This is a genomic window from Micromonospora sp. NBC_00617, from assembly GCF_045161355.1.
In the GTDB taxonomy this organism is placed as follows: domain Bacteria; phylum Actinomycetota; class Actinomycetes; order Mycobacteriales; family Micromonosporaceae; genus Micromonospora.
This window is the reverse complement of record NZ_CP107751.1, coordinates 6,806,347-6,918,470: the sequence shown is the minus strand read 5'-3', so window position 1 is coordinate 6,918,470 and position 112,124 is coordinate 6,806,347. Positions and strand designations below refer to the sequence as shown.

General features: G+C 72.3%; 110 protein-coding genes, 2 tRNA genes and 1 pseudogene (2 of these 113 only partly in view). 47 read left to right on the top strand and 66 right to left on the bottom strand.

The window, feature by feature from the left end:
- Together pta and OG505_RS32190 are read left to right on the top strand one after the other, a co-directional pair.
- On the top strand, window positions 1–1,432 hold the 3' portion of the coding sequence (gene pta, locus OG505_RS32195; protein ID WP_405429735.1) for a phosphate acetyltransferase. The gene continues 638 nt to the left of window position 1, outside the view; 1,432 of the gene's 2,070 nt are visible here — the last part of the coding sequence; the start codon falls outside the window, past its left edge; its stop codon occupies window positions 1,430–1,432.
- Window positions 1,429–2,544, top strand: a complete 1,116-nt coding sequence (locus tag OG505_RS32190) for an acetate/propionate family kinase (protein ID WP_405429734.1) — start codon at window positions 1,429–1,431, stop codon at window positions 2,542–2,544. Before pta ends, OG505_RS32190 begins: the two co-directional genes overlap by 4 nt.
- 53 nt (window positions 2,545–2,597) lie before the next feature.
- On the opposite strand, the gene OG505_RS32185 is transcribed toward OG505_RS32190, so the two are convergent.
- Window positions 2,598–2,771, bottom strand: a complete 174-nt coding sequence (locus tag OG505_RS32185) for a hypothetical protein (RefSeq protein WP_405429732.1) — start codon at window positions 2,769–2,771, stop codon at window positions 2,598–2,600.
- Between the two features lie 157 nt (window positions 2,772–2,928).
- On the opposite strand from OG505_RS32185, the gene OG505_RS32180 reads away from it, so the two are divergent.
- Both OG505_RS32180 and OG505_RS32175 read left to right on the top strand, forming a co-directional pair.
- Window positions 2,929–3,822: an alpha/beta hydrolase family protein gene (locus OG505_RS32180; RefSeq protein WP_405429730.1), complete on the top strand. Its 894-nt coding sequence runs from the start codon at window positions 2,929–2,931 to the stop codon at window positions 3,820–3,822.
- A gap of 224 nt (window positions 3,823–4,046) precedes the next feature.
- Window positions 4,047–4,592 (top strand): nucleotidyltransferase domain-containing protein, encoded by a 546-nt coding sequence (locus OG505_RS32175; RefSeq protein ID WP_405429729.1) that lies wholly within the window; start codon window positions 4,047–4,049, stop codon window positions 4,590–4,592.
- Here the strand turns inward: OG505_RS32175 and OG505_RS32170 are convergent.
- Complete coding sequence (locus OG505_RS32170) at window positions 4,474–4,935, bottom strand: MerR family transcriptional regulator (protein ID WP_405429727.1); 462 nt, start codon at window positions 4,933–4,935, stop codon at window positions 4,474–4,476. The two genes, OG505_RS32175 and OG505_RS32170, sit on opposite strands and share 119 nt — an antisense overlap.
- A 90-nt stretch (window positions 4,936–5,025) precedes the next feature.
- Between OG505_RS32170 and OG505_RS32165 the strand changes: the two genes are divergently transcribed.
- Window positions 5,026–6,075: an aldo/keto reductase gene (locus tag OG505_RS32165; protein ID WP_405429726.1), complete on the top strand. Its 1,050-nt coding sequence runs from the start codon at window positions 5,026–5,028 to the stop codon at window positions 6,073–6,075.
- 76 nt (window positions 6,076–6,151) lie between these two features.
- A complete protein-coding gene (locus OG505_RS32160) occupies window positions 6,152–7,120 on the top strand; it encodes an alpha/beta hydrolase family protein (RefSeq protein WP_405429724.1) in 969 nt (322 codons plus the stop codon).
- A 130-nt stretch (window positions 7,121–7,250) separates the two neighbouring features.
- On the opposite strand, the gene OG505_RS32155 is transcribed toward OG505_RS32160, so the two are convergent.
- From OG505_RS32155 to OG505_RS32145, 3 genes are all read right to left on the bottom strand, one after another.
- Window positions 7,251–8,213 carry a zinc-binding dehydrogenase gene (locus OG505_RS32155; protein WP_405429722.1) on the bottom strand — a complete coding sequence of 321 codons (963 nt, stop codon included), beginning with the start codon at window positions 8,211–8,213 and terminating at the stop codon, window positions 7,251–7,253.
- 36 nt (window positions 8,214–8,249) lie between these two features.
- Window positions 8,250–9,428 (bottom strand): NADP-dependent malic enzyme, encoded by a 1,179-nt coding sequence (locus OG505_RS32150; protein WP_405429721.1) that lies wholly within the window; start codon window positions 9,426–9,428, stop codon window positions 8,250–8,252.
- Window positions 9,429–9,572: 144 nt separating this feature from the next.
- Window positions 9,573–9,923: a S26 family signal peptidase gene (locus OG505_RS32145; RefSeq protein WP_405429719.1), complete on the bottom strand. Its 351-nt coding sequence runs from the start codon at window positions 9,921–9,923 to the stop codon at window positions 9,573–9,575.
- An 84-nt stretch (window positions 9,924–10,007) separates the two neighbouring features.
- Between OG505_RS32145 and sodN the strand changes: the two genes are divergently transcribed.
- Genes sodN through OG505_RS32130 form a run of 3 tightly spaced genes read left to right on the top strand, consistent with a single transcriptional unit; the run spans window position 10,008 to window position 11,367 of the window.
- Entirely contained in the window at window positions 10,008–10,412 is a 405-nt protein-coding gene (gene sodN, locus OG505_RS32140; protein ID WP_007464694.1) for a superoxide dismutase, Ni, read from the top strand.
- Complete coding sequence (locus tag OG505_RS32135; protein WP_405429717.1) at window positions 10,409–10,930, top strand: GNAT family N-acetyltransferase; 522 nt, start codon at window positions 10,409–10,411, stop codon at window positions 10,928–10,930. Before sodN ends, OG505_RS32135 begins: the two co-directional genes overlap by 4 nt.
- 32 nt (window positions 10,931–10,962) lie before the next feature.
- Window positions 10,963–11,367, top strand: coding sequence for an ATP-binding protein (locus tag OG505_RS32130; protein WP_405429715.1), 405 nt, complete (start codon window positions 10,963–10,965; stop codon window positions 11,365–11,367).
- 71 nt (window positions 11,368–11,438) lie between these two features.
- Here OG505_RS32130 and OG505_RS32125 read toward each other — a convergent pair whose 3' ends face one another.
- Complete coding sequence (locus OG505_RS32125) at window positions 11,439–11,873, bottom strand: hypothetical protein (protein WP_405429713.1); 435 nt, start codon at window positions 11,871–11,873, stop codon at window positions 11,439–11,441.
- Here OG505_RS32125 and OG505_RS32120 point away from each other — a divergent pair.
- Both OG505_RS32120 and OG505_RS32115 read left to right on the top strand, forming a co-directional pair.
- A complete protein-coding gene (locus tag OG505_RS32120) occupies window positions 11,872–12,822 on the top strand; it encodes a diacylglycerol/lipid kinase family protein (RefSeq protein ID WP_405429711.1) in 951 nt (316 codons plus the stop codon). The two genes, OG505_RS32125 and OG505_RS32120, sit on opposite strands and share 2 nt — an antisense overlap.
- Before the next feature lie 447 nt (window positions 12,823–13,269).
- Window positions 13,270–13,527: a WhiB family transcriptional regulator gene (locus OG505_RS32115; protein ID WP_007072794.1), complete on the top strand. Its 258-nt coding sequence runs from the start codon at window positions 13,270–13,272 to the stop codon at window positions 13,525–13,527.
- An 87-nt stretch (window positions 13,528–13,614) separates the two neighbouring features.
- Here OG505_RS32115 and OG505_RS32110 read toward each other — a convergent pair whose 3' ends face one another.
- The 4 genes from OG505_RS32110 to OG505_RS32095 are packed head-to-tail and all read right to left on the bottom strand — an operon-like array spanning window position 13,615 to window position 17,028.
- Window positions 13,615–14,418, bottom strand: a complete 804-nt coding sequence (locus OG505_RS32110; RefSeq protein WP_405429708.1) for a sirohydrochlorin chelatase — start codon at window positions 14,416–14,418, stop codon at window positions 13,615–13,617.
- A complete protein-coding gene (locus OG505_RS32105; protein ID WP_405429706.1) occupies window positions 14,400–15,161 on the bottom strand; it encodes a phosphoadenylyl-sulfate reductase in 762 nt (253 codons plus the stop codon). The genes OG505_RS32110 and OG505_RS32105 overlap by 19 nt, the downstream gene beginning before the upstream one ends.
- The gene (locus OG505_RS32100) at window positions 15,158–15,319 is read right to left on the bottom strand and encodes a hypothetical protein (protein WP_167517323.1); all 162 of its coding nucleotides are present in this window, start codon (window positions 15,317–15,319) and stop codon (window positions 15,158–15,160) included. Before OG505_RS32100 ends, OG505_RS32105 begins: the two co-directional genes overlap by 4 nt.
- A complete protein-coding gene (locus tag OG505_RS32095) occupies window positions 15,316–17,028 on the bottom strand; it encodes a nitrite/sulfite reductase (protein WP_405429704.1) in 1,713 nt (570 codons plus the stop codon). The genes OG505_RS32100 and OG505_RS32095 overlap by 4 nt, the downstream gene beginning before the upstream one ends.
- 310 nt (window positions 17,029–17,338) lie before the next feature.
- On the opposite strand from OG505_RS32095, the gene OG505_RS32090 reads away from it, so the two are divergent.
- A complete protein-coding gene (locus OG505_RS32090; protein ID WP_405429703.1) occupies window positions 17,339–18,889 on the top strand; it encodes a glycosyltransferase family 39 protein in 1,551 nt (516 codons plus the stop codon).
- A gap of 443 nt (window positions 18,890–19,332) precedes the next feature.
- On the opposite strand, the gene OG505_RS32085 is transcribed toward OG505_RS32090, so the two are convergent.
- Together OG505_RS32085 and OG505_RS32080 are read right to left on the bottom strand one after the other, a co-directional pair.
- On the bottom strand, window positions 19,333–20,925 hold the full coding sequence (locus OG505_RS32085; protein WP_405429701.1) for a histidine kinase N-terminal domain-containing protein: 1,593 nt from the start codon (window positions 20,923–20,925) through the stop codon (window positions 19,333–19,335).
- A 30-nt stretch (window positions 20,926–20,955) separates the two neighbouring features.
- Window positions 20,956–21,987 carry an SIS domain-containing protein gene (locus tag OG505_RS32080; protein WP_405434845.1) on the bottom strand — a complete coding sequence of 344 codons (1,032 nt, stop codon included), beginning with the start codon at window positions 21,985–21,987 and terminating at the stop codon, window positions 20,956–20,958.
- Between the two features lie 184 nt (window positions 21,988–22,171).
- Here OG505_RS32080 and OG505_RS32075 point away from each other — a divergent pair, with 184 nt between their 5' ends.
- Complete coding sequence (locus tag OG505_RS32075; RefSeq protein WP_405429699.1) at window positions 22,172–24,001, top strand: tetratricopeptide repeat protein; 1,830 nt, start codon at window positions 22,172–22,174, stop codon at window positions 23,999–24,001.
- A gap of 59 nt (window positions 24,002–24,060) precedes the next feature.
- On the opposite strand, the gene OG505_RS32070 is transcribed toward OG505_RS32075, so the two are convergent.
- Entirely contained in the window at window positions 24,061–25,641 is a 1,581-nt protein-coding gene (locus OG505_RS32070; RefSeq protein ID WP_405429697.1) for an MDR family MFS transporter, read from the bottom strand.
- A 112-nt stretch (window positions 25,642–25,753) separates the two neighbouring features.
- Here OG505_RS32070 and OG505_RS32065 point away from each other — a divergent pair, with 112 nt between their 5' ends.
- The gene (locus OG505_RS32065) at window positions 25,754–26,356 is read left to right on the top strand and encodes a TetR/AcrR family transcriptional regulator (protein ID WP_405429695.1); all 603 of its coding nucleotides are present in this window, start codon (window positions 25,754–25,756) and stop codon (window positions 26,354–26,356) included.
- Window positions 26,357–26,366: 10 nt separating this feature from the next.
- On the opposite strand, the gene OG505_RS32060 is transcribed toward OG505_RS32065, so the two are convergent.
- Both OG505_RS32060 and OG505_RS32055 read right to left on the bottom strand, forming a co-directional pair.
- A complete protein-coding gene (locus OG505_RS32060; RefSeq protein ID WP_405429693.1) occupies window positions 26,367–26,876 on the bottom strand; it encodes a GNAT family N-acetyltransferase in 510 nt (169 codons plus the stop codon).
- The gene (locus tag OG505_RS32055; RefSeq protein WP_007464729.1) at window positions 26,873–27,094 is read right to left on the bottom strand and encodes a biotin/lipoyl-binding carrier protein; all 222 of its coding nucleotides are present in this window, start codon (window positions 27,092–27,094) and stop codon (window positions 26,873–26,875) included. Before OG505_RS32055 ends, OG505_RS32060 begins: the two co-directional genes overlap by 4 nt.
- A gap of 223 nt (window positions 27,095–27,317) precedes the next feature.
- Here OG505_RS32055 and OG505_RS32050 point away from each other — a divergent pair, with 223 nt between their 5' ends.
- Entirely contained in the window at window positions 27,318–27,392 is a 75-nt protein-coding gene (locus OG505_RS32050) for a 50S ribosomal protein bL37 (RefSeq protein WP_369814844.1), read from the top strand.
- A gap of 124 nt (window positions 27,393–27,516) precedes the next feature.
- On the opposite strand, the gene rsrA is transcribed toward OG505_RS32050, so the two are convergent.
- From rsrA to OG505_RS32025, 5 genes are all read right to left on the bottom strand, one after another.
- On the bottom strand, window positions 27,517–27,804 hold the full coding sequence (rsrA, locus tag OG505_RS32045; RefSeq protein ID WP_405429691.1) for a mycothiol system anti-sigma-R factor: 288 nt from the start codon (window positions 27,802–27,804) through the stop codon (window positions 27,517–27,519).
- Between the two features lies 1 nt (window position 27,805).
- The gene (locus OG505_RS32040; protein ID WP_308195397.1) at window positions 27,806–28,633 is read right to left on the bottom strand and encodes a sigma-70 family RNA polymerase sigma factor; all 828 of its coding nucleotides are present in this window, start codon (window positions 28,631–28,633) and stop codon (window positions 27,806–27,808) included.
- A 216-nt stretch (window positions 28,634–28,849) separates the two neighbouring features.
- On the bottom strand, window positions 28,850–29,467 hold the full coding sequence (locus tag OG505_RS32035) for an alpha/beta family hydrolase (protein WP_405429689.1): 618 nt from the start codon (window positions 29,465–29,467) through the stop codon (window positions 28,850–28,852).
- 53 nt (window positions 29,468–29,520) lie between these two features.
- Window positions 29,521–29,913, bottom strand: a complete 393-nt coding sequence (locus OG505_RS32030) for a WhiB family transcriptional regulator (RefSeq protein WP_007464737.1) — start codon at window positions 29,911–29,913, stop codon at window positions 29,521–29,523.
- Window positions 29,914–30,110: 197 nt separating this feature from the next.
- Window positions 30,111–30,821 carry an SOS response-associated peptidase gene (locus OG505_RS32025; protein WP_405429687.1) on the bottom strand — a complete coding sequence of 237 codons (711 nt, stop codon included), beginning with the start codon at window positions 30,819–30,821 and terminating at the stop codon, window positions 30,111–30,113.
- A gap of 102 nt (window positions 30,822–30,923) precedes the next feature.
- Here OG505_RS32025 and aroA point away from each other — a divergent pair, with 102 nt between their 5' ends.
- The 4 genes from aroA to OG505_RS32005 all read left to right on the top strand — a co-directional run bounded on the left by aroA (window position 30,924) and on the right by OG505_RS32005 (window position 35,118).
- Window positions 30,924–32,225: a 3-phosphoshikimate 1-carboxyvinyltransferase gene (gene aroA / locus OG505_RS32020; RefSeq protein WP_405429685.1), complete on the top strand. Its 1,302-nt coding sequence runs from the start codon at window positions 30,924–30,926 to the stop codon at window positions 32,223–32,225.
- A 121-nt stretch (window positions 32,226–32,346) separates the two neighbouring features.
- The gene (rsgA, locus tag OG505_RS32015; protein ID WP_405429683.1) at window positions 32,347–33,357 is read left to right on the top strand and encodes a ribosome small subunit-dependent GTPase A; all 1,011 of its coding nucleotides are present in this window, start codon (window positions 32,347–32,349) and stop codon (window positions 33,355–33,357) included.
- Between the two features lie 28 nt (window positions 33,358–33,385).
- Window positions 33,386–34,204 carry a histidinol-phosphatase gene (gene hisN / locus OG505_RS32010; protein WP_405429681.1) on the top strand — a complete coding sequence of 273 codons (819 nt, stop codon included), beginning with the start codon at window positions 33,386–33,388 and terminating at the stop codon, window positions 34,202–34,204.
- A gap of 59 nt (window positions 34,205–34,263) precedes the next feature.
- Window positions 34,264–35,118, top strand: coding sequence for a hypothetical protein (locus tag OG505_RS32005; RefSeq protein WP_405434842.1), 855 nt, complete (start codon window positions 34,264–34,266; stop codon window positions 35,116–35,118).
- A 28-nt stretch (window positions 35,119–35,146) separates the two neighbouring features.
- Here the strand turns inward: OG505_RS32005 and OG505_RS32000 are convergent, their stop codons facing one another.
- Window positions 35,147–36,346, bottom strand: a complete 1,200-nt coding sequence (locus OG505_RS32000) for a glycosyltransferase (protein WP_405429679.1) — start codon at window positions 36,344–36,346, stop codon at window positions 35,147–35,149.
- Window positions 36,347–36,575: 229 nt separating this feature from the next.
- Here OG505_RS32000 and OG505_RS31995 point away from each other — a divergent pair, with 229 nt between their 5' ends.
- The 3 genes from OG505_RS31995 (at window position 36,576) to OG505_RS31985 (ending at window position 39,038) form a co-directional block, all read left to right on the top strand.
- Complete coding sequence (locus OG505_RS31995) at window positions 36,576–37,571, top strand: SDR family oxidoreductase (protein ID WP_405429677.1); 996 nt, start codon at window positions 36,576–36,578, stop codon at window positions 37,569–37,571.
- On the top strand, window positions 37,571–38,377 hold the full coding sequence (locus OG505_RS31990) for an ATP-binding protein (protein WP_405429675.1): 807 nt from the start codon (window positions 37,571–37,573) through the stop codon (window positions 38,375–38,377). Before OG505_RS31995 ends, OG505_RS31990 begins: the two co-directional genes overlap by 1 nt.
- 88 nt (window positions 38,378–38,465) lie before the next feature.
- The gene (locus OG505_RS31985) at window positions 38,466–39,038 is read left to right on the top strand and encodes a DUF5709 domain-containing protein (RefSeq protein ID WP_405429674.1); all 573 of its coding nucleotides are present in this window, start codon (window positions 38,466–38,468) and stop codon (window positions 39,036–39,038) included.
- A 5-nt stretch (window positions 39,039–39,043) separates the two neighbouring features.
- Here OG505_RS31985 and OG505_RS31980 read toward each other — a convergent pair whose 3' ends face one another.
- Both OG505_RS31980 and macS read right to left on the bottom strand, forming a co-directional pair.
- A complete protein-coding gene (locus OG505_RS31980; protein ID WP_405434840.1) occupies window positions 39,044–39,691 on the bottom strand; it encodes a response regulator in 648 nt (215 codons plus the stop codon).
- 14 nt (window positions 39,692–39,705) lie between these two features.
- Window positions 39,706–40,827, bottom strand: a complete 1,122-nt coding sequence (gene macS, locus OG505_RS31975) for a MacS family sensor histidine kinase (protein WP_405429673.1) — start codon at window positions 40,825–40,827, stop codon at window positions 39,706–39,708.
- Window positions 40,828–40,938: 111 nt separating this feature from the next.
- Here macS and OG505_RS31970 point away from each other — a divergent pair, with 111 nt between their 5' ends.
- On the top strand, window positions 40,939–41,394 hold the full coding sequence (locus tag OG505_RS31970; RefSeq protein ID WP_405429672.1) for an ATP-binding protein: 456 nt from the start codon (window positions 40,939–40,941) through the stop codon (window positions 41,392–41,394).
- Window positions 41,395–41,417: 23 nt separating this feature from the next.
- On the opposite strand, the gene OG505_RS31965 is transcribed toward OG505_RS31970, so the two are convergent.
- Window positions 41,418–42,356 carry a ribose-phosphate pyrophosphokinase gene (locus OG505_RS31965; RefSeq protein ID WP_357495817.1) on the bottom strand — a complete coding sequence of 313 codons (939 nt, stop codon included), beginning with the start codon at window positions 42,354–42,356 and terminating at the stop codon, window positions 41,418–41,420.
- Between the two features lie 78 nt (window positions 42,357–42,434).
- On the opposite strand from OG505_RS31965, the gene glpK reads away from it, so the two are divergent.
- Window positions 42,435–43,919 (top strand): glycerol kinase GlpK, encoded by a 1,485-nt coding sequence (glpK, locus tag OG505_RS31960; RefSeq protein WP_405429670.1) that lies wholly within the window; start codon window positions 42,435–42,437, stop codon window positions 43,917–43,919.
- 180 nt (window positions 43,920–44,099) lie between these two features.
- Here glpK and OG505_RS31955 read toward each other — a convergent pair whose 3' ends face one another.
- Window positions 44,100–44,933 carry a phosphoribosylaminoimidazolesuccinocarboxamide synthase gene (locus OG505_RS31955; RefSeq protein WP_405429668.1) on the bottom strand — a complete coding sequence of 278 codons (834 nt, stop codon included), beginning with the start codon at window positions 44,931–44,933 and terminating at the stop codon, window positions 44,100–44,102.
- Window positions 44,934–45,079: 146 nt separating this feature from the next.
- On the opposite strand from OG505_RS31955, the gene OG505_RS31950 reads away from it, so the two are divergent.
- Window positions 45,080–46,411 (top strand): ABC transporter substrate-binding protein, encoded by a 1,332-nt coding sequence (locus OG505_RS31950; protein ID WP_405429667.1) that lies wholly within the window; start codon window positions 45,080–45,082, stop codon window positions 46,409–46,411.
- Window positions 46,412–46,507: 96 nt separating this feature from the next.
- Here OG505_RS31950 and OG505_RS31945 read toward each other — a convergent pair whose 3' ends face one another.
- The 7 genes from OG505_RS31945 to OG505_RS31915 form a co-directional block, all read right to left on the bottom strand.
- Complete coding sequence (locus OG505_RS31945; protein WP_405429665.1) at window positions 46,508–46,759, bottom strand: hypothetical protein; 252 nt, start codon at window positions 46,757–46,759, stop codon at window positions 46,508–46,510.
- Window positions 46,760–46,916: 157 nt separating this feature from the next.
- Window positions 46,917–46,993 (bottom strand) — tRNA-Met (locus OG505_RS31940).
- Between the two features lie 137 nt (window positions 46,994–47,130).
- A tRNA-Met gene (locus tag OG505_RS31935) sits at window positions 47,131–47,204 on the bottom strand.
- A gap of 60 nt (window positions 47,205–47,264) precedes the next feature.
- Window positions 47,265–48,200 (bottom strand): hypothetical protein, encoded by a 936-nt coding sequence (locus OG505_RS31930; protein WP_405429663.1) that lies wholly within the window; start codon window positions 48,198–48,200, stop codon window positions 47,265–47,267.
- Complete coding sequence (locus OG505_RS31925; RefSeq protein ID WP_393052965.1) at window positions 48,190–48,699, bottom strand: SigE family RNA polymerase sigma factor; 510 nt, start codon at window positions 48,697–48,699, stop codon at window positions 48,190–48,192. The genes OG505_RS31930 and OG505_RS31925 overlap by 11 nt, the downstream gene beginning before the upstream one ends.
- Before the next feature lie 188 nt (window positions 48,700–48,887).
- Window positions 48,888–51,875, bottom strand: a complete 2,988-nt coding sequence (locus OG505_RS31920; RefSeq protein WP_405429661.1) for a UPF0182 family protein — start codon at window positions 51,873–51,875, stop codon at window positions 48,888–48,890.
- A 96-nt stretch (window positions 51,876–51,971) separates the two neighbouring features.
- Window positions 51,972–52,985: a PDZ domain-containing protein gene (locus OG505_RS31915; RefSeq protein WP_405429660.1), complete on the bottom strand. Its 1,014-nt coding sequence runs from the start codon at window positions 52,983–52,985 to the stop codon at window positions 51,972–51,974.
- Between the two features lie 115 nt (window positions 52,986–53,100).
- Between OG505_RS31915 and OG505_RS31910 the strand changes: the two genes are divergently transcribed.
- A complete protein-coding gene (locus OG505_RS31910; RefSeq protein WP_405429658.1) occupies window positions 53,101–54,402 on the top strand; it encodes a zinc-dependent metalloprotease in 1,302 nt (433 codons plus the stop codon).
- A 200-nt stretch (window positions 54,403–54,602) separates the two neighbouring features.
- On the opposite strand, the gene OG505_RS31905 is transcribed toward OG505_RS31910, so the two are convergent.
- A complete protein-coding gene (locus OG505_RS31905; RefSeq protein WP_405429656.1) occupies window positions 54,603–55,211 on the bottom strand; it encodes a hypothetical protein in 609 nt (202 codons plus the stop codon).
- A 159-nt stretch (window positions 55,212–55,370) separates the two neighbouring features.
- The gene (locus OG505_RS31900; protein ID WP_405429654.1) at window positions 55,371–55,901 is read right to left on the bottom strand and encodes a M48 family metallopeptidase; all 531 of its coding nucleotides are present in this window, start codon (window positions 55,899–55,901) and stop codon (window positions 55,371–55,373) included.
- A gap of 525 nt (window positions 55,902–56,426) precedes the next feature.
- Here OG505_RS31900 and OG505_RS31895 point away from each other — a divergent pair.
- The 3 genes from OG505_RS31895 to OG505_RS31885 all read left to right on the top strand — a co-directional run bounded on the left by OG505_RS31895 (window position 56,427) and on the right by OG505_RS31885 (window position 59,276).
- Window positions 56,427–56,594, top strand: coding sequence for a DUF5679 domain-containing protein (locus OG505_RS31895; RefSeq protein ID WP_007464795.1), 168 nt, complete (start codon window positions 56,427–56,429; stop codon window positions 56,592–56,594).
- A gap of 226 nt (window positions 56,595–56,820) precedes the next feature.
- Window positions 56,821–57,933 (top strand): hypothetical protein, encoded by a 1,113-nt coding sequence (locus OG505_RS31890; protein ID WP_405429653.1) that lies wholly within the window; start codon window positions 56,821–56,823, stop codon window positions 57,931–57,933.
- The gene (locus tag OG505_RS31885; RefSeq protein WP_405429652.1) at window positions 57,930–59,276 is read left to right on the top strand and encodes an ABC1 kinase family protein; all 1,347 of its coding nucleotides are present in this window, start codon (window positions 57,930–57,932) and stop codon (window positions 59,274–59,276) included. Before OG505_RS31890 ends, OG505_RS31885 begins: the two co-directional genes overlap by 4 nt.
- Before the next feature lie 370 nt (window positions 59,277–59,646).
- Here OG505_RS31885 and OG505_RS31880 read toward each other — a convergent pair whose 3' ends face one another.
- The 3 genes from OG505_RS31880 to OG505_RS31870 all read right to left on the bottom strand — a co-directional run bounded on the left by OG505_RS31880 (window position 59,647) and on the right by OG505_RS31870 (window position 62,682).
- Window positions 59,647–60,012: a WhiB family transcriptional regulator gene (locus OG505_RS31880; RefSeq protein ID WP_354861543.1), complete on the bottom strand. Its 366-nt coding sequence runs from the start codon at window positions 60,010–60,012 to the stop codon at window positions 59,647–59,649.
- Between the two features lie 129 nt (window positions 60,013–60,141).
- Window positions 60,142–60,393 (bottom strand): hypothetical protein, encoded by a 252-nt coding sequence (locus tag OG505_RS31875; RefSeq protein ID WP_405429651.1) that lies wholly within the window; start codon window positions 60,391–60,393, stop codon window positions 60,142–60,144.
- 123 nt (window positions 60,394–60,516) lie between these two features.
- Window positions 60,517–62,682 carry an ATP-dependent DNA helicase UvrD2 gene (locus OG505_RS31870; protein WP_405429649.1) on the bottom strand — a complete coding sequence of 722 codons (2,166 nt, stop codon included), beginning with the start codon at window positions 62,680–62,682 and terminating at the stop codon, window positions 60,517–60,519.
- 93 nt (window positions 62,683–62,775) lie between these two features.
- Between OG505_RS31870 and OG505_RS31865 the strand changes: the two genes are divergently transcribed.
- A complete protein-coding gene (locus tag OG505_RS31865; protein ID WP_355063701.1) occupies window positions 62,776–63,018 on the top strand; it encodes a mycoredoxin in 243 nt (80 codons plus the stop codon).
- Between the two features lie 95 nt (window positions 63,019–63,113).
- On the opposite strand, the gene OG505_RS31860 is transcribed toward OG505_RS31865, so the two are convergent.
- On the bottom strand, window positions 63,114–64,412 hold the full coding sequence (locus OG505_RS31860; RefSeq protein ID WP_405429648.1) for an MFS transporter: 1,299 nt from the start codon (window positions 64,410–64,412) through the stop codon (window positions 63,114–63,116).
- Window positions 64,413–64,629: 217 nt separating this feature from the next.
- Between OG505_RS31860 and OG505_RS31855 the strand changes: the two genes are divergently transcribed.
- The 3 genes from OG505_RS31855 (at window position 64,630) to OG505_RS31845 (ending at window position 66,413) form a co-directional block, all read left to right on the top strand.
- Window positions 64,630–65,610 carry a helix-turn-helix domain-containing protein gene (locus OG505_RS31855; protein ID WP_405429646.1) on the top strand — a complete coding sequence of 327 codons (981 nt, stop codon included), beginning with the start codon at window positions 64,630–64,632 and terminating at the stop codon, window positions 65,608–65,610.
- Window positions 65,611–65,684: 74 nt separating this feature from the next.
- A complete protein-coding gene (locus OG505_RS31850; protein WP_405429645.1) occupies window positions 65,685–65,924 on the top strand; it encodes a DUF397 domain-containing protein in 240 nt (79 codons plus the stop codon).
- 213 nt (window positions 65,925–66,137) lie between these two features.
- A complete protein-coding gene (locus OG505_RS31845; RefSeq protein WP_405429644.1) occupies window positions 66,138–66,413 on the top strand; it encodes a hypothetical protein in 276 nt (91 codons plus the stop codon).
- 124 nt (window positions 66,414–66,537) lie between these two features.
- Here the strand turns inward: OG505_RS31845 and nudC are convergent, their stop codons facing one another.
- The 3 genes from nudC to OG505_RS31830 are packed head-to-tail and all read right to left on the bottom strand — an operon-like array spanning window position 66,538 to window position 70,203.
- Entirely contained in the window at window positions 66,538–67,497 is a 960-nt protein-coding gene (nudC, locus tag OG505_RS31840; protein WP_405429643.1) for an NAD(+) diphosphatase, read from the bottom strand.
- Window positions 67,498–67,549: 52 nt separating this feature from the next.
- Window positions 67,550–68,896: a M16 family metallopeptidase gene (locus OG505_RS31835; protein ID WP_405429642.1), complete on the bottom strand. Its 1,347-nt coding sequence runs from the start codon at window positions 68,894–68,896 to the stop codon at window positions 67,550–67,552.
- Window positions 68,893–70,203, bottom strand: coding sequence for a M16 family metallopeptidase (locus OG505_RS31830; protein WP_405429641.1), 1,311 nt, complete (start codon window positions 70,201–70,203; stop codon window positions 68,893–68,895). The genes OG505_RS31835 and OG505_RS31830 overlap by 4 nt, the downstream gene beginning before the upstream one ends.
- Window positions 70,204–70,511: 308 nt before the next feature.
- Between OG505_RS31830 and OG505_RS31825 the strand changes: the two genes are divergently transcribed.
- Genes OG505_RS31825 through OG505_RS31810 form a run of 4 tightly spaced genes read left to right on the top strand, consistent with a single transcriptional unit; the run spans window position 70,512 to window position 73,701 of the window.
- Window positions 70,512–71,576: an ABC transporter substrate-binding protein gene (locus tag OG505_RS31825; protein ID WP_405429640.1), complete on the top strand. Its 1,065-nt coding sequence runs from the start codon at window positions 70,512–70,514 to the stop codon at window positions 71,574–71,576.
- Window positions 71,573–72,352 carry an ABC transporter ATP-binding protein gene (locus OG505_RS31820; RefSeq protein ID WP_405429639.1) on the top strand — a complete coding sequence of 260 codons (780 nt, stop codon included), beginning with the start codon at window positions 71,573–71,575 and terminating at the stop codon, window positions 72,350–72,352. The genes OG505_RS31825 and OG505_RS31820 overlap by 4 nt, the downstream gene beginning before the upstream one ends.
- The gene (locus OG505_RS31815; RefSeq protein ID WP_405429638.1) at window positions 72,342–73,226 is read left to right on the top strand and encodes an ABC transporter permease; all 885 of its coding nucleotides are present in this window, start codon (window positions 72,342–72,344) and stop codon (window positions 73,224–73,226) included. Before OG505_RS31820 ends, OG505_RS31815 begins: the two co-directional genes overlap by 11 nt.
- Window position 73,227: 1 nt before the next feature.
- The gene (locus OG505_RS31810; protein ID WP_405429637.1) at window positions 73,228–73,701 is read left to right on the top strand and encodes an RrF2 family transcriptional regulator; all 474 of its coding nucleotides are present in this window, start codon (window positions 73,228–73,230) and stop codon (window positions 73,699–73,701) included.
- Between the two features lie 264 nt (window positions 73,702–73,965).
- On the opposite strand, the gene OG505_RS31805 is transcribed toward OG505_RS31810, so the two are convergent.
- The 7 genes from OG505_RS31805 to OG505_RS31775 form a co-directional block, all read right to left on the bottom strand.
- The gene (locus tag OG505_RS31805; RefSeq protein WP_405429636.1) at window positions 73,966–74,166 is read right to left on the bottom strand and encodes a hypothetical protein; all 201 of its coding nucleotides are present in this window, start codon (window positions 74,164–74,166) and stop codon (window positions 73,966–73,968) included.
- Between the two features lie 251 nt (window positions 74,167–74,417).
- Entirely contained in the window at window positions 74,418–75,731 is a 1,314-nt protein-coding gene (locus tag OG505_RS31800; RefSeq protein WP_405429635.1) for a DEAD/DEAH box helicase, read from the bottom strand.
- 221 nt (window positions 75,732–75,952) lie between these two features.
- Entirely contained in the window at window positions 75,953–76,156 is a 204-nt protein-coding gene (locus OG505_RS31795; RefSeq protein WP_007464836.1) for a cold-shock protein, read from the bottom strand.
- A 227-nt stretch (window positions 76,157–76,383) separates the two neighbouring features.
- Entirely contained in the window at window positions 76,384–79,791 is a 3,408-nt protein-coding gene (locus OG505_RS31790; RefSeq protein WP_405429634.1) for an ATP-dependent helicase, read from the bottom strand.
- The gene (locus OG505_RS31785) at window positions 79,788–83,351 is read right to left on the bottom strand and encodes an ATP-dependent helicase (RefSeq protein WP_405429633.1); all 3,564 of its coding nucleotides are present in this window, start codon (window positions 83,349–83,351) and stop codon (window positions 79,788–79,790) included. The genes OG505_RS31790 and OG505_RS31785 overlap by 4 nt, the downstream gene beginning before the upstream one ends.
- 124 nt (window positions 83,352–83,475) lie before the next feature.
- Entirely contained in the window at window positions 83,476–84,021 is a 546-nt protein-coding gene (locus OG505_RS31780; RefSeq protein WP_405429632.1) for a TIGR00730 family Rossman fold protein, read from the bottom strand.
- The gene (locus OG505_RS31775) at window positions 84,021–84,884 is read right to left on the bottom strand and encodes a TIGR00730 family Rossman fold protein (protein WP_405429631.1); all 864 of its coding nucleotides are present in this window, start codon (window positions 84,882–84,884) and stop codon (window positions 84,021–84,023) included. The genes OG505_RS31780 and OG505_RS31775 overlap by 1 nt, the downstream gene beginning before the upstream one ends.
- A 154-nt stretch (window positions 84,885–85,038) precedes the next feature.
- On the opposite strand from OG505_RS31775, the gene OG505_RS31770 reads away from it, so the two are divergent.
- Window positions 85,039–85,209: a hypothetical protein gene (locus OG505_RS31770; RefSeq protein WP_234583810.1), complete on the top strand. Its 171-nt coding sequence runs from the start codon at window positions 85,039–85,041 to the stop codon at window positions 85,207–85,209.
- A gap of 62 nt (window positions 85,210–85,271) precedes the next feature.
- Here OG505_RS31770 and dapE read toward each other — a convergent pair whose 3' ends face one another.
- Window positions 85,272–86,345 carry a succinyl-diaminopimelate desuccinylase gene (gene dapE, locus OG505_RS31765; RefSeq protein WP_405429630.1) on the bottom strand — a complete coding sequence of 358 codons (1,074 nt, stop codon included), beginning with the start codon at window positions 86,343–86,345 and terminating at the stop codon, window positions 85,272–85,274.
- Window positions 86,346–86,423: 78 nt separating this feature from the next.
- On the opposite strand from dapE, the gene dapD reads away from it, so the two are divergent.
- A complete protein-coding gene (gene dapD / locus OG505_RS31760; protein ID WP_405429629.1) occupies window positions 86,424–87,383 on the top strand; it encodes a 2,3,4,5-tetrahydropyridine-2,6-dicarboxylate N-succinyltransferase in 960 nt (319 codons plus the stop codon).
- Between the two features lie 50 nt (window positions 87,384–87,433).
- Here dapD and OG505_RS31755 read toward each other — a convergent pair whose 3' ends face one another.
- Entirely contained in the window at window positions 87,434–90,799 is a 3,366-nt protein-coding gene (locus tag OG505_RS31755) for a S8 family serine peptidase (RefSeq protein WP_405429628.1), read from the bottom strand.
- A gap of 137 nt (window positions 90,800–90,936) precedes the next feature.
- On the opposite strand from OG505_RS31755, the gene OG505_RS31750 reads away from it, so the two are divergent.
- Complete coding sequence (locus OG505_RS31750) at window positions 90,937–91,494, top strand: sugar O-acetyltransferase (RefSeq protein WP_405429627.1); 558 nt, start codon at window positions 90,937–90,939, stop codon at window positions 91,492–91,494.
- Between the two features lie 94 nt (window positions 91,495–91,588).
- On the opposite strand, the gene OG505_RS31745 is transcribed toward OG505_RS31750, so the two are convergent.
- From OG505_RS31745 to fdxA, 5 genes are read right to left on the bottom strand one after another with little or no spacing between them, the layout of a single operon-like run.
- Window positions 91,589–92,236, bottom strand: coding sequence for a nucleoside/nucleotide kinase family protein (locus OG505_RS31745; protein WP_405429626.1), 648 nt, complete (start codon window positions 92,234–92,236; stop codon window positions 91,589–91,591).
- Window positions 92,236–92,886, bottom strand: a complete 651-nt coding sequence (locus OG505_RS31740) for an SIMPL domain-containing protein (RefSeq protein ID WP_405429625.1) — start codon at window positions 92,884–92,886, stop codon at window positions 92,236–92,238. The genes OG505_RS31745 and OG505_RS31740 overlap by 1 nt, the downstream gene beginning before the upstream one ends.
- Window positions 92,887–92,896: 10 nt before the next feature.
- Window positions 92,897–93,925, bottom strand: coding sequence for a prephenate dehydrogenase (locus OG505_RS31735; protein ID WP_405429624.1), 1,029 nt, complete (start codon window positions 93,923–93,925; stop codon window positions 92,897–92,899).
- A gap of 16 nt (window positions 93,926–93,941) precedes the next feature.
- Window positions 93,942–95,048, bottom strand: coding sequence for a succinyldiaminopimelate transaminase (gene dapC / locus OG505_RS31730; RefSeq protein ID WP_405434837.1), 1,107 nt, complete (start codon window positions 95,046–95,048; stop codon window positions 93,942–93,944).
- Window positions 95,045–95,371, bottom strand: a complete 327-nt coding sequence (gene fdxA / locus OG505_RS31725; protein WP_091422126.1) for a ferredoxin — start codon at window positions 95,369–95,371, stop codon at window positions 95,045–95,047. Before fdxA ends, dapC begins: the two co-directional genes overlap by 4 nt.
- 79 nt (window positions 95,372–95,450) lie before the next feature.
- On the opposite strand from fdxA, the gene OG505_RS31720 reads away from it, so the two are divergent.
- Complete coding sequence (locus tag OG505_RS31720; protein WP_405429623.1) at window positions 95,451–96,431, top strand: GNAT family N-acetyltransferase; 981 nt, start codon at window positions 95,451–95,453, stop codon at window positions 96,429–96,431.
- Window positions 96,432–96,548: 117 nt separating this feature from the next.
- Here the strand turns inward: OG505_RS31720 and OG505_RS31715 are convergent, their stop codons facing one another.
- The 3 genes from OG505_RS31715 to mshB all read right to left on the bottom strand — a co-directional run bounded on the left by OG505_RS31715 (window position 96,549) and on the right by mshB (window position 98,474).
- On the bottom strand, window positions 96,549–97,013 hold the full coding sequence (locus tag OG505_RS31715; protein ID WP_405429622.1) for a hypothetical protein: 465 nt from the start codon (window positions 97,011–97,013) through the stop codon (window positions 96,549–96,551).
- A gap of 79 nt (window positions 97,014–97,092) precedes the next feature.
- Entirely contained in the window at window positions 97,093–97,530 is a 438-nt protein-coding gene (locus OG505_RS31710) for a hypothetical protein (RefSeq protein ID WP_405429621.1), read from the bottom strand.
- Window positions 97,531–97,547: 17 nt separating this feature from the next.
- Window positions 97,548–98,474, bottom strand: a complete 927-nt coding sequence (mshB, locus tag OG505_RS31705) for an N-acetyl-1-D-myo-inositol-2-amino-2-deoxy-alpha-D-glucopyranoside deacetylase (protein ID WP_405429620.1) — start codon at window positions 98,472–98,474, stop codon at window positions 97,548–97,550.
- 86 nt (window positions 98,475–98,560) lie between these two features.
- Between mshB and OG505_RS31700 the strand changes: the two genes are divergently transcribed.
- The 5 genes from OG505_RS31700 to OG505_RS31680 all read left to right on the top strand — a co-directional run bounded on the left by OG505_RS31700 (window position 98,561) and on the right by OG505_RS31680 (window position 104,774).
- The gene (locus OG505_RS31700; protein WP_405429619.1) at window positions 98,561–100,720 is read left to right on the top strand and encodes a prolyl oligopeptidase family serine peptidase; all 2,160 of its coding nucleotides are present in this window, start codon (window positions 98,561–98,563) and stop codon (window positions 100,718–100,720) included.
- Window positions 100,721–100,844: 124 nt separating this feature from the next.
- The gene (locus OG505_RS31695) at window positions 100,845–101,582 is read left to right on the top strand and encodes an ABC transporter ATP-binding protein (RefSeq protein WP_405429618.1); all 738 of its coding nucleotides are present in this window, start codon (window positions 100,845–100,847) and stop codon (window positions 101,580–101,582) included.
- Entirely contained in the window at window positions 101,579–102,919 is a 1,341-nt protein-coding gene (locus OG505_RS31690; protein WP_405429617.1) for an FtsX-like permease family protein, read from the top strand. Before OG505_RS31695 ends, OG505_RS31690 begins: the two co-directional genes overlap by 4 nt.
- Window positions 102,916–104,133: a sensor histidine kinase gene (locus tag OG505_RS31685; RefSeq protein WP_405429616.1), complete on the top strand. Its 1,218-nt coding sequence runs from the start codon at window positions 102,916–102,918 to the stop codon at window positions 104,131–104,133. The genes OG505_RS31690 and OG505_RS31685 overlap by 4 nt, the downstream gene beginning before the upstream one ends.
- Entirely contained in the window at window positions 104,124–104,774 is a 651-nt protein-coding gene (locus tag OG505_RS31680; protein ID WP_405429615.1) for a response regulator transcription factor, read from the top strand. The genes OG505_RS31685 and OG505_RS31680 overlap by 10 nt, the downstream gene beginning before the upstream one ends.
- Before the next feature lie 138 nt (window positions 104,775–104,912).
- Here the strand turns inward: OG505_RS31680 and OG505_RS31675 are convergent, their stop codons facing one another.
- From OG505_RS31675 to OG505_RS31650, 6 genes and pseudogenes are all read right to left on the bottom strand, one after another.
- Window positions 104,913–105,284: a DUF805 domain-containing protein gene (locus OG505_RS31675; RefSeq protein ID WP_405429614.1), complete on the bottom strand. Its 372-nt coding sequence runs from the start codon at window positions 105,282–105,284 to the stop codon at window positions 104,913–104,915.
- 101 nt (window positions 105,285–105,385) lie between these two features.
- Window positions 105,386–105,472 (bottom strand): DUF7003 family protein, encoded by an 87-nt coding sequence (locus tag OG505_RS31670; RefSeq protein WP_405434835.1) that lies wholly within the window; start codon window positions 105,470–105,472, stop codon window positions 105,386–105,388.
- A 90-nt stretch (window positions 105,473–105,562) separates the two neighbouring features.
- Window positions 105,563–105,638: pseudogene (locus OG505_RS31665) on the bottom strand (hypothetical protein); the annotation flags it as partial.
- A gap of 60 nt (window positions 105,639–105,698) precedes the next feature.
- Window positions 105,699–106,373 carry a cytidylate kinase family protein gene (locus tag OG505_RS31660; protein ID WP_405429613.1) on the bottom strand — a complete coding sequence of 225 codons (675 nt, stop codon included), beginning with the start codon at window positions 106,371–106,373 and terminating at the stop codon, window positions 105,699–105,701.
- 99 nt (window positions 106,374–106,472) lie between these two features.
- Window positions 106,473–107,645, bottom strand: coding sequence for a helix-turn-helix domain-containing protein (locus OG505_RS31655; protein WP_405429612.1), 1,173 nt, complete (start codon window positions 107,643–107,645; stop codon window positions 106,473–106,475).
- A complete protein-coding gene (locus tag OG505_RS31650; protein ID WP_405429611.1) occupies window positions 107,635–107,802 on the bottom strand; it encodes a hypothetical protein in 168 nt (55 codons plus the stop codon). The genes OG505_RS31655 and OG505_RS31650 overlap by 11 nt, the downstream gene beginning before the upstream one ends.
- A gap of 146 nt (window positions 107,803–107,948) precedes the next feature.
- Between OG505_RS31650 and OG505_RS31645 the strand changes: the two genes are divergently transcribed.
- The gene (locus OG505_RS31645; protein WP_405429610.1) at window positions 107,949–108,692 is read left to right on the top strand and encodes a helix-turn-helix domain-containing protein; all 744 of its coding nucleotides are present in this window, start codon (window positions 107,949–107,951) and stop codon (window positions 108,690–108,692) included.
- A gap of 84 nt (window positions 108,693–108,776) precedes the next feature.
- Here the strand turns inward: OG505_RS31645 and OG505_RS31640 are convergent, their stop codons facing one another.
- Both OG505_RS31640 and OG505_RS31635 read right to left on the bottom strand, forming a co-directional pair.
- The gene (locus OG505_RS31640) at window positions 108,777–110,351 is read right to left on the bottom strand and encodes a DUF262 domain-containing protein (protein ID WP_405429609.1); all 1,575 of its coding nucleotides are present in this window, start codon (window positions 110,349–110,351) and stop codon (window positions 108,777–108,779) included.
- Window positions 110,352–110,618: 267 nt separating this feature from the next.
- Window positions 110,619–112,124, bottom strand: the 3' portion of a protein-coding gene (locus tag OG505_RS31635; RefSeq protein WP_405429608.1) for an ABC transporter substrate-binding protein. Its footprint extends 237 nt past the window's final position; 1,506 of the gene's 1,743 nt are visible here — the last part of the coding sequence; its start codon lies off the right edge, out of view; its stop codon occupies window positions 110,619–110,621.

The following is a 112,124-nucleotide window of genomic DNA, read 5'->3' as shown; positions in this document are numbered from 1 at the left end:
CACGCTGCTGGCCGGCGACGAGGCGGCGCTCGGCCGGGACGTGCTGGACTTCGTGGTCGGCGCGGCACACGTGCCGACCCTGCTGGGCCACCTCACCGAGGGCGCTCTGGTGATCACCCCCGGGGACCGGGCCGACCTGCTCGTCGCCGCCAGCGCGGCGCACGTGGCCGGGCAGGTGTCGGTGGCCGGGCTCGTACTCACCCTCGGCGAACAACCCGACCCCCGGGTGATGCGGCTGGTGGAGGGCCTGAACACCGGCCTGGCCGTGCTCTCCGTGGACAGCGACAGCTACGACACGGTCGAGGCGTCCAGCCGGATCGAGGGGCGGCCCAGCGTGGCCAACCCCCGCAAGGTGGAGGCCGCGCTGGGCGCGTTCGAGCGCTGCGTGGACACCGACGACCTGGCCCGCCGGCTGCGGGTCAGCCGGTCGACGCGGGTCACCCCGCTGATGTTCGAGAACGAGCTGATCGACCGGGCCCGCTCGAAGCCCCGGCACCTGGTGCTGCCGGAGGGCGCCGAGGAGCGCATCCTGCGGGCGGCGGAGATCCTGCTGCGTCGGGGCGTGGCCGACCTGACGCTCCTCGGCCGCCCCGACGACATCGCCCGGCGCACCCGCGAGCTGGGCATCGACCTCGGTGACGCGCGGCTCGTCGACCCGGTCACCAGCGGGTGGCGCGACGAGTTCACGGCCGAGTACGCGCGGCTGCGCGCCCACCGGGGCGTCACCGCCGAGTTGGCGCACGACATCGTGGCCCAGCCCAACTACTTCGGGACGCTCATGGTGGCCGCCGGGTACGCCGACGGCATGGTTTCGGGCGCCACGCACACCACCGCCGCGACCATCCTGCCCGCGTTCGAGATCATCCGTACCGTGCCGGAGGTCTCGGTGGCCTCCAGCGTCTTCTTCATGCTGCTCGCCGACCGGGTGCTGGTCTACGGGGACTGTGCGGTCAACCGCGACCCGGACGCCGCCCAGCTCGCCGACATCGCGATCTCGTCGGCCGACACCGCCGCCCGCTTCGGCATCGAACCCCGGGTGGCCATGCTGTCGTACTCCACCGGCAGCTCCGGCGCGGGCGCGGACGTGGAGAAGGTCGCCGGGGCCACCGCGCTGGTCCGGGAGCGTCGGCCCGACCTGCTGGTCGAGGGGCCGATTCAGTACGACGCGGCGATCGACCCCGCCGTGGCGGCGACGAAGCTGCCCGACAGCCCGGTCGCCGGCCAGGCCACGGTCTTCATCTTCCCGGACCTGAACACGGGCAACAACACGTACAAGGCGGTGCAACGCTCGGCCGGGGCGGTCGCCGTCGGCCCGGTCATGCAGGGCCTGCGCCGGCCGGTGAACGACCTGTCCCGCGGCGCGACCGTGCCGGACATCGTCAACACGGTGGCGATCACCGCCATCCAGGCGGCCGCCGAGGAGGCGTCATGAGTCGGGTACTGGTGCTCAACTGCGGATCGTCGTCGGTGAAGTGGCGCCACTACGACGGGGACCGGACCCTCGACCAGGGCATCGTCGAGCGGGTCGGTGAGCCCGGCGGCGGCCCGGCGGACCACGCCACCGCCGTCCGGCAGATCCTCAACGGTCTGGACCTGAACGGGCTCACCGCGGTCGGGCACCGGGTGGTGCACGGCGGACGGAAGTTCAGCACCCCGGTCCTCATCGACGACGCGGTGCTGGCCGCGATCAAGGACCTGGTGCCGCTCGCCCCGCTGCACAACCCGGCCAACCTGGCCGGCATCGAGGTGGCCCGCGCGGCGCTGCCGGACGTCCCGCAGGTCGCCGTCTTCGACACGGCGTTCCACCACACCCTGCCGGAGGCCGCCGCGATCTACGCGATCGACCGGGACACCGCCGAGCGGTACGGCATCCGCCGGTACGGCTTCCACGGCACCTCGCACGCGTACGTCTCCCGACGCACCGCCGAGCTGTTGGGCCGCCCGTACGAGCAGCTCAACACCATCACCCTGCACCTGGGCAACGGGGCCAGCGCCTGCGCGGTCGCGAACGGCCGCAGCGTCGCCACCTCGATGGGAATGTCGCCCCTGCAAGGGCTGGTGATGGGCACCCGCAGCGGTGACCTCGACCCGGCCGTGATCTTCCACCTGCGGCGGGAGGGCGGGATGTCGGTCGACGACATCGACGACCTGCTCAACCACCGCAGCGGGCTGCTGGGGTTGACCGGCGTCAACGACATGCGAGAGGTGCTACAGCGCCGGGCGGCCGGGGACCCGACCGCCGCGCTGGCCTTCGACGTGTACTGCCGGCGGATCACCGGGTACGTCGGCGCGTACTACGCGCTGCTCGGCCACGTGGACGCGATCGCGTTCACCGCCGGCGTGGGCGAGCACGCCGCGCCCGTCCGGGCCGCCGCGCTGGCCGGGCTGGCCCGGCTCGGCATCACCGTCGACGAGGCGCGCAACAACGGCGACGGCGACCGGCTGATCTCGCCGGACGACGCCGAGGTGAGCGTCTGTGTCATCCGCACCGATGAGGAACGGGAGATCGCCCGGCAGGCCCGGAACGTGGTCGGGGCGGACTGACGTCGCCCCGACCCGTGGGCGCGGGCCCGCTCAGCGCATCGCCGCGCGCCCGCTCAACGCATCGCCAACCAGGCGACGAGGGCCACCAGCAGCACGACGACCACCGCCGCACCGACGATGAGCGGCAGGCGGGACGGCGCGTCGGCCGGGCCGGCTGCCTCCGGCGCCTGGGTGAAGGCGCGGAACGCCTCGGTGTTGCCGCTGGGGTCGGTGTAGTTCTCAGCCATGTCGGTGACCCTAGCGAAGCCGGCCGCCGAGCACCGCCCCCGCCTCCGCCGTCCCACCGGGTCGAGCCGGCCGGCGGAGGGGACCCGACCGGGTGGTGGGCAGAGCCGGGCCGGACGGCGGGGCCGCTGGACGTGCCCGGGCACCTACGGTGAAACGGTGGGGGCGGGACGGCTGGTCGCCGTACTGGTGACAGCGCTGCTGGCCGGTTGCGCGCCGGCCACCGCCGTGGCGGGCGGGTCCGCCGGGCCGCCGTCCGCGCGCCGAGCGCCCGAGGGGTCGTACGTCGTCGGCGTGCGTACGCTCACCCTCGATCCGCGCTCGGCGCGTCCCCTGCCGGTCACCATCTGGTATCCGACCGGGACCGACGGGGTGGCCGCCGGGCGGTTCCCGGTGGTGATCTACAGCCACGGGTTGCACAGCCGACCCGAGCTGCACGCCGGCCTGACCACCCGCTGGGCGGCGGCCGGTTTCGTGGTGGCCGCGCCCGCGTACCCGCACACCCGCGAGGGTGCCGCGCACTTCACCCGGGCCGACGTGCGCAACCAGCCCGCCGACGGTTGGCGGCTGATCCGGCACCTGGGCCGCCTCGACGACGACCCGGGTGATCCGCTCGCCGGCCACCTGGATTTGACCTCGATCGCCGCCGCCGGTCACTCGGCGGGCGGCTTCACCACCTCAGGCATGTTCGCCGAGGGCCACCCGGCCCGGCTGCGCGGGGGCATCGTGATCGCCGGCGGCGGGCTGCCGGGCAGCTTCGCCGGACCGACCGCACCGGTGCTCTTCGTACACGGCACGGCGGATCCGGTGGTGCCGGTGACGGTCGGCCGGGCGGCGTACGCGCGTACCCCGGGACCGGCGCTGTTCGTCAGCGTGCTCGGCCAGGGCCATGGCGCGTACCTCACGCCGGGCAACCCCGGATTCGCCGCCGTCCTCGCCACCACCACCGACTTCCTACGCTGGACCCTCTACGGCGACCAGACGGCCGGTGACCGCCTGTCCACCGACGCCCGTACGCCCGACACCCGCTACGAGGCCCGCCCGCCCACCTAATCCGAGTAATTCCTGACGCTGGCTGGGGCGGTGGGCGCAGCCGGCGGCCGGCGGTGACCGTCGGTCACCTCCGTGGGTGCGGATGCGGTCGTCAGCGATATACCTCAGAGTCATATTCATACCGCTGAGGTATACCGCTCAACAGCACATCAACACGGCGGCAGCCACAGCGGATGCCCACCGCAGCCCTTCCCGCGCACCCGGAATGCCGCTAGGGTGCCCCGGTGGACGACCTCGCGCGCCGTCAGTTGGCGAGCATCGCCGACGTGGTCGAGGTGGCCGGATCGGCCGGCATCACGGTGTGGTTGCGTGGCGGCTGGGCGATGGACTTCCAGCTCGGCGAGGTGTCCCGACCGCACGTCGACGTCGACTGGTACTGCTGGCGCGAGGACGCGGCCCGGCTGGCCGCCCTGCTGCTGGCCCGAGGCTGGCGCCCCGATCCCCGGATGCCGGTGGAGCTGCAGCTCGACCTGTTCGCGGGTGACGTGGAGGTCAGCGTCGCGTACCTGGGCCGGGACAGCCGGGGCCGACCGACCGTGGGCGCGGGGCCATGGACCGGCACTCCGCTGCCCGCCGGGATGCTGGACGCGCCACACGGCCGGATCGGCCCGCTCACCGTGCCGACGATCTCGGTGGCGGCGCAGATCGAGTTCAAGCAGATGTACCCGGTGTGGATGCCGGAGCGGCCTCGGCGCCCGAAGGACGCCGACGATCTGGCTCGCCTGCGTGCCGGGCCTCGTCAACCAGGTCCTCGTACACCCCGACCTTGAAGGTGATCAGATCGAGGCACTGGGTGAGCCTGCCGATCTGGCCGGTGACGCGCTCCCGGTGTTCGCGCAGGAGGGCGAGACGTTCTTCCTCGTTGCCGGCGCCCTCCCGGACGAGGTCAGCGTACCGGCGGAGCGCGGGCAACGGCATACCCGAGGCACGGAGAATGATGCAGACGGTCAGCCAGTCGACGTCGTCCTGGCTGTAGACGCGACGGCCGCCGGGCCCACGGCGTACCGGATCGACGAAGACGCCCTCCTGCTCGTAGAAGCGCAGGGCGTGCACGCTCAAGCCGGTGCGTTCGGCGACCTGCCCGATGCTCAGACTCACGGTGTCCTCGGCCATGCCGAGCAGGGTAACGAGGCTTGACCTAGAGCCGACTCCAGCTCCTAGGGTCCCCCGTGTTCGTTACGACATCGCCAGAGGAGCATCGGCATGCGCTATCGCACACTCGGCGGCACCGGCATCGAGGTGAGCACCCACTGCCTCGGGACCATGATGTTCGGTGCCGTCGGAAACCCGGACCACGACGACTGCGTCCGCATCGTCCACGCGGCCCTGGACCAGGGCATCAACTGCGTCGACACCGCCGACATGTACGGCGGGGGCGAATCCGAGCAGATCGTGGGCAAGGCGCTGCGGGGGCGCCGGGACGACGTCGTCCTCGCCACCAAGGTGCACTTTCCGATGGGTGAGGGGCCCAACCAGGGTGGCAACTCGCGGCGCTGGATCCTCAAGGCGGTCGAGGGGAGCCTGCGGCGTCTGGGCACCGACTGGATCGACCTCTACCAGGTCCACCGCCCCGATCCCGCAACCGACATCGAGGAGACGCTCTCGGTGCTCACCGACCTCGTACGCGACGGAAAGATCCGCGCCTTCGGGTGCTCGACGTTCCCCGCCGAGGAGATTGTCGAGGCGCACCAGGTCTCCGAGCGTCGCGGCCTCGGGCGGCTGCGCACCGAGCAGCCGCCGTACTCGATCCTGGCCCGCGGGGTCGAGGCGTCGACCCTGCCGGTCTGTCAGCGCTACGGCATGGGGGTCCTGGTCTGGAGTCCGCTCGCCTTCGGGTTCCTCAGCGGGCGGTACCGCAGGGACCGGCCCGTCGACCTGTCGACCGGACGTGCCGTGCTCCGGCCGGCGCAGTTCGATCCCACGCTCGCCGAGAACGCCGCCAAGCTCGACATCGTCGAGCAGCTCGTCGACCTCGCGGCGGGCATCGGCTGCACGCTGCCGCAGCTCGCCATCGCCTTCACCGTGGCCCATCCGGCGGTCACCTCGGCGATCATCGGACCGCGGACCATGGCGCACCTGGAGGACCTGCTCAAGGGCGCCACGCTCACCCTGGACGACGCGACCCTCGACCGGATCGACGAGATCGTGCCGCCCGGAACCAACCGGTACGACCCCAACGCCGCCTTTCCGCCACGCTCCCTGACCGACATCGCCCGGCGGCGGCGCCCTCTCCCCGAACGCGCCGCAGCCTGAGCGAACCGGTCACGGCGTGGGCACCCTGCGTCGAACCGCGCCGAACCGGCCGGCGCGGCAGGGCACAATTGGCTTCATGTCGCGTCGCGTCACCCCCACGCTGCTGGCCAGCGCCCTGCTCATGGCCGGCCTGGTCGGCTGCTCTGCCGACGCCCGCAAGGCCGAGAGCTGGCAGGCGCCGGCCGAGCCACCGCCCGCCGCCGCCACGCCGACGCCGCAGGTACCCTCCGGGACCGCACCGAAGAGCGCCTTCGGCGTCGGCGTACGCCAGCTCAAGCTGAACCGGGACGGCCGCGCGCTGCCGGTGACGCTCTGGTATCCGGCAGCCGGGGAGGCCGGCGGCCCGGTCAAGCGGTCCGCGGCGGCGGCGCGGGGCCGGTTTCCGGTGGTGATGTTCAGCCACGGCCTCACCGGACGGCCGGAGGACTACGCCACCCTGCTGACCCGCTGGGCGGCGGCGGGCTTCGTGGTGGCCGCGCCGACCTTCCCGCACACCTCCCGGGGCGGCGACGGCAACATCCTCGACGTGCTCAACCAGCCGGCCGACGTGTCGTACGCGCTGACCCAGGTGCTGGCGCTCGACGGCAAGGCCGGCGACGGGCTGCGCGGCCGGCTGGCCACCGACCGGGTCGCCGCGGCCGGGCACTCGGCCGGCGGGGTGACCACCATCGGCCTCTTCACCGCCAGCAGGGACGAACGGCTGGACGCCGGGGTGGTGTTCGCCGGTACGGCAGTCGGCGTGGGTACGGCGTTCGCGGGCGCGACCGCGCCGCAGCTGTTCGTGCACGGCGAGCTGGACGAGGTGGTCGACTACGCGGCGGGCAAGGCGGCGTACGACAAGGTGCCCTGGCCGAAGGCGATGCTCAGCCTGCCCAAGGGCGACCACGGGCGGGCGCTGCTCAGCGACGCCGCGACGCTGCGGGTCGTCTCGGACACGTCCGTCGAGTTCCTGCGCTGGTCGCTGTACGGCGACGCGGAGGCCAAGAAGCGCATCCCCACCGACGCGACGCGCGGTGACATCGCCACCTTCGACGATCACCTCTGAGGTCCCGCCCGCGCCCCCACCCCCACTCCTCCGCGATCTTGCACTTAACTGTCGCGACATAAAGGAACATCCCGGCAAATCACCAACCGAAAGTGCAAGATCGGCGAGGTGGAATGGGGCACGAGGCGCGTCAGGCGGTGTGGTCGATGACGATCTTGCCGAAGGCTTCGCCGGAGTGCAGGCGGGCGAAGGCGTCCTCGACCCGGCTGAACGGGACCACGGTGTCGATCACCGGACGGACCTCGTTCTCGGCGCAGAACGCCAGCAGCTCGTACAGCTCCCCCGGCGTACCCATCGAGGTGCCCAGGATCTCCAGCTGCATGGCGAAGACCCGGCGCAGGTTGACCGACGGCTGGTGGCCGGCGGTGGCGCCGGAAACCACGATCCGGGCCATCGGCGCGGCCGACTTCAACGAGTGGTCGAACGTCGCCGCGCCGACCGTCTCGATCACCACGTCGACCCGCTCCGGCAGCCGGGCACCGGACTCCAGGGCAGTCGCCCCGAGGGCGGTGATCCGCTCCCGCTTGGCGGCGTCACGGCTGGTCGCGTACACCCGTTTGCCCATCGCGACAGCGAGCGCGACGGCCGCGGTGGCGACGCCGCCGCCCGCGCCCTGCACCAGCACGCTGTCGGCGTCCGCGACGCGGCCCTTGGTGGTCAGCATCCGCCACGCGGTCAGCCAGGCCGTGGGCAGGCACGCCGCGTCGGTCGCCGCCATGCCCTCGGGCAGGGGGATCAGGTTCGACCGGGGTACGGCGACCCGCTCGGCGAGGGTCCCGGCGAAGTGCTCGGACAGGATGGAGACCCCGCGCGGGTCACCCGGTGTGACGACGACCGGGTAGACGACCATCTCGTTCCCCTCGGCGTCCACGCCGACCGCGTCGCAGCCGAGGATCATCGGCAGCTGGGCCTCGGTGAGGCCGACCCCGCGCAGCGACCAGAGGTCGTGGTGGTTGAGCGAGGTGGCCCGCACCTGCACGGTCACCCAGTCGTCCTCCGGGTGGGTCGGCTCGGGCCGCTCACCGACGGTGAGGGCGGCGAGCGGATCGGCATCGTCGAGGCGGGAGGCGAAGGCAGCACGCATGATCGGCACGGTAACAAGCTGAGCGCCCGTTAAGAAGCGCTCTGCCTACCGGCGGGCGACTCCGTCGCGGCGGGCCGCTTCGGCGACGGCCTCGGCGACGGCCGGGGCGACACGCGGGTCGAGCGGCGACGGAACGATCGCGTCGGCGGTCAGCGACTCGGCCACCACGCCGGCGATGGCATCGGCGGCGGCGACCTTCATCCCCTCGGTGATCCGGGTGGCCCGCGCGTCCAACGCGCCCCGGAACACGCCGGGGAAGGCCAGCACGTTGTTGATCTGGTTGGGATAGTCGCTGCGGCCGGTGGCGACCACCGCGACGTGCCGGGCGGCCACCTCGGGGTGCACCTCCGGGGTCGGGTTGGCCAGGGCGAACACGATCCCACCCGGGGCCATCTGAGCGACGGCCGCCTCGGGGATCTGCCCGCCGGACACCCCGATCAGCACGTCCGCGTCGCGCAGCGCCTCGGTGATGTCGCCCTGACGGCCGTCGGCGTTGGTGCTCGCCGCCAACTCGGCCTTGGTGCCGGTCAGTTCGCCACGGTGCCGGCCGATGATCCCCTTGGAGTCGCACACGACCACCTGGTCGGGGTTGACCCCACCGGCGACCAGCATCTTCGTCACGGCCACGCCGGCCGCGCCCGCGCCGCTCACCGCCACCCGCAGGTCACCGAGCTTGCGGTTGAGCAGGGTGGCGGCGTTGCGCAGCGCGGCGAGCACCACGATGGCGGTCCCGTGCTGGTCGTCGTGGAAGACCGGGATGTCCAGCGCCTCGTCGAGTCGGCGCTCCACCTCGAAGCAGCGCGGCGCGCTGATGTCCTCCAGGTTGATCCCGCCGAACGACGGGGCCAGTGCCCGCACCACCGCGACGATCTCGTCCACGTCCTGGGTGTCCAGGCAGACCGGTACCGCGTCCACCCCCGCGAACTGCTTGAACAGCACCGCCTTGCCCTCCATCACCGGCAGCGCGGCGCGGGGCCCGATGTTGCCGAGCCCGAGCACCGCCGACCCGTCGGTCACGACGGCCACGGCGTGCGCCGCCCAGGTGTAGTCGTCGGCCAGGGCGGGGTCGGCGGCGATCGCCTCACACACCCGGGCGACACCCGGGGTGTACGCGAGGGAGAGGTCCTCGCGGCTGGTGAGCGGGACCGTCGAGGCGACGGCCATCTTGCCGCCCAGGTGCAGTTGGAAGACGGGATCAGCAGGATCCACGGTGGACGAAGACATGGCGGTGACTCCAGGATCTGTTGAACAGACGGGGCGGCCGGGCCCGGCCGCGAGGTGGGCGGCGAGCGGTGGCACGCGGTGCGGGGGGTCACCCGGGCACTTTCCGAGCATAGTGTCGGTACTGCCCCTCGGGTGTGAGCAGGGTCATAACGGCCGACGGGGCACCCGTCCGGGGCGGGGCCAGTAGCGGAACACCACCCTCCCGCGCACGTCCGCCACCCCGTACGCCCGGGAGTCGTCGGTGACCAGATCGTTGTCGCCGCGCAGCCACCAGCCGCCGTCCTGCGGCCGTACCGCCCGCTTCACGACCAGCAGCTCGGGACGCGTCCGGAAGACGGCGACCACCACGTCACCGGGTCGGATCGGGCGCCCGCCCGAGCGGACCAGCACCGCGTCGCCGTGCCGCAGCGTCGGCGCCATGGACGGGCCGGTCACCGAAACGGGCGTCAGCGGCCCGCGCAGGTGCGGCGCCTCCGCCGGGTGATCGACTCGCACTGGTTTCACCTCCACCCGGTCCGGGGAGCATTCCCAGGAGTAATGTCGCCTTTGATCATCGCAAACTTCCCATGGAGGATCCCGATGCGACTTCCACGCATCCTTGCGCCCCGCGTCACCGCGAGCGCTCACTGCGACCTGCCGTGCGGCGTCTACGACCCGGCCCAGGCCCGGATCGAGGCCGAGTCGGTCAAAATGATCTGCGAGAAGTACCAGGCGAACACCGACCCGGAGTTCCGTACCCGGGCGGTCATCATCAAGGAGCAGCGCGCCGAGCTGGTCAAGCACCACCTGTGGGTGCTCTGGACCGACTACTTCAAGGCGCCGCACTTCGAGAAGTACCCGAACCTGCACACCCTGTTCAACGAGGCCACCAAGCTCGCCGGCGCCGGTGGCGTCAAGGGCAGCCTCGACCCGGCCACCGCCGACAAGCTCCTCGCGAAGATCGACGAGATCGCAAAGATCTTCTGGGAGACCAAGAAGGCGTGACCAACCCGGTCATCCCGACGATCCGGCCGGTACGTCCCGAGGACGTGCCGGCCGTCGTCGCCATGGTGCACGAGCTGGCGGAGTACGAACGCGCTCCCGACCAGTGCCACCTCACCACCGAGCAGCTCACCTCGGCGCTGTTCGCGACCACTGCGGCGCTCTTCGGCCACGTCGCGGTCGACGATCGCGACCAGCCGATCGGCTTCGCCCTGTGGTTTCTCAACTTCTCCACCTGGGCTGGCGTACACGGCATCTACCTGGAGGATCTCTACGTCTCCCCGGCCGCCCGGGGCACCGGCGCGGGCCGGCTGCTGCTCGCCACGCTGGCCGACATCTGCGTACGACGGGGTTACCGGCGGCTGGAGTGGTGGATGATCGAGTGGAATCCGGCTGCCGGTTTCTACGCCTCGATCGGCGCCGAGCAGATGAACGAGTGGGTCCCGTACCGGCTCAGCGGTGACGCGTTGCGCGACCTGGCCGCTCAGGCGGAGGCCGCCGACACGCGTCCGAACGACTGACCGGGTAGAGTCCCCGACCGGGGGGATGAGGCGTGACTCAACTGACCGGCCAGCCAGCGACCGACGACGTGGTGCACCTCACGGTGCCCGCCGACGGCGGTTACCTCGGCGTGCTGCGCACCGCCACCGCCGGTCTCGCGGCCCGGTTGCAGTTCGCGCTCGACGAGATCGAGGATCTGCGGATCGCGGTCGACGAGGCGTGCGCCATGCTGCTCGCCATCGCCACCCGCGACGCCGAGTTGGAGTGCCGGTTCTCGGTCACCAACGACGCGCTGACCGTCGAGGTGACCGTGCCGACCGCGCGCGGGGCGACGCTGCCCGCCGAGTCGTCCTTCGCCTGGAAGGTGCTCACCGCCCTGACCACGTCGGCGTCCGCCGGGGCCTCCGACGGCCGGGCGACGATCTCGTTGCTCACCCGCCGCTCCGGCGGCTACTGACCGACGCGCCCCGCCTGCCCCGCCCAGCCGGGGCCGCGGGCGAACCGTTGCCCTCCGCCCGTGCGGCGGGGTCACTCGAAGCCGAGGGCCTTCGTGGTGGGCGGGCTGACGAGCAGCCAGCCGACGCCCAGGCCGAGCGCCATCAGCGGTACGCCCAGCCAGCCCAGCCCGGCCTGGATCATGAACCAGCCGATCGGCAGCAGCATGAGCTGAAGGACGATCGCGGGGGCCCGCGCGCCGGCCTGTCGGCGCAGCAGCGCGCGGCCCAGCGCCCAGAGCGCGACGGCCGCTCCGACGGCGAACGCGGTCACCAGCAACGCCGACGCCAGGTCGGTGGTGGTGGCGGTGAGGTCGGCCCAGACCAGCCAGACCGCGATCAGCCCGACGGCGGCCGCCTCCGCCCAGAGCAGCCGAACCGCCCAGCGGAGTGTGACGGGAACCGGGGCCGAGTCGATGGTCACGCGCGCCACGATACCCGGGCTACCGAGAGGTACAGTGCCGCCCATGCGGGCCGTCCTGGTGGTCAATCCGAAGGCCACCACCACCAGCGAACGCAGCCGGGACGTGCTTGTCCGGGCGCTGCGCAGCGAAGTCGATCTCAATGTGCGCTACACCCGTCGTCGGGGGCACGCCATGGCGCTGGCCCGGGAGGCCGCCGCCGAGGGGGTCGATCTCGTCGTCACCCTGGGTGGTGACGGCACGGTGAACGAGGTGGTGAACGGCCTGATGTCGGCCGAACCGCCGGCCGGCGCCGAGGGCGCCTCGACGGCGGAGCGGCTGCCCGCGCTGGCCACCGTTCCGGGCGGTTCGACGAACGTGTTCGCCCGCGCGGTGGGCCTGCCCCGGGAGTGGCCGGAGGCGACCAGCATGATTCTCGAAGGGCTGCGCCTGGGCCGGCACCGCACGGTGGGGCTGGGCCGCGCGGACGACCGCTACTTCACCTTCTGCGCCGGGTTCGGCCTGGACGCCGCGGTGATCCACCGGGTGGAGCAGGCACGGCGGAAGGGGCGGGTCTCGACGCCGGGGCTCTACCTGCGCTCGATCATGAACCAGTACTTCTTCGCCTCGGACCGGCGGCATCCGGCGATCAGTCTGGAGCGACCGGGCGAGCCGGCGGAGGAGGAGCTGGCCACCGTCATCATCCAGAACACCGCTCCGTGGACGTACCTGGGCGACCGCGAGGTCAACCCGAACCCGGAGGCGTCGTTCGATCTCGGCCTCGACGTGCTGGCACTGCGTCAGCTCCGGGTGGCTAGCACAACACGGACAGTCACTCAGTTCCTGTCCCGGCGGCCGGATCCCAGTGGTCGTCAGGTGTTACGACTCCATGACACGGCGGAGTTCACCCTGCTCTCCAGCCGTCCGCAGGCGTTCCAGCTGGACGGCGACTATCTTGGCGAGCGGGAGAAAGTCAGATTCACCTCCATTCCGGCCGCACTCAGAGTAATCTGCTAGGTCTCGGGTACTGCCCTTGGTCGACGCGGCGCCGCAACCGCACCGGCAGGCGCCGCCACACCGAGGGGCAGGTGCCGGAAATGTCAGCAATGTCACGCGGACTGTACTATATTGATCCTCGGCTGTGGCACGGCGGGTAACCAGGAACGTGCTGGAACCCGGACAAATGGGTTGTGGGCTTGCTCACCGCTTGGAGTTTTTCCGAGCGTCACCCTTGACATCACGAGCGTTCGTGAAAGTATTCACAAGCGAACTTGAGTTACCGGGACATTGCCTGGATATGCTCGGCAGGTTGAGCTGTTCCAGCAGGTCTCCGAGGCTAACCGCCTGCTCACGCACTGCCGAATGGTCAGACGCGAACGGTCACCATAGGCAATGCGGATGCATATAGGAAAAGCACTACCCGCAATAAATTGCCACCCATCCAGAATGAGGAGTGTTGCCGCCATGGACTGGCGTCACCATGCTGTCTGCCGCGACGAGGACCCGGAGCTGTTCTTCCCGATTGGGACGTCCGGACCGGCTCTCCTGCAGGTCGAGCAGGCCAAGGCCGTCTGCAGGCGCTGCTCCGTGACCGACCAGTGCCTGCAGTGGGCGCTCGAGTCCGGTCAGGACGCTGGCGTCTGGGGCGGGATGAGCGAGGAGGAGCGGCGCGCTGTGAAGCGGCGCGGCGGCCTCCGGGTGCTGCGCGCTCACTCCGCCTGATTCCCCCAACGACACAGCTGCACGCCCCGGCGGGTCCGCCTGCCGGGGCGTACTGCTGTCCCGTGCCCGCTCAGAACGGCTGAGCCGTCAACCCGTCGGCGCCAGCGCGCCCCGGTCGTCGACCCGGCGCAACACCAGCTCGGCCACCTCAGGCGCGTCCGTCAGTGGGGCCGCCACCGCCACCGCACCGGCCGCCCGAGCCGAATCGGCCACCGCGTCGTGGAACAGGCCCGGCGCGAGGAAGTACGCGGACACCGCCACCCGGCGCGCGCCGGCCGCCCGCAGACGGGCCACGGCCACACCGGTCGCCGGTGGGGCAGCCGAGGCGTACGACACCCGGCAGGGCACCCCGAACTCGACGCCGAGCGCGTCCGCCACCCGGCCCACCGAACCGCGCGCCCGCGCGTCCCGGGTGCCCGCGGCGGCCAGCACCAGCGCGTCGAAGCGCCCCGGGCCAACCTCGCCGAGCCGACGGCGCAGCCCCGCGAGCAGCGCCGGCGACACCGTTCCGTCCGCCGGGCCGAGCACGTCGGTCACCCGTACCGCCAGTGGGGGGCCGGCCTCCGTCGCGGCGGCGACGGCCGCCGGAATGTCCACCCGATGGTGGTACGCGGCGGTCAGCAGGAGCGGCACGACCACCGCACGCGGGTGCCCGGCCTGGGCCAGCTTGCGCAGCACCTCGGTCGGTCCCGGCTCGGTGTGGTCCAGCCAGCTCGCCCACACCGACAGGCCGGGCCGGGCGGCCGACACCGCCCGGGTCAGCGCCCGGGTGGCCTCGGCCGCTCGTGGATCCCGGCTGCCGTGTGCGACCAGCACCACCGGGGCCGCCCCGCCGGCCGCATCCGGGCCGGTCGGGGTTGTCGGTGACGGGATCAGACGTGCAGCCCGCACTCGGTCTTCTCGAACATGGCCCACCGACCGGCCCGCGGGTCCTCGCCGGCCTTCGTCCGCCGGGTGCACGGCCAGCAGCCGATCGAGCCGTAGCCCTGCTTGAACAGCTCGTTGACCGGGACGTTCCAGCGGGCGATGTAGGCGTCCACGTCCCCCTGCGACCAGGCCGCGATCGGGTTGACCTTGACCTTGCCGCGCCGCGCGTCGAACGTCACCACCGGCGTGTTGGCCCGGGTCGGCGACTCGTCCCGGCGCAGGCCGGCGGCCCAGGCGTCGTACCCGGACAGCGCCCGCTCCAGCGGCTCCACCTTGCGCAGCTGGCAGCAGTCGTCCGGCGACTTGTTGAACAGTCGCGGGCCGTACTGGCCGTCCTGCTGCCCCACGGTGAGCCGGGGTCGGATCGACCGGACGTTCACCGGCAGCGTCCGGGCCACCTCGTCGCGGACCCGCAGCGTCTCCGGGAAGTGCAGACCGGTGTCGAGGAAGACCACGTCCACCCCCGGGGCGACCCGGGACACCAGGTGGGCCAGGACGGCGTCGGCCATCGAGCTGGTGACGCAGAAGCGGTCACCGAAGGTCTGCGCCGCCCAGCGGGCGATCTCCAGGGCGGGAGCGCCCTCCAGGTCCCGGGCCGCCTGCTCGGCCAGCGTCCGCAGCTCGTCCGGGCTGCGCCCGACCGGGTCGGTCGACGTCTGAGCGCCCGGACCGACCAGGCGCAGGCTCGCAGCGGAGACGAGACTCATCGGGTCACCGCCCGGGAGAGCAGCCCGGTGAACTTCACCGAGAAGACCCGTGCGCAGGCGTGGCACTCCCAGGCGCCGTGCCCCGCCTCGTGCGGCCGCAGGTCCTCCTCGCCGCAGTACGGGCAGTACAGGGGTGCCGCTCGGTTCTCGCTGCTCATCGCAGTTCCTCCTCGTCGACTCTGATCACCCAGTTGGCGAACGTCTCGCCTTCGCTCCGCCCGGCCAGGTAGCGACGGGCCAGCCGTTCCACGTACTCCGGAAGCTCCTCGGCGGTGGTCTTCAGGCCGCGCAGCTTGCGACCGAAACCGGCGGTCTGCCCCTGGGCCATGCCCAGGCCGCCGCCCAGGTGCACCTGGAAGCCCTCCACCTGCCGGCCGTCCGGGCCGATCACCAGCTGACCCTTGAGGCCGATGTCGGCGACCTGCGTGCGGGCGCAGGCGTTCGGGCAGCCGTTGATGTGGATCGAGATGTCCGCGTCGAAGTCGCGCAGCCGCTGCTCCAGCCGGGCCACCAGCTCCTCGCCGCGGGCCTTCGTCTCGACGATGGCGAGCTTGCAGTACTCGATGCCGGTGCACGCCATCGTGCCGCGTCGCCAGGCCGACGGCCGGGCCTCCAGCCCGATCCCGCGCAGCGCGTCGACAAGCGACTCCGTCCGCTCCGGCGGCACGTCGAGCACCAGCAGCTTCTGGTACGGGGTGAGCCGCACCCGGTCGCTGCCGTGCGCCTCGACCACGTCGGCCAGTTGGGCGAGCTGCCCACCGGAGACCCGCCCGACCACCGGGGCGGCCCCCACGTAGTGCCGCCCGTCGGCCTGCTCGTGCACGCCCACGTGGTCGATCGGCTTCGCCGGCAGCTCCGGGGCGGGGCCGTCGAGCAGCGTCCGGCCCAGGTACTCCTTCTCCAGGACCTCCCGGAAACGCTCCACGCCCCAGTCGGCCACCAGGAACTTCAGCCGGGCCCGGTTACGCAGCCGGCGGTAGCCGTAGTCGCGGAAGATCCCGACCACGCCGGCCCACACGTCGGGCACCTCGGCCAGCGGCACCCAGACGCCGAGCCGCTTGGCCAGCATCGGGTTGGTGGCGAGGCCGCCACCGACCCAGAGGTCGAAGCCGGGGCCGTGCTCGGGGTGGTCGACGCCGAGGAGGGCGATGTCGTTCGACTCGTACGGGGTGTCGACCAGCCAGGAGATGGACGTCTTGAACTTGCGGGGCAGGTTGGAGAACTGCTTGTCCCCCACGTACCGGGAGACGATCTCGTCGATCGCCGGCGTCGGGTCGAGCAGCTCGTCGCGGGCCACCCCGGCGACCGGGCTGCCCAGCACCACCCGGGGGCAGTCGCCGCACGCCTCGGTGGTCTCCAGGCCGACCGACTCCAGCCGGCGCCAGATCTCCGGCATGTCCTCGACCCGGATCCAGTGGTACTGGAGGTTCTGCCGGTCGGTGATGTCGGCGGTGTCCCGGGCGAACTCCCGGGAGATGTCCGCGATGACCCGCAGCTGGGCCAGGCTGAGCTGGCCGCCGTCGACGCGGACCCGGAGCATGAAGAACTCGTCCTCCAGCTCGTGCGGCTCCAGCACGGCGGTGCGCCCACCGTCGATGCCCGCCTTGCGCTGGGTGTAGAGGCCCCACCAGCGGAAACGGCCGCGCAGATCCTGCGGGTCGATGGAGGCGAAGCCGCCGTGCGCGTAGATGTTCTCGATGCGGGCCCGGACGTTGAGCGGGTCGTCGTCCTTCTTGATCCGCTCGTTGGGATTGAGGGGCTCGCGGTGGCCGAGCGCCCACTGACCCTCACCCCGGGGCCGGCGTGGCGCCCGGCCCGGGCGGGCCGTCGGATCCTCGGAACGGGCCGGGATGCTGCTGACCGCCATCGCGGCGACCTCCGTTGTCTGCTGTGCCTCGGGCTACGCGGGCGCGGCGGCCGGCCCGCGAGGCGGGCGGGACAACGGTGTCTTCAGACAGCCGGCGCGGAGCGCGCCCGAGACGGATTGGTCGGGCGTCGTCAGTAGGCCGGACAGATCGCGCTGCGCACGCGGCCGTAATCGACGTGGCGACGAGCCACGAAGCGGCGGACGACTGCGGCGGTCATGGGCCCATGCTGCCACACCTCATGGGGGCCGGCCAATGTCCGCGTGCTGGATCCCACATCACGGGCCCGCCTGGCCGTGGCAGGCTCGGACCGTGGGCGGATTGTCCGAGTCGACCGGGGCGGCGTGGGAGCACCTGCGCCGCCTGCCGGTCTGGCTCGCCCCGGCGCTGCTGACCCTGGCGGTGACAGTGACCGGGCTGGGCTCCGCCCAGCTCTGGCGTGACGAGCTGGCGACCTGGAGCGCGGCCACCCGCTCGCCCGGCGACCTGGTCCGGCTGGCCGGTACCATCGACGCCGCCACCGGGCCGTACTACCTGCTGATGCACGGCTGGACCACTGTCGTCGGCGACTCCACCATCGCTCTGCGCGCGCCGGCCGTGTTGGCGATGACAGTGGCCGCCGGGTTGCTCGCCGTGCTCGGCGCGCGGCTCGTCGACCGGCGTGCCGGCCTCTTCGCCGGGCTGCTGTTCGCGGTGCTCCCCGGCACCTCCCGCTACGGTCAGGAGGCCCGCCCGTACGCGCTGGCCACCATGCTCGCCGTGCTCGCCACCCTGCTGCTGGTGACCGCGCTGCGCCGACCGAGCTGGGCCCGGTGGGCAGGTTACGCCGCCGCCGTCGCCGCTCTCGGGCTCATCCACCTGATCGCGCTCACCCTGCTCGCCGCCCACGCGCTTGTCGTCCTCATCGCCTGGTGGCGCGGCCCCGCCGAGGCCGGCGTCGCCACCCGGGACCAGCCCACCGCCACCCGCGACCAGCCCACCGCCAATCGGGACCGTCCCGCCGCCGAACGGGACCGGCGGCGGGTGTGGCGGTGGCTGGTAGCCGTGCTGCCGGTCGCGCTGCTGGCCGGCCCGCTGCTGCTCAAGGCCCGGACGCAGCAGTCCCGGCAGTTGAACTGGGTCCACCTGGCCCGGCTGGACGACCTGACCGCGCTGCCCGGTGGCGTGGCCCAGAGCAGCGTGGTCGGCGGTCTGCTGGTCGGGGTCGCCGCGTTGGGCGCAGCCCGGCTCGGGCGGCGCGCTCTGCTGCCGGTGAGCGCGGTGCTGCTGCCCGTGCTGCTGCTCTTCGCCGCCGGCACGGTCGTACCCCTGTGGGTTCCTCGGTACCTGGTCTTCGTGGTGCCGTTCGCGTGTCTGCTGGCCGGCGCGGCGCTGGCCGCCGTGGCCGCACCGGCCGCGGTCGTCGTGGTGGTCCTGGCCGCGCTGCTCGGCCTGCCCGACCAGGCCGCGCTACGCCGGACCCACGAGTGGCCGCGCAGCGCGCCGGTGGACTACGCGGGGGCGGCGCGGGTGATCGCCGACGGCCAACGCCCGGGGGACGCGGTGGTCTACTCGCCCCGGCACAGCTGGCTCTTCCTCGACCTCGGCATCGAGTACCACCTCGACGACCCACCACGCGACGTGCTGGTCACCGAGGACGAGGTGCGCCGGGGCGACCTGTGGGCGGCCGAGTGCCCCCAGCCGGCACAGTGCCTGGCCGGTACGACACGGGTGTGGCTCGTCGTCTCCGGCCGGCACGCCGAGCCGCTGGCCGCCGTGCCCGGCGCCAAGGGCGACGCGCTACGCACCGACTTCACCGTCACGCAGGTCTGGCAGCGCCCCGGCCTGACCGTCGCGCTGCTGACCGGCCGCCCCGATCGCTGACCCACCGCCCCAGCCCGGTCGTCGCCTCGGGCCGATGCCGCCCAGGGTCCGGGGGCAGCCCGGTCCCGGTGTCACCGCGTCGGCCCAAGGCGGCCTCGGTCCCAAGGCGGCCCCGTCCACCTCCGCCTCCGTCCGGCGCGACAGCCCGGCCACCCCCGCCAGCCGTCAGCCCTCAGCCGTCAGCCGCCACACCTCAGTAGGCCATATACCTGTGAGTCATATTTATGACTCACAGGTATATGGCTTCAAACGACGTGACTGCTCGGCCGCGACACGCCGCCAAGCCGGGACGGCGAACGCACCACCAACGCCGGACCGCGACGCGCCGCCAACGCCAGAGCGCGACGCACCACCAACGCCAAAGCGCGACTAGTCGCGCTTGACCCCAGCGGCCGACGGGGCGTGGCCGGGCGGGGTGGCCTGGCGGGTGGCCGCGGGCGGGGTCAGGCTTGTGAGCGGCCGTCCGGGGCGGTGCGGGCCAGCGGGACGACGAGCAGCGCCTCGGTGCCGCCCTTGGCGCCCGCGCGCAGCTCGATGGTGCCGCGCAGCTCGCCGGTGACCAGTGCCCGCACGATCTGGAGACCGAGTCGGCTGCCGCGTTCGGCGTCGAACTCGGGTGGCAGCCCGCGACCGTTGTCGGTCACCGAGACGTGCAGCATCTTGCGGAACCGGTGCGCCGAGACCACCACCTCCGGTCGCGCCGACGGATCGCCCTCGGCGACGACGGCCGGCACCACGCCCGAGGTCGGCGGCACGGGTTCGTCGTCCGTCTCGTCGGCTGGCGGGAAGCCGTGTTCGACGGCGTTGAGCAGCAACTCGTTGAGGACCATCACCAGCGACGTGGCGATCTCCGCGGGCAGTACGCCGAAGCTGCCCTTACGGCGCATGCCGACGCTCACCTCGGTCGCCGCGACCTCGGTCGCCGCGCTGGCGACCCGGTCGACGATGCCGTCGAACTCGACCACCTCGTCGCTGGACATCGAGAGCGTCTCGTGCACGAGAGCGATCGAGGCGACCCGGCGGACGGACTCCTCCAGGGCGACCCGGGCCTCCGGCATGGCCACCCGGCGGGCCTGCAACCGCAGCAACGCGGCCACCGTCTGGAGGTTGTTCTTCACCCGGTGATGGATCTCCCGGATGGTGGCGTCCTTCGTGATCAGTGCCCGGTCCCGACGACGGACCTCGGTGATGTCCCGGACCAGCACCAGCGCGCCGATCGGCACGCCGGCGGGCATCAGCGGTAGCGCCCGGGTGAGCATCGTGGCCCCGCGTGCGTCGATCTCCCGCCGGGGCGGCGCCTCGCCGCGCAACGCCGCCAGGATGCCGTTCGCCGCCTCGGTGCCGTCCAGCGGGTCGCCCGCCAGCCGGCGGTGCAGCGCGGCCAGGTCCTCCCCCACCAGGTGGGAGGCGTAGCCCAACCGGCGGTACGCGGACTGCGCGTTCGGGCTCGCGTAGGTGACCTTGCCACCGGCGTCCAACCGGACCAGGCCGTCACCGACGCGGGGGGCGGAGGTGGTCTCGCCCGGGTGCCGGGGTGGCGGGAAGGTGCCGTCGGCGATCATCTGGGCGAGGTCGTCGGCCGTGGTCAGGTAGTTGAGTTCCAGCTGGCTGGGCGTACGCGCGGTGGACAGGTTGGTGTCGCGGCCGACCACCGCGATCACCTCGCCGGCCTCGCCGTCGGCGGTGCGCAGCCGCACCGGGATCGCCTCGTGTCGGGCCGGCACGTCGCCGTACCAGACCGGGTCGCCCTCCCGCCAGATCCGCCCCTGGGAGTAGGCGACCCCCAGGTGGGCCACCTCCGAGCCGCCGATGATCCGGCCCACCTGGTCGTCCTGATATGCGGTGGGCGCGGTCGTCGGGCGGACCTGGGCGACACAGAGGAACGTGCCCTCGGCGTCGACCGGCACCCAGAGCAGCAGGTCGGCGAAGGACAGATCAGAGAGCAGCTGCCAGTCGCCGGCGATCCGGTGCAGATGGTCGATGTCGGCCGGACGGAGATGGGTGTGCTCCTCGGCGAGGTCGCGCAGCGTGGACACGGTGACCAGGGTGCCACGCCGCGCCGCGCCTCACATCGTCGCGGTGACCTTCTTCAGGCCGCGCGGCGCGTCCGGGTCCTCGCCACGGCTCAGTGCCAACGCCAGCGCCAGGCGCTGCAACGGCAGGATGTCCAGCAGTGGCGCGTACCGCTCGTCGACCTCGGGGACGGCGAGCCGGGTGGCGCCCGGCACGTCGGCGGAGCCGACGACCACCACGTCGGCGCGGCGCTCGTCGAGGCGGGGCAGCACCTCGCCCATCGACCGGCCGCCCGGCCCGGAGCCGACGACGGCGAGCACCGGGATCTCCGGGTCGGTCATCGCGAGCGGGCCGTGCAGCAGGTCGGCGCCGGAGAAGGCGAGCGCCGGCAGGTACGAGGTCTCCATCAGCTTCAGCGCGGCCTCGCGGGCGGTCGGGTAGGCGTACCCACGGCCGGTGGTGACCAGTTGGCGGGCGAAGCGGTAGCGCGGCGCGAGCTGGGCCGGGGTGTCGTCGGCGAGCGTCCTGGTGGCCAGGTCGGGCAGCGCGGCGAGCGCCTCCCGCTCGGCCGCCGGGAGCACCCCGTCGCCGGCCCGGATCCCCTCGACCAGCATGAGCAGGGCGAACAGTTCGGCGGTGTACGTCTTCGTCGCCGCGACCGCCCGCTCGTGCCCGGCGGCGACGTCGATGCTCAACTCGGCCGTGTCGGCCAGCGGGGAGTCGGGGGCGTTGGTCACCGCGAGGGTGAGGGCGCCGGTGGACCGCGCGGCGCGCAGCACCTCGGCGAGGTCGGGCGAGCCGCCGCTCTGGCTGACCCCGACGACCAGCGCGTCGGAAAGGTCGGGGCGGGCGCCGAACAGGGTGACGACGCTCGGCGAGGCGAGCCCGGCGGGCACGCCGAGCCGGATCTCGGTCAGGTACGCCCCGTAGAGGGCCGCGTGGTCGGACGTGCCCCGGGCGGTGAAGACCACGTGTCGCGGTCGACGCTCGGCCACGACAGCGGCCACCCGGGCGATCGCCGCGGCGTTGGCGCTGTCGAGCAGGCGCGCGTAGCCGGCGGGCTGCTCGCCGATGTCGGCCGCCATTCCGGACCCTGCACGTGTCACGAAACACTCCCCTCTTGCGCGATTGACGCGCGTTTCCTGCTCAGTCTTGCACGCAAGAATCGGCGTCAGCAATTGTTCGAGCAGCAGTGCGCAGTTGATCACTTGATCATCTCAATATCAACTACGCTGGCCCCGCTGTCTGCAGCTGCGACGAGAGGACACCGTGCCAGAGGGAAGGGACGAGCCCGCGCTCTCCGCGACGGAGGAGCTGGCCCTGGCCCGGCTGGCACTGGACGAGGGCGACCTCCACCACGCCGCCGGCCACCTCGCCGGCGCGCTGGCGCGGGCGCCCACCCTGCCCGAGGTGCACGAGACGCTGGCCCGCCTCGCCGCGGCCGACGGAGGAGGGCTCGACCTCTTCCCGATCAACCACCACACCTTCGTGGGCGCGGTCGTCGCCCGCGCCCACCTGCTGGCCGCCGCCGGCCGCCCCGCCGAAGGGTTGGAGCTGCTGGCCGCGGCGACCGGTCACGCCCCCGGCACCCAATGGGCGGGCGTGCCGTGGGTGACCGCCTCCGAACTGGCCGAACGGCTGGAACCGGACCACATCGCCCGCGTCCTCATGCAGGTCTGCGCGGCGCTGACCGACCCGGTGCCACGGGCCGGCCGGAACGCCCTCACGCCGTACCTCACGCTGGCCCGCAACGCCGCCACCGTGCACCCCGAGCACGGTCTCCTGCTGGGCGCGGCGTCCGCGCTGGCCCGGCGGCTCGGCGAGGTCGCGCTGGCGATCCGCTGGGCCAGCCGAGGCGTACGGTGCCAGCCGTCGAAGATGGGCGAGGTCTGGCTCGGGTACGCGTACCGCAGCGCGGGTCGGACCCGTGACGCCCTCGCGGCGCTCTACCGGGCGGTCGACCTGGACCCCGACGACCTGGCCATCTACGCCGACATCGCCGGCACCCTGGCCGAGATCGGCCGGCTCGACGAGGCGTTGGAGTGGACCGAGCGGGCGCTGGCCCGGGACCCGTCGTTCGACTGCGCGGTGCACACCGCCCACCGACTGCGGCACCTGCGCGACGGCGACCTGTCCCACCTGGTCGCGCTCGCCGACTTCATCCGTGACCACCCGGACGACAGCCACGAGCACGGCGATCTGGCCCAGTGCTGCCGGGGCCGGCCCTGGCTCGGGCAACTGACGCCGGCCGGCGGCCCCCTGGTCGACGCGCTCCGCCAGGCGGTCGCCGACGACGACAACGGCATCGGTGGCGCCGTACGCCTGGCGGCAGCAGCTCCACCGAGCGCCCTGCGGACGGCGACGGCGGTGGCGCCCGGACTGCGGATCGAGGTCGCCGGCGTCGCGGAGCCGGACCCACGCGAGCCCCGACGCCCGTCCGCGCAGCGGCTGTGGCACTTCGCGGAGAACGTGCCGACGCCGGCGCTGCCGGCGCCCTCGGCGGCGGCGGTCGAACGGATCGGACAGGTGACCCACCCGGCGTGGCCGCACCCACCGGCGGCCTACGACGCGGCAGTGGGCCTGGCCGGGCTCGACGTCGACGACCTGCTCGGGCTGCTGGTGCATCCGCCCGCGGCGCCGGCGAGCGGGCTGGGACGACTGCTGGCCGCCCAGGATCCGTCGATCTGGGTCCGCGGGGTGCAGGTCTGGGCCTGTCTGGGGCTGCTGCACCAGCGCACCGACGAGCCCTGGGCGGACTCGACCCGACGCCGGGTGCTGGTGGACCTGGTCTGGGGTGTGGAGGACTGGGTCACCGAGGCGGCGCTGTTCGCCCTGATCACCGCGGCCTGGGTGGACCCGGCGGTGCGGCCGGACGTGGCCCGCGTGGTGGCGGAGCGGTTGGCCGACGCGGCGACGGTGGCCCAGGCCCGACCGGTGCCGATCGCGGTCTCGCTGGCCCACCTCGCGCTGGCCGCCCCCGCCCTGGACCCGGCCAGCACGGCACTGGCCACCCGGATGATCGGCGAGCGGGCCGCCCGGCTCCCCCGCCCCCGCAACCCGCTGCGCCGCCTCTGGCAACGGCTGACCCGCCGCTCCTGACCCGCGCGCCGCGCCCTCCCCATCGGGGACGACGCGGCGCGCAAGTTGCCGGGGTGGGCTCAGGCGACCGGGGCCTTGCCGAGGGCGACCTCGGCCTCCTCCTCCGGGGTGGCCTGCGGCGGCGCCTCGTTGGCGGTGCGCAGCGGGATCTCCTTGATGAACCAGGCGAGCACCGGGATCACGATGGTGAACAGCACGGCCCAGAGGAACACGTGGGAGATGGCGTCCGAGAGGCCGGTGAGGACCAGCTCACGCGCCTGGGCGGGCAACTGCTTGAGCTTCTCCAGGTCCATCCCGCCCTCGCCGCCGCCACTGAACGCCTTGCCGGCGGCGGAGCCGGCGAGTTGGTTGGCGAAGATCGCGCCGAAGAGCGACACACCGAACGAGCCGCCGATCGACCGGAAGAAGGTGGCCGCGCCGCTCGCCGCGCCCAGGTCCTTCTGCTCCACGCTGTTCTGCGCGATCAGCATGGAGGTCTGCATGAGGAAGCCCATGCCGACGCCCAGCACGACCATGTAGAGCGAGGACTGCAGCTTGCTGGTGTCGGTGTCGAGCATGGAGAGCAGCGCCATGCCCCCGGTCATCACCACGCCGCCGATGATCGGGTACGCCCGGTACTTGCCGTTCTTGGTGATCGCCCGGCCGACGACCAGCGAGACCACCAGCATGCCGAACATCAACGGCAGCAGCAGCAGGCCACTGTTGGTGGCCGAGGCCCCCTGCACGGTCTGCTGGTAGAGCGGCAGGAAGTTCATCGCGCCGAACATCGCGAAGCCGAGCAGGAAGCCGATCACCGAGATCAGCGCGAAGTTGCGGTTGGCGAACAGCGCCAGCGGCAGGATCGGCTCCGGCACCCGGCGCTCCACCAGGCCGAACGCCACCAGCGCGACCAGCGCCAGCACGGCCAGGCCGACGATCTGCGGCGAGACCCAGTCGTATTCGTTGCCGCCCCACGTGGTGAGCAGCACGATCGCGGTGATGCCGACCGAGAGCAGGCCGGCGCCGAGCCAGTCGATCCGGTGCTCGGTGCGGTACTTCGGCAGGTGCATCGTGGTGATCAGCACGAGCAGCGCGACACCACCCAGCGGCAGGTTCACGTAGAACGCCCAGCGCCAGGAGAGGTTGTCGGTGATGAAGCCACCGACCAGCGGGCCGGCCACCATGGCGATGGCCATGATGCCGGCGATCATGCCCTGGTAACGCCCGCGCTCACGCGGCGGAACCAGGTCGCCGATGATCGCCATCACGCCGACCATCAGGCCGCCGGCGCCCAGGCCCTGCACGGCCCGGAAGGCGATCAGCTCGATCATGCCCTTGTCGACACCGCCGAACATCGCCGAGCCGGCCATGCCGCAGAGCGCCGATCCGATCAGGAAGATGACCACCGAGGTCAGGAAGACCGTCTTGCGACCGTAGAGGTCGCCGAGCTTGCCCCAGATCGGCGTGGAGACAGTCGTGCCGAGGATGTACGCCGTGACGATCCACGTGAAGTGGCCGGCACCACCGAACTCGAAGGTGATCCGCGGCAGCGCGGTGCTCACGATCATGTTGTCGAGCATCGCGAGCATCATCGCGATCATCAGTCCGAACAGCACGACCCGTACGTTGGGTCGTGCGCCGGCCTGGGTTGCCTGAGTCATGGGTAAGCTCCCCCCGAGGATTGCCTTACTTACTTGCCGCCCGGCTAGTCACCTTACTAGCCGCACGGTAAGTTGGGTACCAACTGACGGTCAAGTGAATTGGGGGGCGTGGGTGAGGGAGAGCACAGGCGGCACCCGAGAGCGGATCAAGGCCGTCGCGTTGGAGCTCTTCACCGAGCAGGGGTACGAGAAGACCTCGCTGCGGGAGATCGCCGAACGCCTCAACGTCACCAAGGCAGCGCTCTACTACCACTTCAAGAGCAAGGACGACATCGTCGCCAGCTTCGTGGAGGATCGGCTGGATCAGATGGACGCGCTGACCGCCTGGGCCGACTCACAGCCGGCGACCCTGGCCACCCGCCGCGCCCTCATCTCCCGCTACGCCGACACGATGTTCGGCGGCGACATGCCGTCGGTGATGCGCTTCTTCGAGCAGAACCAGACCGTGCTCAAGAGCCTCTCCTCCGGCCAGCAGATGCGGGGCCGGATGATGCGGCTCGCCAGCGCCCTCTGCCGGGGCGACGACTCCCCCGCCGCCCAGCTGCGCGCCACCCTGTCCCTGTTCGCCGTGCACACCAGCTGGTTCGCCGTGCGGGCGCCGGGCATCACCGACGCCGAACGCCGCCGGCTCGCGCTGGAGGTGGCCGACGAGTTGCTGGCCGCGATCGGCGCCGAGCCCGACGAGAACGCCGCCTCGACCAGCGGTCGAGGCTGACGAGCCCGTCTCAGGTGCGGGGCAGCTCCAGCCGCAGGCCCAGCAGGGCCACGCCCGCCACCGGCGACCAGTCCTTCTCCGGCATACGGACGAACCCGAGGCGCTCGTAGAGCCGGTGGGCCGACACGGCCATCCCCGCGCGGACGCAGATCACGACGGCCCTGCAGCCCAACTCGCCCGCCCGGTCGACGCACGCCTGGGCCAGCGCCGCGCCCACACCCCGCCCCTGGGCGGCCGGGTCGACCGCCAGCATCCGGAACTCCGCTTCACCCGGCCCGGACAGCTCGGCGAACGGGGTGCCCGGCAGCACGAAGGTGACCGAGCCGAGCACCGCGCCGGTCGCCTCGTCCACCGCTACCAGCACCTCGCCACTGCCCGCCCGGGTCGAGACGTCGGCCAGCACCGCCCCGTACCCGTGCTCGCCCTTGAGCTGACCGTCCGCCTCGTACGCGGCCACGGTCAGACGGGCGACCGCCGGGAAGTCGGCCGTGTCGGCGAGCCGGACCAACAGGCCGCTCAACCGATCACCGCGATCAGGTCGCCGTCCTGCACGACGTCGCCCTCGTGCACGGCGAGCTGCTGGACCACGCCGTCGGCCTCGGCGACGACCGGGATCTCCATCTTCATCGACTCGAGGATCACCAGAGTGTCGCCCTCGGACACGGTGTCGCCCGCCGACGCGACGACCTTCCAGACGTTCGCCACCATCTCGGCGCGGATCTCCTCGGCCATGTCCACGGCCCTCCCTTTTTCGCGATGTGCCTGCCGACGTATCCAATCACGCGAGGGTGGGGCGCGGGAGCGGAGCGGTGCGGCCCACCGGCCGCCGAGGCCCCGGGGGAAGGCACCGGGTGCCGAGCGCACTACCATCAGCGGGTCGGACCCGACGCCGGGCGGCCGGTGGGTGCACCGGCGCGAGGCCGCGCGCAGCACGGATCCGACCCATCACGAGGAGGTCAGCATGGCGAAGAAGTCCCGCAAGAAGAAGGCCCGCAAGAAGAGCGCCGCGAACCACGGCAAGCGTCCCAACTCCTGAACGCGCCGACGGGCCGATGCGCCCGTCACCGGTCAGTCCGACCCGGCGGAGGCCGGGTACGCCGGTGGCCCGGGTCGAAGATCGACCCGGGCCACCGGTGATTCACGTTTCGGTACGCCGACGCTCAGTCGGCCAGCTCACGGGAGTCGCTGGTCTCGAAGACCACCAGCTCGGTGAGCTTGACCCGCAGCCGCTCGCGCAGCTGATCGGGTGCGGTCTCGTTGCCGCAGCAACGGGCGACCAGTGCCCGCACCTCCTGTTCGAGACCGTACTCGCGCAGGCACGGCCCGCACTCGTCGAGGTGGTGCCGGATCAGCGCGCGGCGCTCGTCGGCGCACTCGAGATCCAGGTAGAGGTAGACCTCCGCGAGCACCTCGCGGCAGTCCGTCTCGTGCGGCTTTCCACAGCTCACGTCACACCTCCCGGCCGGCAGCGGCAGCGGTCGAGCCCTTCGCGGACCGGGCCGGGCTGAAGCCCCGCTCCGCGGCGTACTGCTCGAGCAGCTTGCGCAGATTACGACGGCCGCGGTGCAGACGCGACATCACGGTGCCAATCGGCGTGCCCATGATGTCGGCGACCTCCTTGTAGGAGAAGCCTTCGACGTCGGTCAGGTAGACGGCCAGGCGGAACTCCTCCGGCAACTGCTGGAGGGCCTCCTTCACGTCGCTGTCCGGCAGCCGGTCCAGAGCTTCGGTCTCGGCCGAGCGCAACCCGCTGGAGGTGTGCGACTCGGCCTCGGCGAGCTGCCAGTCGGTGATCTCCTCCGTGGGCGCCTGGATCGGCTGGCGCTGCCGCTTGCGGTAGGAGTTGATGTAGGTGTTGGTCAGGATCCGGTAGAGCCAGGCCTTCAGGTTCGTGCCCTGCTCGAACTGGTGAAAGGCCGCGTACGCCTTCAGGTACGTCTCCTGGACCAGGTCTTCGGCATCCGCCGGGTTGCGCGTCATGCGCAGCCCAGCAGCGTAGAGCTGATCGACGAATGGCATCGCGTCCCGCTCGAACCGGGCCCTGCGCTCGTCCGTCTTCTCGGTGGTCAACCGCACATCCCCTCGCGTCGGATGCTTTCCCGCCGAGGATACGCGCACGGACCTGCCCACTGATTCACTTCCGGCTGGTGTGCCCGTGCTCACCGCACCCACCCCGCCCGGTCCCGCTGTCACGGGCCAGTCCGGACCATCCAGCAGCCGCTGCAGCTGCCGGGCGTCCCGCTCGTCCCGTTCCAGGCTTCGTGTCTCGGTCGGCACCGGTCACCCCCCTCGCAGAAAAGTCGTCCGGGGTTAGTAACGCGAGATGACCGGTGAGGCATTCCGCCCGGCTCTCCCGTTCCTGGTCCCGGCCCCGGTGGCGCCGGCGCTGGGACCAGGAAGGGCCTGGGAGGACTGGCGCCGTCCGTCCGAACCAGGCCGGCGGCACCAACGGATGCAACGACCCGCGCCCGGCAGCGGAAACGGTCGGACGGTTCAGTCGGCCGCCCAGCGGTGCCGGCGCAGCCAGTCCCGCACCACGTCGGCGGTGCCGGCCGGGTCCCGCCGTAGGTCGTGCGTCTCGCCCGGCCGGGTCACGACCTGCACGCCCGGCCCCGACGCGGGCACCCCGAACGGGTCCCGATCGCCGTTGACCACCAGCGTCGGCAGGTCGGTGGCCAGCTCGGCGGCCCGGGAGCGTTCCGGCCGGCCGGGTGGGTGCAGCGGAAAGGCCAGCGCGACGACGCCGGCCGCGCCCACCGCGCGGGCCGTCCGGCAGGCCACCCGCGCGCCGCTGGAACGACCTCCGACCAGCAACGTGGACACCTCGTCGTAACGAGCGCGCAGCGCGGCGAGCACGGCCGTCCACGCCTCGTCGAGGTGCCCGGCGGGGGCCGGCGCGCGACGGCCGGCGACCCGGTAGGGCTGGGTCACCCGGATCACCGCCAGGCCGGCCGCTACCGCCGTGTCCCGCACCGCGAGCAGGTCGGGCGCGTCCACGCTGCCGCCCGCCCCGTGCCCGAGCACCAGCAGGGCGGCGGCCGACCGGGCCGGCAGGTCGGTGTCGATCCGCGCCGGGCCGCGGGGCGTGTTGATCTCTTCGCTGGGCAGCACCGACCCATTCTGCGCCGGCCTCGCCGGTCACCGGGATGGTTCGCCCTCGGCGGTCAGCTCAGCGGCACCAGGGTGAGCAGGCGATCGCGCACCGGAGGGCCGGCGTCGTCGGCCGCGTCCGGATCGGGCTCGACCTCGCCGCGCCAGGCGACCAGCATCGCCCGCCGCTCGCGAGGTGTGGTCGCGCCCCACACGCCGTGGCAGTCGCCGACCTCCAGAGCCCACGCCAGGCAGGAACCCTGCACGTCACAACTGCGGCACAGCGCGACGGCGGCGTCCGCCGGTTCGTTCGGTGCCGGAAAGAACGTCTCCGGATCGACGCTCTGGCACGTCCCTCTGGTGCGCCACGCGTCGTCCTGTCGGCGTTCTCGCAAGGCCCGCAGCAGCCGCGGATCTCTCCGTGCCGCAGCCACCTCGTGCGGGCGGGGCATACGCGCCCGTGTCATTCCACCCACCTCCCCCGTGGGACCGGCAAGTTCGGTGGATGTCGTCCGCCCCGTGCGAATCGACAGCCACTACCGGCGCTGTGTTGTATCGCACTTCCGGACGCCGGGACAAGGGCTTACGGAGAACATGACTGAACGGCCAGGCGACGAATCGAGCAGAACCCTGGCAAATCGGTGCCCGACGATGCCTGTCATTTTCAGAACAGAGTCAGCTCCGATGGGACCGGCGGCGGCGGGACGGACACTCGGGCGGTCAACTCCGGGCCGTCGTTGCGGACGTCGCCCACCGCCGGCCCGACCGGGCGGATCTCCAACCCGGCCAGCCGATCGGGCGACGCGGGCGCGAGCAGGCGTTCAGGCTCGTCGCACGGCCCCAGCCAGGACGACCACTGATCGGGTGGCAGCAGCACCGGCATCCGGTCGTGCACCTCGGCCAGCTCGCCGAGCGCCGCGGTGGTCAGCACGCTGAAGGTGAGCCGGCTCTCGGCCGCGGACTCCCAGACCGACCAGATGCCGGCCAGGGCGAGCACCGAGCCGTCAGCCGGGGTCATGAAGTACGCCTGCCGGCCGCCGTCGGGTTGGCGGACCCACTCGTACCAGCCGTCGGCCGGCACCAGGCAGCGGCGGCGGGCGAACGCCCCGGCGTACGCCCGGCTGGTGGCCACCGTCTCGGCCCGCGCGTTGATCATCCGGGCCGCGCCCGTGGCGGACCGGGACCAGTGCGGCAGAAAGCCCCAGCGGGCGACACAGAGGCTGCGGTGCCCCTGCGGGCTGAGCCGGACCAGCGGCACGCGATCGGTGGGCGCGACGTTGTGATCCGGCCGGATCGCGCCGTCGGTGTCGTCGGTCGACTCGAACAGCGCGCTCAACTCACCGGAACCACGGGTCGTCGCGTACCTGCCGCACATGCGCTCACGCTAACCCGTCGGGGGCCCGGCCTGCTGTCCCGCCAACCGGGAGCACGACCGCCGGTCGACGTCACTCACCGACCGACACGGCAGAATGTAACCGTGGGGAATCTGACCGCGACCCGGCCGCCGCAGCCGTGGAGCGCACCGACCGCGTCCGACCCGGTGGCAGCGACACTGCGCCTGCCCGGCTCCAAGTCGATGACCGCCCGCGCCCTGGTGCTCAGCGCCGTGGCCGCCGGGCCGTCGACGCTGGCCGAGCCGCTGCGCGCCCGGGACACCGAGCTGATGGCCGCCGGCCTGCGCGCGATGGGCACGCACGTGTCGATCAACGACGACGAGCGTTGGCTGGTCCGGCCGCACCCGCTGGTCGGCCCCGCCCACGTGGACGTGGGGCTGGCCGGCACCGTGATGCGGTTCCTGCCGCCGGTGGCCGGGCTGACCGACGGGCAGGTGACCTTCGACGGCGACCCGTACGTCCGCACCCGGCCGCTCGGCCCGCTGGTCGACGCGCTGCGCTCGCTGGGCGTCCGGATCGACGTCACCGGCACCGGCAGCCTCCCGCTGACCGTGCTCGGCTCGGGGCAGGTCACCGGCGGCGAGGTGGTGATCGACGCGTCCGCGTCCAGCCAGTTGGTCTCCGGTCTGCTGCTGGCCGCGCCGCGCTTCGACCGGGGCCTCGTGGTGCGGCACGTCGGTGCGCCGGTGCCCTCCGCGCCGCACCTGCGGATGACGGTGCGGATGCTGCGGGCCGCCGGCGCGGCGGTCGACGACAGCACCCCCGACGTCTGGGCCGTCGAGCCCGGGCCGCTCACCGGGCGCGGCTGGGAGATCGAGCCGGACCTCTCCGGCGCGGTGCCGTTCTTCGCCGCGGCCCTGGTCACCGGCGGCGAGGTGACCCTGCAGGGCTGGCCGCACAGCAGCTCCCAGCCGATCGAGCAGCTCCGCTCGCTGCTCCAGCGGATGGGCGGCGAGGTCACCCTCTCCACCAACGGGCTGACCGTCCGCGGCACCGGCGTGGTGCACGGTCTGACCGCCGACCTGTCCGACGTCGGCGAGCTGACTCTCGTGCTGACCGCGCTGGCCATGCTTGCCGACTCGCCGTCGGTCTTCACCGGCGTCGGGCACATCCGGGGCCACGAGACCGACCGGCTCGCCGCGCTCGCGCGGGAGTTCGGCGGGCTCGGGGCCGACATCACCGAGACGCCGGACGGGTTGGAGATCCGGCCGCGCCCGCTGCGCGGTGGGGTCTTCCGCACCTACCACGACCACCGGATGGCCCACGCCGCCGCGGTGGCCGGGCTCGCCGTCCCCGGCATCGAGGTGGACGACGTGGGGTGTACCTCCAAGACCATGCCCGAGTTCCCGGCACTATGGTCAGCGATGGTGACCGGCAAGAGCTGACGCGAGAAGAGGACAGGTCCTGGCGACCAGACGGCGGGAGTACGACGAGGACGACGTACGGGTCCGACCCGGAAAGTCGTCGCGCCCGCGTACGCGCACCCGCCCGCAGCACGCCGACGCGGTGGACGGCTTCGTCATCGCCGTGGACCGGGGGCGCTACCAGTGCGTGCTGGCCGGGGCCGAACGCGGCGTGGTCGGCGCGGAGCTGCCCACCGTCACCGCCATGCGGGCCCGCGAGCTGGGCCGCAAGTCGGTGGTGGTCGGCGACCGGGTCAGCCTGGTCGGCGACACCTCCGGCGCCCAGGGCGCTCTCGCCCGGATCGTCCGGATCGCCGAACGCCGCTCGGTGCTGCGCCGCACCGCCGACGACGACGAGACCACCGCCGAAGGTCGGCTGGAACGGGTGGTGGTGGCGAACGCCGACCAGTTGGTGATCGTCAGCGCCCTGGCCGACCCGCCGCCGCGGACCGGGTTCATCGACCGCTGCCTGGTGGCCGCGTACGACGCGGACGTCGAGCCGCTGCTCTGCCTCACCAAGGCCGACCTGGCCGGGCCAGAGGAGGTGCTCGGCTACTACACCGAGCTGGAGCTGCCGTACGTGCTCAACCGCCCCGACTCCGACCTCGCCGCGCTCCGCGCGCTGCTGAGCGGCAAGGTGTCGGTCCTCGTCGGGCACTCCGGGGTGGGCAAGTCGACGCTGGTCAACCGCCTCGTCCCGGACGCGCTGCGCGCGGTCGGCGTGGTCAGCGCGATCGGCCGGGGCCGGCACACCTCGACCAGCGCCGTGGCACTGCGACTGCCACCGGTGCCGGGTGTCGACACCGACCCGGGCTGGATCATCGACACCCCCGGTATCCGCAGTTTCGGGCTGGCGCACGTCTCCGCCGACAGCCTGCTGCACGGCTTCCCGGACCTGGTCGAGGGCACCGTCGACTGCCCGCCCAACTGCCAGCACACGGCGGACGAGACCGACTGCGCGCTGGACGCCTGGGTGGCCGCCGGCAAGGCCGACCCGCGCCGGCTGGCGTCGTACCGCCGGCTGCTCGCCTCGCGTGCCGGCGAGGGCGACGCGCGCGGCGACAGCGACCAGCGCGGGCCCGGCGAGGGTGACCGGCGCGGGCCCGACGAGTGACCCGCCAGGCGTCGGCTAGGTTGCCGGTATGACCGGGTACGCCGACGACCTCGTCCTCGCCCACCTGCTCGCCGACCGGGCCGACGCCATCGCCATGGCCCGGTTCCGGGCGCTCGACCTGCGGGTGGAGACGAAGCCCGACCTGACCCCGGTCTCCGACGCGGACACGGCCGTGGAACGGGAGATCCGCGCGCTGCTGGCCGAGCACCGGCCCGCCGACGGGCTGCTCGGCGAGGAGTACGGCGCCGAGCCGTCCACCGCTCCGAACGGCCGGCGGTGGATCGTCGACCCGATCGACGGCACCAAGAACTTCGTCCGTGGCGTGCCGATCTGGGCCAGCCTGATCGCACTGTACGACGGCGACCGGCCGGCCGTCGGCGTGGTCTCGGCGCCGGCGTTGGGCCGACGCTGGTGGGCGAGCGCCGGCGCGGGCGCGTACGCCGGGCCGGGCCCGGCCGCCGGCGACCGGATCGGGGTCTCGGCGGTGCGCACGGTCGCCGACGCGAGCGTCTGCTACTCGTCGCTGACCGGGTGGGAGGACGCCGGGCGACTCGACGCGATGCTCGATCTGCTGCGGGCCGGTTGGCGCAGCCGGGCGTACGGCGACTTCTACGGCTACATGCTGTTGGCCGAGGGCGCACTGGACGTGATGGCCGAGCCGGAGTTGTCGCTGTGGGACGTGGCGGCGCTGGTACCGATCATCACGGAGGCGGGTGGGACGGTCACGGATCTGGGCGGTCGACCGTCCCCGACCGGCGAGCCGGGCACCGAGAGCAGCGTGGTGGCCACCAACGGTGTGCTGCACGCCGACATCCTCGCCCGGCTGGATCGACCAGTCGAGCGCTGACCCCCGGCAACCTCTATCCTCGCCAGGTGGTCTCCTCCGGCTGGTGCTTCCTCGCGGCGATGATCGTCGCGTACGGCTTCGCCAACCTGCTCCAGTCGGTGGCCGCGGCGCGCACCACCGTGCACCACACCTTCGATCCGGGTCTGCTGCTGCGCCTGGCCGGGCACCGGACGTACCTGGTGGGGCTGAGCTGTCAGATCGGCGGGTTCGTGCTCGCTTTCCTGGCCCGGCGGGACCTGCCCCTGTTCCTGGTGCAGGCGAGCGTGGCGGCCGGGCTCGGGGTGACCGCCATCATCGGCGTGCTGGTGCTGAAGTGGCGGATGCCGGTGGCGGAGGTGGCCCTGCTGGCCCTGCTCTTCGCCGGGATCACCGCGCTGGTGCTGGCCGCGCGGCCGGCGCCGTCGAAGCAGCTCGGCACCGCCGGCTCGGTGGCCCTGCTGGCGGCGCTCGGGGTCATCGCGGTGCTCGGTGTCTTCGCCGTCCGACTGCACGGGGCGCCGGGGTCGGTGGCGCTGGGCTCGCTGGCCGGGCTGGCGTTCTCCTCGGCGGCAGTCGCGGCCCGGCCGCTGGCCTCCGCGCCGTCGGCCGAGGCGTTCCTCGCCAACCCACTGTTCTACCTGCTGATCGCCCACTCGATCGTCGGCCAACTGCTGCTCGGCCTGGCCATGCAGCGCGGCTCGACGACCGCGGCGGTCGCCGCCATGGACGCCGCCGGAGCGGTGCCGGCGGCGATCGTCGGCCTGCTGCTGCTCAACGACAAGATCTGGCCGGGTCGGGAGTGGCTGGCCGCCACCGGTTTCCTGGTCACCCTGACCGCCGTGATCGGCCTGACCCGCTACGCGCAGCCGCAGCAGCACCGCTCGGTGGCGCACCGCCACGACCGGGCCATGGTCGGCGCGGGCCGGCCCGTCTGACCGACCCGCGCATCCGGCGGCGTCCCGCTCACGCCTCGACGGGCTTGCGGCGGCTCACCACCCGCTCGTAGAGGCGCTCCAGGGCGCCGGCGGTCCGTTCCCAGGTGTAGCTGCTGCGGACCCGGTCCACGGCGGCGTGACCGTAGGCGAACCGGCCGGCGTTGTCGGCGAGCAACCGGCGCAGGGAGACCCCGAGCGTGCGTACGTCACCGGGGGGCACCAGACGGCCGGTGACCTCGTCGACCACCGCGTCCGCCAGGCCACCCATCGCGTAACCGACCACCGGCACCCCGCAGGCCATGGCCTCCAGGGAGACCCGTCCCGCCGAGGAGTAGTGCGGCGTGCAGGCCACCACGTCGGCCGACCTGTACCAGGTGGCCATCTGGTCGTGCGGCACCGCCCCGACCAGGCGCACCTGCTCGGCCACCCCGGCCCGTTCGGCCAGCTCGCGCAGGCGACGCGCCTCCGCGTGGTTGGCCAGTTGGCCGGCCGGTGGGCCACCGGCGATCACCAGTTCGGCGTCGCCGACCAGCCGCATCGCCCGGATCAGGTCGTCCTGGCCGTGCCCAGGCGACAGTCCGCCGACGGAGAGGATCCGGGCCCGCTGTTCGCGCGGGGCCGCCTCGCCGTCCGGGTGGAACTGCGCGGTGTCCACCCCGGCCGGCACCATCGCCACGGAGGTACGTTGCAGGCCCATCCGGGTCAGCTCGTCCACCTCGTCGTTGCACTGGGCGACGGCGATGTCCACCGCCCGGGTCAGCGCCCGCTCCAGCGGGATCCGTTCCCCCGGGCCGTCGTACTCACCGCCCAGGTGGCGCAGCTGCTCCACACCGAGCGAGTGGAAGGTCTGCACGACCGGGATGTCGGTCTCCCGGACGGCGTGCGCGGCGGCCAAGCCGCCGATCCAGTAGTGCCCGTGCACCACCTCGGGGCGCCAGGCGCCGCCCCACTCGTCGGTCAGCCAGCGCCCGAACTCGGTGACGTGCGGGATCAGACCGGCGGTGGGCAGGGCGGTCGCCGGGCCGACGGGCACCCGCAGCACCCGGTAGCCGCCGACATCCACCGTCGCCGGCAGGTCAGGGTCGTCCCGGCGCTCGTAGATGCGGACGTCGTGGCCTCTACCGGCCAGTTCGGCGGCGACCCGCGCGATGTGTTGTTGGGTGCCGACCGGCGGGCCGTCGGCATGCCGGTACGAGCTGGTGTGCGCGCAGACGAGGCCGACGCGCATGGGTCACCTCCCTGCGATCTTTTCCTCGGCGGTCCCGGTCAGAGCGTCCCATTAACCTCACAGCCCCGAGCCGAAACCTGGCAGATCGGGAACAGTCACCGCGAGTGCCACCGACACTTGCGCCACAGCAACCACATCAGCCCCGCTTCGACGGCGTACCGGGCGGATCGTCAATGATCGTCGGGCGGTCGCTGGTATGACCGGGCCCGACCCGGGGTACCGCTGGAGAATGCCGCTGACCCGCACCCTCGACGATTCGACCGTGGTGATCACCGGCGCGTCCAGCGGGATCGGCATGGCCACGGCGTACGCGCTGGCCCGCCGGGGCGCCGCCGTGGTGCTCGCCGCCCGCAGCGAGCCCGCGCTGCGACAGGTCGCGCAGCGCTGCCGGGAGCTGGGCGGCCGCGCGGTGGCCGTCCCGACGGACGTGACCGATCTGGAGTCGGTGCAGCGGCTGGCCGACCGAGCGGTGGGCGAATTCGGCCGCATCGACGCCTGGGTGAACAACGCCGCGGTGAGCGCGGTGGGCCTGTTCGACGAGATCCCCGTCGCCGAGTTCCGGCGCGTGCTGGAGGTCAACCTGCTGGGCACGGTGCACGGCATCAAGGCCGCGCTGCCGTACCTCGGAGCGGCCGGCGGCGGCGTGCTGGTCAACAACGCGTCGGTGCTGGCCGAGGTGGCGATGCCGTACCAGTCGGCGTACAACGCCGCGAAGCACGGCATCCGTGGACTGGCCGACACCGTCCGGCAGGAGCTGCGGGTGACCGGTCGGGGGCAGATCTCCGTCTGCACCGTGCTGCCGGCCACCATCGACACCCCGTTCTTCCGGCACGCGGCCAACCACAGCGGTCGCGAGCTGGTGCCACCCCCGCCGATCTACCCGCCGGAGGTGGTCGCCGAGACGATCGTGCGGTTGCTGCGCCGGCCGCGCCGCGAGGCGTACGCCGGTGGCGCCGCGCGGCTGCTCGGCCTGCAGTGGCGGCTGGCGCCGGCTCTGGTCGAGCGCACCCTCGGCTGGTACGTCCACCGCACCCAGTTCGGCCCGGGCGCCCGGCTGGACAACACCGGAAACGTGTTCCACGCCGGCGGGCAGGCCAGCCGCAGCGGTGGCTGGCACGGTCGGCGGCGTCAGCTGGTGCGGATGACCGCCGCGTTCGGTCTCGCCGCGGCCGGCACCGCTGTCGGCACGATGGCCATGAACCGCCGATCCCGAACGGTTCGCTGATGACCGGCGTCGACCGACCGCAAGCGCCGTTCGTCCGCGGGCCGCACCCCGAGGCGACCATCGGAGTGGACGAGCGCTGTCGGGTGGAGGTCGACGAGTCGTCCCCGGTCATCCGGTTGAGCGGGGTGCTCGACACCGCCGGGGCGCCCCGGGTTCACGACGCGTTGCTCGCACGGCTCAGCGACCGGCCCGGCCCGGTGGTCGCCGACGTGACCGGGCTGCGGGTCACCGACCCGGCCGGGCGGAGCGTCTTCGCCGAGGTCCGCCGGGAGATCGCCGACTGGCCGGCCGCGGACCTGCTGCTGTGCGACCCGGCGGTAACCGGGCCCGGTCGCCCCGACGCCGTCCTGGCGGGTGTGCCGGCCTGGCCCACCCTCGCCGCCGCACTGGCCGCGGTCGCCGCGGCCCCGCTGGCGGCGGTGCTGACCGCCGAGCTGCCACCGGCCGCGGAGTCCGCCCGGCAGGCCCGCGAACTGGTCGCCACCGGTTGTACGCGCTGGGGCATGCCGGCCCTGACCGAGCCGGCCCAGATCGTGGTCACCGAGATGGTCAACAACGTGGTCACGCATGCGCGGACCCCGATGAGTGTCCGGTTGGCACCGCAGGGCGACACCCTGCACCTGGCGGTTCGGGACCACTCGTCGCGCCGGCCCACGTTCGAAGGTCTGTCCCCGCCGAACAGAGTGGGCGGCCGGGGTCTGCTGCTGATCGACACCGTTGCCCGCCGGTGGGGCACCAGCATGGTGCCGGACGGCAAGGTCGTCTGGTGCGTGCTGCACCCGGACGACGAGGCAGCGGACGGCTGACGGGCTTGCCGCACCCGGTGTCCGGTTCGCCGCCGCATGTCCGGCGGTGCTCCGGTTACGGCGGGAGGGCAGCGGGTAGTGATCAGACATGCGCGACAACGAGTACCCGACCCCCGTGTCCGACACCGAGGCGGAGGGGCTGCCCGACACCGCCGATGACGACTCGACCGCCAACGACGACGTGCTCACCGGGCGCGAGGCGGACGGCCCGGAGCCGGCCCAGCTACCCGGCGACCGGACGCCGGTGGCGGTGGACCGCTTCGGGACGACCGCCGAGGAGCAACTGGACGGGGAGTCGTTGGACTACAAGCTCGATCGGGAGGTCTACGAACGCCCGGTGGACGACCCCCTGGCCGGCCCGGTCGACCCGAAGATCGCCTTCGAGGCGGAGAACGAGGCCGCGGCGGCGGAGGCCCAGCTGGACGCCGACGTGATGGACCCGGGGCCGACGTCGGATCCCAACTCGCCGGTCTCCCTCTATGACCACGGCCAGCTCGGCACGGTCGCCGACGCCACCGTGGGCCGGCTCGTGGAACCGGACGAGGGGGCGCACACCGACCAGGAGACCGACTCCGTGGCGTACGACGCCGGGTCGGCGGGCGGCGGGGCGACCGCGGAGGAGCTGGCCATCCACGAGACCGAGCCGCCGCGCTCGGTCTGAGCCGATCAGTCGTCCAGGCCACGCTCGATCGCGTAACGGGTCAACTCGACCCGGTTGTGCAGTTGCAGCTTGCCCAGCGTGTTCTGGACGTGGTTCTGCACCGTGCGGTGGGACAGGCCGAGCCGCTGCGCGATCTGCTTGTACGACATTCCCTTGGCCACCAGGCGCAGCACCTCGGTCTCCCGGTCGGTGAGGCGGGGCGTTCCCGGTGCCGCGTCCCCGGTCGCGCCCTGTCCCGGCCCGGCGGCCATCCGCCGGTACTCCCCCAGCACCAACCCTGCCAGGCCGGGCGTGAAGACCGGGTCACCGACGGCGGTGCGGCGGACCGCGTCGAGGAACGCCGCGGGCGCCGTCGACTTCACCAGGTAGCCGGTGGCGCCCGCCTTCACCGCGTCGAGCACGCTCTGCTCCTCGCCGCTGGCGCTGAGCATCAGCACCCGGACCTCGGGCAGCGCCGCGCGCAGCCCGACGACCACGTCGACCCCGGAGATGTCCGGTAGTTGCAGGTCGAGGACCACCACGTCGGGGCGGGCCGCAGCGGCGACCCGGATCGCCTGTCGCCCCTCGCCGCTGGTCGCCACCACCAGGAAGCCAGCCTCGGTCAGGTCGCGGGCCACGCCCTCGCGCCACATCGGATGGTCGTCGACCACCATCACCCGCACGGCCGTCACCGCTGCCTCCTCGGCACGATCAGCTCGATCTCGGTGCCCGCGTCGGGGGTCGACATGATCCGGACCGTACCCCCGAGGTCGGTCACCCGGCCACGGATCGACTGGGCCACGCCGAGCCGTCCCTGCGCGGCGGCCTCGACCAGCCGGCCGGCCGGGATGCCCGGCCCCTCGTCACGGATCGACACGGTCACGGTCTCCCCCTCGTCCTCGATCAACACCCAGGCCCGCCCACCGGCGTGGCGGCTCACGTTGTCCAGGGCCGCCCCGGCCGCGGCCGCCACCTCGCCGGCCACCTGCCGGGGCAGGGTCACCGGGGTGGCGGGGGCCGAGAGCGACACCGCCGCCGAGGCGTACCGGCCGAGCAGGCCGCGCAGGTCCACCGTTTGCGCTCCGGCGTCGGCCGGTGCGGCGCCCGCGATCAGTGCCCGCAGCGCGGCCTCCTGCTCACCGGCGAGCCGGGCCAGTTCGCCGGCCTCGCCGGGCAGGTGCGCGCCGCGCCGCTGCACCAGCGCCAGCACCTGGAGCACCGAGTCGTGGATGTCGCGGGCCAGTCGTTCCCGCTCCCGGGTGGCCGCCTCCAACTCCACCGCGTGTTGCAGGCGTTCCTCGGCCGCCACGGCGAGCCGGGCGACGTGGCCGACCACCACTCCGGCGAGCAGCAGCAGGATCACCCCGGTGAACGACGACTGGCCGATCCGTTCCCGGGTGGCCAGGTCCGCGCCGGCGACCAGCAGCGCGGCCACCGTGCCCCGCCGCCGGCCGCCGGAGACGGCCCAGGCCAGCACCGGGCCGGCCATCCAGGCGACCCCCAGGGTGGGTACGCCGTGGGCGAGCGCCTCCCGGCCGATCACCCAGGGGGTGGACAGCACGATGGCGACCACCACCCCGAGGTCGGCCAGCAGCAGCGGCCAGCGTCGCCAGGCGGGCCGGGCGTACCCGACGGCGGTCGCCCCGGTCCAGAGGATCATCGCCAGGATCAGGGCGCCGACGGCGAACGGGTGCTCGTACCGGTCGGCGTCGCGTACGGCGAGCGCGCAGACGTACCCGAGGGAGGTGACCCGGAACACCGTGAGCGCCCGCCAGAGCGGCACCTCGAAACCACCCGGCGGCGACGGCATGGCGGTCAGGATGCCACAGCGGCGCGGGGCCCCACGGAGTGCGCCCCGAGGAACCCTGACGTACGGTGGAAAAGCCGCGAAATACTCCGAGATCCGCCGTCAGGACGGGCCATGACGAATGCAGATCCGCACGCACCGCGTACGGTTGTGCCCATCGAACCCTCCCTCCTGATCGCCGAGGCCTTCGAGCAGGCCCAGGTGACCGAGATTCGACACTCGGTCACCTCCTGCGCGCATGCCTCCGGCCTCGACGGCCAACGGCTGGACGACTTCGTGCTGGCGGTCAACGAGTTGATCACCAACGCGGTGCGGCACGGTGGCGGACGCGGGTGGCTGCGGCTCTGGCGGGAGCCCGACGCGCTGTTCTGCGAGGTGGCCGACCACGGGCAGGGCATCACCCCGCAGCGGCTGGGCGACCGGAGCCGTCCCGCCCCGGACACCGCCGGCGGGTGGGGTCTCTGGCTGGCCCGGGAGCTGACCGACGCCATGGAGATCGCCACCAGCGCCGCCGGCACGACCGTCCGCATCACCGCCACCCTCGCCGCCACCGACCGCACCCAGCGCTGAGACCGGCCGGGGCGCCGGCGGGCTCAGCCGAAGAGGGCCGAGACCGATTCCCCGTTGTGGATCCGGCGCATGGCCTCGGCCAGAGCGGGAGCCACCGAGAGGACCTGGAGTTTCCCGACCCGCTTCTCGGCCGGGATGGGGACCGTGTTGGTGCAGACGATCTCCAACACGCCGTCCTGGTCGCTGAGCCGCCGCAGCGCGTCGCCGGAGAACAGGCCGTGCGTGCAGGCCAGCCGAATCGAGCGCACCTTCAGGCCGCGCAGGTGCTCCATCAGCTCGACCACCGTGCTGCCCTTGGCGATCTCGTCGTCCAGCACGATGACGTCCCGGTCGGCGACCTCGCCGATCACCGCACTGATCTTGACCAGGTCGTCGCTGAACCGCTGCTTGGCGCCGGCCGCCACCGGCGTGCCGAGCAGCCGGGCGAAGGCGGCGGCCTCCTTGGCGTTGCCCAGGTCGGGCGAGACCACCACGGTGTCGCTCAGGTCGTAACGCCGGAAGTGGGTGGCCAGCTCGCGCAGCGCGTGCAGATGATCCACCGGGACGCTGAAGAAGCCGTGCACCTGCGGCGAGTGCAGGGTCATCGCGAGCACCCGGTCCGCGCCGGCCGAGGTGAGCAGGTCGGCGACGAGCCGGGCGCCGATCGAGATCCGCGGCGCGTCCTTCTTGTCCGAGCGGGCGTACGCGTAGTGCGGCAGCACCACCGTGATCCGCCCGGCGGACGCACCCCGGGCCGCGTCGATCATCAGGAGCAGCTCGACCAGGTTCTCCTGGACCGGGGGCACCAGCGGCTGGATCAGGAAGACGTCCCGCTCGCGGCAGTTGGCCTGCAACTGCACTTCCAGGCAGTCGTTGGCGAACCGGGAGACCCGCACCGGATGCAGCGGCACCCCCAGGTGGGCGCAGATCTCGGCGGCGAGGTCGGGATGGGCGGTTCCACTGAAAACGGCGATGTCGCGCACGTTCGCACATGGTAGGCGACGCGCAGGTCGACGTGACGGCTGGTCGCACCGGGCCGCCGCTGCGGGTACGGTGCTGCGGTGACCCCCGAGTACGTCGCCGCCATCGACCAGGGCACCACCTCCTCGCGGTGCATCGTCTTCGACTCCGCCGGGGACATCGTCGCCTCGGCCCAGCGCGAGCACCGGCAGATCTTCCCCCGGCCCGGCTGGGTGGAGCACGACGCCGAGGAGATCTGGGACAACGTCCAGCAGGTGGTCGCCGAGGCGCTGCGGGCCGCCGGCACCGACGCGGCCGGGCTCGCCGCCGTGGGCATCACCAACCAGCGGGAGACCACCGTCGTCTGGGACCGGACCACCGGCCGCCCGGTGGCCAACGCCATCGTCTGGCAGGACACCCGCACCGGGCCGCTGCTACGCGAGCTGGCCTCGGCGTACGGCGAGGAGCGCTTGCGGGCCCGCACCGGCCTGCCGCTGGCCACCTACTTCGCCGGTCCGAAGCTGCGCTGGCTGCTCGACGAGGTCGACGGCCTGCGCGAGCGCGCCGAACGCGGCGAGGTGCTCTTCGGCACGATGGACAGCTGGCTGATCTGGAAGCTCACCGGCGAGCACGTCACCGACGTGACCAACGCCAGCCGGACCATGCTGATGGACCTCGCCACCCTCGACTGGGATCCGGAACTGCTGGACGCGCTGGGCGTGCCGGCGGCGATGCTCCCGCAGATCCGCTGCTCCGCCGAGGTGTACGGCACGGCGAGCGGCGTGCTCGCCGGGGTGCCGGTGGCCAGCGCGCTCGGCGACCAGCAGGCCGCCCTGTTCGGGCAGACCTGCTTCCAGCCGGGCGAGGCGAAGTGCACCTACGGCACCGGCAGCTTCCTGCTGCTCAACACGGGCGCCAGCCCGGTGCCCTCCACTCACGGCCTGCTCACCACGGTCGCGTACCAGATCAAGGGCCAACCTCCGGCGTACGCCCTGGAGGGCGCCATCGCCGTCACGGGCTCGCTGGTGCAGTGGCTGCGCGACAACCTCGGCCTGATCTCCAGCGCCCCGGAGGTGGAGGACCTGGCCCGCACCGTGGACGACAACGGCGGCTGTTACGTGGTGCCGGCGTTCTCCGGGCTCTTCGCCCCGCACTGGCGCAGCGACGCACGTGGCGTCATCGCCGGGCTGACCGGCTACATCACCAAGGGGCACCTGGCCCGGGCGGTGCTGGAGGCGTCGGCGTGGCAGACCCGCGAGGTGGTCGACGCGATGAACGCCGATTCCGACGTGGCGCTGCGCCGACTCCGGGTGGACGGCGGGATGACCGCCAACGGCCTGCTCATGCAGTTCCTCGCCGACGTGCTCGACGTGCCGGTGGTCCGCTCCCGGATCACCGAGACCACCTGCCTTGGCGCGGCGTACGCGGCCGGCCTGGCGGTGGGCTTCTGGCCGGACCTCGCCACCCTGCGCGCGCAGTGGCGCTCGGACGCGCAGTGGGAGTCCACAATGCCCCCGGAACTGCGGGAGCAGGAGCTGCGCCAGTGGCGCAAGGCCGTGCAGCGCACCCTCGACTGGGTGGAGTGACAAGCGCCAGGTCCGGACGCCAAGCTGCCCCCGGCCAGGCAGCTACGTGCGCCTCCTTTGCTCTGCTTCAACAGACGCAACGAAAAGGTGCCGTGGGTGTTGCGCCGGTTGAAGCAGAGCAAAGGGCGCGCAGCAGTGACCCGGCGGGTCACTGCCGCAAGGCCGCGGACGGCGGGCCGCTCAGCTCCAGCGGTTGCCGGTGAGCTTCTCGTAGACCTCGACGTAGCGGGCGCGGGTCGCCTCGACGACCTCGGCGGGCACGTCCGGCGCCGGAGGCAGCTTGTTCCAACCGCTGCCGGTGGCCCAGTCCCGCACGTACTGCTTGTCGTAGGAGAACTGCACCCGGCCCGGCTGGTACGACTCCGCCGGCCAGAACCGCGACGAGTCGGAGGTGAGCAGCTCGTCGGCGAGCACCAGGGTGCCGTCTGGCGCCCAGCCCAGCTCGATCTTGGTGTCGGCGACCAGGATGCCCCGGTCGGCGGCCAGCTCGGCACCGCGCCGGTAGACGTCGATGGTGATCTGTCGCAGCCGCTCGGCGGTCGCCTCGCCCACCTTGTCCACCACGTCGGCGTACGTGATCGGCTCGTCGTGCTCGCCGGCCGGTGCCTTGCTCGACGGCGTGAAGATCGGCTCGGGCAGGATCGACGCCTCGCCGAGCCCGCGCGGCAGCGGTACGCCGGAGACCGCGCCGGTGCGCTCGTACTCCCGCAGGCCGCCGCCGGTGAGGTAGCCCCGGGCGACGCACTCGACCGGGACCATGTCCAGCCGCTGGCAGCGGATGGCCCGCCCGGCGAACTCGGCCGGCACGTCGGTGGCCGAGATGACGTGGTTCGGCACCAGGTCGGCGAGCTGCTCGAACCACCACAGCGAGAGGGCGGTGAGCAGTCGACCCTTGTCCGGGATCGGTGTCGGGAGGGCCACGTCGTAGATCGAGATGCGGTCCGAGGCGACCAGGATCAGGTCGTCGCCGTCGGCGTACACGTCCCGGACCTTGCCCGAGTGCAGAAGTTCCACGCGCCCTAGTACACCACGCGACGACGACGGGCCCGTTCCGGCCACCCATACCGCCCTCGGGCTGCCGGGTGACCGGACGGACGTTGACACCCTCCTACGCCGCCTGCGTGAATGGTCCGACCCGTCCGTACGTGCCAGGAGACCCCGTGCCCGTTGTCCGTCCCCCGATCGCCCGCTTCGGCGCCGACCCGGGCCGACGCCGAGTGCTCACCGCGCTGCTGGGCGCTCCCCTGCTGGCCACCGGTGGGCTGGCCGGATGCAGCGATGGCGTCGACACCTCGGCCCAGGACGGGCCGATCGAGCTGTCGGTCTTCTGGTGGGGCGGGACGAAGCGGGCCGAGTTGACGGAGAAGGTCCTCCGGCTGTACTCGGAGCGCAACCCGCGGGTCAGCTTCCGGGTCACCTGGCAGGGCGCCAACGGCTACTACGAGCGGCTGGCGACCCAGGCGGCCGGCGGCAACGTTCCGGACCTGATCCAGCTCGACGACGCCATGCTGACCGAGTACACCCAACGCCAGATCGCCCTCGACCTCACCGAAGCGACCGTCGATCACCGGTTGGACGTGCGTGGCCTGCCGGAGGGTCTGATCCGCTACGGCACCGTGGACGGGCGGACGATGGCGGTGGCCGCCGGGCAGACTCTCGCGTCCGTGGTCTTCAACCGTGACCTGCTGCGCGAGCTGCGGGTGCCCGAGCCGCGCGGCGGGATGTCCTGGGTGGACTACATCGCCTGGGCGCAGCAGGTCACCGAGGCGAGCGACGGCCAGGTGGCCGGCACGATGGACGCGTCCGGCGACTACCGCGCCCTCTGGCTCTGGCTCCGGTCCCAGGGCGGCGAGTTCTACCGCGGACGGCAGCTCGGCTTCGGCGCCGAGGAGCTGATCGCCTGGTTCGAGCTGTGGCAGCGCGCCCGCACCGGGCGTGCCACGCCGGGCGCGGCCCTCGTCGAGCAGGCCGACAGCGGGGAGCCGACCCGGCAGTTGGTGGTCACCGGGTTGACCGCCGCGTCCTTCGCCTGGTCGCACCAGCTGCCGGAGTTGCAACGACTCACCGATTCCGAGCTGGGCGTGGTGGGCTTCCCCGGCCCGCCGGGTGCCCAGTGGGCACGAGCGTCGATGTACTGGGCCGGTTTCCGGGGCACCCGCCACCCGGAAGCGGTGGCCGACGTGATCAACTTCCTGACCACGAACGGCGAGGCGGGCACCATTCTCGGCCACGAGCGGGGCTTCAACGCCAGTCTCGCCGTCCGCCGCTACACCGAGGGCAGCATCACCGACCCGGCTCAGCAGCGCGCCGCCGCGTTCGGCGCCAGCATCGCCGACCAGTTGGGGCCGGCCCCCGCGCCACCGCCGAAGGGCCACCCCAAGGTGCGTTCCCTGCTGGTCACCGCGGCGGAGAGCCTCCGCGCGCGGCGTGCCGGCACGCGGGCGGCGACCGCACGTTTCCTCGCCCAGGCCAACGCCGCCCTGGCAGCCTGACCCACCGCCAGCCCGCCGCCGCCAGCCACGCCCGCCGTCCGCCCTGGCCCGCCGCCGCGACCGGTGGTCGTCGGCGGACGGCCGGACGGGCCACGGTCAGCGCGGGGGGCCACCGCGTCGGTTACGCGTCAGACGCAGCACCAGGAACACGATGATCGCCACCACCGCGAGGCAGCAGAGCAGACCGAGGAAACCGAAGCCGCCGCCACGGGAGCGCCGCCGGGCGGCCTCCACCACCAATTCACCGGTTCCCGTGGACGCCCAGGCCGCGACCGGCACAAAGACCGCCAGGACGACCGCACCGAGGACCGCGCTGAGCCGGCCCCACCACTTTCCGAATGAAGACATGCGCCCATCCTCGCCGAAGGACGCAACCTCGGCACGGCGGTCCACGCCGAATTCACGCCGTTCGGGCGGACGGAGCAGGACCGCCACGCCGGACCCGGCCGGGAAACAGAAGACCCGGCCCCACGATCTGGGGCCGGGTTCCGGTGTGCACTTTCCGTGGTAGCGGGGACAGGATTTGAACCTGCGACCTCTGGGTTATGAGCCCAGCGAGCTACCGAGCTGCTCCACCCCGCGTCGACTGGTTAACCATAACCCATCCGCCCCGACGATGATCAGCGGGGGCCTCGGCGGCCCGGGACGCCGGTCCCGGACGCGGGTCCCGGGTATGGCGAAAGCCCGCCTCCGGATATCCGGAGACGGGCTTTCAGTCGTAGCGGGGACAGGATTTGAACCTGCGACCTCTGGGTTATGAGCCCAGCGAGCTACCGAGCTGCTCCACCCCGCGTCGGCTCGTTAACCGTAGCGCACCGACCCGGGGCATCGCAAAACGACTCCGATACCGCCGTCAGCCGAGCCACTTCTCGATCGCCGCCACCGCCCGCCGGCTGTCGGCGTCGACCTGCGCGCGCTCGGCGGCGGTGTACTCCCAACCCTGCTCCCAGAGCACCGTCACCACGTCGTCGACCCGGACCGCCCGGACCAGTCGCACCTCGTACGCGCCCGGATCGCCCATGCCCTGCGGGTACGGGGCTCGCAGCTCGAACAGCACCGACTCGTCGCCGTACGCCCCCGGGTCCAGCAGTCGCTGCCGCCAGGTCCTGGTGTCGTCGGGCATCCGCTGCTCGGGGCAGGCGCGGACGGCCTGCCGCAGCTCCCGCAGCGCGTCGTCGGCGCGGCCGGGACGGTAGATCGCGATGCTGTGCCGGTAACTGCCGGCCGGCACGCTCCCGGTCGGGGTCGCCGGTCGCTTGTAGGCCATCGACCGGGCGCGGCGCTGCACCACCGCCGACTCGCTGGGATAGCGGGCTCCACACAGCGCCGGCAGGACCGGGCCCGGCGCGGTCGATTCCAGGCCGGTCCGGTTGGCGGCCGCCAGGACGAAGAAGGCGCGGTCCGGGATCGAGGTCGGCGGGTGGGCGGTCGCCCCGCCGGTGGACTCGGCCGACCGCGTACCGCTCGGCGTAACGCGCGACGGTGTCGAGGACGAGGGCGCCGTGGACGCCGACGGAGACGGGGAGGGTGCACGAGTCGACCCGGTCGGCAGCGGGGAGACCGGCGTGGCGGCCGGTGGTGGCAGCGGCGCGGACCCGTCGGCGGAGAACGCCAGCCGCCCCCCGACGGCCACCCCGCCGAGCAGCACCGCCACCGCCAGCGCACTGCCGGCCACCCGGACCCGCGCCCGCCGGTCGGCGTGCCGCCGGACCAGCTCGGGGTGGGCCACCTCCACACCATCGGCCACGACGGTGAGCGACCGGTACAGGTCGGAGAGTTCAGCTGACATCGTTCGCCTCCAGCTCCTCGATGTGGACGTCGGGCAGCAGTACGGCCAGCCGGGATCGACCGCGCGCCAACCAGGACTTGACGGTGCCGAGCGGTACGTCGGCCTCCCGGGCGATCTCCTCGACCGGCATGTCGAAGAGGTAGTGCAGGGCCAGCGCCTGTCGCTGCGTCGCCGGCAGTTGGCGAAGCGCGTGCACGAGCAGCACCCCGTTCTCGCTCGGTGGGGGCGCGGTCGGTGGCGGTCCGCTGCGGCTCACCATCGCCCGCGAGCGGTGCAGGCGCCGCCAGCGGTCGTTCGCCAGCCGGGACACCACCAACCGCAGCCACGCCTCGGGCGCCGGATGCTCCGACAGCCGCCCCCACTGCCGCCAGGCCCGCGCGAACGCCTCCTGAACGAGGTCCTGTGCCTCGGTGTGGTCACCGGTCACCGCGTAGCCGTACCGCATCATCCGCCGGGCGGTGCTGCGGTAGAACTCGTCGAAGCTCTGTGCGTCCCTCACGCCTGCCCCCTTGTCCGCGCCCCGTTGCATCAAGGACGGCGGAGGGCGGTCGCGGGTTGCGGTTCAGCCGGACAAAGCGTGTCGGAGAGGCGACAGGCCGGCATAACGTACGGACGCGACGGAGCCCCCGACGCCAGGACCGGTCAGGTCCGACGACGAGGGCTCCGGGGTGCTCCTCGGGCGGCCGGTCAGCCGCCCGTGCCGGCGCTCGGGGTGGCGCTCGGCGCCGGCGGGGCACCGCCGCTCGGGTTGGTAACCTGCTGCGCCTGCTGGAACGCGGTGAGCGCCTCGTCCAGCGCCTTGAGCGCGCGACCGTACCGCTCGAAGTCGCCGGAGGTCTGCGCGGCGCGTACCTCGGTGATGGCGGCCTGCACCCGGTCCGCGGCGGTGGCCAGCTCGCCGGTCGGCGGCGGGTTGGTGCTACCCGGTGTCGGGGTCGCGGTCGGCGACGGGGTGGTCGGGTTGCCACCCGTGGTCGGCGGCGGCGAGGTGCCCTGCCCGGCGCGCTTCCCCTGCTCCACCAGCTGCTTGATGCCGTCGTTGATGTTGTCGGCGAGCGCCACGAACGAGCCGCCGTCACCGTAGGAGAGCAGCACCTTCTGCAGCAGCGGGTACGCGTCCTGCTGGTTGCTCTTCACGTAGACCGGCTCGACGTAGAGCATGCCGTCGGCAAACGGCAGCGAGAGCAGGTTGCCGTACTGCACCTGCGCCTGGTTGCTGGAGAGCAGGTTGAGCTGCTGGCGGATGTTGGCGTTGTTGGTCATCTGCTGGTGCACCTGCACGGGGCCGGAGATCCGGGTCTGATCCGGCAAATCCAGCACCTCCAGCCGGGGCTTCCCGTCGATGTAGGACCCGGAGATCAGCGCGGCCAGGTTCTGCCGGCCGTTCGGGGTGACCGCCGAGGTGAGCTGGAAGCGCGGACCCTCCTGGCCCGGGAACTGGGTGAACAGGTAGTACGGCGGCTGCTTCTGGCCGCTGTCCGGCGCGTCCGGCACATTCGGCACCTGCCAGAAGTCCTGCGCGGAGTAGAAGTCACCCGGGTTGGTCACGTGGAACTTGGTGAGCAGGTTGCGCTGCACCTTGAACATGTCCGCCGGGTAGCGCAGGTGCTCCGTCAGCTCGACCGGGATCTTCGCCTTCGGCTTGATCAGGTCTCCGCCGAACGCCTTGTTCCACGCCTTGAGCACCGGGTCGGTGTCGTCGTACTCGTAGAGCGTCACGGTGCCGTCGTACGCGTCGACGGTGGCCTTCACCGAGTTGCGCATGTAGTTGACGTTCTCCCGGGCCAGCTGGAAGGTGCCCCGGTTGGTCAGCTCGTCGGTCGTCTCGGTCTGCAGGTTGACCCGCTCGGCGTACGGGTAGGTCGCCGCCGTCGTGTAGCCGTCGACGATCCACTGCACCCGGCCGTCGACCACCGCCGGGTACGGGTCGCCGTCCAGGGTGAGGAACGGCGCGACCTTCTCCACCCGGTCCCGCGGGTTGCGCACGTACAGCAGCTTGGAGTCCTTGTTGACCGCCTCGGAGAGCAGGAAGTTCGACTCCTGCTCCTTGATGGCGTACAGCAGCCGCCGGGTGAAGGAGCCGATCTTGACGCCGCCCTCGCCGGTGTAGGTGTAGGACTCGCCGCCGCCCTCGCCGACCGGCCTGTCGAACTCGGCCTTCTTGTTCGGGTCGGACTGGCCGACGATCGCGTAGTCGTCGGGCGCCATCCGCTCGCCGTAGTAGATGCGGGGCTGCTTGGCCGGGATCTGCTCGGTCTGCGAGGAGCACGCCTCCTGGGTCCGCTCGCCGAGGAAACCCGAGACGAAGAACGGCTGCCCGCCGCACACCACCTGGTTCGCCGGGGCGGCCACCAGGCCGTACCCGTGGGTGTAGACGGTGTGCCGGTTGATCCAGGTGTTCTGCTGGTCGGTCAGCTCGCCGTAGTTGATCTCCCGGACGCCGACCACGTAGTCGGAGGTCTTGCCGTTCACCCCGTACCGGTCGATGTCCAGTTTGGGGCCGAAGTCGTAGAAGCCCCGCACCTGCTGGAGCTGGGTGTACGTCTCGCTGACCAACTGCGGGTCGAGCAGCCGCACGTTCGACACGACGGACGTGTCGGTGGCCAGGTTCGCCGGTGGGGTGAGGTTGCTCGCCGCGTACGGGGTGGTCTCGGTGCCGCTCAGCCCGAACGCCGCCCGCGTCGCGTCGATGCTGCGCTGGATGTACGGCGCCTCCTTGTCCTTGGCGCTCGGCTTCACCTCGAAGGTCTGCACCGCCCAGGGGTAGATGCCGCCGATCGCCACGGCGGAGACGCCGAGCAGAGCGAGCGAGATGCCCGGCCACACCAGGTTCCGCATCCAGGCGTTGGAGAACACGATGATCGCGATCGCCACGACGATCGAGATGTACGCCAGGATCTCCTTCGCCGGCAGCAGCGCGTTGACGTCGGCGTAGCCGGCGCCGTACAGCTTGGCGCCCTCGTTGTACTCCAGCAGCATCGCCCGGCGGTCGAGCACGTACGCCAGGGCCTTGAGCAGCACGAACACCGCGACGAGGGTGCTCAGGTGAGCGCGGGCCGCGTTGCTCATCCGGTCGCCGATGCCCTGGAGGCGGACCCCGCCGAAGAGGTAGTGCACCGCCAGCGCGCCGATCAGGGCCAGCACCACGGCGGTGAAGCCGACACCGAGCAGGTAGCGCCAGAACGGCAACTGGAAGACGTAGAAGCCGATGTCCACCCCGAACTCCGGGTCCTTGACCCCGAAGTCACCGCCGTTGCGGAAGAGCAGCCACTGGTTCCACCGGCTCTGCGCGGACAGGCCGGCGAAGAGCCCGATCACGGCGGCGGTCAGCGCGATCCAGGTGCCGAGGCGCGGGCTGAGCGCCATCCGATAACGCTCCAGGGTGGCCTGCTCCACCGAGTGCGGCCGCAGCCGCGGACGCAGCCGGTGGGCCAGCCACAGGTTGCCGCCGACGACCAACGCCATGCCGAGCCCGATGACGAGGAACAGCGTCAGCCGGGTGAACAGCACACCGGTGAAGACCTCGGTGTAGCGGACCTCGTCGAACCAGAGCCAGTCCGTCCAGGCCTGGACACCCCAGCCGAGCAGGGTGAAGAGCACGAACACCCCGACCAGGACAGCGATGGTGACGCGGCCGCGCCGGCTCATCCTCGGAAGGGGGCTGCTGCTACGCATTACCACTGTTGGCTCCGCACGCTCGATGTGATCGGCTCCGATCAGGCACCCAGAGTACGGGGTGTTCCTGAGCGTGTCGGGGCACGGTCACACCGGTCAGCAACGGGTCGGCTGGCCACCCGCGCGCAACGTCTCCAGCGCGGTCAGCGCCTCGTCCAGCGAGCCCACCTTCAGCAACGGCAGGTCGGGCTGCGGGTTGCGGACCGCCTCGGCGCAGTTGTCCGCCGGCACCAGGAAGACCTTGGCCCCCGCACGCTTCGCGCCGACCAGCTTCTGGGCGATCCCGCCGATCGGGCCGACCGTGCCCTCGTCGTCGATGGTGCCGGTGCCCGCGATGACCTTTCCGCCGGTGAGATCGGCCGGGGTCAGCTTGTCCACGATGCCCAGGGCGAACATCAGGCCGGCGCTCGGGCCACCGATGTCTCCCAGGTCGATGCCGAGCGTGAACGGGTGCGGCTGCTGCTGGTCGATCTCGACGCCGATCCGCGGCCGACCGTCCTGCTCACGGCTCGTCACCGTCGCGGTGGCCGCCGCGCCGTCGCGCGTGTAACCGATGCTCAGGGCCGTACCGACCGGCTTGGCCCGGATCAGCTCGGTGACCTTGGCGGCGACCGGCACCGGCTTACCGTCAACCGAGGTGACCACGTCGCCGACCTTGAGCACCCCGGCGGACGGGCCGTCCGCGGCGACCGTCTTGATCACCACCTGCACGGGGAAGCCCAGCTCGCGCAGCGCGGCGGTCTCGGCGCTGGTCTGCGACACCTTGAAGTCCTCGGCGTTGCGCTGCTCGACCTGCTCCGTCGACTCCCCCGGCGGGTAGACCAGCTCGCGCGGCACCACGGCCTCGTCGTCGGAGAACCAGCCGGCGATCGCCGAGCGGAGCCGCACCGTGGGCTGCACCCCCACGGTCGTCAGCCGGAGCTGGCCGGCGGAGGTGGAGGTCTCCCGACCGGTGACCTGGATGACCTCCTTACCGTCGGCCGTGCCGAGGGTGTTGACCGTCGGGCCCGGGCCGAGCACCACGTACGGGATCGGCACCCGGAGCACCCCGATGCTGAGCAGGGCGGTGAGCAGGGCACCGAGCAGGACCGTCAGGCCGCGACGTCTCATGCGCCAGAGCGTACCGATTGCTCCGGGCCCACCCGACGGTTGCGCCGCGCGACTTCGCCCTCAGCGCAACGCCAGCGGCCGCTACCTGGGGCGCGGCCCGCGTACCGTAGACGTCGTGCCTGATATTCCGTTCGGTTTCGCGCTCCCGGGTGGGCAACCACCAGACCCCAACGATCCCGCGCAGATGCAGCAGTTCATGTCGCAGTTGCAGCACCTGCTCTCCGCGCCGGGCAGCGGGCCGGTCAACTGGGACCTGGCCCGGCAGGTGGCGGCCAGCCAGCTCGCCGCCGCCGGCGACCCGGCGGTGTCGCCGTACGAGCGCAACGCGGTAGAGGAGGCGTTGCGCCTGGCCGACCTGTGGTTGGAGCCGGCCTCGTCCTGGCCGTCGGGCATCCAGTCCCCGGTCGCCTGGAACCGCAATGAGTGGATCTTCAAGACGCTCGACGTGTGGCGCAAGCTCTGCGACCCGGTGGCCAGCCGCATGGTCGGCGCGATGGGCGACCTGGTGCCGCCGGAGGCGCGCGCCCAGCTCGGCCCGATGCAGTCGATGGTGGCCACCCTCGGTGGCGCGCTCTTCGGCGGTCAGCTGGGGCAGGCGCTCGGCTCGCTCGCCGCGGAGGTGCTCTCCGCCGGTGACATCGGGCTGCCGCTCGGCCCGGCCGGCACGGCCGCGCTGATCCCGGCCAACATCCGCGCGTACGGCGAGGGCCTGGAGCTGCCCGAGGACGAGGTCCGCCTCTACGTGGCGCTGCGCGAGGCCGCCCACCAGCGGCTGTTCCAGCACGTCCCGTGGCTGCGTGGGCATGTGCTCAGCGCGGTCGAGATGTACGCCTCGGGCATCCGCGTCAACCGGGAGGCGATCGAGGAGGCGATGGGCCGGGTCGACCCGACCGACCCGGAGTCGATGCAGGCGATCGCCCTGGAGGGCATCTTCACCCCGGAGGACAGCCCGGCGCAGAAGGCCTCGCTGGCCCGGTTGGAGACCGCGCTGGCCCTGGTCGAGGGCTGGGTGTGCCACGTCGTGGACAGCGCGGCCAGTGACCGCCTGCCCAATGTCGTCCGGTTGGGCGAGGCGTTCCGTCGCCGCCGGGCCGCCGGCGGCCCCGCCGAGCAGACCTTCGCCGCGCTCGTCGGCCTGGAGCTGCGCCCGCGCCGGCTGCGCGAGGCGGCGGCCCTGTGGGCGGCGCTCACCCAGCACCGCGGCATCGAAGGCCGGGACGCCGTCTGGGGTCACCCGGATCTGCTCCCGTCGGACGACGACTTCGCCGACCCGGTGGCCTTCGCGATGAACGACATGGGCCTGAGCGAGCTGGACAACTTCGACTTCACCGCGCCTGGTGGGGCGCAGGAGAAGGCCCCGGGCCAGCCCGACGACATCGAGGGCGACACCAACACCGACGGCGACAGCAAGGCCTGACACGTGAGCCCGGGTGCCCGCGCCACTCCGTGGCGGGCACCCGGCACGCGTCCGCACCACGTTGCCGTTGCGACGGGACGACAGTGCCGTTGCGACGGGACGCACGTTGTCGTTGCGGCGGGACGCACAGTGCCGTTGCGACGGGACGCACGTTGTCGTTGCGGCGGGGCGCTGATCGGGCGGGGCGCTGGATTGCCTGGTCAGGCGGGGCGACCCGAGCCCGACAGCAGTGAGCGGGTGGCCTCCCAGCCCTCGAAGGCCGGGTCCAGGGTGGTGAGGTCGGCGGGGCCGCGCTGCCGCCGCCAGCCGGCCGTGACGGCGACGTCCCCGGGCGCGGGAGCACCGGCCCGGGCGTCGGCCGGCGTCGACGTGTCCAGGTCCAGCGGGGGCAACCACTGCGGCACGGGCAGCCGTACGGCCACCCCCAGCAGACCCGGCCCGCCGCCCTCCACCGGCGCCACCGCGACCGGCCGGGTGGTGAGCGGACGCAGCAGCTTGCCGACGGTCAGCGCGGGCAGGTCCGGCACGTCAGCGCAGAGCACGGCCGCCTGGTCGTAGCCGTCCAACGCGGCGAACACCGCGTTCGTGGTCGGCTCGGGCACCTCGTGGACGGCGGTGCCGGGCCAGACCAGCGTGTCCGCCAGCGGGCGGTCGGCCGGGGTCACCGCGACGGCGACGTCCACCTCGTTGAGGGTGGCGGCCAGGTCGATGACGTCCTCGGCGAGCGCGGCTCGCCACTTCGCCCGGTCGATCCCCGGCGGCGACCACCGCACCGGCCCGAGCATCACCACCACCACCCGCCGCGCCATGACCCGACCCTAGCGCCCCGGCCCACCCCCTCGCCCAACCAGCCAGCCCAGCCCGTACGGCTGATGATCGAGTCCAGATCGGCGATGTGGGGGCATCTCCGCGCCAGGAGACCGCAAGATCGCCGACCTGGTGCCGATCACGGGCGCGGGCAGGGTGGGTCAGGTGGGGACGGGTGCGCAGGACGCGGCGGCGACGCCCTCGAGGTAGCCGCGGGCGCGCTCCGACTTGGGGTAACGGCCGACCAGGGCCCAGAAGCGGGCGTTGTGGCTGGGCACGATGAGGTGCGTCAACTCGTGCAGCAGCACATAGTCGATCACCCAGTCGGGCATGTCCTGGACGCGGTGCGAGATGCGGATGCTGCGGTCGGCGGGGGTGCAGGAGCCCCAGCGACCGTTCTGGTTGGTGACCCAGCGGACACTGGCCGGCACCGCCTTCGCGCCGTACCCGTCGAGGTAGAGATCGATCAGCCGGTTGGCCCGGGCGACCAGTTCGTCGTCCGAGCGGGCGAGCCGGCCCTCGCGGGCGGCGAGTCGCGCCAACATGCGGTCGACCCACTCGCTCTCCTCAGCCCGGGAGAACTGGTCCGGGATGAGGACGACCACCCGCTCACCGTCACGGTACGCAGACACCGTGCGTCGCCGACGCTGGCTGCGCCGCACCTCGACGACCGGCTTACGCGTCCCCGCCATCACTGGCCCGCGCAGCCTCGGCTACGTGTCACGAAGGATAGCTAATGCGTACTGACCAGGGGTCCGCAAGAGTCAACCGCATGACACGCGCCCAAAAAATGGTGTTTGGTCGCCCAGCGTCCCGAAAATTTCTTGGGCCGGTCGTCGCCGGGACGCCGCCGGGGCGTCTCGTTACTGACCGTGTACGTCGACGGCGCGGCGCCACGCGGGCTCCCTCCACCGTAGGTGATCACCGTGCTCGGCGCTGCCGCGGGGCACTCGCACGGGTGGCTGTGAGGGTTTGGTCGGCGTGTCCCCGCCAAACTGACTTATCCGACCTAATTCGCCATGCACACTCTCGACGTCGACTAGCTCACAGTGTCGATGCACAGCTGACATGGAACTGCCCAGACCTGGGTAGGGTCCGCGGACCAGCGGTCACGAGGGTGGCCGTGGAGTGAGACCCAGCGCCGGCGCCCCGTGTGGCCCGCCGCCGGGCACCCCGCCGGGACCGTATTGACCGGCGGACGAGACGAGGAGGGCACCGTGGCCGACCAGGCCCAGACCTACAACGGTTACTGCGTGAAGTGCAAGGAGAAGCGGGACTTCGAGGGGCACGTCGAGGTCTCGAAGACCGGAATGAACATGGCCAAGGGCAAGTGTCCGGTTTGCGGCACAACAGTGAACCGGATTCTCGGCAAGGCGAAGGTCTGACCGAACGGATCGACGGGGGGCGGGACGGCCGTGGTGGCCGTCCCGCCCCCCGTTGCGGTTCTGCAGAAAGGCCGCTGCGGACGCCGGCCGGGCTGTCGGGTGGCCGACAACACGCCCAGTGGCCTGTGGATAACCCGCCAGATCCTGTGGACAAGGCTGGATACAGGGCCGGCCACCTGTGGACAACGATCGACCGAGCGCAGGGAAGCGGTCACGATTCGTCACCATGAGTCGTACCGCACTGCCCCGCCCCACGCTTCTTCCCGGCCTCAGCCGGCTCTGGCGGGACCGGCACACCCTCCAGATCGGTGTCGGCCCGGGGCCCGCCGTGCTGGTGGAGCTGGCCAACCCGCGTACCGCCGCCCTGCTCGATCTGCTCGACGGCACGCGCAGCGAACGGGATGTGCTGACCCAGGCGCTCGCGGCCCAGGTCGCCACCGACGACGCGCGTACGCTGCTGGACGCCCTGCGCGCGGCGGGCCTGTTGGTGCCGGCGCACAGCCTGCTCCCGCGCGACCTGGCCGGGCCGGTCCGGGCCCGACTCGCCGCCGAGGCCGGAGCGCTGGCCCTGGCCGCGGCCCGGCTGCCCGGCACTCCCGCACAGGTTCTGCGTCGCCGGCGGACGGCGCGGGTGCTGCTCACCGGTGCCGGTGCGCTCGGCGGGCCGCTGGCGGTGGCGCTGGCCCAGGCCGGCGTCGGACAGGTGATCCCGCACCTCACCGGCCCGGTGCGGCCGATCGACCTGGTCGGGACGGGCATCCCCGCCACCGAGCTGGGCCGGCCGCTGACCCCGGCCATCCGGGCGGCGGTCGACCGTGTCGCGCCGGGCACCGGCACCCACCCGGTCCGGGCCGCCCGGGTGGATCTGGTGATCCAACTCGGCGCGGACCGTCCGCCCGCGCTGCTCGCCGCCGGTCTCGCCCAGCGCCGTCAACCGCACCTGCTGGTGACCCTGCGCGAAGGCGTACCGGTCATCGGGCCGTTCGTCCGGCCACCCACCGGGCCCTGTCTGCGCTGCGTCGAGCTGCATCGCGCCGACCGCGACCCGGCCTGGCCGGGGCTCGCCGCCCAGCTCGCCGCGGCTGAGCCGGTGGCCGCCGGCGCGACCGGCACCCTGTTCGCTGCGATCGGGTACGCGGTCGCGGAGGTCTTGGCGCACCTCGACGGCGGCCACCCCGAGACACTGGGCGGCGCCATGGAAATCACCGGGGCGGGCCGATTCCGCCGCCGAGGGTGGCCGCCGCACCCGGCGTGCGGATGTTCGTCGAGCCGGGTGTACGCACCAGCCCGGCCGCACAGCAGCAGCGGACCCCTCCGGTCGGTAACAATGGCGAAGTGACCGACATCCCGCGCCGGGCCATGTCCCGGACCGCCAAGCTCGCCGCACTGCCGCTCGGCTTCGCCGGCCGGACCGTCCTCGGCATGGGTAAGCGCGTCACCGGGCTCGCCTCCGACGTGATCTCCGCGGAGATCCAGCAGCGCACCGCCGAGCAGTTGTTCAGCGTGTTGGGCCAGCTCAAGGGCGGGGCGATGAAGTTCGGCCAGGCGTTGTCGGTCTTCGAGGCGGCCCTTCCGGAGGAGATCGCCGCGCCGTACCGGCAGGCCCTGACCAAACTTCAGGAGGCCGCGCCGCCGTTGCCGGCCGCGAGCGTGCACAAGGTGCTGGCCGAACAGCTCGGCCCCGACTGGCGCGACCGGTTCGTCGAGTTCAACGACACCCCGGCGGCGGCGGCCAGCATCGGTCAGGTGCACCGGGCACGGTGGCGTGAGCCGGGTTACGGCCCGTCCGGCGAGCCGAACAGCCGCGACGTGGCAGTCAAGATCCAATATCCGGGCGCCGGCGACGCGCTGCTCGCCGACCTCAAGCAGCTCTCCCGGCTGGGCGGGATGTTCCGGGCGATCCAGCCCGGCCTCGACGTCAAGCCGCTGCTGGTCGAGCTGCGCGAGCGGATCACCGAGGAGCTGGACTACGAGCTCGAGGCCGAGTCGCAGCGCGCCTTCGCCGCCGCGTACGCCGACGATCCGGAGATCTTCATCCCGGAGGTGGTCTCCGCGTCGCCTCGGGTGCTGGTCACCGAGTGGGTGACGGGCACCCCGCTGGCGGACATCATCGCCGACGGCACCGAGGAGCAGCGGGACGAGGCCGGCCGGCTCATGGCCACGTTGCACCTCTCCGCGCCCCAGCGGGTCGGTCTTCTGCACGCCGACCCGCACCCGGGAAACTTCCGGCTGCTGCCCGACGGCCGGCTCGGGGTGATCGACTTCGGTGCGGTGGCCCGGATGCCCGAGGGCACGCCGGAGCCGATCGGCCTCATCGCCGGCCGGGCCCTGCGCGGCGACGCGGACGGGGTGGTGGCGGGACTGCGGGACGAGGGGTTCATCGGCTCCGCCGACGAGATCGACGCCGAGGGGGTCCTCGACTTCCTCCGCCCGATGCTGGAACCCATCGCGGCCGACGGGTTCCGCTTCACCCGGGCGTGGCTGCGGGCCGAGGCGGGCCGCCTGGCCAGCCCTCGCTCCCCCACCTACCAGCTGAGCAGGCAGCTCAACCTGCCGCCGTCGTACCTGCTCATCCACCGGGTGACGCTCGGCTCGATCGGCGTGCTCTGCCAGTTGGAGGCGAAGGCGCCGTACCGCAGCATCCTGGAGCGCTGGCTGCCGGGCTTCGCCCCGGTCGCCTGAGCGGCGCTGTCCGTCCGGCACCGGTTGTTAGGAAGGGGCCCTTCCTCTACCGCAGGCGTTAAGAAGGTGCCCTTCCTTGCACGGCGAAGGGGCGGGTGCCGGTGGCACCCGCCCCTTTCCGCGTGGGTGGTACTAGAGAACGCCCAGGTCGCGCGCCGACTGGTTGCGGCTGTTCATGGCGACGGTACGGGCGGATCGGGTTGCCTCAGTGCTCGTGGTGGTACGACCGGCCTGAGGCCGGCGCATTCGAGCCCTGGTCAACGCTTCGTGGAGTAGTTGCATCTCGAAGGCTCCACTCGGGATGTTCAACATCGTTTTCTCACTCACTGCCGGTGTGCCACCGGCGTAGTTGGTACGGGTCGGGAATATGTCAGGCTGCCAGCCGGACCGCGCCACGCACCTCGGACAGCCCTGTGGCTGCCAGGCGCGCCTCGGCCTCGACCCGGAGCTCGGCGTCACGGGCGACGTCCTCCTTGCGCGGACGGCCACGGGGCCGCTTGCGCGGGACGACCGCGCCACGCTCGAAGATCTCGCCGCCCCAGACGCCCCACGGCTCCGCTCGCTCCACCGCCCCGGCCAGGCACTCGACGCGCAGCGGGCAGTCCCCGCAGAGCGACTTGGCCAGCTCGAGCTCGGCAGGCGAGTCGGAAAACCACAGGTCGGGGTCGAACTTCCGGCAGGGCAGGTTCGCCTCCAGCTCGACGCTCACATCGAGGGGGGCCAACGCCAGACTCATCTCCCGGTCACCTCTCTCTCACTTCGATCTCGTGGATCGCATTCCGACGTACTTCGGCGGGGCAAAAAACTGAGGCCGCGGATCCCGGTAGCGGGTTCCGCGGCCTCGAGGTGAGCCGGTGTCTGAAGATCAGACTGGTCTACCTCGAGGTGGAACGCCGCGGACATCCGTGCGCTTCTTGGCGCCATCGATGCCCATGCCCGTGAAGCCACTGGTCCCCTCGACTCCGGCGATCGGCGCAACGGTCAGGTTCAGCTCGGCCTGAACCTGGTGCACCTGCGGAACCGACGGTCGTGCGGCCGCGAGGGCCACCCGGACAGCCGACAGCGGAGCGTGGACAGACGGCATCGCCGTCGGACGCTCATAGGTGAAGATCTCCACGGTGGCCACCTCCCTCACGTTCCTCGAAATCGACTGGACCAACCCCCGTGAGCAGCCGGAATGGCGCCGCTCGCGTGGTGTGTTCTGAGGCTATTCCTCGCCCGGGGGCGAGGGCAAACGAATTTACGACGAGATTTCGAAAGTTTTCTCCGGGCAGACGTCGTCCACTCCCGCGCCCTGCACGAGCGCCAGCACCGACTCCCCGTAGAGGCCCAGTTTGCGGGGGCCGATGCCGGCGATGGCGATCAACTCTTCCGGCCGGCCGGGACGCCGCTCGGCCAGCGCGGTCAACGTGGCGTCGGTGAACACCACGTACGCCGGGACCTTCTGCGCGCCGGCCACCCGCTGCCGCCACTCGCGCAGGCGTTCGTGCAGCTCATCGTCGATGTCAGACGGACAGGTGGGGCACCGACCCAGTTTGCGGTCGGGGCCGGCGAGCAGGGTGGCGCCGCAGATCCGACAGGACACGATCTGCGTCCGGCGCCGTTCGGGACGGCGCGCGGGGCCACTGGCGGCGCCGGCCCGCTCGGTGCCGCCGGAGCGGTCCAGCTGGGGCAGGAACCGCGACGGCCGCCGGGCACGCCCGCCCGGCGAGCGCGCGGCGGCGTACGACAGCCAGAGCCACTGCCGCGCGCGGGTGATGCCGACGTAGAGCAGCCGGCGTTCCTCCTCGACCTGCTCGACGGTCTTGGCGTACGTGGTGGGCAGGGTGCCCTCGGCGAGGCCGACCAGGAAGACCGCGTCCCACTCCAGCCCCTTGGCCGAGTGCAGCGACGCCAGCGTGACCCCGTCCACCGTCGGCACGTGCTGCTGGGCGGCCCGGCGGGCCAGTTCCTCGGTGAAGTCGGTGAGGGTGACCGGACGCTCCACCGACGCCGCCTCGCCGATCGGCACCACCTCGGGGGTGGCCGCGTACTCCTCGGCGAGCTGGACCAGCGCGGACAGGGCCTCCCAGCGCTCGCGGGCGGCGCCACCGGCCGGGGGCGCGTCCGGGGCCCAGCCGACAGCGGTGAGCGCCTCGACCACTGCGGTCGGCAACGGGGTCTCCCCGGGGATCGAGCGGGTGGCCGACCGCAGGGCGACCATCGCCTGGCGCACCTCGGTCCGCTCGAAGAACCGCTCCGCGCCCTGCACCACGTACGGCACGGCGGCCTCGGTGAGCGCCTTCTCGTACGCCTCGGACTGCGCGTTGACGCGGAACAGCACGGCGATCTCCTTCGCCGGGGTGCCCGCGTCGATCAGCGACCGGCAGCGCGCGGCCACCGCGTTCGCCTCGGCCGGTTCGTCGGTGAAGATCCGCAGGTCGGGTTCCGGTCCCGGGGGGCGCTGCCCGCTCAACTCCAGCCGCAGCCGCGCCTCGACGCCGCGGGCCTGGGAGATCACCGCGTTGGCCAGCCCGACGACCTGCGGGGTGGAGCGGTAGTCGCGGACCAGCCGGACCACCGTGGCGTTGCGGTGCCGGCGCGGGAAGTCGACCAGGTACGACGAGGTCGCCCCGGTGAACGAGTAGATCGTCTGGCTGGCGTCGCCGACCACGGTCAGGTCGTCGCGGCCACCCAGCCAGGCGTCCAGCAACCGCTGCTGGAGCGGGTTGACGTCCTGGTACTCGTCGACCACGAAGTGCCGGTACTGGCTGCGGACCTGCTCGGCGACGTCCCGGTGCTCCTCGATGCCCCACACGGCGGCGCGCAGCATGTCCTCGAAGTCGATCACCCCGTTGGAGCGCTTGAGCTGCTCGTACGCGGTGAACACCTCGGCGACCTTCGCCGGCTCGTGCGGCGTGTCCCGCAGCGCCCGGGCCGCCGACACGACGTAGTCCCCCGGCTCCACCAGCGACGACTTGGCCCACTCGATCTCGCCGGCCAGGTCCCGCGCGGCGGCCCGGTCGGTACGCAGGCCGACCCGGGCGGCGGCGAGGGTGACCAGGCGCACCTTGCTGTCCAGCAGCTCGGGCATGGCCCGACCGGCCAGCAGCCGGGGGGCGAAGTAGCGCACCTGGCGCAGCGCCGCGGCGTGGAACGTCCGTGCCTGGACACCGTGCGCCCCGAGCAGGGTGAGACGGTGTCGCATCTCGGCGGCGGCCCGGGCGGTGAAGGTGACGGCGAGCACGTGCCGGGGGGAGATCTCGCCGGAGAGCGCCCGGTGGGCGATCCGGGAGGTGATCGCGCGGGTCTTGCCGGTGCCGGCGCCGGCGAGGATGCAGACCGGGCCGGCGGGTGCGGTCACCGCGGAGCGCTGCTCCGGGTCCAGCCCGGCAAGTACGCCTTCCGACGCTGAGTGAACCACCACAACCAGGAATCATCTCAGCTCCTCCGGACGTTGTAGCGGACAGCCTCGGCTTGATCCGCAAGCCGGCGGTCAGAGGAGTTGGAGGATCCGACCATGCTGACGATGTATTCCACCCCCTGGTGCGGCTACTGCCACCGGCTGAAGTCGCAGCTCGACCGGGAGGGCATCGGGTACGAGGTGGTCGACATCGAGCGGGATCCGGAGGCCGCGGAGTTCGTGATGAGCGTCAACGGCGGCAACCAGACGGTGCCGACGCTGCGCTTCGCCGACGGCAGTGCCCTGACCAACCCCTCGATCACGCAGGTCAAGCAGCACCTGGCGACCCTCAGCGCCTGACCCGGCCAGGTCACCTCTCGACGAACGGCCGCCCACATCCGGGCGGCCGTTCGTCGTGTCCGACATCCGTCACCTCTCGTCGTCTCCGACCTTCGTCACCGCCGGGGCGGTCGCCGGGGCCCGGTGGCCACCGGCGCGTCGATGTCGACGTCGACCGGGCGGCGCGGCGCGGGGAGGGTCGGGCGGGTCGGCGGTGTGGGCCCACGACTGCCGGCCGGCGCGCTCAGGTGCCGGCCCCGCCAGAGGTAGACGCCGGCGGCCAGCGTGGCCACCCCGACCAGCAGAAACAGGGCCCGGTAGTCCAGGACGCCGACCAGCAGGGCACCGGCGCCGATCGAGAGCGCCTGCGGGCCGCTGACCAGCGCCTGGGTGGCCGCCGCGACCCGTCCGACCAGCCCGGACGGCGTACGTCGCTGGATCAGCGTGTGCAGGCCCACCATCGTCAACGGCAGCGAGACGCCGGCCAGCAGCACCGCCACGAACCCGAGCCGCAGATCGGGGTACGCGAGCGCGAGCGCGGCCGGGGAGAAGAAGGCCACCCCGGCGGCCAGCGTGCCGATCTCACCGAGTCGGCGGACCAGCGCCGGTGAGCAGAGCCCACCGAACAGCCCGCCGACGCCCTGCACCATGACCAGCACGCCCACGAACGCGGCGTCCCGATCCAACCCCTGGTCGACATAGGCGAAGATCAGCGATTCGCTGAAACCCATCACCAGCGACCCGAGCCCGTAGCCGAGCAGGGCCCGGCGCAGCGCCGGCTCACCGGTCAGGTGCCGCAGGCCGGCGCCCAGCTCGGCGGGCCACCGCAGCCGCACGGTCGGCGGCGTCAGCGCCGGGCTCGGCACCGCGGTCACCACCGCGGCCGCGGTCACGAAGCCGACCATGCCGATCCCGGCCAGCGCCCACCCGCCGAGCGCCGCGTAGAGCGCCGCGCCGACCAGCGGGCCGACCAGCCGCAGCCCCTGGCGTACGGTCTGCAGCACGCCGTTCGCCTCGGCGAGCAGCTCCACCGGCACCAGCTGCCGAATCAATCCGCTGAGCGCCGCGCCGAGCGTGATGGACGACAGCCCGTAGAGGGCCGCCACCAGGTAGACGAGCCAGACGTCGCCCGCGTCGCGGACGGTGAACAACGGGACCAGCAGCAGCGCGGTGACCAGGTTCGCGGTCACGAAGAAGGGCCGACGCGGGTACCGGTCGACGAACCAACCGACCAGCGGCGCCAACGTCATCGGGGCGATGACGGCGAAGATGATGCCGCCGGCGAGCCCGTTGGAGCCGGTCAGGTCCTTGACCCAGATGGCGAGTGCGAGCAGCAGGATCGACTCGGCGGCCATGCTGGCCAGCAGGCCGCCGAACAGCAGGCGGAAGTCGGGTCGGCGCAGGACGGTGCGCATGGGATCCCTCCGGCGGGATGGCGTGCCCGGCTGGGCGCGGTCGACGGGGCTGGGACCAGGGGTCCGTCGTCGTCCGGCGTATCCGTGGTCCATTTTTCGGCAAGACACGCCCCCGCCGGAACCTCCGACGCCGGTCGCGCCGTCCATACTGACCGTGGGGGGCGAATTTCATACAGTTACCGTCGCGTCTGCGGCGGTCGACGGGAAAGAGGACACCGTGCCTCCTGCCGCACCCAGCCCGATCATGCGTCGCCGACGGTTGGGCATCGAACTGCGCAGCCTGCGCGAAGCCGCGGGCCTCACCGGCGACCAGGTTATCGAACGGATCGGTTGGGCGTCCGCGTCCAAACTGTCCCGCCTGGAGAACGGCCGCAGCCGACCGGACCCGCAGGACGTCGCCGTTCTGCTCGACCTCTACGGGGCCGACACCGCGTCGCGCGAGGAGTTGCTCGGGATCGCCGGTGAAGCCGGCGACATGCGCGGCTGGCTGAAGAACTTTCCGGTGATGACGCAGCAGCAGCGCAGTTGGGCCGAGCTGGAGGCGGGCTGCGCGGAGATCTCCGAGTACAACCCGGTTCTGGTGCCCGGCCTGTTGCAGACCGCCGGGTACGCGAAGGTCCGGATCGTCTCGGCCCGCCAGGTGAGCGAGGGCGCCGGCGAACCGGAGCCAACCGACGAGCCGGAGACCGAGGTGCAGGCCCGGTTGGCCCGCCAGACGCTGCTGACCCGCGAGCCGCACGCGCCGAGCTACACCGCCGTGCTGGAGGAGGCGGCCCTCGGCCGCCGGGCCGGCCCGCCCGAGGTGCTGCACGAGCAGCTGCACCAGCTGTGCGACCTTGCCCTCCTGCCCAACGTGACGCTGCACCTGCTTCTGCGAGACACCCAGATCGGCGATTGGTACCTTCCGCCGACCGCCTTCTCCCTCTATCGGTTCGCCGATCCGCTCGATCCGGAGACATTGGCCATCGAAGGGGGGTTCACCGACGTCATGTCGACCGAGGCAATCACGCTAAATCGCTATAAAGTGGTGTTCGAGTGGCTATGCACGGCGGCACTAGACGCCTCGGACACCCTCTCCTGGCTGATCGAGGCGACGGGACGGCTGACCGGGGCGACGCCCCCATCCACAGTGGCGTTCGGGCCGGCAACGGCGCCGACCCAACGCCGCCGGGACTCGGGGCGACTGACGGATCGGTGATCCACGGGGGACCCTCCGTCGGGGCGTGCGGCACCACTCGTCCCATCGGATCGGTTCACATCAGGAGCAGAGCCATGAACGACATCCGCAACACGCCGTCCGTCTCCGCCAGCCCGTTGGCGGACGCCCCGTGGCGTACCAGCACCCGCAGCCAGACCTCCAACTGCGTGGAGGTCGCCCCCCTGGGCACCGGCCCGTCGGCGGTCGCGCTGCGCGACAGCAAGGACCGGGGCGGCCCGGTGCTGCTGTTCAACCGGGCCGGGTGGCTCGGTTTCATCGCCGGAGCAAAGACGGGCCAGTTCGATCTGAACTGATCCTCCCGACCGGGGCGGGGCCGTTGGCATGATGCCGGCGGCCCCGTCGCCCTGTTCGACGGAACCCCGCTGACCAGGCATCCGCCGATCGGACGAGGCTCGAAACCAATAGGCGCGTTTCACTTGCTGGGATGAACACGGGGCGTAACATGGCCCACGAGAACGTGGAACTTCCACACTGGCTCATTCGTCGCGGTTCATCCGGAGACCCTTATGCGGTTCCTGATCGTTCGCACCGACATCCGCACCGTCGCCGACGGGGACATCGCCGCCGCCTGGGCGGACGGCCATCGCCTCCGCGACGAGACGACCACGCCGGAACCGCGCCGGCAGACCGTGCACGCCGAGGACCGGGACGCCGCATTGCTGCTGGCCCGGGCCCTGTCGACGGTCGGCGCGGTGCGAGCCGGCAGGCAACGGGTCAAGGTCCTGCCACTCGGCGAGCCGCGGCCCGTCTTCCGGCGCAGACCCGGACGCACCGGCACCTGACCCCAGACGTCCGTCGTGGTCGGCTCGGCTCCCCCGCCGCGTCAATCGCTCCCGCCGACCACGACGGCCCGTGTTCCCGGCCCGTGACCGCCGCGGCAACGGTGGCCACGGGCCGGGACCGTGCTCAATGGTCGGCGTCCACCCAGCCATCCAGCCAGCGATGGATGAGGAACAACGCGATCGACGACGGCGGCGGCAGGATCAGCCGAGCCCCGTCCCCCACGTCCACGGCTCTCCCCGCACACGCGGCCCCGATCTCCTCGCGGCTGAACCACCGGGCGTACGCAATCTCGGACGGGTCGACCTGCACCGGATCCGCCGGGTCGGCGGTGGCCAGGAAGCCCAGCATCAGCGAGCCCGGGAACGGCCAGGACTGGCTGCCGACGTACCTGATCCGCTCGACGGAGATGCCCACCTCCTCACGGACCTCGCGCAGCACGGTGGCCTCCGCGGACTCCCCCGGCTCGACGTATCCGGCGAGGCAGGAGTAGCGCCGACCCCCCGGGGTGCCCGGCCAGCCGGCGTTGTTGCCGAGCAGGCAGCGACCCTCGGGGCCGTCGACGCCGTCGTGCACCAGCACGATCATCGCCGGGTCGGTACGCGGCCAGATCCGTCCGCCGTTGCGATCCACCCGGGACCAGCCGGCCTCGTCCATCACGGTCGGTGCGCCGGTCGCCGTCGAGTAGCCGTGCCGGGTATGCCAGTTGAGCAGCGCGAGCGCCGCGGTGAAGATGCCGGCCTCCCGATCGCCGAGCAGGTGGCCCACCTCGCGCAGGTTGACCGGCCGGGTGCCCGGCACCGTCGGCAGCGGCGCGTCGAGCGCGAAGATCGGCACCCCGTCCGGCTCGACACCGAGGAACATCGCCGTCGACTCCGCGCCGGCCGGCACGTCGGCCGCGCCGAACAGCACCAGCGCGGGAGGCGACACGTCGGTACGGGCGAGCGTCCGCCCGCCGTCGGTCGAGTCGAGCAGCAGGATCCGGGCGCGCAGCCACGCCTCGGTCAGCCACTGCGCGTCGCCCCGCCGGTGCGCGGCGCGATCCAGCGTGGACCGCGCCAACGGCGGTGCCGTCTCCCCGCTCACGTCAGCGCTCCGCCGCTGGCAGACACCCGGACCGGCGGGCCGTGGCGGTGCCTCACGGCTGGACCGGCTCGGTGTGGACCGGCGTCAGCGCGGCCAGCCCGGGGGTGATCCGCTCGGCGTCGCCGAGCACGACCACCGCCGCCCGGGCGGGCGCCAGGTAGTGGGCGGCAGCCCGCGCCACGTCGTCGACGGTCGCCTTCGCCAGGCGGGCCGCGTACTCCGCGAGGAACTCCAGCCGCAGGCCGTTCCCGGCGTACGCGCTGGTCAGCGCGGCCAGACCGGCCTGGGTGGACATGCCGAGCTGGAGGGTGCCCAGGGCGTACTGGCGGGCCTGCTCCAACTCCTCCGGCTTCGGTGGCAGCGACGCCAGCCGGCCCAGCTCGTACATCGTCTCCAGCAGCGCCGGGCCGGTGACCTCGGTGGCCACCTCGGCGCCGGCGACCAGAACCGACCCGGCCACCGAGTGCTCGATCACCGAATGCGGGCCGTACGTGTAGCCCTTGTCCTCGCGGATGTTCTCCACCCAGCGGGACGAGAAGTAGCCCCCGAAGATCAGGTTGGCCAGTTGCAGCGGCGCGTGGTCCGGGTCGGTGCGCGGCACGGCGGGCAGCGCGACCCGCAGCGAGGACTGCACCGAACCGGGCCGGTCGACAAGCAGCAGCGGCCCCGGCTCCAGCGGCGGGGTGGCCGGCAGGGTGGCGGTACGCCCGGCGCCGGCCCACCCACCGAGCGCCCGCTCGGCCGCGTCCAGCGCCTTCTCCGGCTGTACGTCGCCGACCACCACCAGCTGCGCCCCGGCGGGGTGCACCCGCTCGGCGTGCAGGCTGCGCAGGGCCGCCGGCCGGACGGCACGGATCTGGTTCGGCTCCGGGGTCTGCGTCGCGTACGGGTGTCGCCCGTAGATCCGCTTCAGCAGCGCCTCCCGGGCCAGGTGCGCCGGCTGGCTCTGGGCGACCTGGATCCGGTCGATCAGCCGGTCCCGCTCGGCGGCGACCTCGTCGCTGGGGTAGCTGGCGCCGGTCAGCACCTCGGCCAGCAGCTCCAGCATCCGGTCCAGGCCGGTGACCAGGCCGGCGCCGGAGAGCAGCAGCCGGTCCGGGTCGACGCCCGCGGACAGTCCGCCGCCCACCTTCTGCAGCTCGGCGGCCAACTGCACGCTGGTCATCGACTCGGTGCCGGAGAGCATGGTCTGCGAGAGCATCGCGCCGCGCGCGAGGTGGGCGCGGCCGAACGGCACCCAGAGCCGCAGCTCGACCAGGGGCACCGCCGGCCGGCGTACGGCGATCACGGTGAGCCCGTTGCGCAGCGTGCGCTCGGCCTGCTTGGGCACCTTGAGCTTGCGGGTGGGGCCGAGCGGGGGCAGCGTCCGCGGCCCGGTGGTGGTGGCGGTGGTGGTCATCGGGCGCCTCCGGGGATGACCTCGACCGCGGCGCGGCGCTCCGGGCGCAGGGTGGCCGCGGCGGCCCGGACCTGTTCCTCGGTGACGTCGCCGACCAGTCGGGGCAGGTCGTTGAGCAGGCCCGGCTCGCCGCGTTGCTGTTCCAGGACGGCCATCCGCAGTGCCCGGCCGAGCACCGCGTCGGTGTCGCGCAGCAGGTGGGTGGCCATCCGGGCCTGGGTGCGGGCCAGCTCGCCGTCGGTCAGGCCGTCGGTGGCCAGCCGGTCCACCTCCTCGTCGATGGTGCGCAGCACCTTGTCCACGTCGCCGCCCGGCGGCAGGTGCGCCTGGAGCAGCAGCGCGGTGGGGTCGCGGACGTCGAACGGATCGCCCATGAAGCCGAGGTAGCCGCCGAGGCTGGTCACCGTGCGGTCGCGCTGGACCAGTCGTTCGACCAGCCGGGACGCGTCGCCGTCGGTGAGGACCTCGGCCAGCACCACGTACGGCAGGTAGTTGGCGAAGTCGCCGACCGGGTCGGGCACCCGCCACGCGCCGGCCACCGCCGGCAACGGGGCCAGGGCGTCGGTGTACGAGCTGCGCCGCTCGGCGGTCAGGTCGGGCTCGGTGAAGTCGGGCCGCCGCGGTGCGGGCCGGGACGGGACGTCGCCGAAGTGCCGGGTGACCAGCTCGGTCGCCTCGGCCACGTCGATGTCGCCGCTGATGGCCAGCACCGCGTTGCCGCTGGCGTAGTAGCGCCGGAAGAAGTCGGCGGCGTCGGCGACGGTGGCCGACTCCAGGTCGTCGAACGAGCCGTAGCCGTCGTGCGCGTTCGGGAACGTGTCGAACATGACCGGCGGCAGGGTCAGCCAGGGAAAGCCGCCGTACGGCCGGTTGAGGACGTTGACCCGGATCTCCTCCTTGACCACGTCGACCTGGTTGCGCAGGTTCTCCTCGGTCAGTCGGGGCCCGCGCATCCGGTCCGCCTCCAGGAACAGCGCGCGCTCCAGCGCGTTGCTCGGCAGCGTCTCGAAGTAGTCGGTGTAGTCCAGGTGGGTGGAGCCGTTGAACGTGCCGCCGGCACCCTGCACGTGCCGAAAGTGGGCCAGTTTCTCCAGGTTCTCGGAGCCCTGGAACATCAGGTGCTCGAAGAGGTGGGCGAAGCCGGTGCGCCCCTCTGGCTCGGAGCGGATGCCGACGTCGTAGACCACCGCCACCCCGATCACCGGGGCACTGCGATCGGGGGTCAGGACCACCCGCAGACCGTTGTCGAGGGTGAACCGCTCGACCGGATACTTCGTCGCTGGAATTCTGGATCTCCGCGCCGCCACGGGATCGACCCTAGCGCGTCGGCATCCCCGCCACCGGCGACCTCCACGGAGCCACCGCCAGCGGGTTGGCCAGCGGGGGCAGAACCTCGGCACCGACCCGCGCGGCCTCCTGCCGGCGAGGCCGGCCGAAGCGGGCGGACTCGTCGACGTACGGCAATCCGGATCGCGCGCCTGCCCTAGCAAGACGGTAGGAAATGCCGACATGACTGAGACGCCCCTTCCCGGCATGTGGATGAGTCTTGACGCTGACCCTGGACTGGCCCACTCTTCCTACCAACTAAGTAGGAATACTGCGGATTGGATGGACGATGAGACGGCTCCCCCTGCGCCGGTTGGTCACCCTGGCCACCCTCGCCGCCCTCGGCGCGGCGACCCTGGGCAGCACCGCCGCGTGCGGCGACGACAGCGAGGGCGCGGGGGGCGGTTCCGGCCCGGTGACCCTACGGCTCGGCTACTTCCCCAACATCACCCACGCGCCGGCCGTCGTCGGCGTCGAGAAGGGCATCTTCGCCGAGAAGCTCGGCGCCGACGTCAAGCTCGAACCGAAGACCTTCAACGCCGGCCCGGCCGCCATCGAGGCCGTCTTCTCCGGCGCGCTGGACGCGACGTACATCGGCCCGAACCCCACCGTGAACGCGTTCTCCAAGTCCAAGGGCGAGGCCGTCCGGGTCATCTCCGGCGCCGCCTCCGGAGGCGTGGCTCTGGTGGTCAAGCCCGGCATCAACGGCCCGCAGGACCTCAAGGGCAGGAAGGTCGCCACCCCACAGCTCGGCAACACCCAGGACGTGGCGGTCCGCTACTGGCTCAAGCAGCAGGGGCTGACCACCACCAAGGAGGGCGGCGGCGACGTCAAGATCGTGCCGCAGGAGAACGCCCAGACAGTGGAGACCTTCACCAGCGGCGCGATCGACGCCGCCTGGGTGCCCGAGCCGTTCGTCTCTCGGCTGGTCAACGCCGGCGGCAAGGTGCTCGTCGACGAGCGCGACCTGTGGCCCGACAAGAAGTTCGTCATCACGAACCTGCTGGTCAGCACGAAGTTCCTCAAGGCACACCCGGACGTGGTGCAGAAGCTGGTCGACGGCCAGGTGGCCGCGAACGAGTTCGTCAACACCAAGCCGGACGAGGCCCAGCAGGCCATCTCCGACGCCATCGGCAAGATCACCGGCAAGCCGCTGGACCTCAAGCTGATCAAGCAGGCGTGGCCGACGTTGGAGTTCACCAACGATCCGATCCCCACCTCGCTCAAGGCCGGGCTCGACCACGCCGTCGAGGTCAAGCTGACCGAGCCTGTCGACCTCAAGGGCCTGTACGACCTGACGTACCTCAACAAGGCGCTCAAGGCGCAGGGCAAGCCGGAGGTCGTCCAGCCATGACGTCGACCACGACGCCGCCGGAGAGCGCGACCACCGCGGTCGCGCTCTCCGGCGTGACCAAGGTGTACGGACGCGGGTCCAGCGCCGTACTGGCCCTGGACGGGGTCTCCCTGGACGTGGCGCCGGGCGAGTTCGTCTGCCTCGTCGGCGCGTCCGGCTGCGGCAAGAGCACTCTGCTCAACCTGGTCGCCGGCCTGGACCGGCCCAGCGGCGGGCAGATCGGCATCGCCGGCGACGCCAGTCCGGGGCTGATGTTCCAGGAGCCGGCGCTCTTCCCCTGGCTGACTGTCGACGCGAACGTCGAGGTGCCGCTGAAGCTGCGCGGGCTGCCCCGCGCCGAGCGCCGCGAGCGGGTCGCCGACCTGCTGCGCACGGTGCACCTGGCCGAGTTCGGTCGCAAGCGTCCACATGAGCTGTCCGGCGGCATGCGGCAGCGGGTCGCGCTCGCCCGCACGCTGGCCCTCGACACGCCGGTGCTGCTGATGGACGAGCCGTTCGGCGCGCTGGACGCCATGACCCGGGACATCCTGCACGACGAGCTGGAACGGATCTGGTCCGAGCGCCGACTCTCGGTTCTCTTCGTCACGCACAACGTCCGCGAGGCCGCCCGCCTGGCCGACCGGATCATCCTGCTCTCCAGCCGCCCCGGCCGGATCATCTACTCCACCGAGGTGGACATCCCACGGCCACGGCGGATCGACTCGCCCGAGGTCGCCGCCATCGCCGCCGAGGTCACCGAGCGGCTCCGTACGGAGGTGGGCCGCCATGGCCAGTGACACCCTCACCAGCAGGGCACGCAGCGACGCGGAGATCTCCGGTCTGGACGCGCTGGAGATCGCCGGTCGGGAGAAGGAGGTGTCCCGCGGCACCCGGCTCTGGGCGGCCACCTGGCCCAAGCTGGCCGCGCTGGCCATCGTCATCGTGGCCTGGCAGGTGGTGGTCTTGTCGGGCTGGAAGCCGCCGTACTCCCTGCCCGGTCCCCTGGTCGTCGGTCGCGAGTTGGTGACCCAGGCGCAGGGTCCGCAGCTCTGGGAGGGCCTGGTCACCACGCTGCGGCGGGCCGCCGTCGGCTACGTCTTCTCGGTCGCGGTCGGCCTGCTGCTGGGCCTGGCCGTGGCCCGCTCCACGGTGCTGCGGGCCGCCATCGGCTCGATGATCACCGCGTTGCAGACCATGCCGTCGATCGCCTGGTTCCCGCTGGCCATCCTGCTGTTCGAACTGAGCGAGAAGGCGATCTTCTTCGTGGTGGTGCTCGGCGCCGCACCGTCCATCGCCAACGGGGTGATCTCCGGTGTGGACTACGTGCCACCGCTGCTGCTGCGCGCCGGCCGCAATCTGGGCGCACGTGGGCTCAACCTCTACCGGTACGTGATCGCGCCGGCCGCCCTGCCGGCGATCGTCGCGGGCCTCAAGCAGGGTTGGGCGTTCTCCTGGCGGAGCCTGATGGCCGGCGAGCTGATCGTCGTCGGCATCTCGCAGACCTCGCTGGGCGCCCAGCTCACCTACTCGCGGGAGCTGTCCGACGCGCCGTGGCTGCTCTCCACAATGATCGTCATCCTGGTGCTGGGCCTGGTCGTGGACGCGGCGTTCGGCGCGGCCGACAAGGCGATCCGCCGTCGCTGGGGCGTACTGGACCAGGCTGGTCAGTGACGTGTACGTCTCCGCGCGCAGCGACTACGCGCTCCGGGCGATGCTCGCCGTCGCCGCCGCCGTACGCGGTGGTGGCGCGGGCGGCGGCGCGGGCGGCGGCGGCGCGGGCGGCGGTGGCGCGGGCGAGTTGGTGAAGGCGGGCAGCCTGGCCGAGGTGCAGGAGATTCCACTCAGCTTCCTGCAGGGCATCCTGCTCGACCTGCGCCGGGCCGGTCTGCTGCACAGCCATCGGGGCGCCGAGGGCGGATACGCGCTGACCCGGCCACCTGAGGAGATCACCGTCGGGGATGTGCTGCGCGCGGTCGGCGGCTCGCTGACCACGGTACGAGGACTGCCGGCCGAACGCGCCGGCTACCACGGAGTGGCGGCCGGGCTCACCGACGTCTGGCTGGCGGTGCACGGGGCGATCGCCACCGTCGTCGACAACACCACCCTGGCAGACCTGCTGACCCACAACCAAACCCCCACCCCCTAACCACCCCACCCCACCCCAGGCCCCGCACCCCGGCCCCCGCGATCTTGCACTTTCTGTCGCGACAAAGGGGACGTACCGCATCGCATCGGCAACAGAAAGTGCAAGATCGGCGCGTTCAGGCTCGCGGTCTGGGCGGCGCGTTCGGGCTCGCGGTTGTGGCGCGGGGGCGGTGTGGTCGGGTCGGTGCCCCGCCGACCCGACCACACCTCGTACCGACCCTGACCAGGCCTGCCCCTGGGCCGGCACCGGTCGGCCGGCCGCTGCTCAGCCCCGGTGCTCGACCGTCGGCCCGAAGCCCGGATCGCCGGGACCGCGCAGCTCCACCAGACTGGCGGGAGCACTGTCCGCCGGGGTGGCATGCCAGGGCGCGAAGGCCGCAACCATCGCGAGCAGCAGCCCGGCGAGCCCGACCGCGGCCACCAGGATGAGTTCGCGCAGCGCCCCCGAGCCGGCTTCGCCCGCCATGGTCACCCCTCCCGTGCCGGGCCCCCGCCCGGCTCCCCCCGTTGGCCAGCTTCGACCACACCGGGCGGGGGCACAGTCGGCCAGCCGACCAAGTCGCGGCTGATATTCGACTCGGGCCACCGGCCGGGCGGCGTGGGTCATCGACCGCCACGACCGTCGAGGAGGCCGATCCGGGGCGCAACCCGGACCACCCCGCACACAAACCGACCCGCCCAGCCGAAGCGGGACGGGTCGGTGACGTGTGTGGAGGATCAGACGGTACGCGGACGGCGCGGCCGACGGGACCGACCCGACGCGCGGTGCGCCGGGCGGGCGCCGCCGTCGGTGGCCGAGCCACCGGCTGCGCGTCCCCGGCTGACAGCCACCGGCGGGGCGGCGATCGTCACCGGCACACCGGACGGCTCACGCGCCCCGGTGACCCGGACCAACGCCTGGTCACCCGGACGCACCTGGACCGACTGCGGCCGAATGCCGGCGGTAGCCATCAGCCGGGACACGTCCCGGCGCTGCTCGGGCAGGACCAGGGTGACCACGGAGCCGGACTCGCCGGCGCGGGCCGTCCGACCACCGCGGTGCAGGTAGTCCTTCGCCTCGGTCGGCGGGTCCACGTTGACGACCATGTCGAGGCCGTCGACGTGGATGCCCCGGGCCGCCACGTCCGTGGCGACCAGGGCGGTCACCTGACCGTTGCGAAACTGCTCCAGGATGCGGGTGCGCTGCGGCTGCGACTTGCCACCGTGCAGCGCGGCGGCGCGTACACCCTTGGAGAGCAACTGGCGCGCGAGCCGGTCCGCGCGGTGCTTGGTGCCCATGAAGAGGATGGTGCGACCGTCACGGGCGGCGATCCGGGTCAGCGCGTCGGGCTTGTCGACCGCGTCGACGTGCAGCACGTGGTGGGTCATCGCGGTGACCGTGGCGGTGCCCGGGTCGACCGAGTGGGTGACCGGGCTGCTGAGGAAGCGGCGGACCAGCCGGTCCACGCCGCCGTCCAGGGTGGCGGAGAAGAGCATCCGCTGACCCTGCGGGGCGACCTGCTCCAGCAGCTTGGTCACCTGCGGCAGGAAGCCCATGTCGGCCATCTGGTCGGCCTCGTCCAGCACGGTGATCTCGACCTGGTCGAGCCGGGCGTCGCCGCGGTTGATCAGGTCGTGCAGCCGGCCGGGGGTCGCCACGACCACCTCGGCGCCGGCGCGCAGCGCGTCCGCCTGGCGCTGCAACGACAGGCCACCCACGACGGTGGCGCAGCGCAGCCCGACAGCGCGGGCGTACGGGGCCAGCGCGGTGGTCACCTGCTGTGCCAGCTCGCGGGTCGGCACCAGCACCAGGGCCAGCGGGCGACCCGGCCGGGCCTTCTGGCCGGCGGTACGCGAGAGCAGCGGAAGCCCGAAGGCGAGAGTCTTGCCGGAGCCGGTGCGGCCCCGGCCGAGCACGTCCCGGCCGGCGAGCGAGTCGGGCAGCGTGGCCGACTGGATCGGGAACGGCTCGTTGATGCCCTGCGCGGTCAGCGCGCTCAGCAGCGCCGGCGCCAGACCGGTGTGGGCAAAGGACGGAATAACTGTGGTCACGCAGAAGCCTTCCTCGACGCGGCACGTGTCGAGGGAGGGCGCCGAAGTCGGCGCTGTCACCAGCGGAAAGGCCGCCAGGACTCACAAGCACGAACCGATTGGAGTACGGGCCGGCCCGCCGCCGGGCCGCCGCCTGCGTAGGCAGGTCGACAGCGGGGCGGGCCGGTCCCGTCGCCGTCACACCCGGAGGGCGCGACAGGTAATGCTGACCGATCCGAAGATCAGAGCGGGCGGATGTTCTCCGCCTGCGGGCCCTTCTGGCCCTGGGTCACCTCGAACTCGACCCGCTGGTTCTCGTCCAGGCTCCGGTAGCCGGAGGACTGGATCGCCGAGAAGTGGGCGAAGACGTCAGCGCCGCCGCCGTCCGGGGTGATGAAGCCGAAGCCCTTGTCAGCGTTGAACCACTTCACGGTGCCAATAGCCATGTGTTTCGTCTCCTTGACGGAACGTCGGACGCGCACTTGTTGCGTGCCCGAAGAGGAGCGCTCCGCGCGGGGATGCGCGAATCGCCTGTCGCTTCTGGTCGCCCCGCCCGGAGAACTCCGGACACAACAAAGAGCGCCTGGGGCCACAATTCCCGCCAGGCGCACACAGAGTCTCTGGTAACCAAAACTGCAACCCGGTCAACGTACCATGGTTTTCCCGCGAGCGGTCAATCTCGGGCGGAATCTTCGGGCAACTGGCTGATCATGGCCGTGAGCCCGGTCACATCCAGCAGATCGGCGGGCCGAACGGTCGTGCCGTGCCGGACATAGTGGAAGGCCGCACCCACCCGGTCCACCGGCACGCCAGCCAGCTCCGCCCAGGCCAACCGGTACACGGCCAACTGCACGGCGGCCACCTCCGCCGCCGGCCCGGTCGGCTGCGCGCCCGTCTTCCAGTCGACCACGTCGAACCGGCCACCCGGGCGGGCGAAGACCGCGTCCATCCGCCCCCGCACCACCACCCCGGCGATCACCGTGGCGAACGGCACCTCCACCTCCGCCGGTGACCGGTCGGCCCACTCGCTGGCCAGGAACCGCTCCTGCAACTCGACCAGCGCCTCGTCCGGTGCGGCGTCCGCGTCCGCCGCACCGGGCAGCTCGTCCAGGTCGAGCAGGCGGTCGGCGCCGAAGCGCTGCTCCAACCAGGCATGGAACGCGGTGCCGCGACGGGCGTACGGGTTCGGCTCGGTCGGCACCGGACGGCGCAGCGTACGGGCCAGCCCGGCCGGGTCACGCCGCAACGCCACCAGCTGGGTGACACTCAACTGCCCGGGCAGGGCCACCTCGACCGCGCCGGAAAGCCTGGTCAGCTCGGCCCGCTCGGCCAGCAGCAGATCCGCCTCGCGCCGCCAGCGCGCCACCTCCGGATCGGCCTCCGGCTCGACCGCCGGCCCGATCGGCGCGGCGACCACCGGACCCACCGGCCCGACAGCCACCGACGCCGGACCGTCGGTCATCAGGCGGCGCACCAGCCCGGCCGCCTCGGCCAACGCCGGTCGACGGCCACCCAGCGGGTCGGCCGGCCACTCCGCGCGCAGCACCACCTCGGCAGTCGGGTTCGTGGCGTCCGGCGTCGGCTCCGGCGCCCAGGCGTCGACCAGATGCCCCGGGCCGCCGTCCAGGCAGGCGTCGTACACCTCGCGCAGGAAGACCGACGGACCCCGCGGCCGCTTCGTGCCCTCCCCCCACCAGTACCCGGAGCACAGCAGCAGCCGGCGCGGGCGAGTGACCGCCACGTACGTCAGCCGGCGCTCCTCCCGCTCGTCGTGGGCCCGCCAGGCGTCGGTGAAGTCGGCCACCGCCCGGGCCACGGCCCGCTGGTCGGCCGCCTCGTCGAGCGCCAGCTCGGGCAACCCGTCGGCGTCGCCGCGCAGCGGGAACGGCAGCACACCGAGCCCGCCCAGCCAGTGGTCGGAGTTGCGCACCGGCCCGGGCCACGACCCACGGCACAGCCCGGCCACCGCCACCACGTCCCACTCCAGACCCTTCGCGGCGTGCGCGGTGACCACCTGCACCGCGCCCTCCACGACCTCGACCTCGCCCGGGGCGAGACCGCGCTCCTCGTCCTCGGCGGCGGCCAGGTAGGACAGGAAGCCGGACAGCGTCGCGCCGGGCGTCTCTCCGCTGAAACGGGCCGCCACGTCGCCGAGGGCGTCCAGGTGCCCCCGGGCCAGGCCGGCGTCGCCGGCGCCGTCGCGGCCGGCGCGCACCGCGACCTCCACGTCCAGGCCGATGGTCCGCTCGATGTCCGCGATCAGATCCGGCAGGGCCTGGTCCAGGCGGTAGCGCAACAGCGCCAACTCCATGCCGTACGCCCGCAGCCGCGCGAACCCCTCCGCCGAGTACGCCTGCGCCGGGCCGAGGTCGGCCAGCGCCTCCACCAGGGTCGCCTCGTCCAGCAGGTCGGGGGTGATGTCCGAGGTGTCGTCGGCGGCCACCTGCCGTCGGGCGTTGGCGATGGCCCGGGCCCGCCGGTGCAGCGCCACCAGGTCACGCGGCCCGATCCGCCAGCGGGCGCCGGTGAGCAGCCGCAGCAGCGCGGCCCCGTCGGTCGGGTCGGCCAGCACGCGCAGCGTGCACACCACGTCGCGGACCTCGGGAGTGTCCAGCAGACCGCCGAGGCCCACCACCTCCACCGGCAGGCCGCGCTCGCGCAACGCCGACTCGATCGCCGGGATCTGGCTGCGGACCCGGACCAGCACGGCGGTCGTCGGCCGCTGCGCCACCGGGATGTGCTCCGGCGCCACGCCGGGCATCCGCGCCGCGCCGCGCCAGGCGGCGAGCACACTGTCGGCGATCCACGCCGCCTCGTCCGCGTACGTGGGCAGCAGCGCGCAATGCACCGTGCCACCGGCCGCGCCGCCGGGGCTGCAGTGCGGGATCGGGTCGCGGACGGTCAGCGCGGAGCGCAGCTCCGGCACCCGGGCACCGGCCGCGCGCAACGGCGTGGACAGGGCGTTCGCCACCCGAAGGATCTCCGGGCGGTTACGCCAGCTGGTGGTGAGCCCGAGCGCCGGGGCCGGCTCACCGTCGGCGCGGGCGAACTCGGTGGGGAACCGGTCGAGGGTGCCCGCGCTGGCGCCCCGCCAGCCGTAGATGGACTGGCACGGATCACCCACCGCCGTCACCGGGTGCCCGCCACCGAACAGCGCGTTGAGCAGCACCACCTGCGCATGGCTCGTGTCCTGGTACTCGTCGAGCAGCACCACCCGGAACCGGTCCCGCTCGATCTCGCCAACCCCGGGATGATCCCGGGCCACCCGCGCCGCCCGGGCGAGTTGGTCGGCGAAGTCCATCGCCTCGAAGTCCTCCTTGCGCCGGGCGTACGCCCGCACCAGCGGCAGCAGGCGCAGCCGGGTCTGTTGCAGGGCGAGCGCCTTGCGCACGTCGGCGTACACCCGGCCCGGCCGCGACTGCACCTCGGCGAAGAACCGGCCGGTCCAGGCGGCCAGCTGGTCCGGCGCGACCAGGTGCTCGTCCAGCTCACCGGCGAGCGCCAGCACCGCGTCGGTGATGGTGCTCGGCATCCGGTCCACCTCGGACATGTCACCGTCGTAGTTGCGTACGAGCAGATCCACCAACTGCCACCGGGACGCCTCGGTGAGCAGTCGGGTGGACGGCTCGTAGCCGGCCCGTAGACCGTGCTCGGTGACGATCCGCCCCGCGTACGAGTGGTAGGTGGAGACGGTGGGCTCACCGGCGAGCGGGTCGTCCAGCGGGTCGCGGCCCTGCCGGCCGAGGCGGCGGATCAGCTGGTCGAGCCGGGTGCGGACCCGGTGGGCCAGTTCGCCGGCCGCCTTGCGGGTGAAGGTCAGCCCGAGGATCTGCTCCGGGCGCACGTACGAGTTGGCCACCAGCCAGACCACCCGCGCGGCCATCGTCTCGGTCTTGCCGGACCCGGCCCCCGCCACCACGAGCAGCGGCTCCACCGGAGCGGCGATGATCGCGGCCTGTTCCCGGGTGGGTGCCGGCAGCCGCAGCAGTTTGGCCAGCTCCACCGGGGTGTACCGGGGCCCGGAGTCCGCCAGCCGAGGCGTCGGCGCGGGGCCCGCGCCGAACAGGGTGGGCTGGGTCATGGATTCTCCGGACGTCGGACGGTCGGCGGCTCGACCACCTGGCGCCCCTGCCCGGAGACCGGGCAGCTGGTGCGCACCGGGCAGACCCGGCACTTCGAGTTGGCCACCGCGGCGAACGTGGCGGCTGCCATCGTATCGGCGGTCCGCCGGACCAGCGCGGTCGCCCAGCCGGCCGCCGGCCCTTCGCCGGCCGCCGGTTGATTCTGCTCCCGGGCATCCTTCGCGGACGTGCCGAGCTGCACCAGCGCCGCGCCGCCGGACTCGTCACCGAACTCGGTGAACGCGCCCGCCTCCACCGCCGCCTGGTACGCGCCGAGCTGCGGATGCTCGGCCAGTTCGGAGCCGGTCACCGCCGTCGACTTGCCGGTCTTGAGGTCGATCACCACCAGCCGGCCGGCCTCGTCGACCTCCAGCCGGTCGACCCGCCCGGTCAGGTCGACCGGTCGCTGCGGATCGTCCAGGCGGACCGCGAACTCGTGTTCGATGGCGAGCAGCCGGCGCGGGTTGGTGGCCAGCCAGCGCAGCAGCTTGTCGACCATCGCCTCGGCGCGCTCCCGCTCGGGGCCGGCCATCCACCGGGCCGCCAGCTCGATCGCGTCGAACCGGGCGGCCACGTAGTCGAGCAGCGCGCCCCGGTCGGCGCTGGCGTCCTCGGCGAGCATCGCGGCGGCGTGCACCAGGTTGCCCACCCCCTGCGCGGTGCTGGTCGGGCCGCTGCCCCCGTGCCGTTCCAGGAGCCAGCGCAGGCTGCACCGCAGCGCGCTCTCCATCGCCGACGGCGTGACCCGCACCGGCGCCCCCTCGTCGACCAGCGGCCGGTCGTCGGAGAGCGCCCGCAGCCCCCACCAGTCGTCGGGGTGCGCGCCGGGCACACCCGCGGCGGCGAGCCGCGCCAGTTCGGCCGCCGCAGCGCGCCGCCGGGCCGCCGGTGCGGCCGGGTCGGTGATGGCGGTACGCAGTTCGGCGACCAGCGCCGGCAGGGTGAGCGCCCGGGGCGGCCGGGTGACCGGCAGCGCCCCGGGCTGGTCCGGCTCGTCGTCGTCGGTGCCCTCTGCGCCGTCGTTGCCGGCCGCCGGCACCGCCACCCGAGCCGGTCCGCCGTTACCGGTCACGCCGCCGCCGGTCACGCCCTCGGCGGAGGAGGTGTCGTTCGGTGAACCGGCGACGGGGCCGCCGCTCGGGGGGCCGGTGCGCGGGCCGGGTGTGCCCGGCGGCGTGCTCGGGCCCAGTTCGTGCAGGAAGCGGCTGGGCTGCTCCTCGTGGTCGTCGCCGCCGACCGCCGCCGATGCCACGGCGCTGACCAGCAGTCGGTGGCGGGCACGGCTGATGGCGACGTGGAAGAGCCGGCGCTCCTCGTCCAGCAGAGCCGAGGTCTGGCCCACCACGTTCGCCGCCCGGGCCCGGCCTACGGACCGGCCGGCCAGCACGTCGACCAGCCGTTCGGAGCCGAGCAGGCTGCCGCGCAGGCGCAGGTCCGGCCAGATGCCCTCCTGCACTCCGGCAATCGCGACCAGGTCCCACTCCAGGCCCTTCGCGGCGTGCGCGGTGAGCAGTCGTACCGCCGCGCCCCGGTCGGCGGTCGGCGCGATGGTGTCCGCGGGCAGGTCCTGGGCGAGCACGTGGTCGAGGAAGACCTCGGTACGCGCGCCGGGCAGCCGGTCGGTGAAGCGGGCCGCCGCGTCGAAGAGCACCAGCACGGCGTCCAGGTCCCGGTCGGCGGCCTCGGCTCGCCGGCGTCGGGCCAGGTCGCCCTCGCCGGCCGCCGGCCGTCCCTGGGCGATCGCGCCGGCCCAGCGCTCGGCCAGCCCACTGGCGTCCCAGACCTCCCAGAGCACGGTCTCGGCGGTGGTGCCGGGTTGGGCTGCGGCGTCCCGGGCGGTGGCGAGCAGCCCGGCCACCGCCTGCGCCGGCTCTGCCCACCGCCGGTCGATGCCGGCCAGGTCCGTCGGGTCGCGCAGCGCCTCGACGATCAGCTCCCCGGACGGACGGCGGTCACCCCCGGCCAGCGCCAGGGCGCGCAGGCCCTGGCGCAGCCGCCGTTCGGCAAGCGGGTCCGCTCCGCCCAGCGGCGAGTGCAGCAGCGCGACGGCCGCCTCCTCGTCCAGCCGGGCCGGTTCCAGTGCGCAGCGCAGCAGGAGCAGCAGCGGGGCCACCGCGGGTTGCAGGTGCAGGGGCAGGTCTTCGCCGTGCACCACGGTCGGGACGCCGGCGGCGTGCAGCGCGCGTTGCAGGGTGGGCAACTGCAACGCCGTCGAACGCACCAGGACCGCCATCCGCGACCATGGGACGCCGTCGAGCAGGTGCGCGGCGCGCAGCGCGTGGGCCAGCCAGGCGGCCTCGCTGGTCGCCGACCGGAACGTGTGCACCTCGACCACACCGGGCGGGGCGTCCGGCAGCGGGCGCAGCCGGCGGTGCGCCATCGGACCGCGCAGCCGGCGGCCCAGCCGGCCCATCGCGGCGAGCAGGACCGGGCCGGCCCGGTACGACGTGCTCAGCAGCACCTGTGCGGCCGGCGCACCGGAGGCCGTCCGGAAACGGTGCCCGAACGTGGTCACCCCGGCCGGGTCCGCGCCACGGAAGGCGTACGTGGAGGAGTCGGGGTCGGCGAACGCGACGAGCGACTTGCCCCCGCCGGCGATGACCGAGAGCAGTTCGAGCTGGGCGGGATCGGTGTCGGCGAGTTCGTCGACGTACACGTGGGCGAGGCGGCGACGCTCGGCGGCCAGCAGCTCCTCGTCGTCGCGCAGCAGACCGGTGGCGGCCCGGACCAGCTCGGCCGGGTCGTACGCGATCGAGCCCCGGTTGCTGACGTCGCGCAGCGCGAGCACCGCGACGTACTCCCGCAGGAAGCGGGCGGCGGCCGGCCAGTCGGCGCGGCCGAGCTTCGCACCCAGCCGGGCCAGGTCGGCCGGGCCCACGCCGCGCTCGGCGGCGCGCATGAGCAGGTCGCGCAACTGACCGGCGAAGGCCCGGGTCCGCAGAGCCGGGCGCAGGTCGGTGGGCCAGCCGACCGGGTCGTCCTCGGGCTCCTCGCCCACCACGTCCAGCAGCTCGCGGATGATCAGATCCTGCTCGGGGCCGCTGAGGAGCCGGGGCGACGGCTCGCCACGTTCGGCGGCGGCCCGGCGAAGCAGCCCGAAGGCGTACGCCGGGAAGGTGCGCACCAGCGGCTCGCGCAGCACCCGGTAGCCGTCCTGTGCGACCCGGGCCTCGATGCGCTGGCGCAGCGCGGTGGCGCCGCGGCGACCGAAGGTCAGCACCAGGATCCGTTCGGGATCGGCCCCTTCGGCGACCCGGGCGGCGACCGCCTCGACGAGGGTGCTGGTCTTGCCGGTGCCGGGACCGCCGAGCACCAGCATCGGCCCGTCGGTGTGCGCGACGACCTCCTGCTGGACGGGATCGACACGCCAGCGACGGCTCGCCGGCCCGGGTGTGCCGGCGGCCTCGACCGCACCGGCGACGGCACCGTCGCCACTCGGCACGGCGACGTCGTCGTCCGGCGCGTCCCCGTCCCCCCGCGCCGGCCTCTCGGGCCGCCGCACCAACCGGTACGCCTGCATCACCAAATCCCATCACCCCCCTACGACACCAACCCACCCCACCCGGGCTGGTCATCGAGGTGGCGGCACGACACGCCGACGGCCCTGCCGCCACCTCTCCTGACCGACCGGGTGGGACCCGGAGTCAGGGTAGGTGGGACTCCAGCGCTTTCACCGCTTCGGGGACCGTGGCGACCACGGTCAGCAGGTTGCGCCCGGCGGGTTTGAGGAAGTTCTGGTCGGTGAGGGTGGCCAGCCAGTCCAGCAGGGGCCGGTAGAAGCCGTCGGTGTCGATCAGCACCATCGGCTTGGCGTGCAGGGCGAGGGTGGCGGTGGTCCAGACCTCGAACAACTCGTCCAGTGTGCCCAGCCCGCCCGGCAGGGTGAGGAACGCGTCCGACCTGTCGATCATCAGGGTCTTGCGGCTGGCCATCGAGTCGGTCACCAGCAGCTCGTCCGAGGCCAGGTCGGCGACCTCCAGATCGACGAGCGCCTGCGGGATGACGCCCACGGTGCGCCCGCCGGCGGCCCGCGCGCCGTCGACCACCGCGCCCATCATGCCGACGCAACCGCCGCCGCTGACCAGCGTGTGCCCGCGCCGGGCCAGCTCCGCGCCGGTCTCCGCGGCGAGGTCGAGCCAGCGTTGGTCGAGGGTGCGGGACGAGGCGCAGAAGACGCAGACCGCCGCCATCAGCCCTCCCGGGGCCGGTCGGGGGCCTGCTCGGCGGCGGCCTGCTGGTCGGCGCCGGTACGCGCCACGGCCTCGTCGCGGACCGCCTCCTGCTCGACGGAGAGCGCCGCCTCGGCCTCGACGATGTGGCGGACGGCCGCGTTGACGTCGTCGGTGAGGCAGATCAGATCCAGGTCCACCGGGCCGATCTTGCCGCTGGCGGCCATGGTGTCGCGCAGCCAGTCGAGCAGCCCCTGCCAGTAGGCGACCCCCATCAGCACGACCGGGAACCGGGTGACCTTGCCGGTCTGCACCAGGGTGAGCGCCTCGAACAGCTCGTCCATGGTGCCGAATCCGCCGGGCAGCACCACGAACGCCTGCGCGTACTTGACGAACATGGTCTTGCGGGCGAAGAAGTAGCGGAAGTCGATGGCCAGGTCGACCCAGTCGTTGATGCCCTGCTCGAACGGCAGCTCGATGCCGAGCCCGACGGAGAGCCCGCCGGCCTCGGTGGCGCCCCGGTTGGCGGCCTCCATCACTCCCGGGCCACCCCCGGTGATCACCGCGTAACCGGCCCGCGCGAGCGCGCCACCCATCTCCTCGGCGAGCCGGCACTCGGCCGCGTCCGGACCGCTGCGCGCCGAGCCGAAGACGCTGACCGCCGGCGGCAGGTCGGCGAGGGTGTCGAAGCCCTCGACGAACTCGGAGAGGATGCGCAGTGCCCGCCAGGCGTCCCTGGTCTTCCAGTCCTCGCGCCCGCGCGAGTCCAGCAGTCGCTGGTCGGCGGTGCTGCTCGGGATCGCCCCTCGGCGCAGCGTGACGGCGCCCCGGTGCCGCTCCTGCCCCGGGCCGCGGCCGGCCTCCCGCCCGTTGTTCTGGCTCATGAGGCAACCGTAGTGGAGCCGCACACGCCGGGTGTGCGGGGCGCGGACGCCGAGAAATAGTTCGCGATCATGGGCAACTATTTGGCTTCCCCGTACGTCTTACTATTCACATACCGGGTATGCCCGGGCGCGCGCCTTCGGGGGAGGAGACAGCGTGATCAGCAACAGCGAGATGATCCGGATCCGTCGACAGATGCAGCGACGGATCCACGACGTGGTGGCCGAGCGCCGCCGCGCCCGTGACCTCGACCCCGCCCTGTCGCCCGCCGCCACCGGATCCGGAGCCGATCAAGAGGTTCGCGCCGCCGACAACGGGCCAGGCTGACGCGAACCTCTTGATCGCCGGGAACACGGCCGACCGGCCAGCCCGCAACGGGCCCGACCAGGTCAGGCCGGTGCGAGCCAGCGGTGCAGCGTCGCCGCGCCGTCACGGATCTTGCTGATCTCGACGTGCTCGTCAGGGTGGTGGGCGAGGTTCGGATCGCCCGGGCCGAAGTTCAGCGCGGGGATCCCCATGGCCGCGAACCGGGCCACATCCGTCCAGCCCAGCTTGCCGATCGGCGCGGCGCCGACCGCCGCCAGGAACTCCTTCGCCGGGGCCGCCTCCAGCCCCGGCGCGGCACCCGCCGCGGTGTCGGTCACCCGCACCTCGAAGCCGTCGAACACCTCATGCAGGTGCGCCTCCGCCTCGGCGGGGGTGCGGTCCGGGGCGAACCGGTAGTTGACCTCGATCTCGCAGTGGTCCGGGACCACGTTGCCAGCCACACCACCGTTGATCCGTACCGCGTTCATGCCCTCGCGGTAGTCGCAGCCGTCGATGGTGACCCGGCGTGCCTCGTACGTCTGGAGACGGCGCAGCACCTCCCCGGCCGCGTGGATCGCGTTCACGCCGTGCCAGGAGCGCGCCGAGTGGGCGCGTACGCCGGTCGTGGTGACCACCGACCGCATGGTGCCCTGGCAGCCCGCCTCGACGATGCCGTACGTCGGCTCCAGCAGCACCGCGAAGTCCGCGTCCAGCCACTCCGGGAACGCCTGCGCGACGAGGTTGAGCCCGTTGTAGCGCGACTCGATCTCCTCGGCCTCGTAGAAGAAGTACGTCACGTCGTAGCGCGGATCGGGCAGCGTCACGGCCAGGTGCAGGGCGTACGCGACGCCGGACTTCATGTCGGAGGTCCCGCAGCCGTACATCAGGTCGCCGCGCATCGTCGACGGGAAGTTGTTGTTCAGCGGCACGGTGTCCAGGTGACCGGCGAGCACGACGCGCTGCGACCGGCCGAGGTCGGTGCGCGCCATCACGGTGTTGCCGTGTCGGTGCGTGGACAGGTGCGGTACGCCCCGCAGCACCTCCTCGACGAAGTCGGCGATCGCCTTCTCGTTGAGGGACACGGACTCTATGTCGACCAGTACGCGGGTCAGCTGCACCGGATCGGCGAGGACCTCGGGGGTCAGCGGGTTCTCCATGGTTCGCACGGTACCTTCAGGTCTGTCAGCGCGAGGAGCGAGCCGAGGCCGGCCTGGCCGCGACCGAGAGGTGTAACAGTGACGTCCGCAGATTCCGCCTGGGGCATCGGCCTGGCCACCGTCACCGCCGACGGGCAGGTGCTCGACACCTGGTATCCGACCGGCAAGCTGGGCCTGGGTGAGCTGCCGCTGGTCGCCGGCGAGGGCGAGTCGGACGTGCTGGACCTGCCGCCGGGCGCGCTGGGCGACCGGTCGCTGCCCGGTCTGCGTACCGTCCAGGTGGTTACGGTGATCGGTTCGCTGGACGACCCGATCAAGGACGCGTCCGACGCGTACCTCCGGTTGCACCTGCTGTCGCACCGCCTGGTGCGGCCCAACCAGCTCAACCTGGACGGCATCTTCGGCAAGCTGGCGAACGTGGCCTGGACGTCCGCCGGGCCGTGCCCGCCGGAGCGGGTGGACGAGCTGCGGGTGATCGAGCGGGCCGCGGGCCGGCACCTGTCGGTGTACGGGGTGGACAAGTTCCCCCGGATGACCGACTACGTGGTGCCCTCCGGCGTGCGGATCGCCGACGCCGACCGGGTTCGGCTCGGCGCGCACCTGGCCGCCGGCACCACTGTGATGCACGAGGGCTTCGTCAACTTCAACGCCGGCACCGTTGGCACCTCGATGGTCGAGGGGCGGATCGTGCAGGGCGTGCTGGTCGGTGACGGCTCCGACATCGGCGGCGGCGCCTCGATCATGGGCACGCTCTCCGGTGGCGGCACCGAGAAGGTGAGCATCGGTGAGCGGAGCCTGGTCGGCGCGAACGCCGGCGTCGGCATCTCCCTCGGCGACGACTGCGTGGTGGAGGCGGGCTGCTACATCACCGCCGCCTCCAAGATCACTCTGCCGGACGGCCGGGTGGTCAAGGCCCGCGAGCTGTCCGGCGTCGACGGCCTGCTGTTCTGGCGCAACTCGGTCACCGGCGCGCTGGAGGCCCGCCCGCGCACCGGCCGGGGCATCGAGCTGAACGCCGCCCTGCACGCCAACGACTGACGCACCCGCCGGGTCCGCGGCACTTGGCCGCGGACCCGACGGGGTACGCCTCAGCGCAACCGGTACGCCTGGATGATCCGTTCGGTGACCGTGTTGCCGGCGGTGTCGCGGGCGGTGGCCCGCAGCGACGCGTAGCCCGTGCCGGCCGGATGGTGCAGCACGGCCAACCAGCCGTCACCTCCGGTGCGGATCAACGTCGCCTTGCGCCAGGTCTTCCCACCGTCGTACGAGACGTCGACGGTGAGCTTGTCCACCCGGGCGGCCGGTGCGCCGGGCTGCCGCTGCACCCGCACCGGGACGACGAAGCCCTGACCGGCCGGAGCGCTGTTGTCGACCCGCAACGGCGGCGCGAAGCGCACCGCCGACAGGGGCAGCCGGGCCGGCGTGTCACCGGCGACGTGCCCGGACCGGAAGGTCCAGCTGGACTCCACCTCGGTGCTCAGGTCGGTGAGGCTGCGCTTCGCCGACGTGACGAGCCGGTAGTTCGCCGCACCGGGCGGCACGGTGAACTGGCCGTAGCCGGCGTACTCGCTCTCGCCGACCAGCTTGCCGTCGCGCCAGAGCTCGGTCCGCTCACTGTCGGTCAGCGACCAGCCCGGATGCCCGGCCGCGTCGCTGAACATCGGCAGGCCGACCAGGATGGTGTCACCGACGCGGGTGACGCTGTTCTCCGGCCAGCGCGGGGTCGGGAAGGACGGCCCGTACGGGGCCTGGTTCCAGACCTCCTGCACCGTCCGCCCGGCCCGGTACGCGGTGGGCGCGGAGAAGAGCGCCCCCTGCGCGTTCAGCCAACCGTCCTCGTCCCGCGTTCCGACGTCGAGCTCGGATTCCCACTTCACGCCCTTGGTGTTGTAGTGCTCGACCCGTTGGCCGGGCACGACGGTGGGCAGGATCAGGGCGGACCCACCGACGTTGTACTCCAGCACGGGGTACACGATCCGCTCGGCCTCCGTGCCCGGGTAGCCACCACGGAACTGGTGCACCACGGTGGCCAGGTCCCGCTTGGCGTAGTTGCGGACGTACCCCGTGGGCAGCCGGCCCGGGATCGCTTCGGCCAGCGCGTACAGGTAGGGGCTGTCGGCCGTGTCCGGCTTGATCCACTGGCTGCTGATGGTGGCGACGAACCGGTCGGCGGAGACCCGCTTGCCGAGTTGGCCGCTGGTCAGGCCGGTGAACGTGTCCGCCCAGAGCCCGACGCCGTAAACGCTGCCGTCGTCGGCCGTGAAGTTGCCGCTGACGTCGATCAGCTCCGGCTTGGCGCCCCGCTCGGGGACTGTCGTCCGGACCGGTCTGGCTCGGCGGGCGTCCACGACGATCCGGGTGTCCCGCTCGATTGTCAGTTCGGGCTCAGCCAACAGGGACATCCCGCCCTGCTCACCCTCCGGCGCGGGCTCGAAGACCAGGCCGCTCAGGCCGTAGCGCCCCTTTGGCACCCGCACGGTGGCCACCCCGTCGTCGCTGACGAGGTCCCAGGAGGCGAAGCTGTCCAGTCCCAGCAGGAGGGTCCAGTGGTCCGCGGTGCGCGCGCCGGCACGGTTGAGGTGCTCCACGGTCAGCGTGTAGCTCTCCACCTCCCGGTGCACGGCCAGCGGGGTGACCGCGACGGCCGCTCCCGATCGGGCCACGATCCGCCCGGTCCAGTAGCCGTCGGCGTCACCGAGCCGGGTGTTCGCGGTGACGGTCGTGGCGGCCGTACCGCCCGCCGGCACGGTGAGCCGGTCGGCGCCCAACTGGAACAGGCCGGCCGGCAGCGCCCGACCGCCGGGGCCGGCGCCCTCGACGCTCAGGTCCACGGTGACCGGGGCGGGACCGTCGTTGCGCCAGGTGACCGTGCGGGTGATCGGGTCGTCGTCGCCGTGCGGCCAGAGCGTACGCCCGAACGAGACGCTCACCGGGTCGGTGGTGATCTGCTCGGTGATCGCGTGCGCGACGTCGACCCGCCCGGCTCCCTGCTGGTAGGCGGTCTGGTCCGGGTGTGGCTTGGCGGCGGCCATCAGGGTGGCCTTGAGCCGGTCGGCCCGCCACCCCGGGTGCTGCTGGGCGAGCAGCGCGGCCGACCCGACCACGTGCGGGGTGGCCATCGACGTGCCGGAGAGCGTGACGTAGCGGTCCCCCACCGGATCGCCGATGACACCGGTGGCGGACCGTGCGGCCACGATGTCGACGCCGGGCGCGGTGATGTCCGGCTTCAGCGCGTCGTCGCCGACCCGTGGACCCCGGCTGGAGAATTCGGCAAGTTCGTCGTTGCGGTCCACCGCGCCCACGGCGAGCCCGGCGTCGGCGCTGGCCGGGGAGCCGACCGAGCCGTCCGAGCCGTCGTTGCCGGCGGCGAGGACGAAGAGCGTGCCGGTCTGCGCGGTCAAGGTCTGCACCGCCTCCTCCAGCGGGTCGACCTCCGGGGTGTCCCAGCCGCTGAGGCTCATGTTGACCACCGCGGCCTTCTTGTCCACCGCGGCCCACTGCATGCCGGCGAGGATCGCCGAGTCGCTGCACCCCTGGTCCTCACAGACCTTGCCGTCCAGCAGCGTCGCGTCCGGGGCGACACCCCGGTACCTGCCACCGGAGGCCGCGCCGGACCCGGCGATTGTCGAGGCGACGTGGGTGCCGTGGCCGACCATGTCCCGAGCCTCGGGGGCCTCGGTGAAGTTGCGCGCCTCGGCCACCTTGCCGGCGAGGTCCGGGTGGGTCGCGTCGACGCCGGTGTCCAGCACCGCGACGGAGACTCCCTTGCCGGTGAACCCGGCCGCCCAGGCGGCGGGCGCGCCGATCTGCGGCACGCTGTGGTCGAGGGTCACCCGGCGGCGAGCGTCCAGCCAGATCCGCTCGACGCCCCCCGCCGCGTCGAGGCGAGCCCCGGCGGAACCGGTGGCGACCGTGGACCAGACCGCGCCGAGGGAGGACTTGCCGGTGGTCAGGGCCGCGCCGCGAATCGCCGGCAGGTCGCGGGTCACCCGGGTGCCGGGCAGAGCGGCCGGGGCGCGCCGGGCGTTGCCCGTCGAGCCGTACGCCACCAGCAGCGGCAGGGTGTCGCGGTGGGCGTCGTCGTAGCGCGCCTCGACCAGCCCGGTGACGTCGAAGAGCCGCCGGTCCACCCGACCCGAGCGCAGCAACGGCAGCGCGTCGGTAGGTGTCACCGAGAGGCGGCCGCGCTCGCGCTGGATCAGGAACCGTACGTCCTCGCGGCCGGCGCCGGGACGGACCGAGGCGCCGGAGCCGGAGCCGTTGACCGTGACCCGGTCACCGGTGATCAGCGTGACGGTGGTCGACCGGTTGGGGGTGGGCCCGCCGGGGGTGGTCTGCCGGTCGGCGCCACCCGGCGGGGCTGGCGCGGTGGGTGCGGCGGATGCGGGGGCCGGCGCGGCGAGCGCCAGCGCGAACACGAGGCCGAGGGCGGCCAATCTTCTTCTCTGGTGCAACGGATCCTCCTCGTCAAGCGTCTTGATGTACGGGAGTCACATTGACAACCCAGAATTGCATACCGCGTATGCAAAAAGAAGACAGAAAGATGACGGACCCGCCACAAGCCGACGAACCGGGCCGGCATGATCGAGCGGTGACCTCCATGAAGGACAAGATGCTCGCCGGCGAGCCCTACCTCGCCGACGATCCCGAGCTCATCGCCGACCTGGACCGGGCCGCCCGGTTGATGGAACGCTTCAACACCAGCCCCGCGGCGGATCCGGCGCAGCGGCTCGCGGCCCTGCGCGACCTGCTCGGCGAGCTCGGTGAGGGCACCTGGATCCGTCCGCCGTTCTACTGCGACTACGGTTGGCAGATCCGGATCGGGCCCCGCAGCTTCGTCAACTACAACGCGGTCTTCCTCGACGTCGCGGCGATCACCCTCGGCGCGGACGTCCAGGTCGGACCGAACGTGCAGCTCCTCACGCCGACCCACCCGGTGGAACCCGGCCCGCGCCGCGACAAGTGGGAGGCCGCCAAACCGATCACCATTGGCGACAATGTGTGGCTCGGCGGCGGCGCGATCGTGCTCGCGGGAGTGACGATCGGCGCGAACACCGTCGTCGGCGCCGGAGCGGTGGTGACCCGCGACCTACCCGCCAACGTGGTCGCGGTCGGCAACCCGGCCCGACCGGTCCGCGAACTCGACTGAGAAGACAGCATGGGAACGATCCACATCGACCCCGGAACGCCCACCACCGGGGACATGACCCGCGACGATCGCGGCGAGCAGTGACGACGGTCGCTCAGCTCACCGGCGGGTCGGGCAGGCGGACCACCAGGTCGGCCCGATCGGCCGTGGGGATGACGCAGGCCGCGTTGGCCTCGTCGCTGCCCAACGCCCAGGCCCGCGCCTGCTCCGGTGACCGCCCGTACGCCTCATGCCGAGCGGTCAACCGGCGCTGGCGCAGCTCGACGTCCAGGTCGAGGAACCACACCTCGTGCAGCAGCGTCCGGACCTCCTCCCACGGAAAGTCCGGCACGAGCAGGTAGTTGCCCTCGGTCACCACCAGGCGCACCGACGGCGGCACCTCGATCGCACCGGCCACCGGCTCCTCGATCTCACGGCGGAACTCCGGCGCGTAGACCGAGGTCGGCTCCAGCCGGCGCAACCGGCGCAGCAGTGACACGTACCCGTTGGCGTCGAAGGTGTCGACCGCGCCCTTGCGGTCGGCGCGGCCCAACCGGACCAGCTGCGCCTGCGCCAGATGGAAGCCGTCCATCGGCACCAGCCGGGCGCTCGGCCCGACCTCGGCGACGATCCGCTCGGCCAGGGTGGACTTGCCAGCGCCGGGCGCCCCGGTGATGCCGAGCAACTGCCGCGGGCCGGCGTCGGCCAGTGACCGCGCCCGCGCCACCAGCTCGTCGACGGCCAGCACCCGGGCCGCCGGCATCAGCCCAGCACCGGATCGCTGATCGTGAACCGGGCCTGTACCGCTGCCTGCACGGTCTGCGGCTGCGGGTCCAGCTCCAGCTCGGGCACCCCGCCGCCAGCGCCACCCCCGACGTCGAAGGCCGCGCGGGCGAACATCGGCCGGTCCCCCGGACCGGAGTCGGCCAGCTCGATCAACGCGGTGACGCGGGCGCCGAGCGCCTCGGCGTACTCCCGGGCGCGCAGCAGTGCGTCGTTGATCGCGGCGTGCCGCGCCTCGCGGTACGCGGGGCTGTCCGGGCGCAGCTCCCACCAGGGGCCGGCCACCTCGACCTGGTCCTGGTCGGCCAGTCGGAGCATCAGCTCGCCCAGAGCGGTGAAGTCGATGACGGTGACCGTCGTGGTGACGCTGCCGAGCCAGCCCACGACGCGCTCACCCGAGCGCTTGGTCTGCGGCCGGACCCACAGGTCGCCGGCCTCCCGCCGGGCCACCGCCGGCTCCGAGCCGTCCAGCAGCACGCGGACGGCGGCGGCCCGCTCGGCGAGCTGCGTCAGCGTCGCCTCCCGATCCCGACCGCGGGCGGTCGCGGTGACCGCGAACCGCGCCAACTCGGGCGGCACCTCCCGGGTCGCCTCGCCGCGCACCTGCACAACCGGGCCGTCCGTCGCCATGCCTGTCAGCCTAGTCAGCCACCGGCAGCCATGCCGGGTAGGAGACGACGTCCGAGCCGATCCGGCATCCCGTCAGGTGGCCACCGGCGTCGCCCAGCCCGCGCAGCCAGCCCACCTCGACGGCGTGGTCGCCGCCGGCCGGGAACTCGCGGTCCGCCGGGCCGAACCGGCGGCCCCGCAACGCCGACCGCGCCGCGCCGGCCTGGGCGTACCCGGCGGTGAGCGCGGGCGCGTCGCCAGCACGCAGCGCGCCGGCCAACTCGTCCAGCAGCACCCGGACCTCGGCCAGCTCGTGCAGGACCCGTTCGCGGTTGCCGAGCAGCATGTTCGCCGTCCGCTCGGCCGGTGTGCCGGCGACCCGGGTGCCGTCGGAGAAGCTGCCCGCGGCCAGTGCCAGCACGGCGTCGCGCAGCGGCGACCGCTGCACCGCCCCGGCCAGCGCGCCGGCCAACAGGTGCGGCACGTGCGACGCGAGCGCGGCCACCGAGTCGTGCGCCGGCGCGGACATCGGCACCACCCGGGCACCGAACAGCTCCACCAGCAGCCCGGTCAGCCAGCGGAAGGCGAGCGTCGCGGCGCCCGTCGCCGGGCAGAGCACCCAGGCGGCACCGGTGAGCAGCGTCGGGGAGGCCGCCGTCAGGCCGGCGGACTCCGCGCCCGCCATCGGGTGCCCGGGTACGAAACGGTCGGTGAGCCCCAGCCGGTCGGCGGCCGCAGCCACCTCGACCTTGGTGCTGCCGACGTCGGTCAGCACACAACCCGGCGCGGTCAGGTCGGCCACCTGGGCCAGGGTCCGGGGCAGGGTGGGCAGCGGACCGCAGAGGAAGACCACGTCCCGGCCGGCGACGGCCTGTTCGACCGTGGCCGGGGCCGTCAAACCGCGCTCCCGGGCCCGTTCCCGTGTCGCCGGGTCCGGATCCCACCCGGCGACGTCCAGGCCGGCGTCGGCGAGACGCAGCAGCAGCGAACCACCGATCAGGCCGGTGCCGAGCACCGCCGCCCGTACGTTGGCGTACCGTCCGGTGTCGCCGTCGGTCATGGCCGGCCGCCCGGGGTCAGGCCCGCAGCCGGCCGGCGACCGCTGCGACGTGCTCGTCGGACTCGGTCAGCGCCACCCGGACGTACCGCTGGGCGGAGGGGCCGTAGAAGACACCGGCAGCGACCAGGATGCCGCGCCGGGCCAGCCAGTCGACCGTCTCCCAGCAGTCCTCGTCGCGGGTGAGCCAGAGGTAGAGGCCCGCCTCCGAGTGCTCGACCGTGAAGCCGGCGCCGGTGAACGCGGCGGCCAGCACCTCGCGCCGGGCGCGGTAGCGCTCCCGCTGCTCGACGGCGTGCTCCTCGTCCTGGAGGGCGGCCACCATCGCGGCCTGCACCGGCGCGGGCACGATCATGCCGGCGTGCTTGCGGACCTTCAACAGCTCGGCGACGAGAGCCGGATCGCCGGCCACGAACCCGGCCCGGTAGCCGGCGAGGTTGGACCGCTTGGAGAGCGAGTGCACGGCGAGCACCCCGGTGTAGTCGCCGCCGCAGACCTGCGGGGACAGCACCGAGACCGGCTCGGCCGACCAGCCCAGCGGCAGGTAGCACTCGTCGCTGGCGACCACCGCGCCGCGCTCCCGGGCCCAGTCGACGACCTTGCGCAGGTGTGCTGCGGGCAGCACCCGCCCGGTCGGGTTACCGGGCGAGTTGACCCAGACCAGCCGGACGCGCGAGGTCGGCCCGACCGCGGTGAGCGAGTTGGCGCGAACCACGGTGGCGCCGGCCAGCCGCGCCCCGTCCTCGTAGGTGGGGTAGGCGATCGACGGCACGACCACCACGTCGCCGGGACCGATGCCGAGCAGCGTCGGCAGCCAGGCGACCAGCTCCTTGGAGCCGATGGTCGGCAGGACGCCGAGACCGTCGACGCCAGCGCCACAGGCCCGGGCGACCCACGCCGCGATCGCGTCGCGCAGCGCCGGAGTGCCGGCGGTGAGCGGGTAACCCGGAGCGTCGGACGCGTCCGCCAACGCCTGACGGATCACCGCCGGAACCGGGTCGACCGGCGTGCCCATGGAGAGGTTGATCAGGCCCTCCGGATGCGCCGCGGCCAGCGTGGCCGCGGCGTCCAGGGTGTCCCAGGTGAACTCGGGCAGCCGTGCCGAAACCGGCGCGGGCCGGTTCAGTGGCCCTCGCCGCGCGGCGGCTGCGCGGCGACGAAGGTGGCGTCCTTCTCCACCTTGCCGATCTTCGAGGCGCCCCCGGGCGAGCCCAGCTCCTCGAAGAACTCGTAGTTCGCGCCGGTGTAGTCCTTCCACTGCTCCGGGACGTCGTCCTCGTAGAAGATCGCCTCCACGGGGCAGACAGGCTCACAGGCACCACAGTCGACGCACTCGTCGGGGTGGATGTAGAGCATCCGGTTGCCCTCGTAAATGCAGTCGACCGGGCATTCCTCGATGCATGCCTTGTCGAGCACATCCACGCACGGCTCGGCGATGATGTAGGTCACCGGTCTTCTCCTCCGCAAGACGCGCCGCGATCTCCCGCGACGGTAAGAGCCTAGTATCTCGCCGGGGAGGGGGTCGATCGTGCTCCGACAGCAGGATGTGGGACACCGGATTGTGGTCCGCCGGATTGTGGGGATTCGCGAAGGCCGCCCGCTGTTTTCCGATGCCCTCGGCGAGCTGGTGGAGTTGAGCGAGACTCATCTCACCCTCGCCACGGCGCAGGGCCCGCTGCGGGTTCCGGTGGCGCAGGTGCACCGGGCCAAGCGGGTGCCGCCGACCCGCCGGCCGACCGCCGCTGCGGTGGTGGCGCTGGAACGGGCCGCCGACGAGGCCTGGCCGGCGCCAACGCGCGGTCGGCTCGGCGACTGGCTGCTGCGCTCGGCCGAGGGTTGGACCGGCCGGGCCAACTCGGCACTGCCGATCGGCGATCCGGACCGACCGCTGCCGGCGGCGGTGGACGCGGTCGAGCGCTGGTACGCCGACCGAGGTCAGCCGGCGATGATCAACACGCCGTTGCCGCTCGCCGCGCCGGTCGGCGCCGAGCTGGACGAACGCGGCTGGGACAGCCGCCCACCGACACTCGTACAGACCGCGCCGCTCCCCCTGCCACCCGCCGCCGCCCCGGCCACGTCGGGCGGTGCCGTCGTCGAGGTGGTGACCGCGCCCAGCGACGAGTGGCTTGCCGTCGCCGCCGGTCGCAAGGGCGGCCTACCGGACGCCGCCCGGCACGTGCTCACCGCGGTGGGCCAGGTCCGTTTCGCCCACGTGTACGTCGACGGCACGCTGGTGGCGATCGGCCGCGGCACGGTGACCGGCGAGGGCCGTTGGTTGGGCCTCAGCCTGATCGAGGTGCTGCCGACAGCCCGCCGGCAGGGACTGGCACGCCGAGTGATCGTCGCATTGTCCGCGTGGGGTGTGTCGGTCGGTGCCACGCACGCATTTCTCCAGGTGGAGCAGCGCAACACGACGGCCGTCGCGCTCTACCGGACGCTCGGCTTCGTCACCCACCACACCTACCTGACCCGGGTCGCCCCGCACCCAACCGACCCGGCCACCGCTTGATCCACTCCAGATCGCCGAGTCGGGGGTGTCCCGGGCGCTCGACACCGCCACATCGGCGACAGTGAGTTGATCAAGCGGGAGGCTCGGGCCGGCGCGGCGCGCACCGGCAGGTCGACGTCAGCGGCGAACCACGCGGCGGGGCTTGGCCGCCTTGACCTCGGCGTACCGCTTGAGCTGCTGCGAGCGGTGGTCGAGCCCGAGGGCGGTCGCCACCAGGTACCCGATCATGGTCCCGAGGCCGGTGGCGAGCAGGTAGAGCCAGATCTGGGCGAAGAACGTGCCCGCGCCGTCGGCGAACGGGTTGTGACCGACCACCAGCGGCCCGACCAGCACGGTCAGGGCCATGGCCACCAGCACCACGACCGCCACGTCGCCCGCCCACACGGCCAGCGGCCGCACGCGTCCCCAGCGGAAGGCGATCGCGGCCATGGTCAATCCGATCACCACGAACATCGCCAGCGACACCCGGTCGGCCGCGGCGTCGTCACCATCGAAAGCGAACCGGGTGACCAGCCGGGCGACCAGGTTGACCGCGAACAGCCCTCCCGCGAGCACCCCGATGGTCCGCCACCGTTTGTCCATCGCACGACCTCCTGCCGTACGCCCCGTTTGCGGGGCCACATCCCTGGCAGGAATATCTACCACTCGTACCTGTGTGGCGTCACCAGCGACCGAGCGTGGGCGGCGGGGCGAGGATCTGCCGGAAACCCATCACGGCGAACGTCATCGCGCCGGCCACGATCATCGCCAGGCCGACCCAGTTGTCGCCGGCCAGCAGCAGGTCGCCCTCGGTGGTGCGGATGGCGGCCACCGCCATCAGGGCGAACCACGGCACCGCCGGCAGCGCCACCGCCCAGCGACGGCCGACCACCTCGTGCGCGAACCAGCTCAACACGATGTTGGCGCCGACGGCGAGCAGCGCCGAGACCCCGATGAGCTGCCCGCCGACCCGGAGGGTGGCGAGCAGCAGCTCCAGCACACCGGTCACGACCCCCGCCACCATCACGACGACCGCGCCGGCGAGCCGCAGACCCAGGTCCAGCAGTCGCGGCGGTGGCCCCGCCTCGGGCGGGGTGTCCTGGTCGTTCAGGACCGACATCGGCGCGGCGGGGAGCGTCACCGGAGACCGGCCGCCGCGACCGGGGACCGGTCCGCGGGGGCCGCTCCGGACAGCCCGGCGAAGAGGTCGTCCTCCCAGCCGTACGGGCCGGCGCCCGGGCCCTTCGCGCCGACCGCGAGGGTGAAGAACTCCACGCCCATGAACTCGCCCCCGAAGTTGCCGGCGATCGAGTAGAGCCAGGAGGTGGCCGGGATCTGGGTGGCGTGCGCCCGCATCGCCGCCTCCTTGGCCGCGTGCTGGTCGGTGCCGTCGATCCGGGCGGCGATCTGGTCGTCCGGGGTGCCGAAGGGCAGCTCGGCCAGGTCCTGGATGCCGGCGAACGGGTTGTCCGAGGATTCGGCGAAGTGCGCCATGCCGGCCTCCAGCACGCTGAGCGGCATGGCCGTCCAGTAGACCTTCGCCGGGGCGCAGCCCTCGACGGCGGCCAGTTCGACGGCGCGCATCGCCACCCGGTGTGCCTGGATGTGGTCGGGGTGGCCGTAGAAGCCGTTCGGGTCGTACGTGATCAGCACCTGGGGGCGTACCTCCCGCATGATCTCCACCAGGTGCCCGGCGGCCTCGTCGAGGTCCGCCTGCCAGAAGGCGCGGGGGTGATCGTTCGTCGCGAGGCCCATCATCCCCGAGTCGCGGTAGCGGCCGGCGCCCCCGAGGAAACGGTGGTCGCTGACGCCGAGCGCGGCGCAGGCGGCGACCAGCTCGGCGATCCGGTACCCGCCGAGCTGGTCGGCCTCGGCGGCGGCGAGCTGCGCCAGTGCCGGTACGTGGATCTCGCCCTCCTCGCCGAGGGTGCAGGTCACCAGCGTGACGTGTGCGCCGGCGGCGGCGTAGTGAGCCATGGTCGAGCCGGTGCCGATCGACTCGTCGTCGGGGTGCGCGTGGACCAGCAGCAGGCGGCGGTCGGGCAACGTCGTCACGACGGTCACTCTAACTGGCGGTTCTCCCCCAGGGTCGTCGACGCGTCCGCCCAGGTCGGCCACATCACGCCCGGCGCGGCTCTACGATTTGGCCTGTGGACTTTCCGGAGCTGGCCGCCCGCACCCGCCGGTTCAGCCACGGCGCGCCGCGCGCTGTCTCCGTGGCCGAAGACGGCTCCCGGGTGATCTTCCTGCGCTCGGCCGGCCCGGAGGACCCGGCGGACGCGCTCTGGCTGCTGGACGTGGCGACCGGCGAGGAACGACTGGTAGCCGATCCGGCCACCCTGCTGGGCGCCGAGGGTGACGTGCGGGCGCTCTCCCCAGGCGAGCGGGCGCTGCGCGAACGGCTGCGGCTCACTGCCGCCGGCATCGGCTCGTACGCGTTGGACGCCGCCGGCCGGATCGCGGTGTTCGCGCTGGCCGGTCGGCTGTTCCGGGCCGATCTGGTGCACGGTGACGTGGTGGAGGTGGCCGCCGTCGGTCCGGTGCTGGATCCTCGACCGGATCCGACCGGGGAGCGCCTGGCGTACGTGACCGACGCCGCCGGTGGTGTGCGCCGGGGTGAGCTGCGCGTCATCGAGGCCGATGGCACGGACACCCTGCTGGCAGGCGAGGACGCCGGGGTGAGCTGGGGTCTGGCCGAGCACATCGCGGCGGAGGAGTTCGGCCGGTACCGGGGCTACTGGTGGGCCCCGGACGGGCGGATGGTGCTCGCCGCCCGGGTGGACGAGTCCCGGCTGGACCGCTGGCACCTGCACGACCCGGCCGAGCCGGGCAGCCCGCCGACGGCGGTGGCGTACCCCCGGGCCGGCGGCCCGAACGCCGAGGTCAGCCTGCACCTGCTGGACCTGAACGACGGCTGGGTCGACGTGCACTGGGACCGCGAGACCTACCCGTACCTGACCGAGGTGAGCTGGGGCGAGGGCAGCCCGCTGATCACCGTGCTGCGCCGCTCGCAGCAGCACGGGCTGGTCCTCGCGGTGGACCCGCGCACCGGTGAGACGCAGGTGCACGCCGAGCTGGCCGATCCGCGCTGGGTGGAGCCGATCGCCGGCACGCCGGCACACCTGCCCGACGGCCGGGTGCTGGTCGGCGGCGAGCTGGCCCACGACGGGTACGACGCCCGCTGTCTGTTCGCCGACGGCACCCTGCTCACTCCCCCGTCGCTGTACGTGCGACGGGTGGTGGGTCGGCTGCCGGCCGTCAGCGGTCCCGCCGACCTGCTGGTCGAGGCGAGTGACGGCGAGCCGAGCGAACGGCACCTGTTCCGGGTCCGTACGACCATCGGGGGCGGGGTGGACGCCCGGCGGCTCACCACCGACTCGGGCTGGCACACGGCGGCCGTCGGCGGGGACGTCCTGGTGGTGGGGGCCGCCTCGCTGGACCACGCCGGCGTGCGGTGGACGGTGTCGCGCGGCGGGCAGGAGCTGGCCGAGCTGCGGTCACTGGCCGCCAACCCGCCATACTCGCCGCTGCCCCTGCTGGAGCGGGTGACCGACCGGCGACTGCCGGCGGCGGTGCTCTACCCCGACAACCATGTGACGGGCCGGCGGCTGCCGGTGCTGCTCGACATCTACGGCGGTCCGGGACACCAGGAGGTGGTGGCGGCCCGGGCCGCGTGGCTGGAGCGGCAGTGGTGGGCCGACGCCGGGTTCGCGGTGGTCACCATCGACAACCGGGGTACGCCGGGCGTGGCGCCGTCGTTCGAGAAGGCGATCCACCGGCGGGTCGCCGACGTGATCCTGACCGACCAGATCGACGCGCTGACCGCGCTCGCCGGCAAGCATCCGGACCTGGACCTGAGCCGGGTGGGGGTACGCGGTTGGTCGTTCGGCGGGTGGCTGGCCGGGTTGGCGGTGTTGCGCCACCCGGAGCTGTTCAAGTGCGGGATCGCGGGCGCACCGGTGACCGACTGGGCGCTGTACGACACCGCGTACACCGAGCGTTATCTCGGCCTGCCGGAGGACGGCATGGACGTGTACGCGCACCACTCGCTGATCGAGTTGGCCGCGGAGCCGGTCACCGGGCCGGACCAGGCCCGCCCGTTGCTGCTGGTGCACGGTCTGGCCGACGACAACGTGGTGGCCGCGCACACGCTCCGGCTCTCCGCGGCCCTGCTGAGCACCGGCCGCCCGCACGCCGTGCTGCCGCTGACCGGCGCCACCCACCTGGCCGCGAACGGCACCGCCGAGCGGCTGCTCCCGCTGGAACTCGACTTCCTGCGTACCCATCTGTTGTCGGGCAGCATTCGCTAAGTGATTTCGGCAGGTCGGGTCCTGCAAGGGCAGCGTCGGGTAGAGCGACGGTACGGATAACCGCACCCGTACCGTTCGGGCCACCCGGATGTTCGTGACGCCGCCGGCGCCGAGGCTGGAACGCATGGACAACGTTGTGGAACTCGACGGGGTGACCCGCATCTACGGCTCGCGCCGCCGGCCGGTCGCCGCTCTTCGCGGCGTCTCACTCGTGGTGTCGGCCGGCACGTTCGTTGCGGTGATGGGCGCGACCGGGTCAGGCAAGAGCACCCTGCTGCAGTGCGCGGCCGGACTGGACCGGCCGACGTCGGGCCGGGTCCGGCTGGTCGACCGGGACGTCACGCGGATGCGCGAAGGTGCGCTGACCCGGCTGCGCCGCGACCGGGTGGGTTTCGTCTTCCAGTCGTACAACCTGCTGTCGGAACTGACGGTGCGGCAGAACGTGCTGCTGCCCCGCCGACTGGGTGGTCCGCGCCCGCGCCCGCTCGACGAGGTGCTGGCCGAGGTCGGGCTGTCCGGGCTGGCGGGTCGGCCGGTTGGCGAGTTGTCCGGTGGCCAGCGCCAGCGGGTCGCCATCGCCCGTGCGCTGGCTGGCCGTCCCGCTGTGGTGTTCGCGGACGAGCCGACCGGGGCGTTGGATCCGGCTACCGGCGAGCAGGTACTCCAGTTGTTTCGCGGCGGGGTGGACCGGGCCCGGGTGGCGGTGGTGATGGTCACCCACGACCCGATGGCAGCGGCCTGGAGCGACCGGCTCATCCTGCTGCGCGACGGCGAGGTGGTGGCGGACGGCCCGACGCCCGATGCGACGAGCATCGCGGAGCGGCTGCGCGCCACCGTGGAGGATCCGGCGGTGGTCCGGTGAGCGCGGGGCTGACCAGGCAGGCACTGCGCAAGCAGCCGTGGGCCTTCGCTGGACCGTTCGTCACACAGTGCCTGGCCGCCGCGCTGGTGTCCGGAGCGCTCGGCGCCAGTTCCTCGATGTCCGGCGCGCGGTTGGACCCGGCCGCCCGGCAGGCGCTGACCGAGAGCGGGATCCCCGAGATGGCCGTGCTGTTCGTGGTGGTGTCGGTGTACCTGACCGCGTTGATCGTCGGGTTGACCATGACGTCGTCGATCGCCCGACAGGGCCGGGACATCGCGCTGGTGCGGGCGGTCGGTGCCACCCCCGGGCGGGTACGCCGCGCGGTGGCGGCCCAGGCCGCCGCGGTGGCGGTGCCGGCGACCGTGCTCGGGGTGCCGCTCGGTGCCCTGCTCGCCCGCGCCTGGTTGGCGGGGCTCACCGGACACGGGGCGATCCCACCCGGCGTGACGTTCCACCCGTCGGGTGCGGCGCTACCTGCCGCGTTGGGCATCACCGTCGGGGCGTCGCTGGTCGGCGCGCTGGTCGCCGCGGTACGCCCGGCGCGGGTACGCCCCGCCGCCGCGCTGACCGAGATGGCCGTCCCGCGACGCCGGGTCAGCTTTGTGCGTACCGCGATCGGGGTGGTGCTCGTGGCTGGCGGCGTGGTGTCGTCGATCCTCATCGCCAACGGCGACCCGGCGAAGGCTGGCGAGTCGAGCTTCTTCACGATGCTGGCGATGTGCGTAGGAGCAGGCTTTCTCGGTCCGGTCCTGCTGCGGCTGGCAGCCCCGCTGGCGCGACTGTTCGGGGGCACCGGGGCGCTGGCCGCGGACAACCTCGCGGTACGCGCCAAGGCGCTGTCCGGCGCCCTGGTACCGCTGGTCCTCGCGATCGCGTTCGCCACGGTGAAGGTGCTCACGCACACCACGTCCGTCCACGTGCACGGCACGCCCGACCCGCCGGCATCGGTGTGGACGGAGTACTCCGGGACCGCCGTCTACGTCGCCTTCGCCGCGGTCGCGGCGGTGAACACGCTGGTGACCGTGCTACTGGCCCGACGCCGGGAGCTTGCCGTGACCCGGCTGGTCGGCGCGAGCAGGATGCGGGCGCTGACCGTGGTCGCCGGCGAGGCCCTGATGGTGACCGTGACCGCTCTGGCGGTGGGTACGGTGGTCGCGATGGTCACCGTGGTGCCGATGCTGCACGGCATGCTGGGTACGTGGATGCCGTACCTGCCAACCGGGCAGCTGACCATCGGCGTGGCCGCGGTGGTCGGTCTGGTCCTGCTGGGCACCGTGGTGCCGGCGCTGGTCGCGATGCGCCGCCCGGCGGTGGAGTCGCTGGCGGTGGACCCGTGACATCGGTCGCCGGCACAGTGCTGCGCGCGCCGCTGGCCGCCCGCACCTGGCGCGAGGTCGGGTACACGATCACCGGCACCGTGCTGGCCGTGCCGACGTTCGCGCTCGCGCTGCTGGGGCTGGTGTTCTCCGCGCTGTCGCTGCTGACGGTCGGGCTACCGCTGCTGACGGCTGTGCTGGTGCTGGCCCGGCTGACCGTCCGGTACTTCCGGGGGCCGGCCCGGCTGTTCCTCGGCTGGACCTGGCCGAACCCGCCGCCGGTACGCCGTCGCGGGCCGGGCCCGCTGCGTTGGGCCGGCGCGGTACTGACCGACGCCAGCGCGTGGAAGGCCCTCGCGTACTGCTTCGCCCGGCTGCCTCTGATGGCCGCGGCCGCCTACCTCGGCGGGGCCCTCGTCGCCGGAGGGTTGATCGGGATCACCTATCCCGTGTGGATGCAGCGGTTTCCGCAGGATCCGCCGTGGGGCGGCCCCTGGGGTCTGGCCGCGCAGGGGTTGGCCGCGCTGCTGGTGTTTCCGTGGTATTTCCGGCTCATCGTGTGGCTGGACCGGCGGTTGGTGGGCGCGCTGCTGGAGCCGGGCCCGGAGCGAGCCCGGATAGCGGCGCTGGAGGCCAGCCGGGCCGCGCTGCGGGCGGACGCGGCGGCGCTGCTGCGGCGGGTGGAGCGGGATCTGCACGACGGTCCACAGGCCCGGCTGGTCGCGCTGGGCGTGACACTGTCGCGCATCGAGCGGCGAGCCGGCGAGCCGGAGCTGCGGACGATGGTGGCGCAGGCCCGGGGCGCGGTGGTGGAGGCGCTTTCTGAGCTGCGGGACATCGTGCGGGGCATTCACCCACCCGCGCTGGACGCCGGCCTGAGCACCGCGATCGAGACCCTGGCCGCCCGCAGCGCGGTGCCCGTCGTCGTGCACGTGGACCTGCCCCGGCGGCCACCGCCCGAGACGGAGTCGGCGCTCTACTTCAGCGCCGCCGAACTGCTCACCAACGTGGCGAAGCACGCTGCGGCCAGCCGGGTCCGGCTGGACCTTCGCGCGCTGGGTGGAATGCTGCGCCTGACTGTCACCGACGACGGGGACGGCGGGGCGAGGCCCGGGGGCAAGGGCACGGGTCTGGCCGGGCTGGTCCGGCGGGCCGAGTCGCTCGACGGCGCGCTGTGGGTGGACAGCCCGTCGGGTGGGCCGACGACCATCACCGTGGAGTTGCCATGCGAGTAGTGATCGCCGAGGACAACCCGTTACTGCGCGACGGGATCAGGTTGTTACTGAGCGACCACGGAATCACCGTCGTGTCGACGGTGGACAACGGTGACGATCTGCTGGCGGCGGTCAGCGAGCACCGGCCGGAGGCGGCGGTGGTCGACGTGCGGATGCCACCGACCTTCACCGACGAAGGCTTGCGGGCGGCACTGGCGATCCGGGCGGCCCACCCGGACATCGGCGTGCTGGTCTTCTCGCAGTGGGTGGAGACCCGGTACGCACGGCAACTGATCGCCGAGCACCCCGAGCGGGTCGGGTACCTGTTGAAGGACCGCATCGTCAGCACCGACGACTTCGTCGACGCGCTGCGCAGGGTGGCCGCGGGCGGAACGGCGCTGGACCCGGAGGTGGTGCGGCAGTTGCTGGCGGCGCCAGCGGTGGACGCGGGCGTCGCCCGCCTCAGCGAGCGGGAACGAGAGGTCCTGGGGATGGTGGCCGAGGGCCGCTCCAACGCTGCCATCTGCGAGTCGCTGCACCTCGCCCCGCGCAGCGTGGAGAAGCATGTGACAGCCATCTTCACCAAGCTGGACCTACCCCAGGCGCGGACCGACCACCGGCGGGTACTCGCCGTGCTGCGCTACCTGAACGCGGCGCGCTGAGCCCCACTCGCGCCACAGACAGCGGAAAGGTCCCCTCCCGTCAGAAATGTCGGGAAGGGACCCTTGCCTGCCTGCGGTCAGGCTACGGCTTGACGTACGTGTTGGGGATGTTCACGCGATATTGAGTGCGAACAGCGGTCAGCCCTTGGGGCTGGCGCCGAAACGGTTCGCGCCGGGCTTGCTGTCCGAGACAAAGAACACGAGCAGGACGATGGCGCCCACGAGCGGCACCAGGCCGATCAGCAACCACCACCCCGTCCGGTCGGTGTCGTGCAGGCGTCGCACCGCGACCGCCAGCGAGGGCAGCAGCAGCACCAGGTAGGCGACGAGACCGATGAAACCGGTCGAGCCCCCCTCGAAGGTCAGTCCCAGCGCATTGTCCAGAATGGCAGTGACAATACCGACAAGAATGCTGAAGAGGGCGAACCACCAGTACTCAGACCGGCGGGCCCGGCCCGTGAAACCGACGTACTGGCTAAAGACTGACTTGATCGCGTCAATAAAGGACATGACTGTCTCCGGTCATTTGAGGGGTTCTCAAGGTCATCGCGGAGGCAGCCAAACAGATCGATGCGACGGGGTCAACGGCTGAATGTCTGGCCTTTGCCCGGCTACAGGCTTCCCGAGTCCGGCCAGTGGGACCAGTGCGTGTTCGGCTGCGATCTGGGCGTGTACAGCTTGCGGTCGCCGGTTGCCAGGACATCGGCGATCTGGCAGAACGTCTCCGATGAGGGCCCATCGCCCGGCGTCCCGATATCCGTGCAGGCGAGCGTCGACGGCGTAGGAGTAGCCGTTGTCGAGGTCCGGAAACCGGAAGTCTTCCGCTGCGGTGTCGAGCTGTTCGAGAATGTCGGCGGGGCGCACAGTGGAGCAGCGTAGACCGTCATGCCGTCGAGCTTCCGCGTCAACAGCGCTGCGTGCCCCTCAGCGTGTTCGGCTCTCCCAGGCCGGCCGCTGGGGCTCGTCGTTGTGCACGACGATGTCGGCGTGCCGGGTCGGGCCGACGGTGGCGAAGTAGAGCTGCTGAGAGGGGATGTACCGCTCGCGCCAGCGCCGTTCGATGTCGGCCCGAGGTGACACCCGACGCTCTCGGATCAGGGCACGGTCCACGGTCGTCTCCAGTGCCGTCGACACGAAGACGCGTAGTTCCCACCTGCCGATCAGCTCGGGACGCAGGAGGAAGACGCCGTCGAATATCAGCACGGCGTCGGCCGGGGCGGCCGTAACCGGTGGGCACAGCACGGCATCCGTCGTGCGGTCGTACACCGCGTTTCGGAAGCGTCGGTCCCCTTCGGGGCCGAGCGGATCGAGCAGCACCCTGTTGAGCGCGTCGTAGTCGTGAGTGTCGTGGTAGCAGCCTTCGGCCGAGTACTCGCCACGCGGATAGCGCCGCGCCCGGGGAAAGAGGAAGTCGTCGATCGTCGCGCGGATGACGTCGCGACCCTGCCCGCGCAGGACGACAGCCAACTCGTCGGCGAGGGTGGTCTTGCCGCTGGCGGGCGGCCCGTCGATGGCGACCCGCGTCGGGTGCGCGACCGTGACGGACCCGACCGCCTCAACCAGGTGACCGAGTAATTCGTCGCGGGTGCCGTGGTCCATGGTCTGCACCATCCTCGTCTCTCGAAGGTCGCCATGCGGCGCGCAGGCCCAGGCTGCTCGCCCTGGAGTCGGACCCATCCGGGGTGAAGACCATCATGTTCACAGCACCCCGAGGTTGATGGCGAGCTGGGCGATCGTGGGCGGAGCGTGCGGGTCACGGGCGGCCTGGGCGACCACGTCCCGTGCCGATGGCCGGTGGCGGATCTCGGCGGGCGCGATGCTGTTCGCCCGCAGCAGGAGCCGGGCCGCGTTGGCGGGGTCGTCCGCCTGGAGGTGGGCGCGCGCCGCGTCGATCAGGTGCGCGGCGCGATGCTCGACGGGCAGCCACCGCCATCCGTCCCGCCCGATCGCCTCCTGATGCCGGGCGACCGCCCGCTGCCCGTCGCCCAGCTCCACCGCGGCAGCGACCCGCGCCAACTCGACGGCGGTCGGCCCGAACGCCGTCCGGTGATGGTCATGCCCGTCGCCCACGTGGGCGGCCAGCTCGGCGGCCTCGTCCAGCAGGCCCCCGGCCGCCCGGTCGTCACCTGCCCTGGCCGCGATCAGTGCGGCCTGCACGAGCAGTGATCCCCGCAGTGACAACTCCTGCGGCGTCTCAGGGGTGATCTGGGAGGCCGCCGCCAGCATCACCGGCTTGGCTCGCGCCGATGCCCGCAGCACCTGACCGAGCTGCACCGTCGCGCAGGCCAGCAACACCCGGTCACCGGCGGCGGCGGACATCGCCCGGTCAGCGGCCAACCAGGCGAGACTCCCCTCACCCAGCTTGACCAGCAGCGCCGCCGTCACCCGATAGGCTTCCACCACCGCTGCCCGCCCGACCTCCGGGTCCATCGCGTGAGCGCGTTGAACCTCGGTCACCAACGGGGGCAGCAGCGCGGCCAGACGTGCATAACGGGTGTGCTGGTAGGCCATCCACGCATGCCACACCTCCCGCGCCAGCCGGTCGGGCGACATCACCGCCCGGTCCGTCGGGCGATGAAAAGCCATGGGGTACGCGGACAGCGCCGCCCGAATCCGCGCGACGTCCTCGCGGCACTCGGCCACCCCGGCGGGGTGCACATCCCGACCGAGCAGCGCGGCGGGATCGACCCGCAGCACCGCCGCGACATCTCGGATGGTCGACACCCGCTCCAGGGATCGGACCCCACGCTCGACCTTGTCCACCCAGCTCTTCGACTTCCCCAACCGATCCGCGAACGACTGCTGCGACAACCTCCGCCGCACCCGCAGATAGGCGACCCGTCGACCGATCGGCACCGACTCACCGCTCACCACGCCACCGCCGATCCGGCACCGCCCGAGTCGTCTCCTCCACCGGTATCCGGTCCGCCTCGGCCTGCGCGAGCAACCGGCGCTTGGCCTCTTCCCGTTCAGCGGCGTCGATCTGCTCACCCCGGCTGGCCGGCTCATCGTTAGAACTTGGCATCATCGCCTCCGCTGGGACGCATCGGCGGGTTCACCGTTGCATGCCGCCCACATTGCCCCCAAGATGTCGCCGACTGCGACGGCACACACTGCGACATCCCGGGCACATTCGAGGCGACATTAAGGCGACACGCCGCTATTGTGGCGAACATGAATGCCCCGAACACGGCCCTGCGCGCGGTCCGCACCGGGATGCGGATGAGCCAGGACGACTTTGCCCGCGCGCTCCAAGCCGCCGGCCGCCGCGTCGGCGAGCCCAACGACGCCAACAAGAGACTCGTCCAGCGGTGGGAGTCTGGCGCGATCGCCGCGCCACGGCCCGTGTACGCCCGCGCCCTGGAGGTCGTCACCGGCCTGCCGGTGTCACTACTCGGCTTCGCCTCGATATCCGACGGCCATGCCGTAGACGACCAACACGGCGGCCACGACCTGACCTCGCCCATGTCCAGCCTGGCCACGCCAACGCCCAAACCAATTGCGGTCCACGGATCGTACGAGGGCGTCTGGCTCAGCCGATACCAATACCACTCCAGCGGTCGGGGAGAATCATTCGCCGGGCAACACTTCGTGGTCGTACTCCAGCATGGCGACCGACTGACCGTGCGCAGTCTGCCCGGCTCGGCGGCATCGTCGCTGTCGATGGATCTCACCCTGGACGGTGCAGTGGTGACCGGCACATGGGTGGAGCAGACCGATCCCGCCGGTTACTACCGGGGAGCCCGATACCACGGCGCAATCCAGCTAATGGTGGAGCCCACCGGCCGAAGAATGGCCGGGAAATGGGTCGGGTTCGGCAAGGACATGGACGTCAACACCGGCCCGTGGGAGCTGACCTTCCGGGATGCTTCCACATCCAAGGCGACGCTCGACCAGTACAACAGGTTGCCCGAATAAAACGCTTTCGCCCGATGGCATTGAAGTTGGAGTCGACTGGAGCGCACACCGTTCAATCGTTGCGCCGTGCGGATTCGTATATGCCTAGCCCATCAACCTACGCGCGGACACGACAAGCATTTCTGCTCGCTCAGATCGGAAAGCGTCGTAGTCGTCGTCGAAGAGAGAGGCGGGGCAGATTCCCCTCTCCAAGATCTTAGGGAGTGCGGATTGGTCCATACGGGGCCTGTAAAGGCTGGGGGCAACACCCCCCAAATCCTTATTGTCGGCGCTTGACATAAAGACAAAGTTTGCCAACACGTTTATGTCGCCCGTATCCCACCCGCCGTCGCGAAGATAGGCGCGTGGGTACAGATGATGAAACTCGTTCCGGTTATAGTGCTGCAACACAGTTTCTAAGGTGATATTTCCGCCGGAGACGAACGAGAGCGGCGATGCTTCGGCCAACATCAGAACAAAAGTTTTCGTGTGCACGGTGCCGACGTTAAAGGTCTGTTCAAGGAAGTAGTCTTCATCGACCTGAGCTGGGATCTTGGCGAGTTCGGACCTTCCACGCTCCCGGAGCTTACGAGCCTCTTCAATGTCGCGATTCAGGTTCCGAATGACCGCCGCGCTGAACCTTCGCGAGAAACATGATCGCCAAAACCACGAAAGGAGCGCCTCCCGCTGAGCGTTGCTGACTTTGACGGTCTTTCCGTCAGGTGCGGCGAAGAAAACGCATAATGGGACAATGAGGGCCGAGTATGGCAGATTGGCAAGCTTTGCGGCGCGAATGTTGTTGCGCAGGAAGTCGATCGCACCCCTGATCCCATTGACCATCTCCGGGAATTTGTCACGCACCTCGCCCCCGTTGAGCGAGATTAGCTCACCCGGAGACACATCACCTTTCACGATAGCGGCGGAGCAACGCAGTAAGAGGTTACTGTCTTCGCCGATTTCGTGAAATCCGAACGGTCGCAACTCCTCCGCAAACTCCTCGAACTTCGTTTGTAGATCGAAATCCTCGCTCCACGTCCACGCCGAGAGGAGTTGAAGGATATCCAGCTCCACTCCCATCCGGTTCACACGCTCGAAAACAATAGCGACCTTCGCCCGGTCGTTCGTTTCGACTAGTTGCACCGGGATCGAAGCCTGCTGGAAGACTGCTTGAACTTCGCCAATTCTTTCGGCTGTTAGATCGTCGAAGTCCTTCGTCGCCTGACGATAGCCCGGGACACTGAAGAAGGTCCCGATCGGAAAATGTCGACCGGGGATCGCTTCACCTGCCGGCAGGCAAACGAACTGACTTTCCTGAAAGTCACTGGTTGTTGCTTGGAGATCAAAGAAAACTGATGTCCAGGGTGCCTGCTCAACAGCTGCGATCTCATTTTGGAAAACACCGAATATGGAAGTAAGTCGCTGTTGCCCATCGAGCACGTAGTCGATTGGCAAGTCGGCATCGCGCCCAGGCAAGGGGAAGGGCCCTAGTTGCCGTTCAGACTTCAACTGATCTTTGGTACGCCAGAGGATTACCGCGCCGAACGGATAGCCCTTGTAAATGCTGTCCATCAGGTATGCCACACGATCCGCATCCCAAACGAAGCCACGCTGGAAGGCCGGAATGCGCAGTCGGCCGGAGGTGACTCGCTCGATGATGTCCCGGATCGATAGGCCTGACACAGGCTTCCTCCTCTGAGTGGCGATGCGCGCAGCAAGCATAGAGGTCCCCCGCCCGCATACCGCAAGCCCTTACCGGCAGGACCAGGGCCAAGGCCAACGAGACAAGTACTCGCGATGCGCTACACAGCATCCCGCCCTAATTGGCCCGCTTGCGGCTAGACAGTCAAGATCATCCGTGGCTCGCAGCGGTGACCTGTCGACCGGAAACAGAAGGGTCCCCTCCCGACGACGCTGTCGAGAGGGGACCCTTCTGGCTTGCGGCGTGACTTACGACTTGGCGTACGCGTTGACGAACGACGGGTAGCCGAAGACGCTGGAGATGAAGATTCCGCCGGCCTTGGACCCGTGCACGTTGTAGGCCACGTCGACGAAGAGCGGCACCACGGGCGCGTGCTCCTTCATGATCCGCTCGTCGAGCTTGGCCCACTCCGGGCCCTGCTCGGCGGCGGGCATCGCCTGGATGCGGTCCATCTCGGCGTTGATCGCCGGGTCGTTGAAGTAGGACTGGTTGCTGTTGCCCTCGGCCTTGATGGTGCGGCCGTCGTAGAGCACCGGCAGGATCGACGCCCCGCTCGGCCAGTCCGCCGCCCAGTTACCGATGTACAGGTCCCAGGGGTTGTCCTTCTTCTTGACCTCGTCGAGCTTGGCGTCGTCCGAGATGTTCCGCAGCGTGATCTTGAAGCCGGCGCGCTCGAGGTTGGCCTTGAGCTGGGCGCCCTGCTGCTGCTCGGTCGAGTTGTCCGCGACGCCGAGGACCAGCTCCGGCGTCTTGCCGCCGAGCAGCTCCTTGGCCTTGTCGACGTTGCCGTTGGCGCCCGCCGGGTACGCGTCGTACGCCTTGTAGCCGATCGTGGCCGACGGCATCAGCGTGGTCATCGGCGCGGCGACGGTCTGCCCGCCCATCGCCTTGATGAGACCCTCGCGGTCGATGGCGTAGTTGAGCGCCTGACGCACCTTCAGGTCGGTGACCCGCTGGTTGTTGATGACGAGCTGGTTGGCGCTCGGCGTCGGAGAGAGGATGGTGCGCGACTTGAGCGCGGCGTCTCCGGCCACCTTGGCGACCAGCGAGGCGGGCACGGTGTTGAAGGCGAGCGCGCTCTGGTCGGCGCCGTTGTCGGCGATCACCCGGTTGTTGGCGGCGTCCGCGGTCGGGCCGAAGGTCCACACGAACTGGTCCGGGTACTGGTGGCGGACCGGGTCGGTCTTCGGGTCCCAGTTGGGGTTGCGGTCCAGGGTGATCTGCACGCCGACCTGGTTCTTGGCGATCTTGTACGGGCCGGACGAGAACGGCTGCTTGTCCAGGTTGACGCCGGTGTCCTTGTCCGCCGGCAGCGGCGCGGTGGTCGGCAGCGAGACCGCGAACGGCAGGTCACAGCGGGGCTTGGCGAACTCGAAGCGCAGCGTCTTGGCGTCCGGCGTGGTCAGGCCCGGCGGCAGCGACGTCTTGTTCTTCTTGAAGTCCCACTTGGTGTCGAACTGCGGGGTGTCGGCCAGCCACTCCTGGAGGTAGGTGGGGCCGCCGGAGAGGTCCGGGTCGAAGGAGCGGGCGATGCCGTACGCGATCTCCTTGGCGGTGATCGGCCGGCCGTCCTCGAACTTCACCCCGTCCTTGATCGTGAATTCCCAGACCTTGCAGTCGTTGTTGACGTTGGTGCCCGGCGTCTCGGCCAGGTCACCGACGAGGACGAGGCCGCCCTTGCCGTCGTCCTTCCAGGTGGTCAGGTAGCGCGCGAAGAGCGGGTTGGTCATCAGACCGGCGAACGAGTACGTCCG

What these genes read in the sequence shown, in the direction of transcription:
- OG505_RS32190 (WP_405429734.1), top strand. Translation starts at nt 1,429, where the DNA reads ATGAGTCGGGTACTGGTGCTCAACTGCGGATCGTCGTCGGTGAAGTGG.
- OG505_RS32185 (WP_405429732.1), bottom strand. Translation starts at nt 2,771, where the DNA reads ATGGCTGAGAACTACACCGACCCCAGCGGCAACACCGAGGCGTTCCGC.
- OG505_RS32170 (WP_405429727.1), bottom strand. Translation starts at nt 4,935, where the DNA reads ATGGCCGAGGACACCGTGAGTCTGAGCATCGGGCAGGTCGCCGAACGC.
- OG505_RS32165 (WP_405429726.1), top strand. Translation starts at nt 5,026, where the DNA reads ATGCGCTATCGCACACTCGGCGGCACCGGCATCGAGGTGAGCACCCAC.
- OG505_RS32160 (WP_405429724.1), top strand. Translation starts at nt 6,152, where the DNA reads ATGTCGCGTCGCGTCACCCCCACGCTGCTGGCCAGCGCCCTGCTCATG.
- OG505_RS32150 (WP_405429721.1), bottom strand. Translation starts at nt 9,428, where the DNA reads ATGTCTTCGTCCACCGTGGATCCTGCTGATCCCGTCTTCCAACTGCAC.
- sodN (WP_007464694.1), top strand. Translation starts at nt 10,008, where the DNA reads ATGCGACTTCCACGCATCCTTGCGCCCCGCGTCACCGCGAGCGCTCAC.
- OG505_RS32120 (WP_405429711.1), top strand. Translation starts at nt 11,872, where the DNA reads ATGCGGGCCGTCCTGGTGGTCAATCCGAAGGCCACCACCACCAGCGAA.
- OG505_RS32125 (WP_405429713.1), bottom strand. Translation starts at nt 11,873, where the DNA reads ATGGGCGGCACTGTACCTCTCGGTAGCCCGGGTATCGTGGCGCGCGTG.
- OG505_RS32115 (WP_007072794.1), top strand. Translation starts at nt 13,270, where the DNA reads ATGGACTGGCGTCACCATGCTGTCTGCCGCGACGAGGACCCGGAGCTG.
- OG505_RS32105 (WP_405429706.1), bottom strand. Translation starts at nt 15,161, where the DNA reads ATGAGTCTCGTCTCCGCTGCGAGCCTGCGCCTGGTCGGTCCGGGCGCT.
- OG505_RS32100 (WP_167517323.1), bottom strand. Translation starts at nt 15,319, where the DNA reads ATGAGCAGCGAGAACCGAGCGGCACCCCTGTACTGCCCGTACTGCGGC.
- OG505_RS32095 (WP_405429704.1), bottom strand. Translation starts at nt 17,028, where the DNA reads ATGGCGGTCAGCAGCATCCCGGCCCGTTCCGAGGATCCGACGGCCCGC.
- OG505_RS32080 (WP_405434845.1), bottom strand. Translation starts at nt 21,987, where the DNA reads ATGGCGGCCGACATCGGCGAGCAGCCCGCCGGCTACGCGCGCCTGCTC.
- OG505_RS32070 (WP_405429697.1), bottom strand. Translation starts at nt 25,641, where the DNA reads ATGACTCAGGCAACCCAGGCCGGCGCACGACCCAACGTACGGGTCGTG.
- OG505_RS32030 (WP_007464737.1), bottom strand. Translation starts at nt 29,913, where the DNA reads ATGACACGGGCGCGTATGCCCCGCCCGCACGAGGTGGCTGCGGCACGG.
- OG505_RS32025 (WP_405429687.1), bottom strand. Translation starts at nt 30,821, where the DNA reads ATGTGCGGCAGGTACGCGACGACCCGTGGTTCCGGTGAGTTGAGCGCG.
- hisN (WP_405429681.1), top strand. Translation starts at nt 33,386, where the DNA reads ATGACCGGGTACGCCGACGACCTCGTCCTCGCCCACCTGCTCGCCGAC.
- OG505_RS32005 (WP_405434842.1), top strand. Translation starts at nt 34,264, where the DNA reads ATGATCGTCGCGTACGGCTTCGCCAACCTGCTCCAGTCGGTGGCCGCG.
- OG505_RS32000 (WP_405429679.1), bottom strand. Translation starts at nt 36,346, where the DNA reads ATGCGCGTCGGCCTCGTCTGCGCGCACACCAGCTCGTACCGGCATGCC.
- OG505_RS31995 (WP_405429677.1), top strand. Translation starts at nt 36,576, where the DNA reads ATGCCGCTGACCCGCACCCTCGACGATTCGACCGTGGTGATCACCGGC.
- OG505_RS31990 (WP_405429675.1), top strand. Translation starts at nt 37,571, where the DNA reads ATGACCGGCGTCGACCGACCGCAAGCGCCGTTCGTCCGCGGGCCGCAC.
- OG505_RS31985 (WP_405429674.1), top strand. Translation starts at nt 38,466, where the DNA reads ATGCGCGACAACGAGTACCCGACCCCCGTGTCCGACACCGAGGCGGAG.
- OG505_RS31980 (WP_405434840.1), bottom strand. Translation starts at nt 39,691, where the DNA reads ATGGTGGTCGACGACCATCCGATGTGGCGCGAGGGCGTGGCCCGCGAC.
- macS (WP_405429673.1), bottom strand. Translation starts at nt 40,827, where the DNA reads ATGCCGTCGCCGCCGGGTGGTTTCGAGGTGCCGCTCTGGCGGGCGCTC.
- OG505_RS31970 (WP_405429672.1), top strand. Translation starts at nt 40,939, where the DNA reads ATGACGAATGCAGATCCGCACGCACCGCGTACGGTTGTGCCCATCGAA.
- OG505_RS31945 (WP_405429665.1), bottom strand. Translation starts at nt 46,759, where the DNA reads ATGTCTTCATTCGGAAAGTGGTGGGGCCGGCTCAGCGCGGTCCTCGGT.
- OG505_RS31930 (WP_405429663.1), bottom strand. Translation starts at nt 48,200, where the DNA reads ATGTCAGCTGAACTCTCCGACCTGTACCGGTCGCTCACCGTCGTGGCC.
- OG505_RS31920 (WP_405429661.1), bottom strand. Translation starts at nt 51,875, where the DNA reads ATGCGTAGCAGCAGCCCCCTTCCGAGGATGAGCCGGCGCGGCCGCGTC.
- OG505_RS31915 (WP_405429660.1), bottom strand. Translation starts at nt 52,985, where the DNA reads ATGAGACGTCGCGGCCTGACGGTCCTGCTCGGTGCCCTGCTCACCGCC.
- OG505_RS31905 (WP_405429656.1), bottom strand. Translation starts at nt 55,211, where the DNA reads ATGGCGCGGCGGGTGGTGGTGGTGATGCTCGGGCCGGTGCGGTGGTCG.
- OG505_RS31900 (WP_405429654.1), bottom strand. Translation starts at nt 55,901, where the DNA reads ATGGCGGGGACGCGTAAGCCGGTCGTCGAGGTGCGGCGCAGCCAGCGT.
- OG505_RS31890 (WP_405429653.1), top strand. Translation starts at nt 56,821, where the DNA reads ATGAGTCGTACCGCACTGCCCCGCCCCACGCTTCTTCCCGGCCTCAGC.
- OG505_RS31880 (WP_354861543.1), bottom strand. Translation starts at nt 60,012, where the DNA reads ATGAGTCTGGCGTTGGCCCCCCTCGATGTGAGCGTCGAGCTGGAGGCG.
- OG505_RS31865 (WP_355063701.1), top strand. Translation starts at nt 62,776, where the DNA reads ATGCTGACGATGTATTCCACCCCCTGGTGCGGCTACTGCCACCGGCTG.
- OG505_RS31860 (WP_405429648.1), bottom strand. Translation starts at nt 64,412, where the DNA reads ATGCGCACCGTCCTGCGCCGACCCGACTTCCGCCTGCTGTTCGGCGGC.
- OG505_RS31850 (WP_405429645.1), top strand. Translation starts at nt 65,685, where the DNA reads ATGAACGACATCCGCAACACGCCGTCCGTCTCCGCCAGCCCGTTGGCG.
- OG505_RS31845 (WP_405429644.1), top strand. Translation starts at nt 66,138, where the DNA reads ATGCGGTTCCTGATCGTTCGCACCGACATCCGCACCGTCGCCGACGGG.
- OG505_RS31835 (WP_405429642.1), bottom strand. Translation starts at nt 68,896, where the DNA reads ATGACCACCACCGCCACCACCACCGGGCCGCGGACGCTGCCCCCGCTC.
- OG505_RS31825 (WP_405429640.1), top strand. Translation starts at nt 70,512, where the DNA reads ATGAGACGGCTCCCCCTGCGCCGGTTGGTCACCCTGGCCACCCTCGCC.
- OG505_RS31820 (WP_405429639.1), top strand. Translation starts at nt 71,573, where the DNA reads ATGACGTCGACCACGACGCCGCCGGAGAGCGCGACCACCGCGGTCGCG.
- OG505_RS31815 (WP_405429638.1), top strand. Translation starts at nt 72,342, where the DNA reads ATGGCCAGTGACACCCTCACCAGCAGGGCACGCAGCGACGCGGAGATC.
- OG505_RS31805 (WP_405429636.1), bottom strand. Translation starts at nt 74,166, where the DNA reads ATGGCGGGCGAAGCCGGCTCGGGGGCGCTGCGCGAACTCATCCTGGTG.
- OG505_RS31795 (WP_007464836.1), bottom strand. Translation starts at nt 76,156, where the DNA reads ATGGCTATTGGCACCGTGAAGTGGTTCAACGCTGACAAGGGCTTCGGC.
- OG505_RS31790 (WP_405429634.1), bottom strand. Translation starts at nt 79,791, where the DNA reads ATGACCCAGCCCACCCTGTTCGGCGCGGGCCCCGCGCCGACGCCTCGG.
- OG505_RS31785 (WP_405429633.1), bottom strand. Translation starts at nt 83,351, where the DNA reads ATGCAGGCGTACCGGTTGGTGCGGCGGCCCGAGAGGCCGGCGCGGGGG.
- OG505_RS31780 (WP_405429632.1), bottom strand. Translation starts at nt 84,021, where the DNA reads ATGGCGGCGGTCTGCGTCTTCTGCGCCTCGTCCCGCACCCTCGACCAA.
- OG505_RS31775 (WP_405429631.1), bottom strand. Translation starts at nt 84,884, where the DNA reads ATGAGCCAGAACAACGGGCGGGAGGCCGGCCGCGGCCCGGGGCAGGAG.
- dapE (WP_405429630.1), bottom strand. Translation starts at nt 86,345, where the DNA reads ATGGAGAACCCGCTGACCCCCGAGGTCCTCGCCGATCCGGTGCAGCTG.
- OG505_RS31745 (WP_405429626.1), bottom strand. Translation starts at nt 92,236, where the DNA reads ATGCCGGCGGCCCGGGTGCTGGCCGTCGACGAGCTGGTGGCGCGGGCG.
- OG505_RS31740 (WP_405429625.1), bottom strand. Translation starts at nt 92,886, where the DNA reads ATGGCGACGGACGGCCCGGTTGTGCAGGTGCGCGGCGAGGCGACCCGG.
- OG505_RS31735 (WP_405429624.1), bottom strand. Translation starts at nt 93,925, where the DNA reads ATGACCGACGGCGACACCGGACGGTACGCCAACGTACGGGCGGCGGTG.
- OG505_RS31715 (WP_405429622.1), bottom strand. Translation starts at nt 97,013, where the DNA reads ATGGACAAACGGTGGCGGACCATCGGGGTGCTCGCGGGAGGGCTGTTC.
- OG505_RS31710 (WP_405429621.1), bottom strand. Translation starts at nt 97,530, where the DNA reads ATGTCGGTCCTGAACGACCAGGACACCCCGCCCGAGGCGGGGCCACCG.
- OG505_RS31695 (WP_405429618.1), top strand. Translation starts at nt 100,845, where the DNA reads ATGGACAACGTTGTGGAACTCGACGGGGTGACCCGCATCTACGGCTCG.
- OG505_RS31680 (WP_405429615.1), top strand. Translation starts at nt 104,124, where the DNA reads ATGCGAGTAGTGATCGCCGAGGACAACCCGTTACTGCGCGACGGGATC.
- OG505_RS31675 (WP_405429614.1), bottom strand. Translation starts at nt 105,284, where the DNA reads ATGTCCTTTATTGACGCGATCAAGTCAGTCTTTAGCCAGTACGTCGGT.
- OG505_RS31660 (WP_405429613.1), bottom strand. Translation starts at nt 106,373, where the DNA reads ATGGACCACGGCACCCGCGACGAATTACTCGGTCACCTGGTTGAGGCG.
- OG505_RS31650 (WP_405429611.1), bottom strand. Translation starts at nt 107,802, where the DNA reads ATGATGCCAAGTTCTAACGATGAGCCGGCCAGCCGGGGTGAGCAGATC.
- OG505_RS31645 (WP_405429610.1), top strand. Translation starts at nt 107,949, where the DNA reads ATGAATGCCCCGAACACGGCCCTGCGCGCGGTCCGCACCGGGATGCGG.